Here is a 94,855-nt window from a genome sequence, read left to right as displayed (position 1 = left end):
TAAACAACTGGAAATCATGTGTACTCCCATGTGTAAGACCTAATGAAATAATCTGCATCGTTTCATAATGAATGATGAGTTGAGCTTTGATCGTATGTCGTTTTTTCTTACCGCTGTAGAATCTTTTCTGTTTTTTTGGGACGCTCAATTGTCATTTCAGTTGCATCGACAATAACAACATTCCAATCTATCCCTGCACCATGCGGTAGTTTCTTAGGTAAATGAAATTTATCAGATTTTATTAAAATATTTTCTATTTTATGAATAATTCTGGACGCAGTTGATTCGTGGATTCCATAACTCATAGCAACATGAAAGAGCGTGCGATATTCACGCCAATAACTTAGCGTCATTAACAGTTGGTCTTCAAGTGAAAGACTCGAAGGTCTACCTCGTTGAGTATTGACTTGGCTTGACTCTAATACTTCAAGCATTTCTAAAAAGGTTGAGGGTTGTATTCCAATCAGTCGTTTAAACTGACTATTTGATAGCATCTTTACTTTTTCATATTTCATGTACTCATGATAGTAGAACATGACTTTTTAATCTGGATAAAAAACAAACAAAACGTTGATCGTTTTTTGATTTTTGCAAGAAGTCTAATATATAAATAAAATTAGCATTTGTTAGCTTGGAAATTGCAACTTTATTATTCTATTGAAAATAAATCATCAGCTTGCGCACTTCAGTCTTGTTAATATATACGAACTAGAGAGAGGAGTGTCTAAATGCAGTTGATGCCATTACCAAATTGTCAGTTGAAGTGTGGTCGTTTAAGTTTAGATTTATCTCAACCTCAAATTATGGGTATTCTGAACGTAACTCCTGATTCTTTTAGCGATGGTGGGTTGCATCATCAAAAAGATCAAGCAGTACAACGTGCATTACAAATGATTGAGCAGGGCGCTACTATCATTGATATAGGCGGAGAATCTACCCGTCCAAATGCTTCACCAGTCGAACTAGAAGAAGAAATTCGCCGTGTGATTCCTGTGGTTAAAGCATTATCAAAACACGATGTGATCATGTCGATTGATACCAGTCAGCCTGATGTGATTCGAGCGGCAGTGAAAGCAGGTGCACATATTTGGAATGATGTTCGTGCTCTAACTCGTCCTATGGCATTAGAAACCGCTGCCGAATTGAATATACCTGTAGTGTTGATGCATATGCGTGGTGAGCCGACTAATATGAATCAGTTAGATCAATATGAAAATGTGACAGAGGACGTGATTCAAGAATTACAACAGCGTCTATATCAAGCTGTTCAAGTTGGAATCAAACCTGAAAATATTATTCTCGATCCTGGTTTTGGTTTTGCTAAAAATGCTCAACAGAACTTTCAATTACTAAACGAGTTTTGGAAACTGAATCGCATGGGATTTCCTTTGCTATCTGGTTTATCTAGGAAAAGATTTATTGGTGATGCATTAGCGGGTATACCAGCACAAGAGCGTACAGTAGGGAGTGTCATGGGGCATATGTTAAGTATCCAGCAGGGTGCGAGTATTGTTCGCGTACATGATGTTAAGGCGACTAAAGATGCAATCAATGTTTGGAATAGAATGTTGTTCAGTTCATTGTAATTTAAGAGAAATTATGAAGATAAAGATACATTAACATACGGTGTATCTTTATTTTTTTACGTAGAATATTAATCAAAAGATATATTTAAAAAATTGAAATTAGATCTAGGGGTTTTAAGATGTATCAATCAAAGAAAATTTTGAGTTTAGCAGTACTCAGTTCTATGCTCGTTGCTTGTGGTAATCCAGTCAGGGAAACAGGCATTGTTGCTATGTCACCGCCGCCGACTGCGCACATGTCTTCGGAAATGGCACGTAAGATGGTCACACCGTCTTACATAGCTGCAATCCCTGCACCTGAGCGAGTAAAACTTGAGGCAAACACAGAAAAATATCAAAAGAATGAAGTCAATCCAGTTCATCGCGTAGCTGAGCAAGCAATTTCTACTTTTAGTATCGATGTTGATACAGGAAGTTATACCAATACAAGACGTTTTCTAAATGATGGTCGCTTGCCTCCTGTTGATGCTATTCGTGTCGAGGAAATGATTAATTATTTTGATTATCAATATCCTCAACCTGTTGGAATCCATCCATTTTCAGTGACAACAGAAACTGTTGATTCTCCATGGAAAGAAAATGCCAAATTAATCAAAATTGGCATTCAAGCAAAAGATTTATCAGTCAAACAGTTACCTGCTGCTAATCTTGTTTTTTTAGTCGATGTTTCAGGCAGTATGGATGATCCAGATAAATTGCCATTAGTGAAGCAAACATTAAGAATCTTAACTGAACAGCTTCGTCCCCAAGATAAAGTAACGATTATTACTTATGCGAGCGGGGAAAAATTAGTTTTAGAACCCACCTCAGGTGATCAAAAAGATAAAATTCTTCGTGTAATTGATGAGCTTCGTGCGGGTGGGGCTACATCAGGAGAGCAGGCGATACAACTAGCTTACAAACAAGCTGAAAAAGCATTTATTAAAAATGGAATCAATCGCATTTTATTGGCAACGGATGGCGATTTTAATGTTGGAATTACAGATTTTAGTACCTTAAAAGGTATGGTGGCTGAGAAGCGTAAAAGTGGAGTTTCTTTGACTGCATTAGGTTATGGTACAGGTAATTACAATGAAGAATTAATGGAGCAAATTGCTGATGCAGGTGATGGTAATTACTCTTATATCGACAATAAGAATGAAGCTAAAAAAGTCGTGCAACGTCAGTTATCTTCAACATTAGCCACTGTCGCTCAAGATGTTAAAATTCAAGTTGAATTTAATCCAGCAACTGTTAAAGAATATCGATTAGTTGGTTATGAAAATCGTATGTTGAAACAGGAAGATTTTAATAATGATAAAGTTGATGCTGGAGATATTGGAGCAGGAAATAATGTCACAGCACTATATGAAATTATTCCTGTGGGTCAGCAAGGCTGGAATAATGATTCACGCTATCAAGCAAGCACAAAAATCGATGCTTCAAAGAAAACAGAATATGCATTTGTAAATTTGCGCTATAAATTGCCAAATCAAGATAAAAGCATCTTATTGAATCAAGCTGTTCAGCTTGGTAGCAAGCCTCTAGAAAAAGCCAATAGTGATACAAGATTTGCGATTGCAGTAGCTTCATATGCACAGCAATTAAAAGGTGGACAATATAATGGTGCAGTGGGCTGGGATCAGATCATTCAACTTGGTCAGCAATCTACTCAACCTGATCCATATCAAATGCGTGCAGAGTTCGTAGAGCTTGCTAAGATCGCCAAGAATTTAAGTGCACGAAAAGATTAAAATCTGTTTTCTAAAAAGCGGTTGATAGAGCCGCTTTTTTTATGCCTAAATATCGTGCTTTACATGAGATTGTGATATAAGCATGTCGTTTTATTGATGTATTCATTTTTATGTTTGAAAATTTACTTCTCCCGATGTTTGATGATGATTATTATCCCGATATTCTCGTAGCTGAAATCAAACAACATATTAAGCAATTTTCAAAGAAAGTCAGTCGGTCTGATTTATCTGAAATGGAAATTTACGCAGTAGCTCATCAAACGATGAAAGAAATCAATGAGATGAAACCTCAGTTTGAAGATTTAGAGTCAAGTCTAGATGATACAGCTGCAGATTATATCGCTGAAGCTATGATGATGATTGTTCAAGATGCAGGTTATCTTGATATCGAAATGGAAGAGTTAATTGCCAATCGAGAGTGGTAATCACACTCTCGATATAATTATTTAATAATTACTGCTGAGTTACCTCTTTTTCACTCCATAATTTAGGTAACTTTATTTGGCCAGAAATCCAAGCTTCAACTTTGTTCTGTTTTACTCTTTTGTAATATTTACTTTGACTATGAACGAGTAGCCCAATCGTATCTCCTTGTTGAAGATGGGTATTAATACTTGGTAACTCAACATCTTGATAATTCTGTGTCTTTAAATTTAATCCAGAAATAATTTGGTCATAAAGCTGCTTACGTTTTGGGTTAAATGGCGTTGTTTGTTCATTAAGAGTCTTATATTTCCCTGTTTGAGCTGACTTGACTGCCATTGAAATAAAAAAAGTTGCATCATCATTTTCTGTTTCGACAGCAAGTGACAATAAAGATGATCCTGTGATGAAGCTTTTTTGATTTGCTGTATGGATAGGAATAAATACATCCTGAGTTGTGTTTGGTGCAATCCATGTTTTGTTCAAATCGTAGGATGTAATCGGTTTTAAATCATTGATTTGGATTACTGGACTTTGATCAATACAGACTTCAGGAAGTTCAGATGATGAATTTTGATCTTTTAGTTTGAGGTCGAACCAGCTTATTATGGTTTTTTGTAAATCGTAGCTCTTTTGATTCCCACAACGAATAGATTTTCCAATATACCAAAAAGGTGTACTGCCCAAAGGAGAGTGTTGAGCAAATGGCTGTAGATGCCCACCTTCGACACCGATCAAATGAACTTGACGATTCGCTTCTTGCAAGCATTTTGTTGCTTTCACACCTTCATTAAATGGGAAAAGTACATCTCTAAATCCCTGAATAATTAAAGCATCAGCCTGAGGACGTTGTTCACGTTGGCAAAACCAGCTAGCTTGATGTGTTTTTAGAAAATCATAAATGGAAGGGTTGAGTTGTGGCTGTTGAGTATCTCGATATGCTTGTTTTAATTCTGGGTCGAATTTGTTCCAGTTCCACCAGTCTCCAATCAGATTTAAGAAATCAATCCAATTACTTTTTGGCACACCATTTGGGGCTAAACTTTCAACAATATCGTACCATGTCGTAATAGGCACAATTGCTTGTAATCGTTTGTCTAAAGCTGAAGCAATATATTGCACACCGCCTGCATAGGATTCACCAATCATTCCAGCACGAACACCATTTTGATTTTTAGCCAGTTGCGGTAAATTTTGTTCAGCCCAATTTAAAATCGTAATGACATCTTGTGCTTCTTTTTCAGGGTCTGTTAAGCGAATCTTTCCTTGACTCCCCCCATGTCCTCGTTGATCAAAACTGATGACCCAATAGCCTTTTTTCCAAGCTGATTTAGCGACTTGTCCGGTTGGAAGTAAAAAACCATACAAGCTTAGTTCAGGGCGGTTCATGCGAGATAGGCCGAAACCATGTGTATGGAGGATTAATGGGGCAGTTTGATTTGTTGATAGTTTGGGTTGATAGACGGTAAAAGCAATCAAGGTTCCATCAGAAGCTTTTGTTTTGACTTGATAATAACGTTGTTTTAGCTCAGTCGTATGAGCTTTAGAAATTTGATTTGGTTGAACAGTGGCATGCACACAGCCTTGTAAAATCAAAAATACAGCGAACCAAATCCATAAAAGGCTACTACGCATTGATTCTTTCATCCTTGAATAAATCTATCTATAAGTATTGTAACTGTTGCATAGCGGGTTATGCTATCGACGAGTCGGTCATTTTACTGACCAACTCGAATTCTGATTAGCTAGTATTTAGTTCTAGGACAGGTATACGCAAAAAGACCAAAACACAGCAAGACCAATCCAGTAACCAAATATAAATGGATTTGCTCATGATTAAATAAAGTACCCCAAATTGTTGCCAGTACTGGTGTAATAATCGTAATGAGCATGACTGTTGTTGGATTGAGTTTCTGGACTAAGTGAAAATAAAAAATCATAGCCAAAACTGAAGAGCACAAAGCACTATAGAGTAAAGCTATAGAGGTTTGAATGCTTGGCAGCTCTGTTGGAATTGATGACAGAAAAAAGGGAAGTAGGCATACATAACCTAACCATGACATGATTGTTGAACCTGTCATTTGAATGATAGGGTGTATACCAGCTCCAACTCGTGCAATTGCAAACATAGATAATACATAGAGCATCACTGCAATGATTTCATAAATCACGCCAACAAGATCAAGTTGAATATCGCGTGAACCGATACCCATTGTCAGTAACAAGCCTATAAAGGCAATCGCCAGACCAAACCATTGGCGGTTATGAAATCGTTCTTGTTTAAGGATAAAAACTGAAATCAAACCTGTCCATAAAGGTGCTGTTCCATAAATGATTGAAATCATGCTCGATGAAACTCGAGTTGCTCCCATATAGCAAAATGTCATAGAACCAAATAGTCCCAATGCACCTGCGAGATAACTCATCAGTGCCTGTTTACTGAGGGTTAATTTAAGTCGAAAGCAGACTAAACAAATGAGTGCTAAAGGAATGGCCAAACTGAATCGGATAAACAAGCCCCACGCCCAATGAATCTCATGCACGGTCCAGACGGCTGCTAGCGGAGTAAGCGACCAAATCAATACAACCGCAATAAATTGCCCGACTGTAGCAAGGCGAGGGTGAAACATCGCTACAGTCGGCGAAGTCTGTGTTGGTGAAATAAAATTCTTTTGTTGTAACTGTGTCATTTGATAACTTCCTTATGGATGGGTTTTTTTATGCAATAAAAAAAGGTCGCTGTTGAGGCGACCTTTCTGTTGTGAATGTTTTATTTAGTCATTCATTTGATCAATGTTAGAAAAGTTTCCTCGCATAAAAATGCAGACACGTCGCCATGCTGCATAGGCTGAGACGCGATGCGAAATTTGTACTAAGCGTGGAGAAAAACTTTTCGATTTAGTCATAAGAGGTTTAACTGAATATTTGTAATTTTTATAACATAAGATATGTCTAAAAAATAGTCATATTTATAGTGGCAATAAAATAGATTTAAGAAAAATCATATTTTAAAAATTGATTATTAAATAGAATTTCTCATAATAAATAGATCGGACTACATTGAAGTATTAATTTGTCTAATTTAGAAATTTTCGCCGTTTTAGTTAGTATTATTGGCGTTAGCTTAACCATAAAGCGAAATATGTGGTGTTGGGGATTTAATGTATTCGCATGTGTTCTCTATGCATATCTTTTTTATAATTTTAAGCTCTATGGCGAAACGATTCTACAGTTCTTCTTTGTAGGTATGAATCTATATGGATTGTATGTATGGTTGACAGGAAAACGCCAAGATCATGAAATTCGCGTTGAAACAATAAATATAAAATCGATGTATCTGCACATAATTTTAGCGTCAATTGGTGGTTTGTGCTTCGGTGTGTTCCTTAAACAATTTACGGATGCATCTGTTCCAATGCTGGATTCACAGTTAGCAGCATTTAGTTTACTAGGAACCTATTGGACAAGTCGAAAATATATTGAGACTTGGATTTTATGGATCGTCGTTGATATTGTTTATGTGGGTATGTTTCTCTATAAAGAGTTACTGTTAACCGCAGGCTTGTATGCGGTATTTGTAGGTTTAGCGGCTTATGGTTGGTGGCAATGGCAACAGGTAAAGCGCAATCAAATTGCGATGTAAGGAAATGGGTAGTCTGAAACTACCCATTTTTTGATTTATTGTGCAGAGGTGGTTAAATAACTTTGGACCGCTTTGCGCCCAATAGCTGGATCATCAGTAAATACACCGTCAACACCTGCTTTAAAGTAGAGTTGCATTTCTTTGATAGAGCCAGATTCACAACGTTCGTCAGCTTTTGAGCTGCATTTTAAGGATTCAGCCAAGAAATTATTCTCAGGTCTGAAAGTATAAGGATGAACTTTTAAACCAACTTGGTGTGCATCTTTAACAAAGGATGTGGTTTCAGTCATGCTTGCATCTTTAAAGACATATACTTTCCATGGTCCAACACCATTTGCATAGCTTGCCACTTCTTTTAAGCCTTGAGCGGTTGCCATATCTCCATATGTTGTCGAGATTTGTTTAGCAACATAGTCTGCTGGTCGAGCTGATTGTTCATCGTAAAGCTGGATGAGTTGAGCGTGTTTGAGGCTCTTGTGCAAATCTAACTGTTGTTTAAGGTATTTTAAATTGCTTACTTCAAATGATTGAAGATAGATTGGAGCAATATCTCGACTGTATTTATATTTAGATAAAGTTTGAAGTAAACGATCTTCCATTGCTAGATTTTGATTTTGGAAATACGTTGGATGTTTCGTTTCTATATATAAGCCGACAATCTTGCCGGTTTTTTTGTAATGAGCATCAGCAAGTTCAATTATTTGCTCTAGAGTCGGAACTGGATATAAATCATTGTATTTAGTATTTTCTGGTCGATACTGTGGAATTCGTTCACGCGCTTTCAGTTGCTGTAGCTCATTTAAGGTAAAGTCTTCTGTAAACCAGCCTTCAATACTTACGCCGTCAATGACTTTAGTTTTTTTACGATTAGCAAATTCTGGCAATTCTGCAACATTGGTAGTTCCACTAATTTCATTTTCATGACGTGCGACTAACACACCATCTTTGGTCGAAACTAAATCGGGTTCAATGAAATCTGCACCATCTTCGATAGCTTTTTGATAGGAGGCGAGTGTGTGTTCTGGGCGTAGAGCACTAGCACCACGGTGACCAACGACTAAGATTTTCGGTAGCTCATAATTCGGTTGTTTGGAGTTGGTTTGATCATTATTGTCATCATTACAACCAACTAAACTGAGTAAGCTCAGGCAAATCACTGCTTTTTTTAACATAAATTGACTCTTTCATTTTTAATTAAAGCAGTCATTGTGCAAATTAAATTTATCAAATGGATGACAATAAGATGATAATTTTATGAATTTTTTATAGATAAAAATAAACCCAGTTTAACCTCTTGATCAAACTGGGTGAGATAATAATTTTCTTAGGATTTATTTTCCCAGTAGGGCCAATTTGCCTCAGGTGTAAAACGATAATCTTGCTCTAGCCAATACGAATGATTGGAAGAGGATTTATCTTTCAAGCCCATGATATGCATTAAATTCTGATCCAGTTCAGCAGTATTGAGATTTGTGTCTTTATTCACGCCTGTTAAATTTAACTTATCCGACCACATGATGACAGGAACTTGGTAGCCTGCTTTGGTCGTTGGGCTATGACCAGCATAATCTAGTTCATGTCCAACTTCATTGCCGTGATCTGAAACTACCGTGAAAGATCTAAAATCAGGTAAATGATCAGCTCTTAAAGTGTCCAGCATTTTTGCCAATAAATGATCTTCATATAGCACTGCATTGTCATAATCATTACGTAAGGAACGAATCCAAGGATCGATATTTCGTGCTTTTAAATCTGATTCAACACGATCATTACTATTACTATTAAATTTATTGAATGTCGTTGGGTAGCGTTCTTGGTAATTAGGATGAGTCCCGATCAGATGTAAAATAATAAGTTTCTTTTCGACGGGATCAGCAAGTGCCTGCTGGTAAATAGGCAGTAAATTTTCATCTAAAGATGAGCTGCTACGACCTGAACGGGTATTTTTATAAATGGCTTGATCCGCATAAGAGCCAAACAATGATGATAGATAACTATCATCTTGATTACTTAGCCAATAAATTTTATATCCTGCTGCTCGAGCATAAGCCAATACACTTTCGGGTGAATATTTTTTATGTTCTGATGCAGGGCTTTCAGTCAATAAAACACGTAAAGCATTGATGGTAGATGGCGATGGCGAAAATGCATTACAGAAAACTTTAATCTCTGAAAGTCGTTTATTCAACTCAGGTGTGGTATCTCTAGGGTAACCGCAAATGCCAAGATTCAAACTGGTTAAGCTTTCTGAAAGCACTAGGACATGGGTTTGTTTACCTTTGGCCTGTCGCGTCATGACTAGATTTTTTTCAGCACTTAAATCCCATTGCTTATGTACATTCTTATGTTGTTTTACTCGCCCACGGAAATCTTGAATCTTAGTTTGATATTCTGTCCAAAAAATAAGAGGATGCACCTTGCGAGAAGGTTTCATCAAATAGCTAGTCAAACTTAATACAGTAAGCAAAATGATAAATGAGCGAAAGATTTTACTTTGCCAAATTTGCTCTACATGTTGGACTTTAATTAATTTAAAGACTGCAAAACTATGCAGCGCGATGAGAATAATTAAACTGATAAAAACAGTAGATACTGCGACTGAATGAAGTTGTAGAAATTCCCAAATTTCTTGGCGATTAGTATTGGCAATCGCTTCAATAATAAAGTAGGCTTCACTATCACTACTAAACAGAAACCATGTACTTGATCTGAGTAGTGAGTCGAGTAAAAAAATAAACCACCACAACAAAGAAAAAATATACCAATATGTTTTTCTTCGCGTGATCGCAAAGTAAGTAAAAATAACGCCTGGTAGGGATAAAAAACCTAGACGTAAACCATCTGATAGGTTTCCTGCAACAATTAACAAACCACCTGTAACGAGAGCAGGCAGCAGAATAAGTAGCAGAATATTAAAACTTTTTAAGCTTGCCGTCATAAATGTCAAGTACATTGGGAGAGAGAGCCGAACACGCTAATATCTGTGGAAGTTCTTGACCTGTCAATCTGTATTTGTGAAGTATTTGATTGCGCAGTAAATTAATTTTAAATGTATGATCTTCATTTCAAAATGCTTCATATATTAAAGATGTGAACCTTGTAATAAAATCCATTATTTCTCCTCATTTTCTTCGATTTGAAATGATATGTTAAAAGGCATGGTGTTTGCTTAATTGTTCAGTAATGATCAAGAACTGAACTACTCTTATTAGTCTCATTTAACAATTGACTGTTTCAGAAAATGGAATGAACAGCCATGCTATCCAAGTTTTTTATTGAGCGACCAATTTTTGCCACCGTACTCGCGATTATCGTTATGGCGGTTGGTATTTTTTCGATACAAAATCTCCCTGTTGAGCGATATCCAGATATCGCGCCTCCTCGAATTACTGTTTCTGCAACTTATAGTGGTGCAGATGCTCAAGCTGTTGAAGACAGTGTGACGCAAGTGCTTGAACAACAGATCAAAGGAATCGACAATTTACTGTATTTTAGCTCCAGCAGTGATGCGAGTGGTAATAGCCGAATAAGTTTGTTCTTTGAACAGGGCACAGATCCAGATCAAGCACAAGTCCAAGTCCAAAATGCAGTTAATGGGGCAATCAATCGTTTGCCAGAAGATGTTCAACGTCAAGGGGTGAACGTACGCAAGTCACTAAGCGATTCATTTATGGTGATTGGTCTAGGTGATAAATCTGGACGTTCAACAAATTTAGATATTTCTGACTATTTGACCAATAACTTTGAGCTTAATTTGAGCCGTATTGAAGGGATTGGTGAAGTTAATATTTTTGGTTCGCAGTATGCAATGCGAATTTGGTTGGATCCACAAAAACTACAGAGCTATCAATTACAAGTTAGTGATGTTCGATCAGCATTAGAAAATCAAAATACTCAAGTAGCTGCAGGTGCAATTGGAGAACTCCCTTCGGTTGAAAATCAATATCTGAATGCGAAAGTGACCTCAGGGTCTTTGTTACGAACACCTGAACAATTCGAAAACATCGTCGTAAAAGCAAATAATGATGGGCAATTTATTTATCTAAAAGATATCGCACGCGTTGAAGTAGGAGCAGAAAATTATCAGGTCTTTAACCGTTTAAATGGTTATCCAGCATCAGGTCTTTCGCTGTCATTGACCGTTGGTGCAAATGTAATGCAAGTTGCTGATGCAGTATATAAAGAGGTCGCACGATTAGAAAAAGCATTACCTGAAGGGTATTTTGTGGTGTATCCACGTGATGATACTCCTTTTGTAAAAGAGTCTATGTCACAAGTGGTTTCGACATTAGTTGAGGCAATTATCCTCGTTGTCTTAGTGATGTTTATCTTCCTCCAAAACTGGCGAGCAACACTCGTTCCTGCTGTGACCGTACCCGTTGTGATTTTGGGGACGTTTGCTGTTTTATCTGTTTTAGGGATGAGCATTAATACCCTGACATTATTTGCGATGGTATTGGCAATTGGCCTGTTGGTCGATGATGCGATTGTTGTGGTTGAAAACGTCGAACGTCTTATGCACGAACAGCAATTAAGTGCTAAACAAGCTTCGATTCAGTCCATGCAGGAAATCAGTGGAGCATTGGTCGGGATTACTTTGGTTCTAACTGCGGTTTTTATTCCGATGTCGTTTTTTAGTGGAGCAACAGGCATTATCTATCGACAGTTTTCGATAACCCTTGTCGTTGCCATGGTGCTATCACTTTTTGTTGCTTTGATTTTGACTCCAGCAATGTGCGCCATTTTACTCAAACCGCAACAGAAACAGGCGAAATGGGCGATCTGGTTCAATAATAGTTTGGACAATATCAAAACGCGTTATTTGAAGTTTTCAAGTAAGGTTATTGGTTTTAAAGTATTTTCTTTAATCGCGATTGTTGGCTTAATTGCAAGTTTTGTTTTGGTTTATCGAATTCTTCCAACGAGTTTCCTACCTCAAGAAGATCAAGGTTTGCTGGGAGTACAATTTACGCTTCCACAAGGTACACCGATGAGTAAAACAGAAGCGGTAGGTAAGACGATTTCTGATTATTTCCTTGAAAATGAAAAAGCAAATTTGAATGGTGTCATGGTCATCCATGGTCGAAATTTCTCTGGTACAGGACAAAACCTTGGACAAGCATTTATTTCTCTTAAACATTGGGATGATAGACCTGGTTCAGAAAATAGTGCTCAACAGATTCGTGCTAGAGCGATGCAATATTTTTCCAAAAATAATCAAGCGCGAATCATGGTGATTATGCCTTCAGTGATTCGCGGTTTAGGTAACTCAGACAAAATGGATTTCTGGCTTCAGGATACTCAAGGTTTGGGGCGGGATAGTCTTGTGAAGTCTTTTGAAGCTTTACAACAGCAGGGCAATCAGCAGGATTCTGTAGAGAATCTCGATAAAAAAAGCAATGATGATCAAGCCGTATTAAATATTAAGATCGATTATAAGGCTGCGATGATTCATGGTCTTAATGTAAATGATATTAACCAAACTTTATCTACTGCTTGGAGCGGAAGCTATATCAATGACTTTATTGATCGTGGACGGATCAAACGTGTCTATTTACAAGGTGATGCACCATATCGTTCAAAGCCTGAGGATCTAAACTATTGGTATGTAAAAAATGCCAGTGGACAAATGGTGCCTTTTACTCAATTCAGCCAAATAGATTGGCAAGGTGCACCACCGATGTTAGAGCGTTTTATGGGTTACCCTGCGATCAATCTCGAGGCTGATGCAGCTGCTGGTTTTAGCAGTGGGCAAGGCATGCAAGCGATTCAAACTTTAGTAGATCAAATGCCCGAAGTCGGATTGGAATGGAGTGGTCTATCCTATCAAGAGCAACAATCGAGTAATCAAGCGATTTGGTTATATCTGGTTTCAGTCGCGTTTATTTTCCTTTGTTTAGCAGCACTTTATGAAAGTTGGTCTATTCCATCTGTTGTGATGGCAGCCATTCCTTTAGGAATTGGGGGAACGATTATCTTTAGCTATCTATTTGGCTTTGCTAATGATATTTATTTTCAGATTGCACTATTAACCACGATTGGTTTGTCATGTAAGAATGCAATTTTGATGGTTGAGTTCGCAGCAAGCTTACAGCAACAGGGTCGCAATAGTTTAGATGCGGCATTGCATGCGGCAGGTTTACGTTTAAGACCGATTCTAATGACATCAATTGCTTTTGGTGCGGGTGTTATCCCATTAATGTTTTCAACAGGAGCAGGGGCGCTGAGCCGACAAGCGATTGGTTTTAGTGTGTTTGGCGGTGTGGTTTTTGGAACTGTTTTGGTGCTGATATTTATTCCATTTATGTACGTGTTAGTCACACATTACTTTAAGCCTAAAATGAAAACTGCAAAATTATAGATCATTAAAACTTTAAGTTTTTCGGATGAACAATTTGATAGGGGGTATTTTACTTTTGAGTCAAATTGTTCATTTTTGTTGTGTAGGTTGAGTAAAAAAAGAAATATTTGTAGTTTTGCCCTGCCGTATAAGCGGTTCTAAGAGGTTTTTTTCCCTAAATGGACATACATAGTTGTGATTTATTCATAATTTCACATTTTTTTATTCATCAAAATCAGGATGAAGAGCTTCTTTTATCAGTCAAATAATTGACTGTACATCACTTTTCATTGCTGCTTATTTGTAGTGAAGAGATCCACATGAGCTATAACAACTTTTTATATTTATTAAGCGACGCGTTAAAAAATAATCATATCGAACTCGCTCTAGCATCACTAAAAACATTTCGCCCTGTTGATATTGCAGATGTATTGACCCAGTTATCTTTAGATCAAAGTCAATTATTATTGACCCATTTGCCTGATCGTGCCTATGTGTTTTCATATCTAGCACCGAATGAACAAGTCAAATTAGCAAAAGTTATGCCACGAAATACCTTGGCTGAAATCATAGGTGAAATGTCATCTGATAAACGTGCAGATGTATTTAAGTGTTTGGATGAAGATCAACAAAATGCATTGTTGCCTGCACTCGCACAGGCTGAAAGAGAAGATATTCGCCAGCTAGCATCCTATCTAGAAGGAACAGCTGGTGCGATTATGAGTTCGGAATATGCAACCTTAAAACCCAATATGCAGGTCAATGAGGCAATCAAAATGTTGCGTTTAGAGGCCCCTGACACTGAGACGATTTATTTTGCATATGTTCTCGATGAAGCTAGAAAGCTTCTAGGTGTATTATCCTTAAAGCAACTCATCTTAGCAGCTGAAGATCAAAATATTAATCTACTTATGGAAACTAATGTACTCACAGCTTATGTCGATACAGATCAAGATGAGGTTGCAAAGACGATTGCACGTTATGATCTATTGGCATTGCCGATTATTGATCGCAAGGGCATGATGGTCGGTATCGTGACCTATGATGATGCGATGGATGTTGCTAGTGAAGAAGCAACAGAAGACTTTTTAAAAGTAGGTGCAGTAAATGCATCATCGAAACTTAGTATTAAATCTGCTCCGATTCTTCAGCTCTATCAAAAACGTGTCTTTTGGTTGGTGTTTTTAGTTTTTGGTAGTTTGCTTTCAGGTATCGGAATAGCTCACTACGAAGATGTGATTGCCCAAAACTTAGTTTTAGTTTTTTTCTTACCGTTACTTGTGGGGAGTGGAGGAAATGCTGGTTCGCAATCATCTACTCTGATGGTGAGAGCTTTAGCGACAGGCGATGTCCAATTTAAGGACTGGTTTTACTTACTCGTACGTGAAAGCCTAGTCGCGTTGTGTTTGGGGGGAACAATGGCGATCGCCGTATCATTACTAGGTTTTTTCCGTAGTGATGAAATGGTGGCTTTAGTCCTTGCCCTAAGTATGATGGGAATCGTATTGATGGGGTGTTTGATTGGTATGAGTTTGCCTTTTATTCTGAATAAAGCTGGTTTAGATCCTGCAAGTGCTTCTGCGCCTTTAGTTACTTCGATTTGTGACGCAACGGGTGTCATTGTTTATTTGTTTATTGCTTCAATGATTTTATTCTAAATTTTAATAATAAATGTACCGACAAAATCTAAAAACTACTTTATTCTCAAGCATAAACGTAGTTTTTAGGTTAGATTGATGACTGGTCAAACAGAACAAAAAAAATTAACTCAACAGCAAGCAATCGCAGTCGAGCGAGATTTAGCTAAATTTGCCAACACAATGGATAGTTTAGTCCGAATTCCCTTCACGAAACAGGGCGTTGGTGCGGATGCTGCATTAAGCACAATCCCATTTGCAGGAGATATTGCGGGTTTCATTCTGACCATGTATGCCTTTAAAAAGGCAAAAGAAGTTGGTGTACCGCAACATAAATTAGCTGGTGTAATTAAGCTTGCCATTCTCGATATGCTGGTTGGATTTGTACCGATTGTTGGGACACTATTTGATGTATTTATACGTCCAAGTCGTAAAACATTAGAGATTGTGCATGACCACATCCAAGAAGAATACCAAGTGCATAGTGATATTCATGTGGTACATCCTTTTTTGCATGAGTCTTTGGAACAAAAGCAAAAGACCTCAGCATTTTGGCGTAATCCTATTGTAAGTTGGATTTGGTTACGTATTCCTGATCTATTAGGAATTGCTGTATTGATCTTACTGATTCTCGCTGTTTGGCTCGGTGTCAGTTATTTATGGCAACTTTATCAGTCATTCTAATCGGCTTAATTTGCACTCATAAATATAAATAAAGCCTCCATTAAGGAGGCTTTATTTTCTTTAATCTATTTGAATTATTGAACATTTAATTGTTGTAGAGCTGCTACACGTTGTTCAATACTTGGGTGAGTTTGGAATAAAGCTGCTAAGCTGAAACCTTGCTCTTTACCTTCAGTAATCGCAAAAGCTTTCATTTCTTTTGGCATTTGATCAGGCATTTCTGATTCTGCTTGTAAACGGAGTAATGCCGAAATCATGGCTTGTTTACCCGCTAAACGTGCTCCAGCCTCATCTGCGCGGTATTCACGTTGACGAGAGAACCACATCACAATCGTAGAGGCTAAAATACCAAATACGATATCGAGAACAATGGTAATTGCGAAGTAAGCAAGACCAGGTGCTTCTCCATCTTCACGACCAAAGACATTGCGGTCAATGAAATCACCTGCTACACGTGCAAAGAACATCACAAAGGCGTTCACAACACCTTGTATTAATGCCAAAGTGACCATATCACCATTAGCAACGTGACCGATTTCATGTGCAAGAACCGCACGCAATTCATCTTTATTCATTCGCTCAAGTAAGCCAGTTGATACAGCTACTAAAGCATCATTCTTGTTCCAACCCGTTGCAAACGCATTTGATTGGTATGACGGGAATATACCCACCTCAGGCATTTTGATACCTGCACGTTGGGATAATTGAGCAACTTCTTGTAACAACCACGCTTCAGCCTGATTTCGAGGCGCATTTGGGTCAATTAATTCAGTTCCAGTGGTTTTTTTAGCCATCCACTTCGACATGAAGAGGGAAATTAATGAACCCACCATACCAAAGACAAAACAGACGACCAAAAGGTTGCCTAGATTCAAGCCACCCGCGCCATGGTAACTACCGACACCGAAGAGTGACAAGATAATGCCAGCTACAACCAGTACCGCGAGGTTGGTTAGCAAGAACAAACCAATCCGCATCATTGAGAAAACCCTCATGTAAAGAAAAAGTAATCTGATTTATAAATTTAAATCATGATCATAATATGCAGGGCAATGCTTAAAAATTCAAGTAAAAAATGGGCGTAGATACATTAAGCTAATAAAACAATGAACTAGTATTTAAACAGTCACTTAGCGAGTGAGAAAGTTATAAAATCAACACTAAAATCATAGTATGAGAATATAGGCTAAACGATCATTCGCTAATATTTATTCGGGCTGATGCAGTTGCATTTGCCGTAGTATATGTACCTGATGGTGCATCAGTAAAAGTACCATCAGCTAGGGTAATGATTTGTCGGTTATATTGTTTTGGTGGGGGACTCGGTTCGCTTCGTGGTGGAGTAGTGTAGTTCGCAGACTGAGCTAGTACTTGTCCACTTTGAGCAGACGATGAATTACTCATGCCTAGACCAGAAGCATATAAGTTTTGATAACGACTAGTTACTCGACGGACATAATCTTGAGTTTCTCTGAATGGAGGAATTCCACCATATTTATCAACATTACCTTCTCCAGCATTATAGGCTGCTAGTGCAAGTTGAGTATTTCCATTAAATCTTCGTAGTAACCAACTGAGGTATTTTGCACCAGCATATATGTTTTGTTGAGGGTCATATGCATTACTTACATTAAAACGTCGAGCCGTTGCTGGCATGAGTTGCATTAAACCTTGAGCGCCAACAGGAGAACGTGCGTTGATATTAAATCCTGATTCAGTATGCATCACGGCTTTGATTAATCCTTCTGCAACTCCATGTTGTTGAGCTGCTTGTCGAATTATTTGATCAAATGCATTTTTATTACGACTATAGCTAGGAAGTACTGAAGCTTCACTCGCACCCCAGTTGCTATAACTGTGAATATTACTGTCAGGATAATAAGTGGCTTTTACCACTTTGAGATGGCTATATTCTGCCTTTTTCTTATTGGTGAGAAGTGTAGTGCCGTTAGTATCTTTGAATTGATAAATGGTCTGACCAGCATATATTGCTGAGCAGCTCATTAAACCGACTGTCCCCAACCAAAGGGCGAAAAAATAATTTTTACTATCCATCGTTATAATATTCGCAAAAAAAAGCATAATTTCTTCACAGCAGTTTAACAAAAAAAATCATAAAAAAAACTTTTGCTACAATTTTTTTAATTTTGACTGTCTGACAAAAATCAAGTCCTTTTGTGCGAATGTTCATCAAAAAAAATTAAATATTTTTTTTGAAAACGAAAACTTGACATATATAAGTAATTGATTTTAATTGTTAAAAAGTGTTGGTTAAAAAGTGATCAATTTGATCGGAAGCCTTATTTTCAGATAAAAGCAGTTTGTCAATAGCGAAGAAATCCACAATTTTATCCACAGGTTTTGTGGAAAACTGTGGAAAAGTTTGAAATATAAGCAATCTAGCTAAATCTGATCAAATTTGATGCAGGTTTTGTCAGTATCCTTTTTAAATATGACGAATGAAAGAAATTGAAAAATTCTTTTGGTGCGCAAATTTTCGGAATCGGATAAAATCTCGCGGTATTTTTGTTTATGGGTAAATCACGTCTATGTACGCGCCAGTGGAGTCCAACCAAGGATTTAATTTCAAGCCAGAACTTCCGACAAGTTCGGCGTATTATCGCCTGTTGAAAAAACTTCGTCGCCAAGTAGGGCATGCAATTCGTGATTACAACATGATCGAAGATGGCGATAAGGTAATGGTATGTGTGTCTGGAGGTAAAGACAGTTATACATTGCTTGATATCTTGTTGCAGTTTAAGCGCATTGCACCGATCAATTTTGATATCGTGGCTGTGAATCTTGACCAAAAGCAACCTGGTTTCCCAGAAGACGTGCTACCACGCTATATGGAAGAAAATAACATTCCATATTATATCCTTGAGAAGGATACCTATACGATTACTAAGCGTTTAACGCCAGAAGGTAAAACGTATTGCGCCGTTTGCTCTCGTTTACGTCGTGGTTCACTCTATGGTTTTGCTCAAGAAATTGGCGCGACCAAAGTTGCATTAGGTCATCACCGTGATGACATCATGGCGACATTCTTTTTGAACTTGTTCCATGGCGGCAGTTTAAAAGCGATGCCACCAAAATTATTGTCTTCGGATAAAAAGAACATTCTGATTCGTCCATTGGCATATGTTGAAGAAAAAGACATCATCAAATATGCAGAGTTAAGAAAGTTCCCGATTATTCCTTGTAATCTTTGCGGTTCGCAAGAAAATCTACAGCGTGCGATCATCAATGACATGCTACGTGAATGGGATAAACAATATCCGAAACGTTTACATAGTATTTTTGGGGCATTACAGAATGTTTCTCCATCACAACTAGCGGACCGTGAATTATTTGATTTCGAGGCATTGGATAGTCAACGTGAGTTTGATATGAAAGATCCAGAAGAAATGAAAAATCGTCTCGATGTGGTGAATTTGAGTTTTGCTGCAGAGTAAAATGTAAAAGTTTTTTAAAAGGCACTTTGATAAGTGCCTTTTCTTTATAAATTTTTTAAAAATTGAATATCGCGTACAAAAAATCATAGCCTAAAATAAAAATTACATGCTATAACAGGGCACGAGCAAAAAGCTTCATGTGATGTCGTCTGGATAGATGGCACAAGAAACTGAACAAATACATTTGAGGAATAATCATGGCTGCATTTTTAACTGATGATTGGTTTGCAACTGTTGAAAAACTTACTGCTGAAGCAGGTGATTTAAATTTACCACCAGCACTTGCAAACTTAGCGATTAACTTGGTTGTAACAGATGCAGCTGGAAATACAGAGTTAGCTTTAGACGCTGGTAAAATCCAAAAGGGTTTATCTCCAAATGCTAAAACAACTTTAAATATGGATGCAGAGACTCTACGTAAAGTGTTCTTAGAGTTTGATATGGCAGCTGCTATGCAAGCATTCATGACAGGTAAAATTAAAGTGCAAGGCGACATGTCTCAATTGATGGCATTACAAACTGCTAAGCCTAGCCAAGAACAAAAAGATTTATTCAAAAAGGTTCTTGAACAAACTGCATAAGTTTATTCATAAAAAAAAGCTTACCGTTGGTAAGCTTTTTTTTGCTCTGAGCATTTTAAACTTCGATACGATTACTCGTTTTTAGATGCTCTAGATATGTACGGATTCGGGTGACGTACTGTAATGCTTGCTTGTAACGACCATTACGCGCTTGATTACGCTGTAAATAGTCATATAGGTTTACCCATTGATTTGGGTTCTTACCTTGAGCCTTAATACGTTTTTGAATCTGATTTACTGCACCTGGTCCCATATTGTATGCAACCAGCGCATACCAGTTACGATCTGGATAGGGAACATTTTCATATTGATCTAACATAAGATCATAATACTTTGCACCGCCCTGAATGCTTTGTATTGGATCTGTACGGTTAGTTACACCCATAGCTTGCGCTGTGCTGCTCGTCAGCATCATCAAACCACGAACACCCGTGGGAGACACCGAAGTGGGTTTTAAATATGATTCTTGATAACCAATTGCAGCTAATAAATGCCAATCTAAATTATATTTCGCAGCACTTTGTTTAAAGCTTGCCTTATAGATTGGAAGACGCTGATTGAGGTCTTTTTGAATCGTTGACCAAGATTCAGGTTTAACGACATTACGATTATAAAAAGAGGCTAATTGCTGAGTTGTTCCTGACTGTTTGCTTTGGCAAACAAAACCACTCGCAGTTAAAGTCAGTGGATCGTCAGCTTGTTTAAACACCCAGTTTAATTGAGGGTTTAAACCATTTTTACTCAAAGTTGCTTGATCGCCACAACTTGCAGAAAAGGAAACAAGTTGTTTACTTTCTATCGTTGCAAGATTTGCTGTGGTCATTGCAAGATTTGCTTTGCCTTGAGCAATCCACTTTAGAGCAGTGGCATTGTCAGGTACGGTCTTAAAATCTAACTTTACGTTGAGACTTTGTGCGTAGTTTCGAGCTAAATCGTAACCGAAACCATGTAAAAATTCGCCGTCTTTAAAAACTGTGGTTGGATTTTCAACAGCAACCACGGTTAAAACTTTTGTCGTTACGACTGTGTTGTATTGATGAGATTTCTCAGCATTCAAGCTATTAAAAGGAAGGATTGCAAATCCTAAAGCTAAAGCTTGAAATGGACGTTTAGAAGATAAAGAGTTAAGGCTAGGCCTAGACCCAGAACTTGAATTACTGTGCATGTTGTCTCCGCTACAGATAATTTATGCCCTAAAAGCTCAGAAAACAAAAACTTCGCTTTTAAAAGTTGATAAATTCGATAAGGGGTGGGCAAGTCATGAACGTCATTCAAAATGACATTGGGTTGATCGGATATTTAATAAATGTTTCACAACATTTACAAAATGTATAAAAAGTAAACAAAAACTAACTTAGGGGCGCATATTAAGGGTCAAAAAACTGATTGTCAAATTTTGTACAGTAAAAAAATGAGAAATACATCACAACAGTCTGATTTGAAAAAGAATAAAATTTATACACTTTGGTGATGATCAAATAAGGAATACAATGCTAAATCTTGTAAATGGAATGTTGTAATAGCGTATTTTTATCTATGAAATCGAATTTAATTACTCGTACAGGACATGATTTATTGGTTGCCGAGTTGAAAAAGCTTTGGCATGACGAGCGACCTGAGATCACTAAAAAAGTAAATTGGGCAGCAAGTTTAGGCGATCGTTCGGAAAATGCTGATTATCAGTATAATAAACAATTACTTAGGAAAATTGATCGCAGGGTTAGATATTTAGGAAAGCGTTTAGAAGAATTAAAAATTGTAGATTATGTCCCTGAGCAAGAAGGAAAAGTTTACTTTGGAGCTTGGGTAGAGATAGAAAATGATGCTCGCGAGCAAAAAACCTTACGTATTGTCGGTGTCGATGAAATATATGATCATCATCCACAACATATATCCATTGAATCACCAATGGCGCGTGCTTTATTGAGTAAACAAGTGGACGACGAAGTTGAGGTCATCACTCCTCTAGGGAAAAAACTTTGGTATATCAACTCAATTCGCTATGAAAAATCTCAAAATCAATAAATTTATAAGCTGTTGATTTTATTTTGAGCGTTCAGTGCATTATTTTGAATAAAAGATTTGCCAAGTTGAATTTTTATTTATATGATAGCCGCCATTGGAAGCGTGGCAGAGCGGTTTAATGCACCGGTCTTGAAAACCGACGAGGGTGTGAGTCCTCCGTGAGTTCGAATCTCACCGCTTCCGCCAAATATCTAAATAAGCCCTTGTTTTTACAAGGGCTTATTTTTTTATCTGTATATTTACCCCTCAACCTACCCCTCATCAAATTTTGGATGTAAAAAGTATTAATCGGATGATTTTGGATGGGATGGGAAATAGGTTTAAAAAAACAATAATAATTCTAAACTCTTTTTAAGATTTTTTATTTCATAACTAAGCATATTGAAAAAGAATATTTTATACTCGAAATTCTAAAATTTAGACCATCATTTGAAATTTTATGAACTATGCTCATTCAGTACAATTAACAATACAAAATGACCTTATTAGTAAGCTTGGTAAAACGAGTCTTGTTGATGCATTGATTGAGTTAATTTGGAATGCATTAGATGCTGATGCTTTAAATGTCAGAGTGGTTTTTGAAGATAATGGTTTAGACTCATTGAACTCAATAAAAATTATTGATGATGGTGTTGGTATTCATTTTTCAGAAGCAAAAAATATTTTTAAAAATTTAGGCGGGTCTAAAAAGAAAAATAAACTTAAAAGTGATGTATATGGCCGTTTTTTACATGGAAAAGAAGGCAAAGGCCGTCTAAAAGCATTTTCTTTAGGTGCAACAGTAAATTGGTCAATTACATACAAAGATGAAAGTTTAGATAAATTATTTACCTACAAAGTAGCCATGCATTTAAATAACCCATCTGATGTAAAGATTTCAGATCCTGTGGAATCAGATGAAAATTTAAAGTCAGGTGTTATTCTTGAAGCTTATGATGTACCTAAAAAAATAAGAAAATTGAACGACTCAGCAAAGACTAAAATTTTGGAAACATTTGCATTTTATCTTTACGATTATAAAAATATAAACTTAGAAATTGATGGTGAAAAAATAGATCCTAAAAAAATAATCTTGGCTGTAACCCCTTTCAACCTTGATTTTATTAATTACGAAGGAAAAGATTATTCATCTACTTTGAAACTTACAGAATGGGTAAGTTCAAAACAAACGACTTCTACATATTTAAGCTGTAATCATGGTATTCCATATCTAAAGTTAGATATGGGGTGGAATTATCCAAATAAAAAATATACCGCTTATATTGAAAGTGAAGCCATTATAGAAATGGTCAATATGCATGGTTTAGATTTTGCTCCTTCCAATGCATCAGTTCAAAAAAATTTAGGCTTAGCAAAAGAAATAATAAAAGGGCACTTTAGAGCCCAAGAAGCTGAAAAAGCAGCCACATTAGTAGAACAGTGGAAAGAAGAAAATATTTATCCATATCCTTCTGAAACTACAAATATTGTTGAGCAGGTAGAAAGGCAAGTATTTGACATAGTAGCTTCTACGGTATCTCATAATATTGATAAATTTGAAAAAACTAGTAAAGAGAATCGAAAATTTCAGTTTAGATTATTGAAACAGGCTCTGGAAACGAATCCTAATAGTCTTCAAACCATTATTAATGAGGTTTTGAATCTTAAGCCTGAGGAACAAGATGATTTGGCTGAATTGCTTCGAGATGTATCACTCTCATCAATTATCAGTGCATCTAAAGTTGTAACGGATCGATTGAAATTTATTAATGGCCTTGAAAGTATAATTAATTCAAAAGACGGAAAGAAGAATTTAAAGGAAAGGACGCAATTGCACCGTATGTTAGCGGAAAATTGTTGGGTTTTTGGCGAGGAGTTTTTTATTTCCGTTGATGATCAGTCACTCACGGAATGTTTAAAGCAACATTCAAAATTGCTAAGTAAAGATGTTGATATTTTAGAGGCGGTTGAACATCCGACAAAAGAAAGGGGCATAGTTGATCTTATGCTTTCTAAAACAACACGAAATAATAAACCAAATACAGCCCATCACTTAATTATTGAGCTGAAACGTCCAAGAGTAAAAATCGGGCGAGATGAAATTTCTCAAATCCAAGATTATGCTGATGCTATAAGGCTAGACTCAAGGTTTAGTAAAACAAAAGCTAAATGGACCTTTATCGCTATTAGTTTAGATAGAGATATGAAATTAGATTCCCGTTATATTGACCTTGAGAATGGTGTTATTGCAGAGAAAGATAATTATATTATTTTAGTCAAAACATGGGCTGAAATTTTTGATGAATGTAAAGCTAAACTTCAATTTTTCCAAGAAAGGCTTAAATACAAAGCAAAGGCAATTGATGGGGTTGAACATTTACAAAAACATTTTCCAAAATATGTAGAAGGCGCTACAACTACAATTCAGTGAAGGGGAGTTAGAATTGGGACAAGCAAAACAAAGAGGTTCTTTAGAAGAGAGAATCGCACATGCACAGCAAGAAATCCTTGAGGGCGAGAAGGTTACTATTGAAGAGGCTAAAAGACGCTTAGAGTTACCTAATAGTGCTGAGTTTATAGGTTATGTCATTCACTTATACGATCAAGATGAATTTGTAGGTAAAGTTGAAGAAACTGCATTATCGATTAACCGAGTTTATGTAAAAATACCTGATTTAGCGCAAATTTACGAAACGGCTGAAGATGCAGTGAATGAGGCCTTAAAAATCGATAAATATCGATTACTTGTCTGTATGCTATTTGAAGTTAATAACAAGCATATGATTCATGATGTTTGGGCTAATTTTGATGATAAATAACTAAATACTGTTTTTAGATGATTATTCAAAGTAGCCTATAAAAGTAGACTACTTTGAATTTGAGTGCTTTTCCGATTATGGATGACAACTAAACATTGCCTGTGTATTCTTTCCAAACATAAGTAATACCATTGCCCTTATAACGATAAAAACCAAGTGGCTCATGTACGCGTTCAATTAGTTGTAGCCATGCCTTTTGAACAATGCCTTGCCCATCATAACAATGGGTGTGTTTGGGTTCTGGAAAAATGCCTCGTAACTGATAATCAGAGCAGGTGAATTCCCATTGTTCTTTGAGCAATGGTAAATAATCAATTTCATCGCCTAGGATGTAAATGAATGCTTGTGCTGTTAGCTTATGATCAAGCCCTTTGACGATACGCCACTGGATATCAGAAAGTATACCGCTGAGCTGTTTAGCCCCATGTAGCCACTGGAAGTATTTCTTCAGTACCTTTATCGATTCCTTCTCTGCTTCTTCCTGTGTCTGGTAATGGGGTGGGTCAGTTAGCGTAATCAATGGTAACTCTAAGAAAATGCAATTGGCTTGGTCTTGTGTTTGCATGACACGGCGAAAAACAGTCTTTTGTTCATTACGAAGTTTTTGCACTTGTGCTTCATATTTATTCGCTTGGAGCTTTGCTTTAGCGACGTACAACTGACCACGAAAAAAATCAAAGTTATTTTCAAATATATAGTTTGGAATAGGCTGCGGAGAGGTTACCAAACCGATATTTTGCAGTGAAAATTGACGAAAGCCTTCTAAATGAGGATGAGGTTCAAAACCTTCAAATAGATCAATGAAATGAGCATATAGCGGTGCTTGCTGTAGGGCCCAAACAAATAGTGGGTTCATAGCAGGGTATGGGCACGCTGCTGTGGGTTTAGCATAGACCTTAATTTTAGCCTGCTCTAACTGCTTGGAGAAATTTATCAGTCCGAGTGCAATTTGACTAAAGAGAATATCCCCAAAAGCAGGCCGAACTATTGTGACGTTTGAAGTAAAACCACCAGTTCCACTTGGGTAAACATTCGGTGGTGTTTGAGTATGATTAACAAATAAAGGTTGTGCGTTTGGTACAAATACTTGGTTCATGTTGAAAATCTCTGTAATAGGGTTAAAAAGATCAATAATGTTTGGTCAGGTTTGGACGACCCATCTGCCTACGTAGATGAGGCAAAATGCCCGTATTGAGTGTCTTGACGCGTTCTAAGCTGCTATGTAAGACGTACTGTTCAAACTTGGCAAAGTAATGAATCACCTTTGCGATGTTGTCGTATTTTGTTTGGTCATTACGGTTGATTACGCCCAAAGCATCGTATTTGTACTTCTTACGATTTTTACTGGTATTGCAGTTAAAATAGCTATGCTTACCATCAATTTGCTTATCCCATATTTCACCAATCATCCGACCTAAGCTAATGTCTTCACGATGCTTGCTACCACAAAAAAAGAAAAAGCCATGAATATGCAACGCCTGATCTACGCCATGCTCAAGCTTCCACACGTAGCCTTTTAAGTGCAGAGATTTGCTGCGGCGTAGTTTCTGTAAAATCGTATGAAAATGCGCTACGATTTCTTTATGGGTAAAATGTTTCTTATCTGCTGGTAGATAAAAGTCAACACGTACACCCAATAAACGTGAGTATGATTTGCGAACCATATCAACGTATTTCAGTGCATTCTTTTCACGCCTTCTCGCCATCTTTCGACGATCATTCACCTGTTGGACAAATTTTGGATCTTTTAAGCCTTTAAAAATTCCTTGAATAATAGAATTACTGATCACAGCTACAGACTTTTTAAGACCTGTCGCCATTCCATTTGCATCTAGTACGTTGAGCTGATCATTTGGGTAATTAACTAAATCAAATAAAATATATGGATCACTTGGAATTACTTGATTGAACGTTGCTGTTACTAAACCAAACTCTTCACACTTCAACTGCATGGGGGTGTTTAACTTTTTTGTCGCTAATAAAAAACTTCGAATTAATTCCGATAGTTCGAGATAAATTAATTCCCAGTGATCTGGAACCAAGTCTTTTTGCTTAGACTGAATCCAACGATAAAGATAAGTTGCTCGTTGTTTTTTTATTTCATTGCATAAGAGAATAGCATTTACACATGCAACAATTTGCGGGTCTAACTGTTGTTTAAACAGCAGGTTATTTGTCAGTAATTTTCGTAATTCAGTGCTATTCTCTGCATTAGTTGAGTAAGCATTGTCTTGCTCAACGTTGATACCGACCTCATCAACTTGTTTCGATAATGCTTCTTCGGTCTCAACTTCAACCTCAGTTGATGGCTCCAGTTCTTCTGGAGGAGGTACGGTTTGCATGGGCTCAAGTCTACACGCCACTTCAAAGAAGTTAGGTGGTAAATGATCCATTTCTATAAAGCTCATAGATATAGCTCCAATCTGTAAAAAAAATACAAATTGCTGCCATCTAACCTATAGTATGTATTGAATCTGAATATGATCTATAAGATATTGAATTCATTAAGTTATGAGTACAAATTTAATGGTTTGTACTCATTGAACTGATTTCGAATCTATTATTTATCTTATGTATAAATATATAGATCAGTAGATTATATAAATAACTATATTAATCATTTAGATATGTTAATAGTGTGTATGTATATTAATCATATAGAATACAAACTAAAAAAATAGAGGCAACAACGGTTAACAAGGGCACTTGAGATCAAGCTCCTATCTGACATATCGATGAATTCTGTTCTGTGTGAGTGAAAAGATAAGCACTTCAGGCTTATGCTTTTTTCCCCAATAACCATTGATGAACTTCGTGTTGGAACCACCCTACTGAAGAGACTCCAATTTTTATTGGCGTGGGGAAATCTTTGTCATACCTTCGACTTCGCGGATTGAGTTTTTCATAGACTGAACTACGAGATATTCCGCATGTTTTAATGACTTCTGGCAAGCGTAGGATTTTTATTGATTCATTTTTAAGATCACTAGTCATGATCGAACTCCATAGAATGCATTGGTTTTGGTTCGACTGGATTGTGATTTATGGTGAATATATTCTTAAGTGAAAAAATAATATATTTTATAAGTATCTGAAAATTATATTAAAACTGTAGGTGTAACTTGGACGTAGATTATTGTGCAGTACGATTTAAGCGAAAACTAGAAATTATTAACTTTATCAATCAGATACAGAGTTCAGAAAAATTTAAAGAATTTTATGATTGGTTTAATCAGTTTTACGAACTTGAAATTGTAGAGTTGGTCAATGATTTTGAGTTTGAGCTATCCAATAAGCCACAGATTTCGCAAAATTATATAATTGAGAACTGGATTGAAAATTATATTTTTGATCGTATTCAGTATGGCAAGCATAAGGTAAATAGGGGGCTTGAAACATTAGTGATGGATCACTTAGGTAGTGGAGCCTTTTATAACAAAGTGGAAAAACTTCGATTGAAGTTCAAGCAATATTTGCTTGATCATCAGCAATTAAAAAATGCTTATTTAAAATTAACAGAGCATATTGATATACGTTGTTTGGTTAAATCTCATGCGAACCTTGAAAGCTTATTTCTAACGTGGTTTAGCATCGTAAATTATTTTGCGAAGATTAAGCGTTTAAATAAAAATTTAGATAGTGATAAACATTTGAAATCCTTACATTTTGAAGAACAAATATATAACTATTTAAATGATTATGAATTCTTAGCCAAGAATAATGGATATAGATTTGGTCATAAGACCATTGATGATATGACTTTGTTTAATGATGAATATCGAAGCGAAAAATATCTAAGTTTGCACTTAGCTGAAAATTGTAATGTTCCTGTAGCTCATGTTTTGATTGAATATTTGGAATTCGTAAAATTTGATTTAAATCACAGACTATTGCTTGAAAATGCAAGTACTGAGCAGAAATCACATTTAGATCAATTGGACAAAATTATCCAAACCCTTTATTCGCAAAATAAACAGAACGCACCTAAAGGTGCGGGAATAGAAAGGTTGCTTTGTTACACCATTTATAAGTTAATGGTTCAGCGTGGACAGATAGATAAAAATACTGATATTTATGAGTCAATCAAAATACTGTTTGATTATTTGGCAGAAATTCTAAAGAGATCAAAAGTTGGACTTGATTATGATGGTTCACTGTCGAACAAGGCTCGGCTTAAGTTAGTTGTTTATGAAACTGAATACTTTGATGAAGATGAGCTTTTTATGATTTTGGGTTTATACAACTCACGGGATATGCCATTGTTAAAATTGTTTAGGCCAAGTGAGCAAAGCAATAATAAGCGTATTCAACCGACGTGTTTTGAACAAAATGACCCAAAACTTGAACGCATGGTTAAAGTGAGGGTGAATCGAAATATCGATTTATTTACGATAAAAGCAACCAACCTCTATCAACTGATTAATGAAGAAAAAGATAAGCCATTCAGTTTTGAACGTTTATATGTAGTTGAGTAAAAAACGTTATTTTTCTAAGGTAAAGACTCATCTTTACACTCGTCAAAACTGCCAAAAATGTGGTTTTTGGCATCAAATTGGCTACACTGCTGACTGAAATCGGTCAGCAGTTTCGTCCAGTATAACATCAAATTTCGCGTTATCACACGCATCAGAATTTGGTGTTTTGAATGCCTAAAAATTATAGGTATAAGTTAAGCCACTATTGGTGGTGAGCGTCACTTCACGGACATATTCAGCCGAACAACCAAGATAGACCTTTGCTACCGAGCCATAACGCATATTTTGGTAATCGTAAGTGCCTTTACTTCTACAATTGCCACGATTGATTAAAACCCCCGTGATGGTGGTTGGAGCATCGTTCAAGGACACGATGTTTAACAAATCGCTATAGCCTGTCATGGAGTATTGAGATTCCTCACGACGTACACGGACTTCAAACTGTTCTTGTACAGTGGGTTCAGTCACTTCCTCAACATTATATGACTCATTTTCCAGAAAGGATTTATCTACGGGTGGAAAATCATCTTCGGATTGATGAGTCGTTTCAGTCGCATCAGCAGTGCTATGCTCACTTGTTTGGGCATCTTTGGGTTTTGGTACATCATTGCCTGAATTACATGCGGTTAAAGTCAGCAGCAACACACTGGATAAAACAATAGATGGAATAAAATTCATTACACATGCCTATATTTAATCGGATATTGTGATCTACAGGGTTGGGCTTTCGCCCAACTCTGTGTATTTAATTGTTTGGTCAATCAATTTTTTACTTTTTATAAAAGTGGGAATTACTCATCGATCTTTTTAAATACCTTTTCGATCGGCGTGTAGTTTTCCAAGGTGAAATCAAAAGGAATTGGCTTTTTCAGTGGCACATCAAATTTCTTTAATCGGGCATTTTCTATGCCATTGAAATGTTTGCGTTGAAAGGACATGGTACTCGGTTCAAGGATTGCGATCGGCTCATTTTCCGAATCAACTTGCGTATTGTTGGCTTTATAAATGACTAAGCTATCTAATTCCAATTTATGGTTATTGAAGTTAAAAATGTAACCGACATACTTTTGCCCACTAGCCGTAATGATATTTTGTGCTAACTCTGGCGTTGATGGTGCGGTGAAATTCACGATCAGATCAGATGCGAAATTCATATTCTCAAAATGTAATTGTTTCGAGTCAGCATCGTAGTAAGCAAAGTTATCAATCGGACCACTTGGTCGATCATTGGGTGTGTAGCTGCTCGGCATGAACTGACTTTGTGAAGAAGTCGCATTTAGACTGATTTCTAAAAGCTTTAAGTCATAATTGAGATGGGCATTTTTACTATCCAGTTCTTTTTGAAGTGTCTGAATACGTTGTTGATATTGTGCTGTACTTTCAAATTGATCTTTTTGCGGTGGAATCACCTGCATCGTCGATCTTATATAATTGATGGCCGTGTCATGCGCTGCACGCAAAGAATAGTCGTCACCTAAAGCAAAGGTGAAAGTGGGAAATTGGTGACCTGTATTTCCGATTACTAAAACTTGATTGTTTTTTAAAGCCAGTACATTTCTTAAATCATTGAGAACGGATTGGAAATGCACGCAGTTTGCACAATACTCTGCCACATCGTCATTTTCAGCAAACATCTGTAATCCAGAGATGGTTTTATACGGTGGATAAAAAGAAAAATAACCCTCGTCTTTGATGAGTTCCTGAAAGTTTTCTCCAGTTTTGGTTAGTGGGGTAGTAATTTGATTGCGAGCGATAATCAAAGGAGAAGAAACAGCCTGTGCAGGGGCAGCATCATTCAATGACATTTTTTCAATCTTTTGAGTAAGTTCTTTATTCTCTACATTATCATTTTGTGGTTTTGAGCAGCCGACCAACGTAAGGCTGGTGAGAAGTGCAATTGAAACGTATTTCATCCTATTATTTCCCCATCCAATATTTTTAAAATTCTTAGACTTGCATATGAAATTGACTGTAATTTCAAATACCTTCTGCTTGGTTGTCACAGGCTCTAGCTATACTTTTGCTGAGTACAAAAATGACAACTCAAATAAGCTGTGCGATGAATTCCATGATTTTTATCCAGCACAAAACACCACTGACCAAAATTGATGCAGTAGTTGATTAATGCCTTGAATTAATCAGGACACCGCGAAAGCTTGCGATAAATGAATTGGGATGAAATGCCTGAGAGGCTTAGAAAGTGTAGGGGAATAAAGCACAGTAAAATGTGTCATGGTTGACTCCTATATGCATTAGAAGTTCTACCGCATCACTGCTAAATAATGGTGGCAGAACGAAAAGGGGTTAGCAGACTGGGCATATAGAACCAGCACGCGCGAACGCGTCCCCCTCCCGTTCTACCGCAAAGGGGGACGAGAAGGTTTCACATAGAACTTACCCTCAGAAGAGAATAAGTCTGATGCGCTATATACAACGGTCTGCTAAAACCGACTGACAATGTAGGTCAGCCCTTGCATGATAATCGCTGCTAAAAAACAGGTCAATTGATCTGTTTAAGCATCATTCAAAAATTGCTTAAAACTGATGATAAAAAACGCATTCTAAAAAAATACAAATACATAGCATCTAAATGAGAACAATGCTTCAAATACACACAACCATCATTTTGCCTGCTTCCCCAGCAGGCTTTTTTTATTCATTTACAGGAAATACCACAATGAGTTTGCCATGTCCTTATTGCCAGTCTCGAGAGACGGTACAACTGCAATCCCCCCAACATTTACCCAGTACTTCAACCAATAACCCTATTTCCAATAGCGTGATGTCACCGATGGCACTTGCCACCTTGGGTGTCAGTGTTTCCAAAAGTTTAAACATTCCTCCGATAGCAGGCGCAATCGTTGGGGTACTGATTGGTGGTATCTGGATGTTGATCACTGAAGATGAACAGCAACAACCGCTACACCCAACTTATCGCAGACAGTATTACTGCAACAACTGTGATCGCAGCTTTAGCCCAAATTTACGCAATTAAGTATTCAGCAAAATTTAAATCGAACCCTTTTACCCATTCAAAATTAATACAGGAATTATTCTTATGGCACATTTAGTTGAAACAATGGCATTTGTCGGACAAACCCCTTGGCATGGCTTGGGTAATCAACTGACTCCAAACCAACCCATAGAAGTCTGGGCAGAGCAGGCAGGCATGGATTGGCGCATCGAATCCTCCGATGTCAGTTACATGGCACAGAATGAAAAGGGGCAGAGCATTATTATGCCGTTTGAGGAACAACGAGTGCTTTTCCGATCAGATACTCATGCACCGTTATCGGTAGTGAGTCAACGCTTTCAGGAAGTGCAACCGATGGAAATCCTACACTTCTACAAAGACCTGACTGAACAATCAGGCTTTGAACTAGAAACCGCAGGCGTACTCAAAGGTGGCAAGAAATTCTGGGCATTGGCTAAAACTGGACAGACTTCAGCACTCAAGGGGAAGGATGTCAGTAATGGTTATATTCTTTTAGCCACCTCTTGTGATGGCACACTAGCTACCACTGCACAGTTCACCAGTATCCGTGTGGTGTGTAATAACACTCTAGCCATTGCGCTCAAAGGACAAAACACCAGTGCAGGTGTGGTTAAAGTACCGCACAGCACCAAGTTTGATGCAGAGAAAGTGAAACAGCAATTGGGGATTTCAGTTCGTGCATGGGATGAGCATATGTATGAAATGAAGCAACTGAGTCAGCGTAAGGTGACGCAGCAAGAAGCTGCTGCTTACTTTGATGCGGTGTTTAACAACACCAATTTGAATACGGCAGAACAGGATGAAAGCATTATTCAGTTCTATCGCAATGCAGCCATGCCAAATCAAACAAGCCCATCCAAAACGGACAATAAAACTGAACCGAATGGACGTGCTATGTCAAAAGTCATGACTATGTTTAACGGACATGGGCGAGGGGCGGAACTGAGTTCAGCCAAGGACACCGCCTATGGTTTGCTGTGCAGCATCACAGAGTTTTGTGACCATGAACGTCGTGCTATGAGTACCGATCACCGACTTGATTCAGCTTGGTTTGGCGCAGGTGCATCCATTAAGCAAAGAGGTTTGGAACAAGCACTTCGAATGATTGCCTAATTCAGTTTCAGTTAAGCCAGCTCCATTAGCCTAAGTATACGGTAACACCGTACAAGCACAGCAACACCTTTAGCCACATTTCCAGATGTGGCTTTTTTATGCCCAAAATTCAGCTTTTACGATTTTACTCATACAGGAATAATTGCAATGAATACCCATACTCAAATTCAAAATACCTTAAATCATCCACCGCTACAGCCGTATTCACCAAACCTGAATTCAACCATTCAAAACTCACTGACTCAACAGGTTGAAGTCGGAACTCGAACTAAACGTGATCGACCGAATACGCAACCACGAAAAACCAAAGCTCTTGTAGCAAAGCGTCTTGCCAATACCAAACAGATGAATTACCAGCAATGGCTAGAATTCAGAAAACAGGGGATTGGCAGTAGCGATGCCGCTACCGCTTGTGGACTAAATCCGTATATGTCGATGCTAGAACTCTGGATGATCAAAACAGGACGGATGCAACAAAACATTGAGGACGAAAGTGCAGGCTATGCACCGTTATATTGGGGTAAGCAGTTGGAACCTTTGGTGGCTGAATACTACAGCATGCATACCAATCACAAAGTCCGTCGAGTCAATGCAGTGTTACAACACCCTGATGAAGACAAACACTTTATGTTGGCGAACTTGGATTATGCCGTAGTGGGTAGTGATGAAGTACAGATTCTCGAGTGTAAAACCGTCGGGGAATATGGCTCAAAACTCTGGCGAGATGGTGTGCCGCTTTATGTGTTGTGTCAAGTGCAGCATCAGTTAGCCGTGACAGGTAAACAGGCCGCACATATCTGTGCTTTGATCTGTGGACATGAAACTAAAATCTATAAAGTGACTCGAAATGAAACCGTGATCCAGCACATCATTAATGCTGAACGACACTTCTGGCAATGTGTGGAATCGGATATTCCACCGAGTGTCGATGCCTCTGATTCGGCAGCCAAAGCTTTACAACAGCTTTACCCTGAACAGATTCCATTAATGGTGGAAGATCTCAGCCAAAATGAACAAGCCAACTATCTATTTAATCAGTTGCTTGAGGAACGACATAAGGTTGAGCAACACCAACAGTATTTTGATGAACTTAAACATCAACTACAAATGATGATGAAAGATGCGGAGCGAGCGGTGTTTACAGGTGGTTCAATCACTTGGAAAAAGTCACAAGACTCGATCAGCCTAGACAGTAAATCCCTGCTTAAACAGCATCCTGAATATCTACAGCAGTTTCCACAAACCAAAGCAGGGACACGACGTTTTCAGATTTATCCCAATGGTGGATAAGACTGAGATACCGAAATCCATCACCCAAACCAACCGATCCCATGATCAAGTCGATCATGGGATTTTTTATGCCCAAATTTATTTAATTAAATTTATACATCTATATAGAGGACATCACCATGATTAAAGGTTTAGCAATCACACCACCCGTTTTAGGTCGTATCAGTATCGGCAAAATCGTCGAAAAGAATGGTAAACGTCTGCCTGAGCGGGATGATCAATTTACCATTACCAGCCAAATCCAAAATAAGGATGGATGGGTTCGGCATCCACTGGATGAACAGCTTAGGGCTAAAGCACCCAATCAGAACCAAAAGCTCAGAAGTATTCCAGTCCGCATGATCTTTAACGATCCTGAACTGAACTTACGGGCAGAGTACAGTCTGTTTGACCGCCAGACTGGACGTTTAATCTGTTCAGGTAATGGTGAAACCTGTCAGCGACTTGGGCAACATGGCGTTGAGCAACATCCATGCCCATCCCCTGATTTATGTCCATTAGCGCAGGGCGGACTATGTAAGCCTTATGGCAGACTTTACGTCAATTTAGATGAATCGGATGAGTTTGGCACATTCATCTTTAGAACCACAGGCTTTAACAGTATTCGCACTTTGGCAGCACGACTCAGTTACTACCATGCAGCATCGGGTGATCTACTTTCATGCTTACCATTACAACTCACATTGAGAGGTAAGAGCACCAACCAAAGCTACCGTACCCCGATCTACTACGTGGACTTAACTTTACGTGATGGTATCAATCTGCAAGAAGCGATTAGTTCAGCCAAACAGATGGATGAACAAAGCAAAGCAGCAGGATTTTATCAGGAGGCGTTGGATCATGTGGCACGGCAGGGTTATGGCAATGCTAGTTTTGAGGTGGGTGGGGATGAGGGCTTGGAAATTGTTGAGGAGTTCTATGTGGAGGATTCTAAATCAGAGCAGGATCAGCAAATACATGAAGTCAGTCATGTGCAAGATATCCAGAAAGGGTTGCAGCAGAGTGTGCAGGCTTTGAACTAAGATTAAGGAGGTTGATTGCCTCCTTATTTTTTTGTTATAAATTTTTATAAAAACTAAGATTTAACAATAAAAATAGGAATATTAAGTTCAGAAATCAGATTTTGGGTAATGCTACCTAAAATTAACTTTTTCAACCCACTACGACCATGAGAACTGATCACCATTAAATCTATGTGATTTTTTTCAATTGCTTCTGTGAGAGTATCTGTGACACTTTCTCCCTCAAGTAATTTTAGCTCGATTTCAACATTTGCTTCTGCTACAAACCGTTCATAAATGTTTTGTAGATTTGTTTGGATATATGTTCTAGCACGTTCAATTAAAGGATTACTTTGCTAAGAGCTAAGATATTCATAAGCGATATAGGAATCGATGGTTAAAACTTGTACTATTGTAATCTTACTGTGGAAGGCTTTAGCAAGATTAATCGCATGCTGAATAGCGATAATAGAGTTCTCAGAACCATCAACAGGAACAAGAATATTTTGATAAGCCATGTGTCTTTCGCCTAGCCTATGTGTTTGAAGCTTTGATTGAGGAACCACTAAGAGAGGGAAAATTACAACGCGTTTTGCAAGATTGGTGTCCTCATGACTCAGGCTTATATCTGTACTATCCAAGCAAACGACAATTACCACCAACCTTCAAGGCTTTTATGGAATTTGTTCGGCAATATAAATGGGTGAAATCTGATTTTAACTAAGTGGGGTTTATTAGCTTAATTCAATACTCTTAGATTTCTTTAAGATTAATAGATGATCAAGAATGATCGGTTAGGTGGTAGTTTAGTTTGATCTGTATTTCCGATTATTCAGTATGTTCGTAAACATTAATACTAAGAGTACAATGATAACATATTGAAAGCTAATGGCAAAAGCAGAAATATAAGGATGTGCGAAACTTCGCAAGTAGGTGAGGGTATCTCCCTTACGCCATTCTTTGTATGGTGGAAGAGTTTCATCATCAATTAAAAACCATGTCAGGTTAATGAAACCTAAAATAAAGCAGGAAAAGACAATGCCAAGCCAACCATTAATAGACCGCTGGTTTTTGTTCAGTGTTGCATAATGCTGGCGTATTTTTCTTACATGTGTAGTACTAAGCGGATAACTAAAATAATTAATAATGACTAGCCCAATCACAAAGAAATTACATAGTGCAAAAAAGTCGTTTAGAAACTTATGTTGACTCGAAAGTGTGGAGGTAATTGTTGTTGGAAATAAGCCATAAAATGAAAAATCAAAACTAACAATGATCAGTGCGATTGCAACTGGAACAATATAAAAATAATAAAAGGGTGCTGTAAGTTCTAAATAGTATAAGAATACTGAATTTCTTTTCATGAATTGTGTTTGTTTCTTTAAGCTTTCCTATTATTAGTATAATACGCCATATGTGGAATATCTTGATTGAATTTATTCTTTAAGAGCCCCTGTCTATGACAGGTTGTTTGTATTTATGCTGCATTGTACTTCCAAATTTTAATAAGTTAATCAAAGTTATAATGGGAATTTCCCTTGTAGATCATTAGCAAATGATGATGCGGACTATGACAAATCGAAGCTGCATCAGACATACTTAAAACAACCAGCAATTCATTTCTTCTCGCATTTAACAATACTTAAATACACTAGGTGGCGTACTCGAAACAGCAAGAACACATTTCCAAAGGTTTACAGCAGTTGGTTCAGGCTTTGAATTGACTTTACAATGTTGACTAAAGGAGGCTAATTCTTTAGTCCCCTTTAGGAGCTATATTTCTTTTTGATTCTAAGTAGATAACCCAAAGAATTTTAACGCAACCAACCTTTATGCTTGATATAGGCTAACGGAAGAATTGCTGCTGCTAAGGTGAGTATCATTGAATATAAAAAACCGTGCTCCCAAGACAATTCAGGCATAACAGCGAAGTTCATGCCATAAAAAGTACCAACTAAAGTTGGCGGTAAAAACACGGCCGTAATAATTGTGAAGACTTTGACAATTTGGTTTTGCTTGATATTCATGATGTTTGTTACGGCATTTTGAAGATATCTTACTTTCTCATATTCAAAAGAAGCATATTCTTTAACTTCAGCTACGTCACCAGCTAGCTCAGAAACTAGAATTTGAAGTTCGACTTCAGTGATATTATCCACTTCACCATTTAAATATCGTACTACACGCATTAAAGATAGTTGTGATTCTAAACATCGGGAGATCAATTCTTCTCTTTTATTCAAATTTATAATTGTTTCTAAAAGGTCTTGTACCCCTAATTCTTTTCCATCTTCACCTCGACCTTCAGAAATTTGAAAAATCTCATCAGATGTTTCCTTTAAACCTTCAGCAATACAGTCAATTACATTATCTGTATTATCATTTGCTATTTGCAGTAGAACACGCAAAGTAGATCGAGATGTTTCATGGTAAGTAGCTTTTCTATTTAAACGACGTAGAGCATTTTCAAAAGGTCTAAAGTTTTCTGTTGAATTAATTGTGATTAAAACCTTTTCACCTAATATGAATAAAATTTTTCCAAAGGTAGGTTGGCATTCGGTACTTAGAGTCAATAGTTCAGATCTTATATAATGATAATCATCAATCTCGACCTCCCCAGTATTACTGTTGATAAGGTCAATGGAAAAAATATCATTCAACAATTCTAGCTCTTCTGCTGTAGGCAGATAGACTTGAACCCAGACAAGATTTTGATCAATATCCAGCGGTAGCCCTTGTAACATAGCAAGAGTATTTCCCGATTTTACGTAACTAGTGATCATGATTGCTCCTGTAGTAATGAGCTTGATAAAACTATTTGCTAGTATGAGAAACAGAGGTAGAAGACGAACGAGTTTCTTGTTCTGTAGGTTGAATGTAGTGAACAATGATCATAATCGTCACAATAATTGCATAGAGAGCGGATACTGCAAAAATGATTTCATTTTCCATACTGTTAAGGAATACTGGTTTTTTACGATTTTTTTTCATGACGTGTGCTCTCCGTTAATTAAGGTAGAAAAGGGGTGGTGAGAAAAACAAAACCTATAGAAAAGAAAGAGGAGTCTTTCAAATGTGAAAATTGATTTCCATAGCTTGCATCTAGTTGAATAGAATCTTTATAAAGCATGTATCTAAAACCTGTTTGGAAAAATGAATCATTACGATCATTTCCATAAATTTCAGCAGTCAATGAAAATGGACTAGAAATTGATGCTTCTGTACCGATACCCCAAGTCGTTGAATTTTTTTGAGAGTGATTTTCATGTATCCATCCGAAATTGGTATGAAAAATGAAGCGATCATCCAAAATTGAGAGACTCATGGGTAAATTGATAAAAAAATCTTGATGAGAGGTTGTCTTTGTATTTATCTGTGTTCCAAATGAAAAGCCAATTCCCCAATCATTGGTTTCTAAAGGTTTTATGAGTGTTTTACCTTGTAAAGAGGCAAAGCTATTATGATCTGAATCAGAATTTAGGTGACCTATGCCGACTGCTAATTCAAAATTGCCACCAATATTACAAGCAGGGACTGCCCAAAATTCTTTATTATGTTGATTTCTTTGCATCCAAGTTTCTAGTTGGCAGCTTCTAGATGAAACTAGAGCTGCATCATCTACGACCATAGGGCGTCCTGCATAACTAGTGATGGGAATAGTAGCTAAGAGAATGTTGGTAATAAGTGTGCATTTTTTTAAAGTATATAATTTCATAGGCACTACTCCCATAAGTTATGGAGCGCATGCAAGTACTGGCAACTAAACATGTAGAAAACATGGTTGCTAATAGAAATAGAGAGAGGAAAAAGAAAAAGCCTCTCCTTGTATCCACAAGGAGAGGCTTAAAAGCTTCTGTGGATACTTAGACTATTACCGATCGACTACTACAGTCCCTCGAGCATGTACTCACAATGAAGCTCCTGAATAATTTGTTGTGCGGATTCTAAAATGATTCAAAATGAATAGCAAGTTAAAAATTAATGACATGATGATCGTATTTTAAATACTATTTTTTATAATAAATTTATATTTAATAGTTGCTTAGATTGGTTTTGAATTTAGTTTTAAATCGAAAAAAGTGGCTGGATATGAGTTTGAGCTCTGGATAAATATAAAAGAAATAACGGCTCTTTTCTGAAAATTTACGCAGAATTTACGCTGTTTACCATTTTGGATATAGATAATTTACGCAGTTAATTTCCATACTAATGCTGACCTATTTTTAAATGGCATTTGCTATGTGGGAATTTATCTCTGTATTTTTCTTTTCATTGCTGTTGGCTTATCCGCTTGGTCGTTATCTTGCGGATGTGATGCAAGCAAAGCCGATGAAAAGCGACGCTTTGTTTAAATGGATTGAGCAACCGATTTATGCTGTGCTCGGTGTCAAGCGCAGTGGGATGAACTGGCGACAATATTTGGGTGCTTTTGTTCTGAGCAATATTTTATTGCTTGGGGCAAGTGTCACAATTTTGATGACACAAGCATGGCTACCATTGAATCCTGATCATATTCCCAATATGAAATGGGACTTGGCTGTACACACAGCGATTTCTTTCTTAACCAATACCAATCAGCAGCATTATTCAGGGCAAGCACAACTGTCTTATTTTGCACAAATGACAGCCATTGTGGGATTGCAATATTTGTCGCCAATTATTGGGCTGGCATTGCTTGCTGCGATGTTAAGGGCTTTATTCCTGCAATCAGGCAGAGAAGAAGGTGCAGATAAGAAAGACTGGAATACGATTAATCTAGGTAATTATTGGATGGATATTATCCGACCATTATTTAGATTTTTTATTCCATTAAGTTTTATTTTTTCTTTACTGCTTACATTTCAAGGTGTCCCTGCAACACTCTCGGCGGGTCCAACAGCACAAGTCTTGGATCAAAGCACGGAAGTTAAAACTCAACATATTCCATTGGGTCCAGTTGCACCGATGGTGGCGATTAAACAACTCGGCAGTAATGGCGGTGGTTGGTATGGTCCAAATAGTAGTGTGCCATTAGAAAATCCAACACCATTGTCCAATGTGCTTGAAATGATTGCGATCTTACTGATTCCTCTATCTGTTGTATTTATGATTGGACGTTTTATCCAACGCAAAAAATTGATGTGGATGATTTTCGGGACAATGTTTCTGATGTCATTGGCTTCGACTTTACTTACGATATGGACTGAAAAATCTTCATTAATGCCAAATACAGCGTTACTTGAAGGAAAAGAAGTTCGTTTTGGTACAGATGCCTCTGCACTTTGGGGAAGTCTAACTACACAAGTGAATAACGGCTCAGTCAATATGATGCATGACTCGGCTTCTCCACTGACGGGATTGGTTGAACTATGCAATATGTTGATCAATGCCATTTGGGGCGGGATTGGCTGTGGTCTATTACAGTTCTTTATTTACCTGTTCTTGGCAGTATTTATTGCAGGCTTAATGACGGGGCGTACCCCTGAATTGTTTGGTCGAAAAGTTGAAGTGGCTGAAATTAAGTTATTGGCTTTGGTCATTCTGCTGCAACCTGTGGTGATTCTTGGTTTGACAGCGATTGCCATTGCATTTCCATCAATTACAGGCAATTCAAATCCAGCGTTCCACGGCATTAGCCAAGTGTTTTATGAATATGTCTCTGCTTTTGCTAATAATGGTTCGGGTTTCGAGGGCTTAGGTGATAACACGGTATGGTGGAATCTCAGTGCTAGTGTGGCCTTATTGGCAGGTCGTTATAGCGTCCTCATCATTCCAGTTTTAATCGCAGTGAGTTTGGCAACCAAACCACAAGCAGCGGAAACTAAAGGCTCTTTACATATCGAGTCCCCAACCTTTGCGTTGACCTTGATTGGGATCGTGTTGATTTTGACCTTATTGCAATTCATGCCAGTGTTGGTCATTGGACCAATTGCCGATTATTTATCTGTGCTATCTGTGAAAGTTTAAGCGTGGAGCGACAACAATGAAACATTCAAATGCGACACAACAAATGGATATTTTGAATAAAGAAATTATTCAGCAAACTTTCCATAAATTATTGCCACAGTATGCTTTTAAAAATCCAGTCATGGCATGTGTGTGGGTAGGCACAGTCTTAACCATTGCGGCAACTTTGATGGGCAGTACCAGTTTAGGTTTTGGGCTGTTATTGAGCTTGATTCTATTGGTCACGGTTTTATTTGCTAATTACGCTGAAGCGGTTGCAGAAGCTAAAGGGCGTGGACAAGCTGCATCTTTACGTCAGGCGCGTGAGAATTTAACCGCAAATCGGATTGTCGATCTCAACGCTGTACCAACCATGATTTCGGCAAATCTACTCAAGAAAGACGATTTAATCATCGTTAAAGCAGGTGAAATTGTGCCTGCGGATGGCGAGATTATTCAAGGCTTTGCCACGATTAATGAATCAGCCGTTACAGGTGAGTCTGCGCCTGTATTACGAGAGGCCAATACTGACCGTTCAGGTGTGATTGGTGGAACCAAAGTCTTAACTGATGAAATTATTATTCGTGTCAGCAGTGAAGCAGGTCATAGTTTCTTAGATCGTATGATCGCATTAGTCGAAGGTGCAAACCGTCAAAAAACGCCGAACGAAATTGCACTGAGTATCTTGCTCAATATCATGACCATTACCTTTATTGCTGTGGTTGTAACCTTACCTGTTATTGGTTCAATGGTCGGGATCAAAATCAGTATCGTATTGCTCATCGCATTATTAGTCTGCTTGATTCCAACCACGATTGGCGGTTTGCTGCCAGCGATTGGGATTGCTGGGATGAACCGTGCTTTAAAAGCCAATGTCTTAGCCAAATCAGGTAAAGCAGTTGAGGTTGCGGGTGATATTGATGTGTTGCTGTTGGATAAAACTGGCACGATTACCTATGGCGACCGTCAAGCCACTGCATTTTATCCATTGGCAGGTGTCAGCCCAAGTGAGTTACGTCAAGCTGCAATGTTAACTTCTTTTGCTGACCCAACCCCTGAAGGTAAATCAGTGGTGAGTTTAGGCAAAGAAATGGGCGAGAGTATTTGTGAACCTCAAAATGCTGAATTTATTCAGTTTAGTGCATCAACACGTTTATCTGGTGTGGATTTAGCCACTGGGCAAAAGATTCGTAAAGGCGCAGTGGATGCCATTCTTAAATTTACCAACCAAGAGATCAAGGATAACGTTGAGCTAAAAACTCGTGTAGAACAAGTCGCTTCTAAAGGTGCAACCCCTTTGGTAGTGGCTTCGAATCACAGTATTTTAGGTGTGATTGAACTTTCGGATGTGATTAAGTCTGGGATTAAAGAACGTTTTGCGCTGTTACGTGAGATGGGCATCAAAACCGTTATGGTCACAGGAGACAATCCATTGACTGCGGCAGCAATTGCAGCCGAAGCAGGCGTGGATGATTATATTGCGGAAGCGCGACCTGAAGACAAATTGGCGTGTATTCGTAAAGAGCAAGCTGCGGGTAAATTAGTGGCAATGGTTGGTGATGGTACCAATGATGCACCTGCCTTGGCGCAGGCAGATATTGGCTTAGCCATGAACTCAGGTACACAAGCAGCTAAAGAGGCTGGCAATATGGTGGATTTGGATTCAGATCCGACTAAATTGCTGGATGTAGTGGAAATTGGTAAACAGCAATTGATTACTCGTGGCGCATTAACGACATTCTCTTTAGCCAATGACGTTTCTAAATACTTTGTGATTTTACCTGCCTTGTTTGCAGTCGCAATTCCACAACTTGGGGTGTTGAATATTCTGCAACTCAGTAGTCCAAGTAGTGCAGTGATTTCAGCATTGATCTTTAATGCACTGATTATTCCGATGCTGATTCCATTGGCATTGAAAGGGGTGCAGTTTAAACCTGCCAGTGCTTTGCAATTGTTACGTCGTAATATGCTGATTTACGGTGTAGGTGGCGTGGTGTTTCCGTTTATTGCGATCAAGTTAATTGACCTTATTGTGTCATTGTGGATTTAGGAGCGAGCTATGAATACTTTATTGAATCATGAACAGTTGAATGAGAATACCCAAACCTTGCATATCTCTTCATCTGTTTTACGTCCGAGTATTGGTTTGGTTGTGGTTGGATTCTTAATCTCAGGGGCACTGTACTCCATGGCAAGTGTTTCATTTGCTCAGCTTATGTTTCCAAAGCAGGCAAATGGCAGTGTGATTGAACTGAATGGTAAGGTGATCGGTTCAAGTTTAGTGGGGCAGAATTTTGTCAGTGAAAAGTATTTTCATGCTCGTCCAAGTGCAGTCAGTTACAGTGTTGATGGCATGGCAGGCAGTAATTTGGCAGTTTCTAATCCTGATTTGCAAAAACAAATTAAGGAAAGAGCGGTACAATTTGCTCAAAGCAATCATATCACTGTACAGCAAGTACCGAACGATATGATGACTGCATCAGGCAGTGGGATTGATCCAGATATTTCACCTGAAAGTGCTTTATTACAGGTGAAGCGTTTGGCGCAGCAACGTCATTTAACGGAGCAACAAGTTCGTCAGGTCGTACAACAGCATATTCAGCCTACACAGTTCGGCATCTATGGGCAAGCGAGAGTGAATGTTTTGCAACTTAATTTAGCATTAGATCAATTATCTACGCATTAACATTTATCATGCCAATTTCAGGGATAGGGGCATCATGATGCAGATTGACCGTAATAACAAAGCAGATGCGTGGTTGGCACATAGTCAGCGCGAACAATCTGGACGTTTGACCATTTTCTTGGGTGCAGCACCTGGCGTAGGTAAAACCTATGCCATGCTCACCCGAGCGCATGAGCTGATGAAGCAAGGGCAGCATGTGGTGGTGGGCGTGGTGGAAACTCACGGTCGAGCTGATACTGAGCGTTTAATTCAGGGACTGAATGTTATTCCAAGAAAAGTTGTGGACTATCAAGGACGGACTTTGGAGGAGATGGATCTCGATCAAATCCTTAAATTAAAACCTGAAATTGTTTTGGTTGATGAGTTGGCACATCGAAATGTGCCGAACAGTCGGCATGAATTTCGTTGGCAGGATGTCAATGAATTGTTGGATGCAGGTATTAATGTCTATAGCACTTTAAATATCCAGCATTTAGAAAGTTTAAATGATGTGGTTTATCAAATTACAGGGATTCGAGTTAGTGAAACAGTTCCTGATGCTTTACTAAAACGTTTGAAAGATATTCGTTTGGTCGATCTGCCTGTACCTGAGCTGTTAGAGCGAATGAATCATGGCAAGATTTATTTTGCTGATGTTGCACCTCAAGCCTTACAGGGATTTTTTAAACCTGCACATTTAACCGCCTTGCGTGATTTAGCCATTCAAACTGTTGCAGGGCAAGTTGAACTGGATTATCGAGAGAAGTCTGCTGCACAAGGGCAGATCATCCCGATTCAAAATCATGTGATGTTAGCGATTGATGGTTCGGAATTTTCTGAAGACTTAGTGCGACGAGCACATCGGATTGCAGAAAGGCGCAATGCAACATGGAGTGTCATCTCAATTCAAAAAAGTAAGAGTGAAAATGCACAGACCCTTGCTGTGACCAAAGCTTTTAATTTGGCTCGTAAACTGGGTGCAGATACTTATTTATTGCATAGCAATCATATTGCATCGACCATTTTACAGGCTGCTTATGATTATGGTGCATCTAATATTTTATTGGGCAAGAGCCCTAAAAAGTCACTCTGGCAACGTTTGTTTTCAGATCACATTGCTGATCAACTGTTAGAGAAACAGCATCCTTTTGAAATTACTTTTGTTCAGCCATTACCGTCAAAACATAGCGATCATAAAGCAATTATCAATCTCTCTCATCATTCTTGGTTAGAACATGGGGTAGCATTCAATCAACGAGAAGTAATTGAAAGCATTGTGATTGTCCTGCTCGGCCTTATGGTGGCGGCAATCAGTGATCGATTTATTGGTTATAGTGATTTAGCCTTAATTTTCATTGTGACTGTGTTGCTGGTCGCAATGCGGGCACGAATGCTCATTACGATTATGAGCGTTTTTATTTGTTTTTTGCTCTATAACTATTTTTTTATCGAACCACGATTTACATTTATGATTAGTGCTGAACGAGGGGTGATTACCATTATCACATTTATCGTTTCAGCTTTATTGGTCGGGCGTTTAGCCAATCAATTACGTGCTCAGGTGCTTAGCCTACGTGCTGCAAATTCAGTGTCGTTACAGTTACAAGAATTAGAGCGAAAGCTATCGACATGTGTGAATATTGAACAGGCGATGACAGTCGCAAAGCAACATTTGGAAAGTGCTTTAAATGCAGCCGTTTGGCTTAGAATTGGAACATATGAATTAGGCGATGCCACTTTATTTAATGAAAAAGATCAGATCGCTGCAAATTGGACTCAGAAAAATGTGCAATCATGTGGGCGTTTTACTAATACCTTAACCCAATCTGAATGGTGGTTTAATCCACTGAATCTAGTGGGGGGGTATGGTGTCATTGCCATTCGATTTAATCAAAATCCTGAAAGTATTGGTTTTGAACAACAACGCCTTGTTGAGTTGATGATTGATGACATTGCCCAAACTGTTTCACGTGTACAGTTATCTTTACAGTTAGAAAACTCTCGTGTGGTGGCTGAAACGGAAAAGCTGCGTTCAGCCTTACTTTCATCTGTATCGCATGATTTACGTTCACCACTTGCAGCAATGATTGGTTCAGCTGATACACTCAAATATTATGGCGAACAGATGCCTGAAGCAGATCGTCATGAATTATTAGATACTATTCATATTGAAGGTGAACGACTGGATCGTTATATTCAAAACCTACTCGATATGACTCGCTTAGGACATCAAGGATTAACTTTAGCTCGAGACTGGATTGGTATGGATGAGCTGATTGGCTCTGCAACGCAACGGCTTAAACGTTACCAGCCGAATGTCAAAATCGATGTGACTTTAGCGGATGATTTGCCACAGCTTTATGTGCATCCTGCCTTGATTGAACAAGCCATTTTTAATGTCTTAGAAAATGCCGCCAAGTTCTCACCAGAGAATGTTCCGATTGAAATAAAGATTCAGCAAGAGGAACAATTTCTGCAAATTGACATTATCGATCAAGGGATCGGCATTCCTGAAGATGAACGTGAACAAATTTTTGATATGTTCTATACCATGCAACGCGGTGATCGAGGTAAAACGGGGACAGGTTTAGGACTGGCGATTGTCAAAGCCATTATCGGGGCACACATGGGGAGTATAGAGGCTTTGGCTGGGACACATGGTCAAGGTACTTTAATTAAGATACGATTACCACTTCATCAGGATTAAAATCATCGTTTATGCCACAAACATTAAACCATCAAGTATCAATTCTTATTATTGACGATGAACCGCAAATTCGGAGATTTTTGGACATCGCCTTACGTGCACAAGGTTATCAGGTGCATGTTGCTGAAAATGGCTTAAAAGGCTTAGAAATTTTGGTGACACAGCGTATTGGCTTATTGATCTTAGATTTAGGTTTACCTGATATGGATGGGCTGGAAGTTTTAACTGAGTTGAGACAATGGTCAGATATTCCTGTGATTGTGTTATCAGCACGTCCTGATGAAAATCAAAAAATTAAATTGCTCGATGCCGGTGCTAATGACTATGTGACCAAACCCTTTAGTATTCAGGAATTATCTGCACGAGTTAGGGTGATGTTTCGGACTAAGCCGCAACAGACAGAACAAGCCGAAATTTTTGATGATGGAACATTATTTGTTGATGTGATAGAGCATGTCGTAAAATTGGCTGGGCAAGAAATTGCTTTAAGTAAAAAAGAATTCCAGCTTTTAGCGTTATTAATAAGCCATCAAGGTAAAGTGGTTACACAAAAGCAAATTTTGACAGAATTGTGGGGAAGTACCCATGAAGAAGATACTCATTATCTACGCATCTTGGTGAAAAAACTGAGAGCGAAAATAGGGGATTCTGCTGTTACGCCAAAATATATTGCAACTATAGCAGGTATAGGGTTGCGGTTTTGTACGTCATGACATTTTAAACTTTTCTTTTTAAATACTTTATAAAATTTACGATCTTTTTACGTTACATTAAGGTTGCCCTAATTTATCGTATTTATACCAAAGTTAGTAAGGTTTAAAATTATGAGTACTGCACTCATGTTAAAAAATAAAGAGAAAAGTATTAAAATTGAAATGCCGTTTAATACTCAATCTTTAAATAATGTAGAAAGTACTTTGTTTTTAGAAGAGGTGAAGAATTATCTTTGCTCCTATCCAAACACGAAACATATTGATATCTGTTTGCATGATATAAATGGTCATATACGAGGAAAGCGTATAGACATAAGTTGTTTAAATAAATTATCTGATGGTTGTTATTTCCCATTATCTGTTTATGCAATGAGTCTGGATGGTAAAGTAATAGAAGAAACGGGTTTAGGTAAGTTTATTGGAGAGCCAGATTTCTTATGTAAGCCGATACTAGGCAGTTTAAAACCTTGTCCAATAGACCCTGAACATAATGCACAATTGTTTCTAACAATGAAAGATAATGAGTGTGATTGTCAATTTGAACCTAGAAATCTATTAAAGGGTATATTGAGCAAATTACATGAGAAAAATTATTACCCTTGTATGGCTGCTGAACTGGAATTTTACCTTTTCAATAATAATGGTTCAGAGAGTGAGATTGCGACTAATAGCCAGTGTTTTGATATCAATACACCAAGTGGCTATCAAGATGTCCTTGACGAAGTTGAACGTATAGCAATCTTACAAGGTATTAATATTACAGGGATGGTTGCTGAGTCATCTTCTGGGCAATATGAAATTAATATACAGCATAGTAATGATGTGCTGAAATTATGTGATCAAGTGATGTTATTGAAACGAACAATAAAACAGGTCGCATTAAAGCATGGTTTGAGTGCAAGTTTCTTAGCAAAACCTGATATGCATAAAGCTGGTAGTGGTATGCATTTTCATATGAGTATTTTAGATCAGAATAAACAGAATGTTTTTAGCACAGAAATAAAAGATTTATTATCACCCCAGTTGTTGAAAGTAATTAGTGGACTTGTTCTATTGTTACCTTCTTCAATGGCAGTCATTGCACCCAATGTAAATTCATTTAGACGATTTAGAATTGGCAACTATGTTCCTTTAGAAGCAAATTGGGGCGTCAATAATCGTAATGTTGCGATTCGGATACCATGTTCAGATACTGCTAACCAACGCTTAGAGTATCGTGTTGCTGGAGCTGATTGTAACCCTTACTTAACGGTCGCAATGATTCTAGTGGGGACATTACATGGTTTAACTCAAAACTTGGAAGTTCCTAAGCAAGCTAATCAGTTAAAACGTAAAGAAGAACATATTTTTTTAACGACAAATCAGTTAGAAGCTTTAGCACTTTTTAAGGAAAATAATATTATAAAAGAATATCTTGGAAAAGATTTTATTGATTTATGGTGTACTGTTAAACATGCTGAATATCAGAATATTTATAATCAAATTACAGCGATTGAACAAAATTGGGATATCTAGGAGTTTACGATGTACTATAGTCTAAGTTCTTCTAAGGATATGATTGAAAATCAGGAACTCACAAAAGATCTGTTTGCGAAGTACGATTTACAAATGATTGATACAGAAAAACTAGCACAGAAGTATTCAACAGCTTCAAAAAAGATGCAGAAATTAATTTCTGCAATTTTGAAAGAGAGAGGTTTTGATCGAAGTGAAATTGAAAGCTTGTTGAAATCTAATCAAAAAAACTAATTTAAAGGTTAGAAGCCTACTTGTATTTATGTGCAAATAGGTTTCTAACAAATTTTTTAATTATCTGAAATTATATTTAGTGCACTCTAAAAATATTTTGTTAAAGTAAAAACAGCAGCATTTTTAACACCTTTTTTATTGGTTTCTGTAAAACCACTAGTATCTATATTTGTACCAATAATGGCTAACTCTGCACTTAAATTCATTGGTTTATAGTTGTAAGTTGTTCCAATTTTCCAATCATAAAAATTATTTTCTGATTTTCCGCCATAAATTTCTTTATTGGATTTTGAGTAACCTAAGTTTGCAATTGCTCCAAAATTAGATTGAGCAAAAGGGATCGTGTATAAAATGTTAAAGTACCAATTATTTATATCCTCACCGATATTTTTGCTCATTGCTTCACCACCATATTTGTTTGTGTAGCTTATACTAGGGGTGAAATTGTCATTTTCGCTTAATAAATTTGTAAGAACGACTTTGATATAGTACTCGTTATAATTTAAATCACTCTTGCCAACATAATTGTATCTAAGCATGCCTACATCTAATGTTGGTTGTTTTTTACCTATATTAAATGAGGTGCTATAACCTATAAATGGGTCTAGCTCTAGATGTGCTTCATCACCAAAATCTACATTTGATGCAAATGCTGAAATATAGAATCCAGATGAGTGGTTTAAGAGAAAGTTTCCTTGAAAAGCAGTATCATTTTTTGTTTGGGTTTGACCACGCCAGCGATATTCACTTGCGAGAGAAGCATTCCCAGATAATTTAAAGTTTAAATTTTCAGAGTTTTCTGATGCTAATGTATAACTAGATGGTAGAGCTGAGAGCAAAACTAATAATTTATGAGAATTTCTCATAATATCCTCTATGAAATAATAGAAATTTGAGTGATGTATATTAAATTTTCATATGTCTATTTATAATAAAATTATCGTAAAATTTGCGTTAATAAAGCATAAACTATAACAAGGTTTTTATTTTTTAATAATTAAAGGTATTTAAATGTATAAACACGACATATTGAGTAGTCGTTCATATTTTTCATGGCATAAATTAAAAAGTATTGAAGAGTCCATTTTTGATTTTATCTAGATACACTGTAGGGCATTGCGCATGCTGTATCAATATTCATTTGCTTGGATTACTTAAACGATGATCAAGTTGTAGTTGAATAGATTTGCTGAAATTTTTTTTTGGGGAGTGATATATTGCACTATATGGCATTCTATCTTTTGAAGACAATATATGCAAAGTACTGCAAAAAAAGCAGCATTGCCCGCTACAGCATTGGCGGCATTAGGGGTGGTGTTTGGAGACATTGGAACAAGTCCTTTATACGCATTAAAAGAATCTTTCCATGCTGCACATGGTTTAGGGATTCAACCTGAAAATGTATTAGGAATTTTATCAATTATTTTTTGGTGTTTAATGCTGATTATCAGTATTAAATACATTGCAATCGTAATGCGTGCAGACAACAACGGCGAAGGCGGGATCATGGCGTTACTCGCTTTGAATCTGCGTAAAGCGAAAATATCTGATAGTAAAAAAATTTATCTCATCGCGATTGGTTTTATTGGTGCTTCTTTATTCTTTGGAGATGGCATCATTACCCCCGCGATTTCCGTACTGTCAGCGGTGGAAGGTTTATCCATTGCCACAAATGTACTTGATCCCTTTATTATACCGATAGCGATTGTTATCGTGATCACATTGTTTTTCATGCAGAAGCATGGTACAGCTTTTGTAGGAAAATTCTTTGGCCCCATTACCCTAGTTTGGTTCTTATCGCTAGGTATTTTGGGGATTGCCAGTGTGATACAGACACCAATTGTATTGGGAATGATTAGTCCACATTGGGCTATACAGTTTATTTTCACCCATCCTGTACAGTCCTTCTTTATTATGGGGGCTGTAGTTTTAACAGTAACAGGAGGAGAGGCGTTATATGCGGATATGGGTCACTTTGGGGCTCGACCAATTCGATTTGGATGGTTTAGTGTCGTACTACCTTGTTTAGTACTTAACTATGCAGGTCAGGGTGGCTTATTACTGCGTAATCCAGCAGCAATCGAAAACCCATTCTATTTATTAGTACCTAGTTGGGCTTTATACCCAATGATTATTTTGGCAACCGTAGCTGCTGTAATCGCATCTCAAGCTGTGATTTCTGGGGTTTTTTCGATAGCACGGCAAGCGATTCAATTGGGTTATTTACCACGGCTTAGTATTAAACATACTTCAGATTCTGAAGAAGGGCAGATTTATATTCCTTTTCTGAACTGGTTATTGTTAATTGCAATTTTGATTCTGATTTTAATCTTTCAGACCAGTTCAAATCTTGCTAGTGCATATGGTTTAGCTGTGACATTAACAATGCTATGCGATACGATTTTGGTCGCAGTCTTTGTTTACTACGCATGGAAATGGAGCTTACCAAAGGTATTTCTTTTGATTATTCCATTCTTCATTCTAGAGTCTGTTTTAGTTGCCGCTGCATCTTTAAAAATGTTCTCTGGTGGTTGGGTACCATTGTTAATAGGTGGTGTTGCAATAGTTATTCTAATGACGTGGAAACGAGGTCGTGAGCTTACTTTCTCAAAGCTTGAACATGACACTCTATCGATTGATTTATTTGTGAAAAGTATTGGTGATAATGTGCATCATGTATCAGGGGATGCAGTATTTTTAACAGGTACTCCAAATGTAGTTCCACATGCGATGTTGCATAATATTAAACATAATAAAGTTCTTCATGAACGCAATATTTTAGTGACTGTAGTGGTTGAAGATGTACCTTTTGTACCGCATGAGGAACGTATTAGTGTGGAAAGCTTAGACGGACATTTTTATCGCATTAAAATATTCTACGGTTTTAAGGATGAGCCGAATGTACCACGTGCATTGGTTCAAGCTTATGAGCAATTAGAATTTGAATATGATTTAATGCAGATTAGCTTCTTTGTCTCACGTGAGCGTATTATACACAGTGTGGGTGATGGTATGGCACCTTGGCGTGAGCACTTGTTCATTTCAATGCAGCGTAATACCAGCCCAGTCAGTGATTTCTATCAGATCCCGACCAATCGTGTAGTGGAGTTAGGTAGTCAGATCGAAATTTAATAAAATTACATGCTACGATTTTTCTTATTAAGTGGAGGCTATTTACCTTCACTTATTTATTTTGTGAGTGGTTTATTTCTAATGCTTTTAGATAAATAATAATTATTTGAGATATATAGAGTTTTATGTAAATAATCTCAACATTAAATATTTATATAGCAACATCTAGACCAGTCAGCCATTAAACTTTTACGTTTTTCAAGATAATCTCCACGTAAATAAGAAGCTTCAACCTTATCTGGAAGTTTGTGCGCGAGAACATGTTCACAAACTTCTCTACGGTAATCTGTTTTGTCTGCCGACCAATCACGGAAAGTAGATCGAAATCCATGTGTAGTAATCACCCGATTCTGTTTTGGATCAATATAGCCTAAGCCATTTTCTTTTAGCTTTTGTTCATGCATCCGTTTAATCAGTGTGGTTAATGACATATCTGATAACATCTCACCAGTACGTGGTGCAGGGAAGATGAAATCTTGTGTTTGAGTATGATCTTGAATTGACTCAAGCAACGTAATGGCTTCTTTAGACAAAGGTACACGATGCTCTTTATCTGCTTTCATACGTTCTTTGGGAATAATCCAGACCTTATTCTTAAAATCAATTTCCTGCCATTTCGCCCCAAAAATCTCACCTGAACGACAGGCTGTTAAAATTGCAAATTCCAGCGCTTTCGGTGAAATCCCTTTTTTCTGTCTTAGATGACGTATGAACTCAGCAACCTGTTCATAAGGCAAGGATGGATGTGGGCGTGATTCCTGTTTTAAGTTACCTAATATAGGTTCAAGATTACCTTTCCATTCGGCAGGATTATCCCCCTCAAAATATCCCATAGCCTTGGCATAATCAAAAATGGTCTCTATACGACCACGAATACGTTTGGCCGTTTCATTTTTTTCAATCCATATAGGTTCTAGTACAGCAGCTATATCGACTTTGGTAATATTGCTAATACTAAGATTACCCAGCGTTGGATAGATATAGGTTTCTAGTGTTGATGACCATTGACCAATATGCTTTTCATTTTTGAGTTCACGGGTTTTATTGGCAATAACGACTTTTGCACACTCAAGGAATGTTTTGTTCCGTAGTTGCTGAATATGAAGCTTTTCAAGCTGTTCTTGTTTGTATGCAATAGGATCAATACCATTTCGTATTTGTAACCTTAGTTCGGTGGCTTTGGCACGAGCTTCAGCTAAAGAAACTTCAGGATAGGGGCCAATGCCGATATCACGGCGATGCGGTTTTTGCTTACCATCCTTATCAAGGCGTTTTCCCACAACAGCGCGCAAAATCCAGACACGTGAATTACCTTCGACATTTAAGCAAAGGCCGTCAACACCCCCTACAGAATGGCGACCAGTCTCTTTGATTTTTGCTACACTGAGAGCAGATAGTTCTTTAGATTTTTTTGGCATGTCCTGATTTACCCCACAACCTACCCCTCATAAAATACTGGAAATGGTAGGATTAGACAAGATGGCTTAGGATGGTATAATGGTTAAGTATTTGAATTATATATTTTTATAATATCACTTTGGACTGCTTAGGACTATTGTTAGACGGACACCGCTTCCGCCAAATACTTAAAAAGCCTCTGTTTATACAGAGGCTTTTTTATTTCTATAAGAAAATTTTAAACATCTATTTATTATTTAAATTTTTTATGGAATCTAAAGTGGACAGATTTTGTGAAAAAGAATACTGATGTTAATGCATTCACCCAAGCAAATTTCATACTAAATTGATTGTTTGATAAATTAAGAGAATTGTTATCTAAAATAAAAATAAATTTTGTATGCTAAAAAACAAGAAAAATCTTTGCTGATAGGATTGCATAACTATTATCTATGTTTTGTACTGTTTTAAAAATCATGCATTTTTTGCATGAAATATTTAATTTTTGCATTATCGTTTTTAAAAGAAAAAAGTAACACTTGCCTGTGCTTATTGTTGAGTCGAAAGTTCTGCTGTATGGCTGAAAACTTTTGACTGAGTCAACATGGATTATCACCAAGGTTTGATGTGTATTGATCACATTGGTGTAAAGAAGGATAGGGAAGGAATAATTATTATGAACCAAAAAAGGTTGCTCAAATATATTCTCATCGCAATGATATCGGGAATATTAGTTGGTTGGGCATGTCATAGCTCAGTAAGTACAGCACAAGCAACGGATATTGCATCTTATTTTAAGATTGTCACGGATGTCTTTCTTCGATTGATCAAGATGATTATTGCTCTATTAGTCTTTGCAACGATTGTTTCAGGATTAATTTCGATGGGTAAATCATCCTCTTTAGGATCGATTACATTCAAAGCCATGAGTTGGTTTATTGGCGCTTCATTTATTTCACTATTGCTAGGTATGGGACTTGCGAATTATTTCCAACCGGGTGTGGGAATGAATCTCGTTATACCAAAGGAAGCTGTAGATGTGGGTGTAAGTGCATTAAGCTTAAGTCTTCAAACATTTATTACACATATTTTCCCGCGTAGTTTCGCTGAGGCAATGGCGAATAATGAAATTCTTCAGATTTTAGTCTTTTCGATATTTTTTGGTTCGGCTTTAGCTTATGTCCAACATCAATCTGGGGCTACCGTCATTGGGCGCATTATTGATGAGCTATGTCGTGTGATGTTTCGTATCACGGATTACGTGATGGCTGCTGCACCAATCGCTGTTTTTGCGGCAATTGTATCTGCAATCACAGTTCAGGGTCCGAAGCTAATCTTAGACTATAGTATTTTTATCGGGCAGTTCTATGTGGGTCTGTTGATCTTATGGATGATCCTGATTTCTTTTGGTTATATTTTCTTGAAGAAAGATGTTTTTAGATTGGTTAAAGCTGTACGTGAACCGACAACTTTGGCTTTTGCTACGGCAAGTAGTGAATCTGCTTATCCTAAGACAATGGAAGCGTTGAATAAGTTTGGTGTACCGAAACGGATTACCAGTTTTGTGTTGCCACTTGGTTATTCATTTAACCTAGATGGTTCAATGATGTATATGTCTTTTGCAGTACTCTTTATTGCGCAAGCTTACAATATTGATCTAAGTTTTACTCAACAAGTTTTAATTCTATTAACGTTAATGATCACCAGTAAAGGAATAGCCGGTGTTTCAAGGGCTTCAATTGTTGTGATTGCATCTACTTTAGTGATGTTTAAATTGCCTGAGGCTGGAATTTTATTAATCCTTGCGGTTGATCAATTTTTGGATATGGGCAGAACTGCAACAAATGTCATAGGCAACAGTATTGCTACAGCTGTGATTGCTAGAACTGAAGCAGGCAATGAGGAAGTTGATGAGGTTGAGGAAGTGGTTGTTGATTCGATCGTGCCAGTGAGTCGTTTAGCAGATAAGACCTAACTTCTGATACCAGCAAAAACGATTGGATGACAAGTAAATTTATAAACTAAAATGATTGTTTAATATCTTTGAATCTGGTTTTAGATCATCGGTATTAAGCAATCATTTTAATTCATAATTATTATTTAAATTCTTGTAAGGTTAAAAAATCCCAAATATAGTTTATTCTTTTGGAGAGTACGATTTTTCTTCTGATGATATAAACGTCTTGATATGTGTGAAAATTAATTGGTTCAACGATTTTAAGTTTATTTTCTGCAATCTCTTTTTCAACAAGAAGCTTTGGTAGCCAAGCAATTCCTAAACCTTGTAAAACGAGTTCTTTTAAATCGCTTGCATTATCAGTTTCATATAATATTCGATAGTTTAGTTGATTTTCTATAATATCATCGACACATTTTCTCAAATAAGCCTGTTTGCTATATGATAACAACGGAAATAATTCATTAAATGAATATTTTGGTTGGTTATTATAAAGGGCGGTGACAGGCAAAATTTCCATTTTCACGATTTTGTGGAAAAGAAAAAGTGAAAAATCTATTTGAGCTAAAGTTTTCTGGTCACAATAACAAATCAAGAAATCGCAAGAACCATCTGTGAGCAAGCGCATGCCTTGTTTGAGGTTTGCTGCAATAATTTCTAATTTTAAATCACTCAGATCTTCGGAAAGCTCATGAATAAAACGAGGGAAAAATTGTGTAATAAGTGAATGAGAAACAGCGAATTTGGTATTTAGTTCATTGTTTTTAATATTTTTTTCTAAATAGGTAATTGTGCTTGAAAGTTGGTTGTGAATGTTTTTAGCAGTAGCTAATAAAATTTGTCCAGCTTCAGTGAAATCAATATTTTTACTTTCTCGATCGAGGATTGGGAAACCCAAAGCATTTTCAATATTTTGTAGTCTACGTGAGAAGGCGGACTGAGTAACATGCCTGATCTCTGCTGCTTGGGAGATTGATTTTTCCTGTTCTAATGCAAGTAAATCTTCAATCCATCGAATTTCCAAGGTCATAAATTATCCTTAATGCATGCTCATACACTATTATAATCTATTATGCAAAAAATGCATGTAGTAATATTTTTTTACATTAGAAAAAAAACACACAGTCTTTTAACATAAAAATATAGTCGTACAGGATTTATTCAAATGAACATTAAAATTAATACGCGGACTGAAAAAGATTTATTGGGTTTTAAAGAAATTCCTTTGAATTGTTATTATGGTGTACAAACTTTAAGAGCAATCGAGAATTTTAATTTAAGCCAAAGTAAATTAAGCCAGTTCCCAAACTTTATTAAAGCATTGGCAATGGTTAAGTCTGCGTGTGCTTATTCAAATCTTAAATTAAATAAAATTGATGAAAATAAGAACAAAGCAATTCAATATGCATGCCAGCAGATTTTAAATAACCAATATCATGACCAATTTATGGTGGATATGATCCAAGGAGGTGCTGGAACCTCAACCAATATGAATATAAATGAGGTTGTGGCAAATATTGGATTGGAATATCTAGGTCATAGTAAGGGTGAATATCAATACTTACATCCTAACAATGATGTGAATATGTCTCAATCGACCAACGATGTATATCCTACTGCAATCAAAATAGGTTTAATTGCGGCAATTGAACAGTTAAATGTACCTTTTAATCATCTAATTGCGAGTTTTAGAGCAAAATCTGAAGAGTTTTCGGATATTTTGAAAATGGGTAGAACTCAGTTACAAGATGCTGTGCCGATGACATTAGGGCAAGAATTTGGGGCTTTTGCTGCTACATTACAAAATGATTTAGATAAATTAAATCAGATCATGCCTGATGCTTTGAGTGTTGTAAATCTAGGTGGTACCGCAATAGGTACAGGGATCAATACTGAAGTGAAGTATCGTGAATATGCTATTGAAGCTTTGTCAGAAATTACGGGTCGTAAGATTAGCAGTTCACCTGATTTAATCGAAGCCACATCAGATATGGGTGATTTTGTTTTATTGTCGAGTTTCCTAAAACGTACAGCGACGAAGCTTTCAAAAATCGCCAATGATTTGCGTCTATTATCGAGTGGTCCACGTGCTGGTTTAAGTGAAATTTATCTTGAGCCACGTCAGCCTGGAAGTTCAATCATGCCAGGTAAAGTGAATCCTGTAATTCCAGAGGCAATGAATTTAATTTGTTTCCAAGTGATTGCAAATGATTTGGCTGTCACTTTAGCTGCTGAGGCAGGGCAGTTGCAGCTTAATGCGATGGAACCATTGATTGCATTCAAACTATTTGAATCAATTGATTTGCTAGGAAAAGGAATGCAAATGTTCCAACTTAAATGTATTGATACGATTCGTGCTAATGCGGAACTTTGTCAGTCACAAGTTGAAAATTCGATTGGTATTATTACAGCATTAAATCCATTTTTAGGTTATGAAACCACGACACGTATTGCTAAACAAGCAAATGAATCTGGCCAAAGTGTGCTGAGTTTAATTAAAGCTGAAAATCTAATTTCTGATGAGGTTTTGGCAGATATTTTAGCTGTAAAAAATATGGTACATCCAAAGCAATCAGTCTGACTTTTAAAGACTTGATGTAAATTTGTTCGACCCAAGAAAGCTTGTGACAGCTTTCTTGGGTTATTGATCTTCAAAACTATATAGCTCTAAACCTCTCTGAAAAAATAAGAAATAAAATCGTATTTTTACATTTTCAATACTACTCCTATACATGTGGAGCCAAGCAGAATGATTCTTGCTATGTAAAATATAAAAAATTAATTAATTTTTATAGTTTTGCTCGTAGTTTACAAAATTTTAGCGTTGAAGTTGACATTGAATCCTTGTGTAAACGTTCAAACCATATTTGGAAATAGATGATCTTTTTAATCATTCCAATTTGAAATTTTGATCCATCTATTGAGTTTATCCAAGTCTAAAACCGAAGCTGATTTAGAGACTTTTTATGTTTTCTCCCTACATCCATGCATTTGCATTGTTTTTTTCATTACTGAATCCATTCCTTATGAGTGTTTATATGATTGGTATGATCCGTAATACGGATGCTAAAGTTTTTAGCAAAGCATTGATTCAAGGATGTTTAATCGCATTTATTGTCTTTATTTTATTTGCTTGGGGTGGTGAAAGTATTTTTAGCCGTTATTTGAATGTTCGATTTGAATCATTTCAAATTTTCGGTGGTCTCATATTTTTAGTCATCGGTTATCGTTACGTTTTCCAAGGTGCAGAAACAATTGGTGAGATGAGAGGTGCACCTGAACATCTAGCTGGAACAATAGCTATGCCATTTATGATTGGACCAGGAACCATAAGTGCTGCAGTAGTCACAGGGATTAGTGTTCCATTTTCAGGTGCAGTTGCAGTCATTGCGATTACGTTGATGTTAACGTGTAGTATTTTGATTCTGATGAAATTTGCACACGATCATTTACGCTATAAACATGCAAAATATATTGATCGTTATTTTGACATTGTAGGGCGTTTGTCGGCTCTGCTGATTGGCACAATCGCTGTTGATATGATAGTCAATGGGATTATGGGGCTGATCGAAAGTGCTAATATTATTAAATAGAAGTATATATGGTATTTAAAATATAAATACCAAATGAACAATTTTCTCATTACTATCCGAAAATTGGTGCGATGTAATCATTTTGAAATATTCATCGTAATTTATATAAATATATTTGATGGTATTTTGAGCTAATTTGCATATGTTTAATTGTCTGAATAAAGGATAATAGTCGCGTAGCATATTTACGAGTTTTACTCATGTCTCCTTTAGATCAATTAAACCAAGCTCCCGATGATCAATCTGAATTAACGATGTCAGTGCTTATGACACCTGATATGGCAAATTTTTCAGGCAATGTTCATGGTGGAGCAATTTTAAAGTTACTTGATCAAGTCGCATACGCCTGCGCTAGTCGTTATTCAGGTAGTTATGTTGTGACTTTATCTGTGGATAAGGTCAATTTCAAAGAACCTATTTATGTAGGAGAGCTGGTTACCTTTTTAGCAAGTGTGAATCATGTTGGTCGTACATCTATGGAGATTGGTATTCGAGTGGAAGCTCAAAATATCCAAAAAAGAACGATTCGTCATACCAACACATGCTACTTCACGATGGTAGCAGTAGATGAACAACGTCAGCCAAAAGCAGTTCCAGCATTAAATTTAGATACAGATTGGAAGCGTTGTCGTTTTGAAGCAGCTGAATTACGCAAAATTCATCGTTTAGAAGAAGTGCAACAACCATCATGCAGCATTTTCAAAAAATCTTCTCAATGCTAATAGCTTAATTCTCTGATTTAAAAAAGAACGAACCGCAGCATGGTTCGTTCTTTTGCATTAATAACAACATTTGATTGTTATTAATGTGGTCTAAAGGTCTGGAGGAACCTTGAGATCAGTTTAGTTTGTAGCAGCAGGTGCAGATGCAGGTGTTTCACTCGCAGTTGCATCAGTTGTTGCTTGACCTTGAGTTTCTGGCTGTTCTTGAGTTGAGACAACAACTTTCTCTTCTGTTTCATGCGCAGCATGTGATTGATCATGTGCTGTAGCAGCAAAGGTTGTTGCAGCAGCAAGTGTAAGCGTAGTAGCTAACAAAGTCTTAATAAGTTTCATAATTGGCATCCTTAAATTCAATTTTTAAAAGCCGCTATCAAGTTTACTGAACAAGCAGAGCCTGATTTCGACATGGGTTCATGCTAAGTGCCAAAATTATTTACAGCAATATTCTTAACAATGTTTTACGCCTAGCTTAACAATGTGAAATAATAATTAATGTTATGTTGCAGACATGTAAAACAAAACGCCAAAATGAATCATTAAAATGTGTGCAAATATGTTTTTTTGATTAAAAATAGAACAGGTGAATTACGAACGGGAAACATAAACTCGGATTTATATAAAATCTGTTGATTGTATAAAACGATTATATTTTTTAATTTAATTTCTTTATTTGATTTAATATGGTGATTTTGTCTTGGAAAATAATAATTATGTGACTTAAGTCTCAACTGGTGGTTTTTAATAAATTGCTTCATTTTCAGTTTTCTTTCTCGATACAATAGGCTTAACACTTAGATTGAGATTGTCGTGAAACTCATTAGCCGTAAAGCTGTACCCACTCATATTATTTCTGGTTTTCTCGGTGCTGGTAAAACCACATTACTCCAGTATTTATTGACTCAAAAACCTGAACATGAGACTTGGGCTGTTTTAATGAATGAATTTGGGCAAATTGGTGTGGATCAGCAGCTTATTACTCAACAGCAAGGCTATACAGTTAAAGAATTATTAGGTGGATGTTTATGCTGTAGTAGTCAGCTTCCTATGCAGATTGCACTTTCACGACTCTTAAGTGAAACACAACCAGATCGTTTGTTTATTGAGCCGACAGGTTTAGGGCATCCTGCCCAATTGCTTGAGCAACTTACAGAACTGCACTGGCAACGAAGTTTAGATATGCGCGCGTTGGTCATTGTTGTTGATGGAAGTCGATTACATGATGAAAATTGGGTCAGACAGAACTTATATACAGATCAACTTAAAGCTGCACAAATTGTTGTAATTTCACATGCTGATTGCATGACGGATAGTGATCAACAGATTTATTTTGAACTAAAAAAAGAATTTCAGGCTTATGTGCAGGATTGGATTGAAGCTGAACATGGCCACGTCCAACTCGAAGTGATTGATAAAGCACAGCGACGTGTTTTACGTAAAATTCAACCATTATTAAAATTACAACAGCATCAAACGCTAGATGAAAATGTCAGCGCAGTGAAACAACTACCGTACCATTATGTTGAGTCATCACAAGGCTATACCGTTGCAGGATGGAAATTGCCTAAACGTTGGATGTTTAATTTTAATGAGCTTTTAGATTTGTTTTGTGCACAACAGGATTGGGTGCGTATAAAAGGTATTTTTAATACAGATCAAGGTTGGAAAAGTTTCAACTTTAATCCTGAGCAATTTAATTACAAGTCAACTGAAGCAGGGCTAGATAATCGAATTGAAATTATTACGCAGGCATCACATGACTGGTTTAAGTTTGAATCAGAGTTGTTAGATTGTCAGCTAAAAGATGAATGATTCATCGTCATAACGGTCAAATGGCATCTTTATTTTTTCAAAATAGAGTATGCTTAGCGCCAAATTTGAGGATGTATTCTATGGCTCTAAAAGCAACGATATATAAGGCAGATTTGAATATTGCCAATATGGATGAGCATATTTATGCTGATTATCAACTTACACTTGCGCTGCATCCGTCTGAAACAATTGAACGACTCATGGTTCGTGTGCTCGCTTACGCGCGTTTCGCTGACGAGCGTTTAGAATTCACAAAAGATCTGTTTGAAACTGACGAACCTGCTTTATGGCAAAAGGATCTAACAGGGCTTTTGGAAAAGTGGATCGAAGTAGGTTGTCCAGCAGAAGATAAAGTCAAAAAAGCAAGTGCTCGTTGCAAGCAAGTCGCAGTTGTTGCATATGGTTCGCAAGTAGATGATTGGTGGAAACGTAATAGTAAAATCAAAACTTTAACGAATGTCGAAGTTTGGCAGCTAGATGATAAAACTACCAGTGAACTAGAGGAGTTGTGCGAAAGAACGATGCAGTTACAACTGAATATTTTAGATGGTGAGTGGACTTTGTTGAGCGATAAAGGTCAAGTCGATATTAAATGGCAAAAATTGCAATAATTGGTTTGATCGATATTAGGAGATAATTTGAGATGATAACTGAATTAGAAATTATTGATTTAAAAATTGGTGAAGGTAAAGAAGCGGTTAAAGGTGCGCTTATTACCACTCACTACACGGGATGGTTAGAAGATGGTACTAAATTCGATTCTTCAATTGACCGTGGAAATTACTTTGAAACCGTGATTGGCACAGGTCGTGTAATCAAAGGTTGGGATCAAGGTATCATGGGAATGCGCGTGGGTGGAAAGCGTAAGCTGATTGTTCCGTCACACTTGGCATATGGTGAAAGAAAAATGGGAAAAATAATTCCTGCGCATTCAAACTTGATATTTGAAATCGAATTATTTGATGTCAAAACACGTGATGAATAATTAAAAAAAATATGTTGATAAAAATCACAATTTAATCTTAATTTATGATTTTATTGTGATTTTTGTCCTTTGTACAAAAACAATACAAATAAATATGTGATAATTAATTTAAGTTTTTGATTTATATGAATTTTATCTAATTAATTTTTTAGGCGATTTAAGTATAAAGTTATTGATTCTATAGACAGTTCTGTATATCTTTGAGATAAAAGAGCAGTGTTTTGTGAATCAAACTTTTTTCATAAAATGTGAATTAAGTTTACCTTTTGGAAAAATTGATTAAACTGGATAATCATTAGGCAAACTAGCTTATTGATGTAATTGGCTAAATATAAAAATATTTCACTTGAGTGAACCAAGTGATAAAAATTGAGCGAGTAGAGGTGGGTATGAATGACTATTTGGATATTACCGCGTCTGAGCTATTAAAAGAGCTAAATAATTTTTTCATGATTGATACGTATGATGGCTCGGAAAATGGTTTTTGGGCAAATTCTAAAGCATTGACGGATAAACATTACTGGATGGATGGAGACAACAAAGTTGAAATAATTCGAGAGTTGAGTTCTTCTAATCCTCATGCAGAATGTAATTATAAAATTACATTACTTTCACCTGAGGAAGGTAATGTAGTTCTTCTTGATTATGATGGATTCAATAAAAAGATTTTAACTTTCCGTCGTGGTGATTGGGTCAACCGTCTTTATCGTTACTTTTATCATAAAGAGCGCTGCTACTTACAAGACCGTGCAGAACATCCAAATTTCCAACTTATTCAATACTAGTCTGGATACATTGATAAAGATTGCCTCGACTATCTAAGATGATCGAGGCAAATTTTTTTGTGGGTTTAAAATAACAATTTATTTTTAAGATTATTTTCAGTTTAAAAAATTATAACTACAATCCTCATATTACCCGACAAAGTCAGCCATCTAATTGTCGATAAGATGAAATCCTTCTGCATATCTCTGTACTGATTTTTCTTTATTATTGAGAATATTCTCCATGTCTACTCCTTCAAGATCGCCAGCTTTAAAATGCTTTTTAGGGCTCGTGGTTGGTATGTTATGCAACGCGGCAACTTTCGCAGCCAACCCCAAAATTGATGCTACTACCTTGACGGTGATTGGTTATCATGAGATTACCGATGAAAAAGATGCCCTGATACCAAGCTATGCGGTAACAACGCAGCAATTTAGTGAGCATATCCAATGGTTAAAGAAAAATGGTTACCATTTTATTAATGTAGATCAACTTATTAAGGCTCATCAAGGCAAGTATAGATTACCCCAAAAACCTGTTTTATTAACAGTAGATGATGGTTATCAGTCTTTCTACCAAAATGCTTATCCAATTATTCGTAAAAATAAAATTCCAGTCTTACTTGCAGTGGTGGGTTCTTGGTTAGAGCCATCCAATCTTGAAAAAGTCGATTTCGGTGGTGAGCCGATTGATAGAAATAAAATCTTAAGTTGGAGTGAACTTAAAGAAATGCAGAGTTCGGGTTTAGTGGAAATTGCTAGCCACAGTTATCATCTGCACGAAGGAGTCAATGCAAATCCACAAGGTAATTTAGAACCTGCTGCAATTTCTCGAATTTATGATCCCAAAAATCAAAGTTATGAAAGCGATTCAGCTTACCAGCAACGTATTTATCAAGATTTAAAAAAGAACAATGATTTACTACAGGCACATGGATTGCGATCACCACGAGTTATGGTATGGCCATATGGTCGATACAATATGCAGCTTGTGCAAACAGCAAAACAACTTGGTATGCCAATCACCATTACTTTGGATGATGGTGCAGATCATGCCAAACAGTCTTTGCAGAATATGAGTCGTATATTAATACAAGGTAATATGTCGACAAATGCTTTGGCACAAGAAATTAAAAATAGAGAATTGAATTTAAATGACAATAATCGACCGCAAAAAATTATGCATGTCGATCTTGATTACATTTATGATCCCGACCCTCAACAAGAAGAACGCAACTTAAGCCATTTGCTTGATCGTATTAATGGTATGGGCGTGAATACAGTTTATTTGCAAGCGTTCTCTGATCCTGATGCCAATGGTTCAGCAGATATGGTGTATTTTCCAAATCGTCATATACCAATGCGGGCTGATCTATTTAATCGTGTAGCTTGGCAAATTCAAACGCGTACCTCAGTGCAACGACTTTATGCATGGATGCCAATGTTGGCTTGGGAACTACCAAAGACTAATCCTGTTGCAAATGAGCTGGTTCAAACAGAGCAGGCCAAAGCAGGTGAACATTTAAACATGGGCTATATACGTCTGAGCCCATTCTCGCCAAAAACTCGACAAACGATCAAAGAAATTTACCAAGATTTAGCGAAATCCACACCATTTGATGGTCTGCTATTTCATGACGATGTGACTTTATCTGATTATGAAGATGCTAGTCCTCAGGCTTTGGCTGCTTATGCGCAACAAGGCTTAACAACCGACTTAGCTAAAATTCGGAATAATGATGCTGATCTGCAGAAGTGGACTGCATACAAAACTCAATATCTTGATGATTTTGCAATGGAATTAGCAAATGAAGTGCGACAATACCAACCTTATTTAATGACTGCACGGAATCTATATGCTCAAGTTGCATTAAATGCTTATGCAGAAAACTGGTATGCACAATCGCTAGAACAATCTTTAAATCGTTATGATTTCACCGCAATTATGGCAATGCCATATATGGAAAAGGTAGATCAGCCTGAACAGTTCTATAGCAACATTTTAAACCGTCTTAAAAAATATCCAAATGGTATTAAAAAGTCAGTGATGGAATTACAAGCCGTGAACTGGCGAAATGATCAAAAAATACCATCTGAAGAGATGGCTGCGACAATCAAATCATTATATCAACAGGGTGCAATGCACATTGCTTACTATCCAGATGATCCGATTAAAGATCACCCTGATGTAAAGCAAATGCATGATGCTTTTGCACAGAAATCATCGCAACTAGTGCCTTAATTGAGTATGTGAAATGACTGAAATTGCAGCCTTATGGTCATATGCCATTAAGTTCGTATTCTATTATCCGTTATTCATGTCTTATTTATGGATGATGGGGGCAATTCTATTTTATTGGAAAGAACGCCAAGACCCACCTTATCAACAGCCAAAAAGTTTAGAGCTTTACCCAAAAGTTGCAGTACTTATTCCTTGTTTTAATGAAGGTGATAACGCTGAAGAAACCATTAGCCATGCTTTACAGCTGGATTATCCGAATTTTGAAGTGATTGCGATCAATGATGGTAGTTCAGACAATACGGGACAAGTACTTGATCGTCTCGCAAGTCAATCTGAAAAATTGCGTGTTGTACATTTAGCTCAAAATCAAGGCAAGGCAATGGGATTGCAGGCGGGTAGCTTGATGACTGATGCTGAGTTTTTGATTGGCATTGATGGTGATGCTTTACTTGATCCTCATGCAGCTAAATGGATGATGCGACATTTTCTAGAGGATGAAACGGTTGCAGCGGTCACAGGAAATCCACGTATAAGAACACGATCAACCTTGCTTGGTCGAATTCAAGTGGGTGAATTCTCATCTATCGTTGGAATGATTAAAAGAGCACAGCGCACGTTTGGTCGATTATTTACGGTATCGGGGGTGATTACGGCATTTCGTAAAAGTGCCGTACATCAAGTCGATTATTGGTCTCCAAATATGTTAACTGAAGATATTGATATTACTTGGAAGCTTCAAAGAGCAGGCTGGGATGTACGTTTTGAACCGAATGCCTTGGTGTGGATTTTGATGCCAGAAACTTTTAATGGTTTGTGGAAGCAGCGTTTACGGTGGGCGATGGGCGGAGCACAGGTCTTAATCAAGAATTTGGACGTTTTCTTGAAACCCAAACTTAACTTCTTATGGCCATTAATGCTTGAATTATGCTTAACCTTGGTATGGTCATATTTGATGCTAATTATGGCTGTCATATGGCTATTACATTTTGTTATTACACTCCCAAGTCTCGCTATTGTAAGTTCGCCATTTTTGCCTTACGGAAGTGGGATTTTATTAGGGGCAACCTGTTTAATTCAGTTTGCTTTAAGCAAATGGATGGATAGTCGTTATGAACCAAACTTGGGTAAAAATTACTACTGGATGATTTGGTATCCCTTTGTATTTTGGTTAATTACGATAACTGCTACAATCGTCGCCTTTCCAAAAGTACTGCTTCGTGGACAGGAAAAACGTGCACGTTGGATTAGTCCTGATCGTGGTATTCGTTAATTTGTAAGTCTAATCTTACAGAGTATAGTGAAATGAAAGTAAATAGCTTGATTATTGATTTACGTCGCCAACTCCCATGGCATAAACGCTATTTTTCGACCACAACAACAGCGATGATGTGGGCAGGCTGGTTATTATTATGGCGTCCATTCGTTTTAGTTTGGGTATTGATTGAAATTCAGAAAACCCATCTAGCACAGCGTTTAATGTCAGGATTTAGTAATGGTATTGAACATGGTGTAATCGCATTAATTTTTTGTGCTGTCATACTCATGTTATGGGGTTTATTGCCTTCAAAATCAGTGAGTGAAAGGCAAACTGTTGAAAAGCGAATCACGGATTATGCTCGCTATTTTGAACTATCAGAACAAGAAATATCTTCTGGTCGTCAGCAAAAGATCACAATCGTTCACCACGATGAGAATGGTAAAATCATCCGAGTGGAATAACCTTCAATTCTAATAGATTTATTAGATACCTTAGTTTCGATTGAGGTATTTTTTGTATTTTATAAATTTCAGGCATAAAAAAACCAGCTTACGCTGGATTTTTTTACTGCACCAAACTTCAGTAGTTGAAGGATGGTGCCCGAGGCCAGACTCGAACTGGCACGCTTTGTGGGCGGGGGATTTTAAATCCCCTGTGTCTACCGATTTCACCACTCGGGCATGTGCGCAATAATAGTGGAGGCTTTAAATCTTGGCAAGAGTAAAATCAACTATTTGCTTTATTTTCAGTCAAAACATGTTTTTAACCTATAAAAAATAATCATGTGCTATGTATTTTTCATAGTTCTTTCACAAAATTGAGATCATTTGTTCATATTAGCTGATTAGGTTTAAGCATTTAAGGTGATAAAAATAAGGTAGTACTTAAATGACTGTAAATATTTCACGACGGGAACTCATTCAAAAAAGTTTATTCGGTTTGGGTGCATTATCACTCACAGTGGGAATGACAGGTTGTAATGATAGTTCAGATAATGAAACTTCTAGTTTAAAGGTGAGTTTTGAACATGGTGTTGCGAGTGGTGATCCGTTGCAAGATCGCGTTATTTTATGGACGCGTTTAACACCAAATGAAACCAGTGCACGTTTACAAGTGACATGGGAGCTTGCATTAGATCAACAGTTTAAACAAATCATTAAAACAGACAAAGTGGCTACATCAGCATCACAAGATTTTACGGTGAAAGTGGATGCAACGGGACTTCGGGCTGATACAAGTTATTATTATCGATTTATTTTTGGAAATAAGATTTCTCCAATAGGGCAGACTAAAACGTTACCCGTAAGCACATCTAAAGTTAGTTTTGCAGTATGTTCATGCTCAAATTATCCAGCGGGATATTTTTATGTATATCGTGAAATTGCAAAGCAAAATGTAGATGTGGTGATTCATTTAGGTGACTATATTTATGAGTATGGTGCTGATGGATATGCCACTGAAGATGCTGCAAAACTTGGTCGTACTTTAGCGGCAGATAACAATAAAGAAATTATTAAATTAGATGATTACCGAAAGCGATATGCACTATATCGAAAAGATCAGGACTTACAAGCTGCACATCAACGCCATCCATTTATCGTGATTTGGGATGACCATGAGTTGACGAATGATACTTGGAAAAATGGTGCTGAAAATCATCAAGAAAATGAAGGTTCGTTCCTTGAGCGTAAGTTGGCTGCCTTACAGGCATATTTCGAATGGATGCCAATTCGTCCTGTAGATGATCAGCATGTAAAGATTTATCGCCAATTCGATTTTGGTAATCTTGTTCAATTGACTATGTTGGACACCCGTATTATTGCTCGAGATCAACAATTAGATTATGCAAATTATTTAACTGCGACAGGCATAGACGTTGCAAAGTTTCAAGCTGATCTTACTAGTCCAACGCGTACTTTGATGGGGTTTGAACAACGTGATTGGTTATTAGGCAAATTACAGCAATCAAATGCAACTTGGAATGTTTTGGGACAGCAAATTTTAATGTCTAAAATGTTTATTCCTGCTGAGTTGTTACTTTCTTTGGCTGAAATAACTTCAGGCAATCCAACAGCTGAAACACTCACAAAAATGAATACGCAAATTACTGAACTGGTAACGCTAAAAGTTCGACTACAAAATAATGATCCAACACTTACTCAACAAGAGAAAGCGCGTGTACTTACGACTGCACCGTATAATTTAGACGCTTGGGATGGTTATTTCACTGAACGCGAGATTTTGTATGGCACATTAGCGCAGTTGAAAAAGAAAATCGTGGTCTTGGCGGGTGATACACACAATGCTTGGTCTTCAAATTTATACAGTAAAGATGGGGTATTCGTTGGAGTAGAGTTAGCTACCAGCTCAGTATCTTCACCAGGATTGGAAAAATACCTCAACATTCCTTTGGCACAATTGCAACAATTTGAATTTGCATTCAAGACATTAATTGATGAATTGAATTATTGTAATTTGAATCAACGTGGTTATTTGGTGGTTGAATTTGATCAGTTACAGGTACAGTCGAAGTGGATTTTTGTTGATTCTATTAAGCAGACAAACTATTCCGTTGATGAAAGTCGTCAGCACCAACTTAATTTAGATGTCAATTTATTGCCCATTCAGACAGCTCAGCAAGTTGCATAATTTTTGAAATCAAAAAAGCCAAGTATGCAAAGCTTGGCTTTTTATAAAACATCAAATTTTAGACATAAAAAAACCAGCTTACGCTGGATTTTTACTGCACCAAACTTCAGTAGTTGAAGGATGGTGCCCGAGGCCAGACTCGAACTGGCACGCTTTGTGGGCGGGGGATTTTAAATCCCCTGTGTCTACCGATTTCACCACTCGGGCTTTACCAATGGAGGCGGAGGTCGGAATCGAACCGGCGTACACGGAGTTGCAGTCCGCTGCATGACCACTCTGCCACCCCGCCATCTCTTGGTGATGCACATATTAGCAATCTTTAGAAAAAAAACAATAGTGTTTGCGGTGAATATGCACATAAAAACAACATCTAAAAGAATATTGGCTAAATTATCATGTATTATTTGCATTATTGATTCATACCCACTTTGGAGATGCGCTGTGGCATTGGTTTTAGACGGTCGTGCATTGGCAACACAAATCGAAGCTGATTTGTTGGTACGTGTAGAAGCATTAAAAGCAAAATCGGGTCGTACCCCAATTTTGGCAACAATTTTAGTTGGTGATGATGGTGCATCTGCAACTTATGTGCGTATGAAAGGAAATGCTTGCCGCCGTGTAGGCATGGATTCTCTAAAGGTTGAACTGCCAAAAGAAACGACAACTGAACAATTACTTGCTGAAATTGAAAAATTAAATGCAAATCCTGATGTGCACGGTATTTTGCTTCAACATCCAGTACCTGAACAAATTGATGAAAGAGCATGTTTCGATGCGATTTCACTCGAAAAAGATGTGGATGGTGTGACTTGTCTTGGTTTTGGTCGTATGTCAATGGGCGAAGCCGCGTATGGTTCAGCAACTCCAGCGGGTATCATGACGATTTTAAAAGAAAACAAGATTGAAATTGCAGGTAAGCATGCCGTTGTTGTTGGTCGTTCAGCAATTTTAGGTAAACCAATGGCAATGATGCTATTACAAGCCAATGCTACCGTGACGATTTGTCATTCACGTACTCAAAACCTTCCTGAGTTAGTGAAGCAAGCCGATATTATTGTGGGTGCAGTAGGTAAGGCTGAATTAATTCAGAATGATTGGATCAAACAAGGTGCTGTTGTCGTTGATGCTGGTTTCCATCCACGTGATGGCGGTGGTGTGGGTGATATCCAATTAGTGGGTATTGAAGATGTTGCATCAGCTTATACACCAGTCCCAGGTGGTGTAGGACCTATGACGATCACGACCTTGATTCGTCAAACAGTTGAAGCTGCTGAAAAAGCTTTAGGTTAAATATCCACTTTAAGCCCTTCTAAATAGAGGGGCTTTTTTCAAGAATTTAAGAAATATGAGCTGTACATTTCAATTTGCGAAAGCACCTGATCAATTGCTTAAAGCCTTACATGAAGTTATTCCAAATACTGATTTATTGGCTCAGCAGTTACCTGAAACCCCAATTTCACTGTGGCTAATTCCTCCTGTATTTCCAACTGATCGTTTAGATGATGAGGTGATTCGTCGTATTTGGAATGAAACCCCTTATTGGATTTTTTGCTGGGCTTCAGGGTTGGCGATGGCGCAATGGCTACTCGCTGAACCACATCATGTAAAAGATAAGGTGGTATTGGATTTTGGTGCAGGCTCAGGTGTGGTTGCAATAGCAGCAAAAATGGCTGGTGCAAAACGTGTTATTTGCTGTGATATTGACCAAGTAAGCTTGGAGTCATGTCGTGAAAATGCATTACTCAATAATGTAGAACTTGAATATTTAGATGATTTATACAAATCTGAACAGGTCGATGTCTTACTTGCCGCTGATGTACTTTATGATCAGTGTAATCGTTTCTTTTTAGATGAGTTTTTGAAGTTCGCACCTGAAGTATGGGTGGCGGATAGTCGTGTGAAAAATTTTAGCCATCCGCAATATTTGAAAATAGATGAAAGAAGTGCAACGACTTGGCCCGATTTAGATGAAGCCAAAGAATTTCGGAATGTAAGTTTTTATCGTACACATCCTCAATAGGCTCTAAATCAGGATAGGGTACTTTGTTGTGTTCTCTGTTTATCAAATAGCAACAGAGATTATTTTGTGTGGATGATAAAACAAGTCTCAGCGATTCAAGTATTGAAAGTTAATTCATATAAATGCTTTCGTGCTTGATCGCAATACAATCAAAATGAGGCTTAAATAGTGAATATTAAACAATCAGATGACACTAAACACGGAACTTTTGAGATTTTTGATGCTGATGTAAAAGCTGGTGAGATGGCTTACACGTGGGCAGGTGATTCAATGTTAATCATTGATCATACAGATGTCGAAGATCAATTTCGTGGACAAGGAATTGGTCGTCAATTGTTGGATGCTTTGGTTGCATTTGCACGTGAACGAGAGATTAAAGTTATTCCTTTGTGTCCTTTCTCTAAATCTGTTTTTGATAAAGATCAGTCAATTCACGATGTGCTAAAAGTATAACGATTGATGAAACGTATCTGAAATTGATTCAGATACGTTTTATGTCTTTTATGAATTAGTTGCAGTGATAGCGAACGACTTTAAGGGTAGAAGGTCGAGCTTCTAAAGCCTGACGAGTCGCATAACCTTCACTATTGTTCAGATCTGGCGAATTTGTAAGACCAAAAGTGGTACGGCTATTGCCAAGCTTAACACCATATTGTTCTTGTTGAGTTGGGTTCATGATTTCATTCACACTCAGCACTGAGATTTTATAATTTTTATCAGCACCTAAAACTTGTTTACAAGCATGTTGTAATTTGCTCTCGTCAACATCACGATTGCTATGTGCTGCTAAGGTGTATGCTAGAGTCGCTGATGTTGCTGTTTTATTTTCAATTTGATAGCCAGTCACGCCATTATATTGATGCGGACTAGTTTGACATGCTGCAATGAAAAGACTACCGCTTACAATAACGAATAAATTAGTTTTTTTCATATCAATGGTCCTGTTATTTCTGTTTTTAAGTATCGCATAAAATCAGCTTTAAGTTGTTAGGATTCTTTAAAACCTAAGCTATTCATCGCATATGGGTTCAAAGTTAAAGAAAGAATTTTCGTTTTCGAACAATTTTGCATATAATCTGCCAAGTTTTTTTATTTAATACAGAAGTCATTGCTTTATTGCAGTATCGAAGCCCGTTTTTTAACGGGCATTTAATTTGTTGCTCAAATAAATAAGGCAAGTCTGGATAGGTATGTCATGATCTCTACAGATAGTCAAAAAAAATATGTGGTTGCATTTGACCAAGGTACCACGAGTTCACGTGCGATCGTTTTGGATCACGATGCAAATGTAATCACGATCGCTCAACGTGAGTTTACTCAAATCTACCCACAACCAGGTTGGGTAGAGCATGATCCGATGGAGATCTGGGCAACACAAAGTGCAGTCTGGGTTGAGGCACTTGCACAGGCAAGTATTTCAAGTGATCAAATCGCAGCGATTGGGATCACCAACCAACGCGAAACTACTGTAATTTGGGATAAAAAAACAGGTAAACCTATCTACAATGCGATTGTTTGGCAAAGCCGTCAAAGCAATGAAATTTGTAATCAGCTTCGTCAGGATGGTTGGCAAGACTATATTCGTAAAGTCACAGGGCTTGTAATTGATCCTTATTTTTCTGCAACAAAAATTAAGTGGATCCTAGATCGAGTAGAAGGTAGTCGTGAGCGTGCGGAGCGTGGTGAGCTTCTTTTCGGTACGATTGATACATGGTTGATTTGGAAACTTACCAATGGGCAAGCACATGTAACTGATTATACTAATGCTTCTCGCACTATGCTTTTCAACATTGAAACTTTGGAATGGGATGATAAGTTACTCGAAGCTTTAAATATTCCGAAAGCAATGTTGCCTGAGGTACGTAGTTCTTCGGAAGTGTACGGATATACACATACAATTAGTGGGCAAGAAGTTGGAATTCCAATTGCAGGTATTGCTGGAGATCAGCAAGCCGCATTGTTCGGACAAATGTGCGTAGAAGTTGGACAAGCTAAAAACACTTATGGTACGGGTTGCTTCCTTTTAATGAACACGGGCAAGCGAATTGTTCAGTCTGAACATGGTTTACTTACAACAATTGCATGTGGTGCAAAAGGTGAAGTGAATTATGCATTGGAAGGTGCTGTGTTTAATGGTGGTTCATGTGTGCAATGGTTGCGTGATGAATTAAAAGCGATTAATGACTCACATGATTCTGAATACTACGCAACGAAAGTAAAAGACAGTAATGGGGTCTATGTTGTACCTGCGTTTACAGGTTTAGGTGCGCCATATTGGGACCCTACAGCACGCGGTGCGATTTTGGGTATTACACGCGGTGTGAGTATTGAGCATATTATTCGAGCAACTTTAGAATCGATTGCATATCAAACACGTGATGTTTTAGATGCAATGCAACAAGATTCGGGTGAGAAATTACGCACATTACGCGTTGATGGTGGCGTAACTGCAAACAATTTCTTGATGCAATTCCAAGCTGATATTTTAGGCACTTCAGTTGAACGACCTGCAATGAAAGAAACTACAGGTATGGGCGCTGCGTTTTTAGCTGGTTTAGCGGTCGGGTTTTGGTCTGATTTGAATGAATTAAAGAGTAGAATGACGATTGAGCGTAGTTTTACTCCTGAATGTACCCGCGACGAAACCGAAAAACTCTATAAAGGGTGGTTAAAAGCTGTTGGACGTACTCGTGATTGGGCAGAAGATTAGGGTAAAATAGCCGCCGAAGATATACAACAACACAGGATATATGAGCATGAGCTTGATACTACGCCAACAAAAAACCCTCGAATTAGTGAGAGAACGTGGCTATATAAGTATTGAAGAGCTTGCTCAATATTTTGATGTAACACCTCAAACGATTCGTCGTGATATCAACCAGCTTGCTGATGAAGGTTTGCTGCGTCGCTATCATGGCGGAGCGGCACATGATTCAACGGTGGAAAACACGGAATATACGACTCGTGTTGGCTACATGCTTGAAGAAAAAAGAACGATTGCGGCTGCTGTAGCAGCGGCTGTTCCAGACCATGCATCTTTATTTATTAATATTGGTACAACAACTGAAGCAATCGCTCATGCACTTTTAAATCATACTGGTTTAAAAATCATTACTAATAATCTTAATGTGGCTAAGATTTTGAGTAATAAGGAAGACTTTGAGGTCTTAATTGCGAGTGGTCGTGTTCGTCCTGATGGTGGGGTTATTGGTCAAGCTACGGCTGATTTTTTTAAACAATTTAAAGCTGATTATGCGTTGATTGGTATTAGTGGTATTGAAGAAGATGGAACGCTTCTTGATTTTGATTTTCAAGAAGTGTGTGTTTCTCAAGAAATTTTATCTAGTGCTAGGCAAGTGTTTTTAGCAGCCGACAGTAGTAAATTTGGTCGTAATGCCATGATCCGATTGGGATCACTCAAACAAGTTGATTGTATATTTACAGATCAGCAGCCTAATGAAGAATACATGAAGACAATCCGTGAATTGGATGTTGGTTTGATTGTCGCAAAATAAGTATTCATTTTCGAACATTGCGATGTACTATTTGAGCTAATTGATTTAGCTCAATATTTCTATTATTTAGTCTAAAAACTTTCAAAAAATCTTTTTTGTTTAATACTTCAGCATTTTTCCTGTGATTTATAAATTTACCATTTATCTTTAAATGACTGCTGATTGGCATTTTTATGTCTATTTTTTATTGTTTATTTTCATTTGATGTGTTTAAATTTTCATTATTGAACAATAATGAAAATTTGCGGTGACATATGCAAACTTCTCCTCTGTTAAAAGACAAAATTTATGATATCGCTGTGATTGGTGGTGGTATCAATGGTGTAGGTATCGCTGCAGATGCAGCAGGACGTGGTTTGTCTGTGTTCTTATGCGAAAAAGATGATTTAGCAAGTCATACATCATCTGCAAGTAGCAAGCTCATTCATGGTGGATTGCGCTACCTCGAACATAAAGAATTCCGTCTCGTCCGTGAAGCATTGGCTGAGCGTGAAGTGTTATTGGCTAAAGCGCCGCATATCATTCGTCCAATGCGATTTATCATGCCGCATCGCCCACATTTACGTCCAGCATGGCTGATTCGAACAGGCCTATTTTTTTACGACCATTTAGGTAAACGTGAGAAATTATTGGGATCAAATAATGTCTATTTTAAAGATGATAGCCCACTAAATTCAGCAATTACTCGCGGTTTTGAATATTCTGATTGTGCGGTTGATGATTCACGTCTGGTTGTGTTAAATGCTATGCATGCACGTGAAAAAGGCGCTGATGTTGTTACTCGCACACGTTGTTTATCAGCTCAACGTGTAGAGGGTTATTGGGTTGTAGAACTAGAAAATGCACAAGGTTCATTTAAAATTAAAGCTAAAGCTTTAGTTAATGCTGCAGGTCCTTGGGTTGCACAATTCATCAAACAAGATTTAGAGCTCAAATCACCTTATGGCATTCGTTTGATTCAAGGTAGTCATATTGTTGTGCCGAAACTGTATGAAGGTGACAAAGCATTTATTATGCAAAATGATGACCGCCGTATTGTGTTTGCGATTCCGTATTTAGAACAATATACAATGATTGGTACGACTGATCGTGAATATCAGGGTGATCCATCAAAAGTACAAATTACGCAAGCAGAAACAGATTATTTGCTTGAAGTGAGTAATGCACATTTCAAAAAACAGCTTACTCAAGCTGATATTATTTGGACATTTGCTGGGGTTAGACCATTATGTGATGATGAGTCCGATAATCCTTCAGCCATTACACGAGACTATACCTTAGCTTTATCTCAAGAAACTCATGATCAGGCACCATTACTTTCTGTTTTTGGTGGAAAGTTAACGACTTATCGGAAATTGGCTGAGTCGGCTATGCAGCAGTTAAAAGCATTCTTCCCTGAAATGAAGGGGAGTTGGACTGCAACTGAGGCTTTACCTGGTGGCGAAAATATGGCATCTGCTGAACAATTAGTGAATGAGATTCGTGCACAAATTACAGATGTTTCTGAGAGCTTAGCAAAACGTTGGGCGACTTCTTATGGTTCGCGTATTTGGAATATCTTGGGCGAGGCTGTTTCAATTGATCAGCTTGGACTGAGTTTTGGACATGGATTATTTGCTAAAGAAGTGGATTACTTATGTCGATTTGAATGGGTAACAACTAGCGAAGATATTCTTTGGAGACGTTCTAAATTAGGATTGGTTTTTGCGCAAAATGAAATTGATCGCTTAGATGCCTATTTATCAAATAAGCCGAATCATATTGTAGCCGCTTAAATAGACTAATATAAAAAAGATCGCTGAAGCGATCTTTTTTATTATCCCTTGATCCCACTTTATTAAAGGGAGCGGGCTAAGGTAATTAAGCAGATTTAACAGCTGCTAATAATTCATTTTGACGATCTTTAAGTGCTTGTGGTAAACGATCACCAAGTTTAGTAAATAACTCAGTGTGGCTTTCAAGCTCTTTGATCCATTGGTCTTTGTCTTGTGCTGTAACAGTTTCGAATTGCTCTTTAGAGAAGTCGATACCTGTCCAGTTCAATTGTTCATAAGTTGGAACGTAACCAATAGGAGTTTCAGTTGCTTCAGCACGACCTTCACAACGATCAATGATCCACTCAAGAACACGCATGTTTTGACCGAAACCAGGCCATACGAAGTTGCCTTCAGCATCACGACGGAACCAGTTTACGTTGAAGATTTTTGGTAATTTGTTACCTGCAGCTTCTGCTTTAGCACCCACTTCTTGACCAAGTTGTAACCAGTGACCGAAGTAATCAGCCATGTTATAACCTGCGAAAGGAAGCATCGCAAATGGATCACGACGAACAATACCTTGTTGACCAACAGCAGCAGCAGTTGTTTCTGAGCCCATAGTTGCAGCTTTATACACGCCATCAACCCAGTCAAATGCTTCAGAAACTAAAGGTACTGTGTCTGCGCGACGACCGCCGAAAATGAATGCAGAGATCGGTACACCTGCTGGATTTTCCCAGTCAGCGTCGATAGAAGGGCATTGACCCGCAGCAACAGTGAAACGTGCATTCGGATGAGCCGCTTTTTCACCTGCAACGTGTGGCTGACCTTTCCAGTTGGTAAGGTTTGCTGGAACTTCTTTAGAAAGACCTTCCCACCAAACTTCACCGTCTTCAGTAACAGCAACATTGGTATAGATAACATCTTTAGTTAATGTCGCCATACAGTTCGGGTTGGTTTTGGTGTTTGTACCAGGCGCAACACCGAAGAAACCAGCTTCTGGGTTGATTGCATATAAACGACCATCTTCACCTGGTTTGATCCAAGCGATATCGTCACCTACAGTCTCAATCTTCCAACCTTCATAACCCGCTGGTGGAATCAACATTGCAAAGTTAGTTTTACCACAAGCAGAAGGGAATGCCGCTGCGATGTAGTGTTTTTCACCTTGTGGGTTTGTTACGCCCAAAATAAGCATATGCTCAGCTAACCAGCCTTGTTCACGACCCATTGCAGATGCAATACGTAAAGCTAAGCATTTTTTACCAAGTAAAGCGTTACCACCATAACCAGAACCGTAAGACCAGATTTCACGAGTTTCTGGGTAATGCACGATATATTTTTCACTGTTACAAGGCCAAGCAACATCTTTTTGACCTTCTTTAAGTGGAGCAGCTACTGTGTGTACACATGGGATGAATTCACCATCTGTACCTAACACGTCATAAACTGCTTTACCCATACGCGCCATTTTAGTCATGCTAACAGCAACGTAAGGTGAATCTGTTAATTCGATACCGATATGTGCAATGTGGCTACCTAATGGACCCATAGAGAAAGGAACCACATACATGGTACGGCCTTCCATTGAGCCATCAAATAAACCATTTAACTTTTCGCGCATTTCTGCAGGAGCAACCCAGTTATTCGTTGCACCAGCATCTTCTTGGTTTTGAGAGCAGATATAAGTGCGATCTTCAACACGAGCAACGTCAGAAGGGTCAGAATTTGCAAGGTAAGAACCAGGATGTTTTTCTTGGTTAAGTTTTTGCATGGTGCCGTTAGCGATCATCAAGTCGATCAGACGTTGATATTCTTCTTCGCTTCCGTCACACCATTCGATTTTTGCTGGTTTGGTTAGTTTTGCAATTTCTTCCACCCATGCAATAAGCTTAGGGTGACGAACGAATTCTGGTGCGTTCACTTGGGTCATGGTGATGCCTTTTTAAAGTGTGTACGACGTACAGTTCTATTCATTGGGTGACAATGAAAATAGATGAAGTAAAAAAAGTGGCTGTATTAAAGCACAAAATCGTAAAAAAAATAAGACTATCGGATCATATTCCCGATTAGTGAAAGAATGTATATTTTTTCATAAGTTATTGTTTTTGATGTTTTTGGTTATGGTTTTTGTTCGCATGTGATTTTTTTATGTGTGTTATTTTTATTATAAATACTTATTAAAAACAATGGTTTATGATTTTTAACTTTTCTTGAGAATTATTATTGATAAATTGAATAATCATCATCCGAATTTTACATAAACTAGCTTTTAATTGTTGTTTTTATAAACAAATATATTGGATATCGTCGTCAAGGCTGCAGTATATGAATCAAGAGTTACAGCCCTTATCTATTATTTATAATCAAAAGTCTGGATTTCATGCAGCTCAACAAGATGAAGTCTACGAGCGTTTGATGACATTTTGGACTCGATATGGTTTTGAGATTCAGGTATTTGAGCTAAATGCGAGAAATGATTTTGATGCGATGATGGAAACAGTATTACTAAGACATCAGCAATCAGAAAAAACTGGTGTTATTGTGGCTGCTGGGGGAGATGGTACTCTGAATGCTGTTGCAAAAAAATTAATGCACACTGATATTCCTATGGGAATTATTCCTTTAGGAACATTTAATTATGTTGCTCGTGTTTTAGAAATTCCAATTGATATTTTTAAAGCTGCCGAGGTGATTGCGACAGGTACTTATCGAGAAGTGCATATTGCAACTTTAAATGATCAGATCTATTTAAATAATGCAAGTTTAGGTTTATACCCATTGTTTATAAAAAAAAGAGAAACATTCAATCGACTTTTTGGTCGCTTCCCCTTACATGCTTATACATCCGCTTTAGATGTTTTATTGCGTGAGCATCAATCTTTGAAATTATCGATTAGTATTGATGAAAAAAAATATCCAGTTAAAACACCTTTGATTTTTTTTGGAAATAATCAATTGCAGCTCTGTGATATGAAATTAAGAATTGCAGAATGTGCTGCAAATGGAAAACTGGCTGGTGTTTTGGTGGCTAAAAATGATCGATTGAGTTTATTAAGAATGTTATTTCAGTTTGTTCAAGGAAAAATTGATCAAGCATCTGATGTTTATTCATTTTGCGCAGAACATATTCAGGTTGAATCTAAAAAGAAAAAATTAACGGTTGCACTCGATGGTGAAATTGTCGAGTTGGAAACTCCTTTAAATTTCGCAGTAAAAAAATCAGCATTAAAAGTGATGGTTCCCCATGTTATTACACCTGTCTGACTTACATTTTGGAACTGAGCGTGAAGTTTGTATTCAGGCAATTCGTGATTTTTGTGAATTACACCGCCCAGAAGCTGTGATTGTCAGTGGAGATTTGACGCAAAGAGCGAGATTGAAACAGTTTTTTGATTGTCGACAATTTCTCGATTCCTTAGATTTGCCTTATTTGGTTGTTCCAGGTAACCATGATATTCCCTTGTTTCACGTATGGAATCGCTTTTTTTCACCATTTGTTCGTTATCAGGCATTTTTTGGTCGATTAGAAACGACACTAGAAACATCGAATTTCTATATTGTTGGGGTGAATAGCATACGTCGCCGCTATCATACACGCGGTCATGTATCACTAGAACAAATACATGAAGTAGCTGAAAAGCTAAGAAATGCTCCGAATAATAAAACTAAGCTCGTTGTGTTTCATCAACCTTTTTATACATTTCCTCATGATCATGGGGATAAAGATTGTCCTGTACTGGCGAAGATAGCGCTTGAACAATGGGGTAAGACAGGACTTTGGGGACTGTTACATGGACATTTGCATAAAGTCGCTATCCATGATTTGAATCAGGTGTTTAATTTGGCATTTGATCATTCAATTTATGACATTCATGCTGGAACAGCTATTTCTAATCGATTGCGTTTTGGCTTGTCTAACAGTTTTAATATAATTTCAGCAAATGGCAAAATCGAACATTATTGGTTTGATGAAAATGAAAAAAAATTTTTAAAATCAAATAGTGTCGATTTATGAGTCAATCATTTTTTTGTTGGATTAAAAAATCATCAAAAAAGTATAAATTTTTTTATTTTTACCCTTGAAGCCTTTTTTTTTAACCCCACAAATGTGGCATATCAAATTTTTTGTTCATTGCTACTGATTAGCAATGCAAATTAATCAAAAAAGACTAAGTCTGATGGAGTTAACTATGAGCAACATTCGTCCGTTACATGATCGTGTTGTGATTCGTCGCGTAGAAGAAGAAACCAAGACTGCTGGTGGTATTTTACTTCCAGGTTCTGCTGCTGAAAAACCTTCTCAAGGTGAAGTGATCGCAGTAGGTAATGGTCAAATCACTGACAATGGTGTGCGTGCTTTGGATGTTAAAGTTGGAGACAAAGTATTATTCGGTACTTATGCAGGTACAACTGTAAAAGTAAACGGTGAAGAACTCTTGATTATGAAAGAGTCAGATATCTTAGCTGTGCTTGAAGGCTAATCGACACATAACTCACATTTATTATCAGATAAAGTATTTAAAGATTCGGAGTTTAACATGTCAGCTAAAGACGTAAAATTTGGTGATTCAGCTCGCTCAAAAATGATTGCAGGTGTAAACGTACTTGCAGATGCGGTTAAAGTCACTTTAGGTCCTAAAGGTCGTAACGTTGTAATCGATCGTTCTTTCGGTGCACCTCACATCACTAAAGATGGTGTAACTGTTGCTAAAGAAATTTCTTTAAAAGACAAGTTTGAAAACATGGGTGCTCAACTTGTTCGTGAAGTTTCTTCAAAAACAAATGACATCGCGGGTGATGGTACAACGACTGCAACTGTACTTGCTCAAGCAATCTTAAATGAAGGGATCAAATCAGTAACTGCTGGTATGAACCCAATGGACTTAAAACGCGGTATTGATATTGCAGTTAAAACTGTTGTTGAGAACATCCGTGCAAATGCAAAGCCTGCTGATGATTTCAAAGCAATTGAACAAGTCGGTTCGATCTCTGCAAACTCTGATACTACTGTTGGTAAGCTTATCGCCCAAGCGATGGAAAAAGTAGGTAAAGAAGGCGTTATCACTGTAGAAGAAGGTTCTGGCTTCGAAGATGCATTAGATGTTGTAGAAGGTATGCAGTTCGACCGTGGTTATATCTCTCCATACTTCGCAAACAAACAAGATACTTTAACTGCTGAACTTGAAAATCCATTCATTCTTCTTGTTGATAAAAAAATCAGCAACATCCGTGAATTGATTTCTGTTTTAGAAGCAGTTGCTAAAACTGGTAAACCTCTTCTTATCATCGCGGAAGATGTTGAAGGCGAAGCGCTTGCAACTCTTGTTGTCAACAACATGCGCGGTATTATCAAAGTATGTGCAGTTAAAGCACCTGGTTTTGGTGATCGTCGTAAAGCGATGCTTCAAGATATCGCAATCTTGACTGGCGCAACTGTAATCTCTGAAGAAGTAGGCATGTCTTTAGAACAAGCTTCTCTTCAAGATTTAGGTACTGCTCATAAAATCACAGTGTCTAAAGAAAACACAGTGATTGTTGATGGTGCCGGTAATGCTGAACAAATCGCTGAACGTGTTCAACAAATCCGTGCGCAGATCGAAGAGTCTACGTCTGAATATGACAAAGAAAAACTTCAAGAACGTGTTGCTAAATTAGCAGGCGGTGTTGCAGTGATTAAAATCGGTGCTGCAACTGAAGTTGAAATGAAAGAGAAGAAAGACCGCGTAGACGACGCACTTCACGCAACTCGTGCTGCAGTTGAAGAAGGTGTTGTTGCTGGTGGTGGTGTTGCTCTAGTACGTGCTGTTAATGTGTTAGAAGGTCTAAAAGGCGCTAACGAAGATCAAACAGCAGGTATTAATATTTTGCGTCGTGCAATCGAAGCTCCACTTCGTCAAATCGTTTCAAATGCTGGTGATGAACCATCAGTTGTAATTAACGCAGTGAAAGCAGGTGAAGGTAACTTTGGCTACAACGCTGCAACTGGTGAATACGGTGATATGTTAGAAATGGGTATCCTTGACCCAGCTAAAGTAACTCGTTCTGCATTAGAACATGCTGCTTCAGTTGCTGGTTTAATGTTGACTACAGAATGTATGATCACTGATATCCCAGAAGATAAACCAGCTGCTCCAGATATGGGCGGAATGGGTGGTATGGGCGGAATGATGTAATCACATTGTCGCTCATATTTAAAAAAATCCCTGCCTTGGCAGGGATTTTTTACGTTTGAAGTATAGAAAAATCACAATCAAAACGTTATTAATGATCTGACTTAAATAAATAACTTGATAAGTAAATTTTAAATAATTAAACGGTTTTAGGAGTAGAAAATGGTTCGGTTATCATTATTAATTCTTGGGTGTATGGCTTTAAGCTCGTAAGCCTACGCGGATACGATAAAAGATTCATTCCAAGGTGAGACTAAGGTTTTTTTGAATATTTATGGTTTTGCGGCGGACATAAATGGAATAATAGGTTATCAAGGGATTAACTATCAGTTAGATCAACCTTTTAAAGATACCCTAGAGGCGCTTGATCAAGCTTTGATTGGACATCTGGAAGTAACCAAAGGGAAGTGGGGGATTTATACTGATATTCAATATGTAAAGACTGAAGAAGAAAAGCAAGTTTATAATTACCCAATTGCATTATCGACCACTGTAAACTTAAGTAATGCAGGAATTTATTATCGTGCATTTGAACAATTTTCTGATGGTACAGGCTGGATCATTGAACCCACTCTAGGTGTGAATTATACAGATCTAGAGGGAACCTTAGATGCTTTGGGCAAAGGTGTTGCTGTTGAAAAACACTGGTTTGAATATTTTGGTGGGGCGCGGATACGTTACAACTCTACTTCTCCGTGGAATTTAGCAGCGCAATACACTCACGGTACCGAACAAACACAAATCGCTCAGGCTTATTTGGGATACCGTAAAGCTGTATTTTCAACCCCAGTAAATTTTAGAGTGGGTTATCGATACGTATCACAAGACTATTCTGATGGTAACTTTAAATGGGATACCGTACAAAAAGGTCCTGTCGTTGGTCTAGGATTCGGATTTTAATTTAGAATCAAATGACTATGTATATTGAAAAAAATAAGAAATGCAAAAGCATTTCTTATTTACAAATCACTTTAAAAGGATAATCATCCATGTTGAAAAAATGATTCCAAGAGATACAAATTGAGCAGCACTGCCCATATCTTTGGCATTTTTTGAGAGCTGATGTATCTCCAACGATATGCGATCAACCACAGCTTCAATTGCAGAATTAAATAACTCTACAATAATAGCAAGTAAGCAAACAGCGACCATCAATGCTTGTTCAAGGGCAGAAACATGAACAAAAAAGCTAGTTGGAATTAAAACAAGATTGAGTAATAAAATTTGTCTAAAAGCGGCTTCATGGCTGAATGCGGCTTTAAACCCAGCGAGAGAATAACCCGTTGCATTCAAAATACGCTTGATACCATTTTTGCCTTTGTAGGGAGAGTAAGGCGTCATAACAGAACTTTAAGAGATAAAATATGTCGCCATTATAAAAGTAAAACTGCTTCTGAGGATTGGCAATAAGTCGCATGATCTCTGCAAAGTTGTAATGTTTCTCGCCATTTTATTGGAAACGTTGAGATTTAATTTGTCAATTTGACTGATGCTAAGGATAATAAGCCTAGTTCAACAGATGGAATATCCTGCATGAAAATTATCGCAGATGAAAATTTGGCTTTTACCGATTATTTCTTTGCGGAATTTGCAGAAATACAGCATCGAGCGGGGCGAACGTTGACTCATGCAGATGTCCAAAATGCTGATGCTTTATTGGTTAGATCGGTTACTAAAGTTAATCATGCCCTAATTGATCAGACTACAATTCAGTTTGTCGGTAGTGCAACGATTGGAACAGATCATCTCGATATTCAAGCGCTAGAACAACAAAACATCACGTGGACGAATGCAGCGGGTTGTAATGCTCAAGCGGTCGCAGAATATGTTATCACTGCGTTGCTGCACCTAGACATCGAATTATTAGAAAGAAATCATGAATTTACATTAGCGATTGTTGGCTTAGGTAATGTTGGTCGTCGACTTGCAAAAATGGCCCAATTATTAGGTTGGACAGTGATTGGTTATGATCCTTTTGTACAGCTAGATGGTATTGAAAATGTATCGTTTGATGCGTTACTAGCACGTGCTGATGCCATATCCATTCATGTACCGTTAACGTCAACTGGTGATCATCCAACACAACATTTATTTAATGAAGCAACGTTTGCTCAAATGAAAGAATCCGCGATACTGATTAATAGCGCGCGTGGTCCAGTGATTCAAGAAGCAGCTTTAATGACAGATATCCAAAGGAACAATCGAAAAGTTGTATTAGATGTATTTGAGTTTGAACCTGAAATTTCGCAACAGTTACTAGATATGTTGGCTTTAGCAACACCGCATATTGCGGGTTATAGTCTTGAAGGTAAGGCTCGTGGTACACAGATGATTTATGAGGCATTTTGTCATAAATTTGATTATCCAATATCTAAACAGTTCGAAACCCAATTACCGCATGTTGAGCAATTCTTTGAACAACAAGATTTGAAAGAAGTACTAAAGCAGCATCTTAGCCAAATTTATAATATTGCTGAAGATGATCAAAAATTAAGAGCTTGTGTCATGGATGGAAAAGTTGAACAAAAAGCGTTTGATTTGCTCCGAAAGAATTATCCATTACGCCGTGAATGGGCAGCACACGGTGGACCAAAAGCATGAGCCAGACTATGAAATCTTATCAACCGACTTGTTCGCTTGAGGCAATAAAAGCCCGTGCAGAGATGTACAATAAAATTCGTCAGTTTTTTGCTGAACGAAATGTTTTAGAAGTTGAAACCCCAGTTTTGTCTCAAGCAGGGGTCACAGATGTGCATTTGGCGTCAGTACAAGTACAGCGTCATATTCATGGAAAATTAAATACTCAATATTTACAGACTTCGCCTGAGTTCCCGATGAAGCGATTGTTGGCGAGTGGTAGTGGCCCAATCTTTCAAATTTGTAAAGTCTTTCGTGATGATGAGCATGGACGTAAACACAATAGCGAATTCACCATGTTGGAATGGTATCGACCTGCTATGGATTTGAAAGCCTTAATGCATGAGACAGCGGATCTATTGGAAACCTGTTTAGCACATCGTTTTGGTGAAATTCGTCCTATTATTTTGAGCTATAAGCATGCTTTTCAAGATCGTTTAGAGATCAACCCATTACAAGCCAGCTTAAAACAACTTAAGGACACCGCACATCGTGTCGGTCTGAATCTTGATTTGGGTGATGATCGTTTGGCTTACATGGACTTATTATTTTCTCATTTTGTAGAGCCAAGTTTGGGCTTTGACAAACCTGTATTTTTGACAGATTTTCCACCTGAGATGGCATCATTAGCAAAAGTAAAACAAGATGAAGATGGGGAATGGGTTGCAGCTCGTTTTGAGGTCTATATTGAAGGCTTAGAGCTTGCTAATGCCTATGACGAACTTCTGGATGCAGAAGTATTAGCAGCACGATTTGAAGCCGATAATCAAGAACGTGCTTTACAAGGTTTACCCGTGATACCTACTGATCAATATCTATTATCTGCTTTACCTCATATGCCTGAATGCTCCGGTATTGCATTGGGTATTGATCGTTTACTTATGGTTGTAATGAATAAGATGAAAATTGATCAAGTGATCGCTTTTCCTGCTGAAATTGCCTAGAGCTGTTATAGAAATTGCATTAATAATTGGATCAACTCACTTTGACGGTGAGTTTGGGTCTTTTTAAAGATGGACTGTAAATGCTTTTTGACAGTATCTGATTGAATATCTTGTGACATAGCAATTTCTTTGACCGTTTTTCCATCTAGGAGTTGTTCACAGATTCTGTGTTCTACAGGTGTAAACATAAATAGTTTTGCGCAAATTTCTTTCTGATATTGGGGTCTATGTTTTAAGCCTGAGAATGTTACTAACAAAACTGGTCGCAAACCAAAAATCTTATGCGCTTTTTCAGGAGAGAGTAAATCTAGGCTCAGGAAAAGTTGGTGATCCAACATCATAATTTTTGTTCGCTCGGCATAACTTAGATCTGGATTATTTTTATAATTTCGCTCCAATTCGATTAGATTTTGGTCGAAAATAGTTTGATTCTCACCAGTAAAAACAAAGCGTCGCTGTTTTATTTGAATTTGAGGATTTATTTCAAATAATTGTTGTGCCTCCGCATTAAGTTCTAAAATATCACCGTTAAAATTAATGATCGCAATAGCTTGCTTCATCTTTTGAATAAGTTGGGAGCCTAAAAGGGTCATTGTGGAATATTCAAAATGATGTCGATATTGCTGAATTTTTTGCTGCAAGATCGGCAAAATTTCATAAACAGGCTTCAACTCAGAACAGCTTAAGGCACCACGATCATAACTGGTTAGAAATGAAAGAATGACACATACCTTATGATCAAAAATAACTTGGATGGCAGAACAGAATCTTAGATCAAGTGGTTTTAATACTTGTTGATAAACTTGTGTTTGGGTGATCTCATCTTCTTGGAAATGCTCTTTGCAATGCATCCAACCATTCATCGGTGCAGATAACATTTTTTTTAAACGAGGATCATCGTCAATTTCAAGACGAATTTGCTTGAGTGCTGCTTGTTCAAGTTGATGCGAGTCAAGGTTGACACCGTGATGAATACTAAATGAAAGTGCTTGAACTTCAAGATCAACTGCTAAAAGTTGAGATGCTTGGACATCAAAATGATGATTGAGATGCTCTAAAAAAATAACCCAGTCATCCGCATTCTGAACTTGATTCAGGATTTCTTTAACTGCACAACGTTGAATTAGATCCATTGAAGAAATCCCATCAAAATGAAGAGAATAGATTTCCTTATATTTTATATGGCATTTTAATAAATGAAATCGCTAGAAGTAAAAAAGTGTGAAGTTTTAGGCAATTATTCGATGAAATGTGTGTTTGAATTAGTAATGATTTTCATTTGATTGCAGGAGGAGGAAATTGTCTAAACCCAACAAGTGAGTTTAGACAAAATTAAACTTAGCAGCGACCTTTTTTAGCCTGTCCAGGAGGACAGAAATCTCCATGGCCACCACCATAGGTACGATCTGGATCAACGACGCTACCATGAGGTGTATGTACAGCACACGCTGATAAACCTAAACAGAACAATGCACTTAGGCACAATAATGCTTTCTTCATAACTTCATCCCAAAGTTTTGTTTATTCATTTTAGACTTTAATGTGCAATTCATTTTTCTACTAGATGAATGACGCATTTTTTTATTCAATTTCTGTATCTTGGCATACATTGTCAATAATCCCTTTTGTTATTTACAAAAGGGATTGAGTGTGAATATTTTAGTTTAGAAGGGGAGTTTTGTGAGTTGGCTAAGAAAATGTGGCAGAACTTTAGGTTCGAGGATAACGGTAACAATGACACCGTATGCTGCTCCCCATAAGTGAGCACTATGGTTTATATTGGTATTTCCACGTTTACCAGACCAAATACTGTAAGCCACATATAAAATAGCGAAAATAATCGCAGGAACAGGAATAAAGAATACGAAAATTAAATTCCACGGTTGAAATAAAATATATGCAAATAAAACGGCTGAGACTGCTCCAGAAGCACCCAGACTCGCCCAACGGACATCATTCTTATGTTTTAAATAACTTGGCAAGATAGCAAAAATTAATCCACCCAAATAAAACAGTACAAAGCCCATATCGTAGAAGAATTCACGATAAAAGCTTTCAATAATATTACCGAAGAAAAATAGGGTAATCATGTTGAACAGTAAATGTGTTCCATCTGCATGTACAAAGCCATGGGTAATAAAACGGTCAAATTGCCCGCGTTGCATCGCAGGTGGCCAAAAAATCAAACGATTCATCACGGTTTGATTGCTAAATGCTAATAAAGAAATCGCAACGGTAATAATGATCAGAGTCACAGTGTGACCAAAGGGTAGATGTAGCATAAATGAATTAAATTGATCAGTGTCTAAGCAATAATGCCATTAAAAAGTTAATAAACAATCATCTTGCATATAATTCCTACAAAAATGGTTGATTTTTTTTTATTACCCTCCATCTTCGGTTAATATAACGACATCAGCTTGAGGATTATTGTTATGTCGACTGAGAACACCAACACTGCTGTCGCAGAAGAAATTCCAAACCTTTTGATTACTCCCTCTGCACAAGAGTATTTACGTGATCTATTAGCAAAACAAAATACTCCAGGAATTGGCGTTCGAGTTTTTGTAGAGCATCCAGGAACACCACGTGCTGAGTGTTGTATGGCTTATAGCGCGCCTGAAGAAGTGGTACCAACGGACTATAAACAGGATTATCCAGACTTTCCTGCATATGTAGATGCACCATCGATTCCTTATTTAGTTGATGCAGTCATTGATTACAATAAAGATCGTTTTGGTGGTCAGCTGACTTTCCGTGCACCTAACTCGAAAGTTCCACGTGTAGGGCCTGATGCATCAATCGAAGAGCGTATTACTTATGTATTACAATCTGAAATTAATCCAGGTTTAGAAGGTCATGGCGGTAATTGTAGCCTTGTGGAAGTACAAAATGATCCAGAACATGGTTTAACAGCCGTATTGAAGTTTGGCGGTGGTTGCCAAGGTTGTTCAGCGATTGATGTGACTTTGAAACAAGGTGTTGAAACCACTTTAAAACAGCATGTTCCAGAATTACAGCGTGTTGTAGATCAAACAGATCACACTCAATCAGAAGGTGCATATTTCAAGTAATTTGAAGGATTGCATTCATGAATAAAAGAGAGCCTATATGAGGCTCTTTTTTAATTTTTGAACCTTTGCTTTGTTTTTAATATTGTTTCATAACAATAAAATCATGTGTGTTAATGAGTATATAAATAATAATAATTATCATTTGTATTGAGTTTTATTTGTTTTTTGTTAGAATTCACATAAATTTTTAAGCAAATCTTAAGATTTGTGTCGTTTAGGTGAAAACTATGTCGAATAAAATAACCCGTAAATCTTTACTCACACTTTCAGTGATGAGCGGAATGTTTTCCATTGCATATGCAGCAGAAACCAAAACACAAGAGCTTAATCAATTAGAGACCATCGTGGTGACAGCGAGTGGTTTTGAGCAAGATATAAAGAAAGCAGCAGCCTCGATCTCAGTACTTTCACAAGAAGAAATTAATAAAAAAGCTTATCGAGATGTCACAGATGCACTGAAAGATATTCCAGGTGTTGTCGTGACGGGGGGAGGAAGTTCTAGCGATATTAGTATACGGGGTATGGGAAGTGCCTATACCGTGATTATGGTCGATGGTAAAAAAGTGAATACCCGCTCTGTGAGACCAAATAGTGATAATTCTGGGATCGAGCAAGGTTGGTTACCCAATATTGGCGCGATTGAACGAATTGAGGTGATTCGCGGTCCAATGTCAGGTTTATATGGCTCGGATGCGATGGGCGGTGTAATTAATATTATTACTAAAAAAAATACAGCTCAATGGACAGGTTCTATTAAGCTAGATACAACACTACAAGAAAATTCAAAATCAGGTCATCTTTATCAAACCAATGCATATATCGCTGGTCCTTTAATTGCAAATCTGTTGTCGTTCAAAGCAAATGGCTTATATTCTCAGCGAGATGAAGACGAGATTTATGGAGGTTACAAGGAGCAGAAAATTCGAGCGGGTGGAGCAGCCTTGAGTCTGACCCCGAATGATCAGCATACGATTGATTTGGACTATCAGCGTTCAATTCAAAATCGTAATGGAACCGTTGGAAAAAGTATCTCTCCTGTACAAACAGGTCGAAATCCTCCAGTAGATTCACTTACAGATTATTATCGAACAGAATACAGCTTAACTCATCGAGGTCAGCTTGGTCCCGTTGAAACACATTCATATATTCAGCGTGAAGAAAATGAAAATCCTTCACGCAATATGGAAGCCATCAATACTACTTTTAATACGATTAACAAGATTAACTTTGATCGTCATAGTTTGAGTTTTGGTGGAATGTATTTAAAAGAAGAATTAGATGATCAAGGCAATCAACTTAGTGTGGGAGGGGCAAAACCTGTCTCAAGTTTAGATCGTTACAGTTGGGCACTGTTTGCTGAAAATGCATGGAATGTTATAGATGATTTCACTCTGACTACATCATTACGTTTAGATGAAGATGAGAAGTTTGGTGATCATTGGAGTCCAAAAATCTATGGCGTTTGGGGTTTAAATGATCATTGGGTGATTAAAGGAGGCGTGTCTACAGGATATAAAACGCCTGCACTTCGTGCGACGGTAGCAGAGTGGGGGCAAGCAACAGGTGGTGGTCAAAGTAAGGGCGTAATTGTTGGTAATCCAGACCTAAAACCTGAAAAAAGTGTTAACTATGAGGTGTCTTTCAACTGGGATAATTTAGATCATCTCACTGCTGGACTTACTATTTTTAATAGTGATTTCAAAGATAAAATTACAGAAGTTAGAACCTGTCAGGGTGAAAATGTTGGTGCCTTAGAGTGTGATTGGTTAGGTGAAAAATTCGACTTTGTCAGCTTACGTGAGAACGTGGATAAAGCCAATATGCGTGGTGCTGAACTGACGTTTGGATGGCAGGCGTTGCCTAATGTGAATGTATCAGCGAATTACACCTTTACAGATACAGAACAGAAGAGTGGTATTAATAAAGGTAAGCCTTTAAATGAAATGCCAAAGCATATGTTCAACACAACAGCGGATTGGGAAGTATCGGATCAGTTTTCTAGTTGGGCAAGAGTTAATTATCGCAGTAAAACATCTGACTATTTAAGTCGAACAGCGATGGCGAAAGGTAAGCCTGCTTATGCCATGGTAGATGTTGGTGTCAATTATAAACCTACACAAAACGTCGCAATTGCCGCAGGGGTATATAATTTGCTAGATAAGGAAATAGATACAGAAACTTATAGTTATGTGTTGGATGGTCGACGTTATAATTTAGGACTTACGTATAGTTTCTAACTTTAAATGATAAAAAAACAAGGCGCTTAGGCGCCTTGCTCGTGATTGAGAATATTCATCACTTGGTCAGAATAATAAAATTTATCTAAATGAATACGTGCGCGTTGTCTTAAATAACCAGTATCAATCAAACGCTTTAACACTGGCGTTAATAAAATACTTAATTCATTTTGAATCAAACTCTCATTAATATTGAGATCTCGAAGGAGTTGATCAAACGTACGCTCCTGATTGCGTGCATACCATGCGTAAACACCATCATGTACTTGTTGTTTCATATAGGGTGTCTGACGAAGATGATCCCAGATCTCATGTCCCATACCAACAGTTTGCGTTAGATCTTGAACTTCAACATAATTTTTTAACACGGAAACGGGCATAACTTTAATTTTGTGCCAAATATTAGCTTGGAAATGATATAGCTTTTCATCATTAAAATGCTGATTGAGCACGCGCTCACTCATTTGGCTAATTTTAAGAATATTCTTCTGTAAATAATGGCCGACTGTGTCATTTAGATTAGAGTCCGTAACAGTCTCTAATACAGATTTCCCCATTTTCATGAAATGACCAACGCCTGGGACACGTTTAGACATCACTGAATTATCCAAATAATCTTGAATAGAGTGTTGAATAAGTTGAGTAATAAGAGCAGAAAATGCAGGATTATTAACAATCGTTTTAATTAAGCGTTGGCGATGTCCACTTTTACTTGCAACGTATTGAGCAATCGTATCGATCGTTAAAACAGGAATAATTTCTTCGATGGTTGTTTCATCATTTAAAGGATGAATAAGTGCAAATCGAATGTGCTCGGCAATTTGTTCAACTAAAAATGAACTAGCAGGTGTATTTAAGATCTGTTTTTCAATTAAGGTATAAATTTGTTCAAAAGACCAAATATGTTGTAGTTGTTGTAAACGTATCCAATGATAGAACTGCGAGAACTCTTGTTGAATTGTTTCTGATTGCGAAAACTGTTGATCTAAAAAGTCCAGTTGAGCATCAATCAGTTGTTCTATCATTGGGTGTTTAAGCATAAAGACTCTAAATAAATGATTAAGGAGTAGGTGCAGTCACCGACTTTTGGGCTTGGGTTTTACTCAAGAACGGTAGATATTGTTGAACGACGAGCTGATCTGCTTCTAAGATCGGCATATGACCGACATTATCCAAGATGACAGGTGCTTGAGCGTTTTTCAAAAGTGATTTTAACTCAGGTGCGACTTCAACATTGATAATTTTATCTTGCTTGCCCCATAAAATCAGTGTTGGTGCATCAATTGATTTAGCAAGTAAGGCAAATGAGTCTGGTGTAAACAATTTATTGAGTGCAATGATTTGGTCAACCATTTTCTGAGTTTGTTCTATTTGTCCAATCATCATCTTTTCTTGTGCTTGGGCAATTTCTTTAGGAATAAACGGCGGGTTATGCATTGCTTGCTGCATTAAGAAATTAAAGTCGCCTTTTTTACTGACGATCATACTTCTGATTTGGTTTGGATCTTTCAAGTAAGGTGTATTTCCAGCTTTGTAGACACCAGCCGCATCAACTAAAAATAAACTCTTGGTTTCAAATGGATATTGACCCGCATAAAGCATCGCAATAGAGCCACCTAGAGAGTGTCCTGCAATATGAGCAGGTCCTGTTAAGTTTGCAGCCTCAATAAAACGGCGTAATTTTTCTGTGACATTAGGTACAGAATAATCAAATTCTTTCGGAACTTGGGTTTCGCCACTGGCAGGTAAATCTGGAATGATCACATGATAGTTGCCTGTTAATGCATTCGCGACACGATTCCAGTTATCACGACTACCAGCCAAGCCATGAATAAGTACAACAATCGGTTTACCGACTTGACCACCTTCACTATAAGACCATGTAATGTCACCAACTTTAAGCGTTTTACTTTGTAACCCAGCCCAAGCACGTTCCTGTTGTAATACATTTTGGAAACTCATTTCGATTTCAGCGGCTTGAGTCATCGTTGTTGTCATGGTTGCAGCAAGACTGCAACTGAAGGCGATAGCCGTCAGTGTTTTTCGGATTGGTGTGGAAAAGCTTCTATTCATCATGATTTTTCTGTCCTTGATTTATTTTTAAACCTTTTGATTATTGTTGAAGTTTCAAACATAGTCATTTGCATATTCAACAGATGTCTGTAAATTATTGCCAATGAAATGATTATTTTTTCCTTATTTTTCTTGATAGATCGATCACCAAATGTTTGAGAGTTTTTATTTTTGTCAGTGACAATCTATCGTCCTCACATTAAACTATTTTTTCATGTCAATCATAGATGGATTTAAGCATGCTCACCGCTCATGAAGCTCTAGAACGTTTAAAAGCTGGTAATGCTCGTTTTGTGAAAGGGGAAGCCGCCCTACAAAAGCAACTCACTCACCAAGAACGTGCTGAAATGGCAAGTGAACAAAACCCTTTTGCTATTG

83 protein-coding genes, 4 tRNA genes and 1 pseudogene (1 of these 88 running past the window's edge) are annotated in these 94,855 nt (G+C 37.4%); 55 read left to right on the top strand and 33 right to left on the bottom strand.

The window, feature by feature from the left end; genetic code table 11:
• Both MKL32_RS16185 and MKL32_RS03145 read right to left on the bottom strand, forming a co-directional pair.
• Nucleotides 1–148: transposase (locus MKL32_RS16185; RefSeq protein WP_442866712.1), on the bottom strand; the 148-nt coding region annotated here is incomplete at its 3' end.
• Nucleotides 108–515, bottom strand: coding sequence for an IS5/IS1182 family transposase (locus MKL32_RS03145; RefSeq protein WP_019509710.1), 408 nt, complete (start codon nucleotides 513–515; stop codon nucleotides 108–110). The genes MKL32_RS03145 and MKL32_RS16185, both read right to left, overlap by 41 nt.
• A gap of 213 nt (nucleotides 516–728) precedes the next feature.
• On the opposite strand from MKL32_RS03145, the gene folP reads away from it, so the two are divergent.
• From folP to MKL32_RS03130, 3 genes are all read left to right on the top strand, one after another.
• Entirely contained in the window at nucleotides 729–1,586 is an 858-nt protein-coding gene (gene folP, locus MKL32_RS03140) for a dihydropteroate synthase (protein WP_075696728.1), read from the top strand.
• Nucleotides 1,587–1,705: 119 nt separating this feature from the next.
• The gene (locus tag MKL32_RS03135) at nucleotides 1,706–3,319 is read left to right on the top strand and encodes a vWA domain-containing protein (protein WP_204379433.1); all 1,614 of its coding nucleotides are present in this window, start codon (nucleotides 1,706–1,708) and stop codon (nucleotides 3,317–3,319) included.
• 110 nt (nucleotides 3,320–3,429) lie between these two features.
• On the top strand, nucleotides 3,430–3,744 hold the full coding sequence (locus MKL32_RS03130) for a DUF5713 family protein (RefSeq protein WP_004963525.1): 315 nt from the start codon (nucleotides 3,430–3,432) through the stop codon (nucleotides 3,742–3,744).
• A 28-nt stretch (nucleotides 3,745–3,772) separates the two neighbouring features.
• Here MKL32_RS03130 and MKL32_RS03125 read toward each other — a convergent pair whose 3' ends face one another.
• Nucleotides 3,773–5,377, bottom strand: coding sequence for an alpha/beta hydrolase family protein (locus MKL32_RS03125; protein WP_270900151.1), 1,605 nt, complete (start codon nucleotides 5,375–5,377; stop codon nucleotides 3,773–3,775).
• 110 nt (nucleotides 5,378–5,487) lie between these two features.
• Nucleotides 5,488–6,432, bottom strand: a complete 945-nt coding sequence (locus MKL32_RS03120) for a DMT family transporter (protein ID WP_270900150.1) — start codon at nucleotides 6,430–6,432, stop codon at nucleotides 5,488–5,490.
• A 383-nt stretch (nucleotides 6,433–6,815) separates the two neighbouring features.
• Between MKL32_RS03120 and pnuC the strand changes: the two genes are divergently transcribed.
• Entirely contained in the window at nucleotides 6,816–7,385 is a 570-nt protein-coding gene (gene pnuC / locus MKL32_RS03115) for a nicotinamide riboside transporter PnuC (RefSeq protein ID WP_270900149.1), read from the top strand.
• Between the two features lie 35 nt (nucleotides 7,386–7,420).
• Here pnuC and MKL32_RS03110 read toward each other — a convergent pair whose 3' ends face one another.
• Nucleotides 7,421–8,557, bottom strand: a complete 1,137-nt coding sequence (locus MKL32_RS03110; protein ID WP_004963513.1) for a glycerophosphodiester phosphodiesterase — start codon at nucleotides 8,555–8,557, stop codon at nucleotides 7,421–7,423.
• Between the two features lie 152 nt (nucleotides 8,558–8,709).
• Nucleotides 8,710–10,323 carry a phosphoethanolamine transferase gene (locus tag MKL32_RS03105; RefSeq protein ID WP_126132498.1) on the bottom strand — a complete coding sequence of 538 codons (1,614 nt, stop codon included), beginning with the start codon at nucleotides 10,321–10,323 and terminating at the stop codon, nucleotides 8,710–8,712.
• A gap of 318 nt (nucleotides 10,324–10,641) precedes the next feature.
• Here MKL32_RS03105 and MKL32_RS03100 point away from each other — a divergent pair, with 318 nt between their 5' ends.
• From MKL32_RS03100 to MKL32_RS03090, 3 genes are all read left to right on the top strand, one after another.
• Nucleotides 10,642–13,746: a multidrug efflux RND transporter permease subunit gene (locus MKL32_RS03100; protein WP_004956054.1), complete on the top strand. Its 3,105-nt coding sequence runs from the start codon at nucleotides 10,642–10,644 to the stop codon at nucleotides 13,744–13,746.
• A 299-nt stretch (nucleotides 13,747–14,045) separates the two neighbouring features.
• Nucleotides 14,046–15,383: a magnesium transporter gene (mgtE, locus tag MKL32_RS03095; RefSeq protein WP_204378787.1), complete on the top strand. Its 1,338-nt coding sequence runs from the start codon at nucleotides 14,046–14,048 to the stop codon at nucleotides 15,381–15,383.
• 78 nt (nucleotides 15,384–15,461) lie between these two features.
• Complete coding sequence (locus MKL32_RS03090; protein ID WP_270900148.1) at nucleotides 15,462–16,046, top strand: DUF4112 domain-containing protein; 585 nt, start codon at nucleotides 15,462–15,464, stop codon at nucleotides 16,044–16,046.
• Nucleotides 16,047–16,120: 74 nt separating this feature from the next.
• Here the strand turns inward: MKL32_RS03090 and htpX are convergent, their stop codons facing one another.
• Both htpX and MKL32_RS03080 read right to left on the bottom strand, forming a co-directional pair.
• The gene (gene htpX / locus MKL32_RS03085; RefSeq protein WP_004908232.1) at nucleotides 16,121–17,026 is read right to left on the bottom strand and encodes a protease HtpX; all 906 of its coding nucleotides are present in this window, start codon (nucleotides 17,024–17,026) and stop codon (nucleotides 16,121–16,123) included.
• A gap of 214 nt (nucleotides 17,027–17,240) precedes the next feature.
• Entirely contained in the window at nucleotides 17,241–18,101 is an 861-nt protein-coding gene (locus tag MKL32_RS03080; RefSeq protein WP_004956064.1) for a lytic transglycosylase domain-containing protein, read from the bottom strand.
• A gap of 494 nt (nucleotides 18,102–18,595) precedes the next feature.
• Between MKL32_RS03080 and ttcA the strand changes: the two genes are divergently transcribed.
• Nucleotides 18,596–19,501, top strand: a complete 906-nt coding sequence (gene ttcA / locus MKL32_RS03075) for a tRNA 2-thiocytidine(32) synthetase TtcA (RefSeq protein ID WP_004908226.1) — start codon at nucleotides 18,596–18,598, stop codon at nucleotides 19,499–19,501.
• A 197-nt stretch (nucleotides 19,502–19,698) separates the two neighbouring features.
• Nucleotides 19,699–20,082: an SCP2 sterol-binding domain-containing protein gene (locus MKL32_RS03070; protein ID WP_004676693.1), complete on the top strand. Its 384-nt coding sequence runs from the start codon at nucleotides 19,699–19,701 to the stop codon at nucleotides 20,080–20,082.
• Between the two features lie 55 nt (nucleotides 20,083–20,137).
• Here the strand turns inward: MKL32_RS03070 and MKL32_RS03065 are convergent, their stop codons facing one another.
• On the bottom strand, nucleotides 20,138–21,247 hold the full coding sequence (locus MKL32_RS03065; RefSeq protein WP_004908222.1) for a transglycosylase SLT domain-containing protein: 1,110 nt from the start codon (nucleotides 21,245–21,247) through the stop codon (nucleotides 20,138–20,140).
• Between the two features lie 371 nt (nucleotides 21,248–21,618).
• On the opposite strand from MKL32_RS03065, the gene greB reads away from it, so the two are divergent.
• From greB to MKL32_RS03045, 4 genes are all read left to right on the top strand, one after another.
• Nucleotides 21,619–22,107, top strand: a complete 489-nt coding sequence (gene greB, locus MKL32_RS03060; RefSeq protein ID WP_039048025.1) for a transcription elongation factor GreB — start codon at nucleotides 21,619–21,621, stop codon at nucleotides 22,105–22,107.
• A gap of 96 nt (nucleotides 22,108–22,203) precedes the next feature.
• Nucleotides 22,204–22,293, top strand: a tRNA-Ser gene (locus tag MKL32_RS03055).
• A gap of 253 nt (nucleotides 22,294–22,546) precedes the next feature.
• Nucleotides 22,547–24,517, top strand: a complete 1,971-nt coding sequence (locus tag MKL32_RS03050; RefSeq protein WP_151816954.1) for an ATP-binding protein — start codon at nucleotides 22,547–22,549, stop codon at nucleotides 24,515–24,517.
• A 13-nt stretch (nucleotides 24,518–24,530) separates the two neighbouring features.
• The gene (locus tag MKL32_RS03045) at nucleotides 24,531–24,905 is read left to right on the top strand and encodes a hypothetical protein (protein ID WP_270900147.1); all 375 of its coding nucleotides are present in this window, start codon (nucleotides 24,531–24,533) and stop codon (nucleotides 24,903–24,905) included.
• An 88-nt stretch (nucleotides 24,906–24,993) separates the two neighbouring features.
• Here the strand turns inward: MKL32_RS03045 and MKL32_RS03040 are convergent, their stop codons facing one another.
• The 3 genes from MKL32_RS03040 to MKL32_RS03030 form a co-directional block, all read right to left on the bottom strand.
• Nucleotides 24,994–26,001: a hypothetical protein gene (locus MKL32_RS03040; RefSeq protein ID WP_270900146.1), complete on the bottom strand. Its 1,008-nt coding sequence runs from the start codon at nucleotides 25,999–26,001 to the stop codon at nucleotides 24,994–24,996.
• A gap of 31 nt (nucleotides 26,002–26,032) precedes the next feature.
• The gene (locus tag MKL32_RS03035; RefSeq protein ID WP_151816957.1) at nucleotides 26,033–27,313 is read right to left on the bottom strand and encodes a YagK/YfjJ domain-containing protein; all 1,281 of its coding nucleotides are present in this window, start codon (nucleotides 27,311–27,313) and stop codon (nucleotides 26,033–26,035) included.
• Between the two features lie 370 nt (nucleotides 27,314–27,683).
• The gene (locus MKL32_RS03030; protein ID WP_151816958.1) at nucleotides 27,684–27,899 is read right to left on the bottom strand and encodes an AlpA family phage regulatory protein; all 216 of its coding nucleotides are present in this window, start codon (nucleotides 27,897–27,899) and stop codon (nucleotides 27,684–27,686) included.
• A 128-nt stretch (nucleotides 27,900–28,027) separates the two neighbouring features.
• Here MKL32_RS03030 and MKL32_RS03025 point away from each other — a divergent pair, with 128 nt between their 5' ends.
• Nucleotides 28,028–29,380 carry a hypothetical protein gene (locus MKL32_RS03025; RefSeq protein WP_151816959.1) on the top strand — a complete coding sequence of 451 codons (1,353 nt, stop codon included), beginning with the start codon at nucleotides 28,028–28,030 and terminating at the stop codon, nucleotides 29,378–29,380.
• Nucleotides 29,381–29,554: 174 nt separating this feature from the next.
• On the opposite strand, the gene MKL32_RS03020 is transcribed toward MKL32_RS03025, so the two are convergent.
• Entirely contained in the window at nucleotides 29,555–30,058 is a 504-nt protein-coding gene (locus MKL32_RS03020) for a hypothetical protein (protein WP_151816960.1), read from the bottom strand.
• Between the two features lie 113 nt (nucleotides 30,059–30,171).
• Complete coding sequence (locus MKL32_RS03015) at nucleotides 30,172–31,293, bottom strand: hypothetical protein (protein ID WP_270900145.1); 1,122 nt, start codon at nucleotides 31,291–31,293, stop codon at nucleotides 30,172–30,174.
• Nucleotides 31,294–32,057: 764 nt separating this feature from the next.
• Between MKL32_RS03015 and MKL32_RS03010 the strand changes: the two genes are divergently transcribed.
• The 4 genes from MKL32_RS03010 (at nucleotide 32,058) to MKL32_RS02995 (ending at nucleotide 35,800) form a co-directional block, all read left to right on the top strand.
• Entirely contained in the window at nucleotides 32,058–32,375 is a 318-nt protein-coding gene (locus tag MKL32_RS03010; protein WP_151816964.1) for a hypothetical protein, read from the top strand.
• Between the two features lie 63 nt (nucleotides 32,376–32,438).
• Nucleotides 32,439–33,488, top strand: a complete 1,050-nt coding sequence (locus MKL32_RS03005; RefSeq protein ID WP_151816962.1) for a DUF932 domain-containing protein — start codon at nucleotides 32,439–32,441, stop codon at nucleotides 33,486–33,488.
• A 147-nt stretch (nucleotides 33,489–33,635) separates the two neighbouring features.
• Nucleotides 33,636–34,778, top strand: coding sequence for a YqaJ viral recombinase family nuclease (locus MKL32_RS03000; protein WP_151816963.1), 1,143 nt, complete (start codon nucleotides 33,636–33,638; stop codon nucleotides 34,776–34,778).
• Nucleotides 34,779–34,897: 119 nt separating this feature from the next.
• Nucleotides 34,898–35,800 (top strand): recombination directionality factor, encoded by a 903-nt coding sequence (locus tag MKL32_RS02995; RefSeq protein WP_151816975.1) that lies wholly within the window; start codon nucleotides 34,898–34,900, stop codon nucleotides 35,798–35,800.
• Between the two features lie 53 nt (nucleotides 35,801–35,853).
• Here the strand turns inward: MKL32_RS02995 and MKL32_RS02990 are convergent.
• Nucleotides 35,854–36,297: pseudogene (locus MKL32_RS02990) on the bottom strand (universal stress protein).
• Between the two features lie 20 nt (nucleotides 36,298–36,317).
• On the opposite strand from MKL32_RS02990, the gene MKL32_RS16180 reads away from it, so the two are divergent.
• Nucleotides 36,318–36,503: a LysR substrate-binding domain-containing protein gene (locus MKL32_RS16180; RefSeq protein ID WP_151831387.1), complete on the top strand. Its 186-nt coding sequence runs from the start codon at nucleotides 36,318–36,320 to the stop codon at nucleotides 36,501–36,503.
• Between the two features lie 1,090 nt (nucleotides 36,504–37,593).
• On the opposite strand, the gene MKL32_RS02985 is transcribed toward MKL32_RS16180, so the two are convergent.
• From MKL32_RS02985 to MKL32_RS02975, 3 genes are read right to left on the bottom strand one after another with little or no spacing between them, the layout of a single operon-like run.
• Nucleotides 37,594–38,562, bottom strand: coding sequence for a CorA family divalent cation transporter (locus MKL32_RS02985; protein WP_228272813.1), 969 nt, complete (start codon nucleotides 38,560–38,562; stop codon nucleotides 37,594–37,596).
• Nucleotides 38,563–38,593: 31 nt separating this feature from the next.
• Nucleotides 38,594–38,770 (bottom strand): hypothetical protein, encoded by a 177-nt coding sequence (locus MKL32_RS02980; RefSeq protein ID WP_270900144.1) that lies wholly within the window; start codon nucleotides 38,768–38,770, stop codon nucleotides 38,594–38,596.
• A 19-nt stretch (nucleotides 38,771–38,789) separates the two neighbouring features.
• On the bottom strand, nucleotides 38,790–39,500 hold the full coding sequence (locus MKL32_RS02975; protein ID WP_228272814.1) for a hypothetical protein: 711 nt from the start codon (nucleotides 39,498–39,500) through the stop codon (nucleotides 38,790–38,792).
• Nucleotides 39,501–40,018: 518 nt separating this feature from the next.
• Here MKL32_RS02975 and kdpA point away from each other — a divergent pair.
• From kdpA to MKL32_RS02940, 7 genes are all read left to right on the top strand, one after another.
• Nucleotides 40,019–41,725 carry a potassium-transporting ATPase subunit KdpA gene (gene kdpA, locus MKL32_RS02970; RefSeq protein WP_151816979.1) on the top strand — a complete coding sequence of 569 codons (1,707 nt, stop codon included), beginning with the start codon at nucleotides 40,019–40,021 and terminating at the stop codon, nucleotides 41,723–41,725.
• Between the two features lie 16 nt (nucleotides 41,726–41,741).
• Nucleotides 41,742–43,754, top strand: coding sequence for a potassium-transporting ATPase subunit KdpB (kdpB, locus tag MKL32_RS02965; protein WP_151816980.1), 2,013 nt, complete (start codon nucleotides 41,742–41,744; stop codon nucleotides 43,752–43,754).
• 9 nt (nucleotides 43,755–43,763) lie between these two features.
• Nucleotides 43,764–44,390: a potassium-transporting ATPase subunit KdpC gene (gene kdpC, locus MKL32_RS02960; RefSeq protein ID WP_151816981.1), complete on the top strand. Its 627-nt coding sequence runs from the start codon at nucleotides 43,764–43,766 to the stop codon at nucleotides 44,388–44,390.
• A gap of 37 nt (nucleotides 44,391–44,427) precedes the next feature.
• The gene (locus MKL32_RS02955) at nucleotides 44,428–47,076 is read left to right on the top strand and encodes a sensor histidine kinase (RefSeq protein ID WP_151816986.1); all 2,649 of its coding nucleotides are present in this window, start codon (nucleotides 44,428–44,430) and stop codon (nucleotides 47,074–47,076) included.
• A gap of 11 nt (nucleotides 47,077–47,087) precedes the next feature.
• Nucleotides 47,088–47,789: a response regulator gene (locus MKL32_RS02950; protein WP_151816982.1), complete on the top strand. Its 702-nt coding sequence runs from the start codon at nucleotides 47,088–47,090 to the stop codon at nucleotides 47,787–47,789.
• Between the two features lie 111 nt (nucleotides 47,790–47,900).
• Nucleotides 47,901–49,304 (top strand): glutamine synthetase family protein, encoded by a 1,404-nt coding sequence (locus MKL32_RS02945; protein ID WP_151816983.1) that lies wholly within the window; start codon nucleotides 47,901–47,903, stop codon nucleotides 49,302–49,304.
• Between the two features lie 9 nt (nucleotides 49,305–49,313).
• On the top strand, nucleotides 49,314–49,538 hold the full coding sequence (locus MKL32_RS02940; RefSeq protein ID WP_151816984.1) for a hypothetical protein: 225 nt from the start codon (nucleotides 49,314–49,316) through the stop codon (nucleotides 49,536–49,538).
• Between the two features lie 86 nt (nucleotides 49,539–49,624).
• Here the strand turns inward: MKL32_RS02940 and MKL32_RS02935 are convergent, their stop codons facing one another.
• Nucleotides 49,625–50,404, bottom strand: coding sequence for a TorF family putative porin (locus MKL32_RS02935; RefSeq protein ID WP_151831336.1), 780 nt, complete (start codon nucleotides 50,402–50,404; stop codon nucleotides 49,625–49,627).
• Between the two features lie 388 nt (nucleotides 50,405–50,792).
• On the opposite strand from MKL32_RS02935, the gene MKL32_RS02930 reads away from it, so the two are divergent.
• Entirely contained in the window at nucleotides 50,793–52,670 is a 1,878-nt protein-coding gene (locus tag MKL32_RS02930) for a potassium transporter Kup (RefSeq protein ID WP_151817065.1), read from the top strand.
• 143 nt (nucleotides 52,671–52,813) lie between these two features.
• On the opposite strand, the gene MKL32_RS02925 is transcribed toward MKL32_RS02930, so the two are convergent.
• The gene (locus MKL32_RS02925) at nucleotides 52,814–54,088 is read right to left on the bottom strand and encodes a tyrosine-type recombinase/integrase (RefSeq protein WP_151817066.1); all 1,275 of its coding nucleotides are present in this window, start codon (nucleotides 54,086–54,088) and stop codon (nucleotides 52,814–52,816) included.
• 656 nt (nucleotides 54,089–54,744) lie between these two features.
• Here MKL32_RS02925 and MKL32_RS02920 point away from each other — a divergent pair.
• A complete protein-coding gene (locus tag MKL32_RS02920) occupies nucleotides 54,745–56,043 on the top strand; it encodes a dicarboxylate/amino acid:cation symporter (protein WP_039048026.1) in 1,299 nt (432 codons plus the stop codon).
• A 121-nt stretch (nucleotides 56,044–56,164) separates the two neighbouring features.
• Here the strand turns inward: MKL32_RS02920 and MKL32_RS02915 are convergent, their stop codons facing one another.
• On the bottom strand, nucleotides 56,165–57,055 hold the full coding sequence (locus tag MKL32_RS02915) for a LysR family transcriptional regulator (RefSeq protein WP_039048027.1): 891 nt from the start codon (nucleotides 57,053–57,055) through the stop codon (nucleotides 56,165–56,167).
• Nucleotides 57,056–57,190: 135 nt separating this feature from the next.
• Here MKL32_RS02915 and MKL32_RS02910 point away from each other — a divergent pair, with 135 nt between their 5' ends.
• From MKL32_RS02910 to MKL32_RS02900, 3 genes are all read left to right on the top strand, one after another.
• A complete protein-coding gene (locus MKL32_RS02910) occupies nucleotides 57,191–58,606 on the top strand; it encodes an aspartate ammonia-lyase (protein ID WP_125318072.1) in 1,416 nt (471 codons plus the stop codon).
• Nucleotides 58,607–58,991: 385 nt separating this feature from the next.
• Complete coding sequence (locus MKL32_RS02905; RefSeq protein WP_004956101.1) at nucleotides 58,992–59,618, top strand: MarC family protein; 627 nt, start codon at nucleotides 58,992–58,994, stop codon at nucleotides 59,616–59,618.
• A 200-nt stretch (nucleotides 59,619–59,818) separates the two neighbouring features.
• On the top strand, nucleotides 59,819–60,340 hold the full coding sequence (locus tag MKL32_RS02900) for an acyl-CoA thioesterase (RefSeq protein WP_004912784.1): 522 nt from the start codon (nucleotides 59,819–59,821) through the stop codon (nucleotides 60,338–60,340).
• A gap of 120 nt (nucleotides 60,341–60,460) precedes the next feature.
• Here the strand turns inward: MKL32_RS02900 and MKL32_RS02895 are convergent, their stop codons facing one another.
• Nucleotides 60,461–60,673 carry a hypothetical protein gene (locus MKL32_RS02895; protein WP_042893615.1) on the bottom strand — a complete coding sequence of 71 codons (213 nt, stop codon included), beginning with the start codon at nucleotides 60,671–60,673 and terminating at the stop codon, nucleotides 60,461–60,463.
• 474 nt (nucleotides 60,674–61,147) lie between these two features.
• On the opposite strand from MKL32_RS02895, the gene MKL32_RS02890 reads away from it, so the two are divergent.
• The 7 genes from MKL32_RS02890 (at nucleotide 61,148) to pgaD (ending at nucleotide 67,859) form a co-directional block, all read left to right on the top strand.
• On the top strand, nucleotides 61,148–62,149 hold the full coding sequence (locus MKL32_RS02890; RefSeq protein ID WP_042893617.1) for a CobW family GTP-binding protein: 1,002 nt from the start codon (nucleotides 61,148–61,150) through the stop codon (nucleotides 62,147–62,149).
• A gap of 80 nt (nucleotides 62,150–62,229) precedes the next feature.
• On the top strand, nucleotides 62,230–62,760 hold the full coding sequence (locus tag MKL32_RS02885; protein ID WP_004963407.1) for a YaeQ family protein: 531 nt from the start codon (nucleotides 62,230–62,232) through the stop codon (nucleotides 62,758–62,760).
• Between the two features lie 32 nt (nucleotides 62,761–62,792).
• Nucleotides 62,793–63,134, top strand: coding sequence for an FKBP-type peptidyl-prolyl cis-trans isomerase (locus tag MKL32_RS02880; RefSeq protein WP_004912770.1), 342 nt, complete (start codon nucleotides 62,793–62,795; stop codon nucleotides 63,132–63,134).
• A 389-nt stretch (nucleotides 63,135–63,523) separates the two neighbouring features.
• On the top strand, nucleotides 63,524–63,919 hold the full coding sequence (locus tag MKL32_RS02875) for a hypothetical protein (RefSeq protein WP_004963404.1): 396 nt from the start codon (nucleotides 63,524–63,526) through the stop codon (nucleotides 63,917–63,919).
• Between the two features lie 223 nt (nucleotides 63,920–64,142).
• Complete coding sequence (pgaB, locus tag MKL32_RS02870) at nucleotides 64,143–66,140, top strand: poly-beta-1,6-N-acetyl-D-glucosamine N-deacetylase PgaB (protein ID WP_004963399.1); 1,998 nt, start codon at nucleotides 64,143–64,145, stop codon at nucleotides 66,138–66,140.
• 13 nt (nucleotides 66,141–66,153) lie between these two features.
• A complete protein-coding gene (gene pgaC, locus MKL32_RS02865; RefSeq protein ID WP_039048031.1) occupies nucleotides 66,154–67,410 on the top strand; it encodes a poly-beta-1,6-N-acetyl-D-glucosamine synthase in 1,257 nt (418 codons plus the stop codon).
• Between the two features lie 32 nt (nucleotides 67,411–67,442).
• A complete protein-coding gene (gene pgaD / locus MKL32_RS02860; RefSeq protein ID WP_004956118.1) occupies nucleotides 67,443–67,859 on the top strand; it encodes a poly-beta-1,6-N-acetyl-D-glucosamine biosynthesis protein PgaD in 417 nt (138 codons plus the stop codon).
• A gap of 133 nt (nucleotides 67,860–67,992) precedes the next feature.
• On the opposite strand, the gene MKL32_RS02855 is transcribed toward pgaD, so the two are convergent.
• Nucleotides 67,993–68,078, bottom strand: a tRNA-Leu gene (locus MKL32_RS02855).
• A 208-nt stretch (nucleotides 68,079–68,286) separates the two neighbouring features.
• On the opposite strand from MKL32_RS02855, the gene MKL32_RS02850 reads away from it, so the two are divergent.
• On the top strand, nucleotides 68,287–70,047 hold the full coding sequence (locus MKL32_RS02850; protein ID WP_039048032.1) for an alkaline phosphatase D family protein: 1,761 nt from the start codon (nucleotides 68,287–68,289) through the stop codon (nucleotides 70,045–70,047).
• A gap of 121 nt (nucleotides 70,048–70,168) precedes the next feature.
• Here MKL32_RS02850 and MKL32_RS02845 read toward each other — a convergent pair.
• Nucleotides 70,169–70,254: transfer RNA gene (locus MKL32_RS02845), tRNA-Leu, on the bottom strand.
• Between the two features lie 8 nt (nucleotides 70,255–70,262).
• A tRNA-Cys gene (locus MKL32_RS02840) sits at nucleotides 70,263–70,336 on the bottom strand.
• Nucleotides 70,337–70,488: 152 nt separating this feature from the next.
• On the opposite strand from MKL32_RS02840, the gene folD reads away from it, so the two are divergent.
• From folD to MKL32_RS02825, 3 genes are all read left to right on the top strand, one after another.
• A complete protein-coding gene (gene folD / locus MKL32_RS02835) occupies nucleotides 70,489–71,337 on the top strand; it encodes a bifunctional methylenetetrahydrofolate dehydrogenase/methenyltetrahydrofolate cyclohydrolase FolD (protein ID WP_039048033.1) in 849 nt (282 codons plus the stop codon).
• A 55-nt stretch (nucleotides 71,338–71,392) separates the two neighbouring features.
• Nucleotides 71,393–72,067 carry a class I SAM-dependent methyltransferase gene (locus MKL32_RS02830; protein WP_004956126.1) on the top strand — a complete coding sequence of 225 codons (675 nt, stop codon included), beginning with the start codon at nucleotides 71,393–71,395 and terminating at the stop codon, nucleotides 72,065–72,067.
• A gap of 168 nt (nucleotides 72,068–72,235) precedes the next feature.
• On the top strand, nucleotides 72,236–72,520 hold the full coding sequence (locus MKL32_RS02825) for a GNAT family N-acetyltransferase (protein ID WP_004912740.1): 285 nt from the start codon (nucleotides 72,236–72,238) through the stop codon (nucleotides 72,518–72,520).
• 55 nt (nucleotides 72,521–72,575) lie between these two features.
• Here MKL32_RS02825 and MKL32_RS02820 read toward each other — a convergent pair whose 3' ends face one another.
• Nucleotides 72,576–72,998, bottom strand: a complete 423-nt coding sequence (locus tag MKL32_RS02820) for a hypothetical protein (protein WP_039048034.1) — start codon at nucleotides 72,996–72,998, stop codon at nucleotides 72,576–72,578.
• Between the two features lie 264 nt (nucleotides 72,999–73,262).
• On the opposite strand from MKL32_RS02820, the gene glpK reads away from it, so the two are divergent.
• From glpK to glpD, 3 genes are all read left to right on the top strand, one after another.
• A complete protein-coding gene (gene glpK, locus MKL32_RS02815; protein ID WP_004912734.1) occupies nucleotides 73,263–74,777 on the top strand; it encodes a glycerol kinase GlpK in 1,515 nt (504 codons plus the stop codon).
• 46 nt (nucleotides 74,778–74,823) lie between these two features.
• Nucleotides 74,824–75,582, top strand: a complete 759-nt coding sequence (locus tag MKL32_RS02810; protein WP_004963376.1) for a DeoR/GlpR family DNA-binding transcription regulator — start codon at nucleotides 74,824–74,826, stop codon at nucleotides 75,580–75,582.
• Nucleotides 75,583–75,836: 254 nt separating this feature from the next.
• Entirely contained in the window at nucleotides 75,837–77,357 is a 1,521-nt protein-coding gene (gene glpD / locus MKL32_RS02805) for a glycerol-3-phosphate dehydrogenase (RefSeq protein WP_151690751.1), read from the top strand.
• Nucleotides 77,358–77,442: 85 nt separating this feature from the next.
• Here the strand turns inward: glpD and MKL32_RS02800 are convergent, their stop codons facing one another.
• A complete protein-coding gene (locus MKL32_RS02800) occupies nucleotides 77,443–79,272 on the bottom strand; it encodes a phosphoenolpyruvate carboxykinase (GTP) (protein WP_005402231.1) in 1,830 nt (609 codons plus the stop codon).
• Between the two features lie 395 nt (nucleotides 79,273–79,667).
• Between MKL32_RS02800 and MKL32_RS02795 the strand changes: the two genes are divergently transcribed.
• The 5 genes from MKL32_RS02795 (at nucleotide 79,668) to MKL32_RS02775 (ending at nucleotide 84,412) form a co-directional block, all read left to right on the top strand.
• Nucleotides 79,668–80,606 carry a diacylglycerol/lipid kinase family protein gene (locus tag MKL32_RS02795; protein WP_004963368.1) on the top strand — a complete coding sequence of 313 codons (939 nt, stop codon included), beginning with the start codon at nucleotides 79,668–79,670 and terminating at the stop codon, nucleotides 80,604–80,606.
• Nucleotides 80,587–81,357, top strand: a complete 771-nt coding sequence (locus tag MKL32_RS02790) for a metallophosphoesterase family protein (protein ID WP_270900143.1) — start codon at nucleotides 80,587–80,589, stop codon at nucleotides 81,355–81,357. The genes MKL32_RS02795 and MKL32_RS02790 overlap by 20 nt, the downstream gene beginning before the upstream one ends.
• Before the next feature lie 175 nt (nucleotides 81,358–81,532).
• Nucleotides 81,533–81,823: a co-chaperone GroES gene (locus tag MKL32_RS02785; RefSeq protein ID WP_000065579.1), complete on the top strand. Its 291-nt coding sequence runs from the start codon at nucleotides 81,533–81,535 to the stop codon at nucleotides 81,821–81,823.
• Between the two features lie 57 nt (nucleotides 81,824–81,880).
• A complete protein-coding gene (groL, locus tag MKL32_RS02780) occupies nucleotides 81,881–83,515 on the top strand; it encodes a chaperonin GroEL (RefSeq protein WP_004956155.1) in 1,635 nt (544 codons plus the stop codon).
• A 225-nt stretch (nucleotides 83,516–83,740) separates the two neighbouring features.
• A complete protein-coding gene (locus MKL32_RS02775; RefSeq protein ID WP_233739054.1) occupies nucleotides 83,741–84,412 on the top strand; it encodes a hypothetical protein in 672 nt (223 codons plus the stop codon).
• A gap of 66 nt (nucleotides 84,413–84,478) precedes the next feature.
• Here MKL32_RS02775 and MKL32_RS02770 read toward each other — a convergent pair whose 3' ends face one another.
• Nucleotides 84,479–84,853, bottom strand: a complete 375-nt coding sequence (locus tag MKL32_RS02770; protein WP_125318064.1) for a diacylglycerol kinase — start codon at nucleotides 84,851–84,853, stop codon at nucleotides 84,479–84,481.
• A gap of 192 nt (nucleotides 84,854–85,045) precedes the next feature.
• On the opposite strand from MKL32_RS02770, the gene MKL32_RS02765 reads away from it, so the two are divergent.
• Together MKL32_RS02765 and epmA are read left to right on the top strand one after the other, a co-directional pair.
• A complete protein-coding gene (locus MKL32_RS02765; RefSeq protein WP_270900142.1) occupies nucleotides 85,046–86,113 on the top strand; it encodes a 4-phosphoerythronate dehydrogenase in 1,068 nt (355 codons plus the stop codon).
• On the top strand, nucleotides 86,110–87,093 hold the full coding sequence (epmA, locus tag MKL32_RS02760; RefSeq protein WP_270900141.1) for an EF-P lysine aminoacylase EpmA: 984 nt from the start codon (nucleotides 86,110–86,112) through the stop codon (nucleotides 87,091–87,093). Before MKL32_RS02765 ends, epmA begins: the two co-directional genes overlap by 4 nt.
• Before the next feature lie 5 nt (nucleotides 87,094–87,098).
• Here epmA and MKL32_RS02755 read toward each other — a convergent pair whose 3' ends face one another.
• The 3 genes from MKL32_RS02755 to MKL32_RS02745 all read right to left on the bottom strand — a co-directional run bounded on the left by MKL32_RS02755 (nucleotide 87,099) and on the right by MKL32_RS02745 (nucleotide 89,375).
• Nucleotides 87,099–88,226, bottom strand: a complete 1,128-nt coding sequence (locus tag MKL32_RS02755; protein WP_270900140.1) for a helix-turn-helix transcriptional regulator — start codon at nucleotides 88,224–88,226, stop codon at nucleotides 87,099–87,101.
• 205 nt (nucleotides 88,227–88,431) lie between these two features.
• On the bottom strand, nucleotides 88,432–88,593 hold the full coding sequence (locus MKL32_RS02750) for a hypothetical protein (RefSeq protein WP_270900139.1): 162 nt from the start codon (nucleotides 88,591–88,593) through the stop codon (nucleotides 88,432–88,434).
• Nucleotides 88,594–88,757: 164 nt separating this feature from the next.
• Nucleotides 88,758–89,375 (bottom strand): rhomboid family intramembrane serine protease, encoded by a 618-nt coding sequence (locus MKL32_RS02745; protein WP_004912671.1) that lies wholly within the window; start codon nucleotides 89,373–89,375, stop codon nucleotides 88,758–88,760.
• A 153-nt stretch (nucleotides 89,376–89,528) separates the two neighbouring features.
• Here MKL32_RS02745 and nfuA point away from each other — a divergent pair, with 153 nt between their 5' ends.
• Both nfuA and MKL32_RS02735 read left to right on the top strand, forming a co-directional pair.
• A complete protein-coding gene (gene nfuA / locus MKL32_RS02740; protein WP_004956172.1) occupies nucleotides 89,529–90,167 on the top strand; it encodes a Fe-S biogenesis protein NfuA in 639 nt (212 codons plus the stop codon).
• A gap of 227 nt (nucleotides 90,168–90,394) precedes the next feature.
• Nucleotides 90,395–92,404: a ligand-gated channel protein gene (locus MKL32_RS02735; protein WP_270900138.1), complete on the top strand. Its 2,010-nt coding sequence runs from the start codon at nucleotides 90,395–90,397 to the stop codon at nucleotides 92,402–92,404.
• Nucleotides 92,405–92,430: 26 nt separating this feature from the next.
• On the opposite strand, the gene MKL32_RS02730 is transcribed toward MKL32_RS02735, so the two are convergent.
• Together MKL32_RS02730 and MKL32_RS02725 are read right to left on the bottom strand one after the other, a co-directional pair.
• Entirely contained in the window at nucleotides 92,431–93,444 is a 1,014-nt protein-coding gene (locus MKL32_RS02730) for a hypothetical protein (protein ID WP_270900137.1), read from the bottom strand.
• Nucleotides 93,445–93,463: 19 nt separating this feature from the next.
• Nucleotides 93,464–94,480 (bottom strand): alpha/beta fold hydrolase, encoded by a 1,017-nt coding sequence (locus MKL32_RS02725; RefSeq protein ID WP_039047393.1) that lies wholly within the window; start codon nucleotides 94,478–94,480, stop codon nucleotides 93,464–93,466.
• Nucleotides 94,481–94,716: 236 nt separating this feature from the next.
• Between MKL32_RS02725 and MKL32_RS02720 the strand changes: the two genes are divergently transcribed.
• Nucleotides 94,717–94,855, top strand: partial view of a carbonic anhydrase gene (locus tag MKL32_RS02720; protein WP_004912657.1) — the 5' portion only. The gene runs 476 nt beyond the window's last position; 139 of the gene's 615 nt are visible here — the first part of the coding sequence; its start codon is at nucleotides 94,717–94,719; the stop codon falls past the right edge of the window.

The sequence above is a fragment of the Acinetobacter sp. AOR34_HL genome, from assembly GCF_027854795.1.
GTDB lineage: Bacteria > Pseudomonadota > Gammaproteobacteria > Pseudomonadales > Moraxellaceae > Acinetobacter > Acinetobacter junii.
The sequence above is the reverse complement of the archived record's forward strand: the minus strand, read 5'-3'. Positions and strand labels throughout refer to the sequence as shown.

Bases quoted from the DNA above. Each gene is read 5' to 3' on its own strand.
- MKL32_RS03145 (WP_019509710.1), bottom strand. From the start codon at position 515: ATGAAATATGAAAAAGTAAAGATGCTATCAAATAGTCAGTTTAAACGA.
- folP (WP_075696728.1), top strand. From the start codon at position 729: ATGCAGTTGATGCCATTACCAAATTGTCAGTTGAAGTGTGGTCGTTTA.
- MKL32_RS03135 (WP_204379433.1), top strand. From the start codon at position 1,706: ATGTATCAATCAAAGAAAATTTTGAGTTTAGCAGTACTCAGTTCTATG.
- MKL32_RS03130 (WP_004963525.1), top strand. From the start codon at position 3,430: ATGTTTGAAAATTTACTTCTCCCGATGTTTGATGATGATTATTATCCC.
- MKL32_RS03125 (WP_270900151.1), bottom strand. From the start codon at position 5,377: ATGCGTAGTAGCCTTTTATGGATTTGGTTCGCTGTATTTTTGATTTTA.
- MKL32_RS03120 (WP_270900150.1), bottom strand. From the start codon at position 6,432: ATGACACAGTTACAACAAAAGAATTTTATTTCACCAACACAGACTTCG.
- MKL32_RS03110 (WP_004963513.1), bottom strand. From the start codon at position 8,557: ATGTTAAAAAAAGCAGTGATTTGCCTGAGCTTACTCAGTTTAGTTGGT.
- MKL32_RS03105 (WP_126132498.1), bottom strand. From the start codon at position 10,323: ATGACGGCAAGCTTAAAAAGTTTTAATATTCTGCTACTTATTCTGCTG.
- MKL32_RS03100 (WP_004956054.1), top strand. From the start codon at position 10,642: ATGCTATCCAAGTTTTTTATTGAGCGACCAATTTTTGCCACCGTACTC.
- mgtE (WP_204378787.1), top strand. From the start codon at position 14,046: ATGAGCTATAACAACTTTTTATATTTATTAAGCGACGCGTTAAAAAAT.
- MKL32_RS03090 (WP_270900148.1), top strand. From the start codon at position 15,462: ATGACTGGTCAAACAGAACAAAAAAAATTAACTCAACAGCAAGCAATC.
- htpX (WP_004908232.1), bottom strand. From the start codon at position 17,026: ATGATGCGGATTGGTTTGTTCTTGCTAACCAACCTCGCGGTACTGGTT.
- MKL32_RS03080 (WP_004956064.1), bottom strand. From the start codon at position 18,101: ATGGATAGTAAAAATTATTTTTTCGCCCTTTGGTTGGGGACAGTCGGT.
- ttcA (WP_004908226.1), top strand. From the start codon at position 18,596: ATGTACGCGCCAGTGGAGTCCAACCAAGGATTTAATTTCAAGCCAGAA.
- MKL32_RS03070 (WP_004676693.1), top strand. From the start codon at position 19,699: ATGGCTGCATTTTTAACTGATGATTGGTTTGCAACTGTTGAAAAACTT.
- MKL32_RS03065 (WP_004908222.1), bottom strand. From the start codon at position 21,247: ATGCACAGTAATTCAAGTTCTGGGTCTAGGCCTAGCCTTAACTCTTTA.
- greB (WP_039048025.1), top strand. From the start codon at position 21,619: ATGAAATCGAATTTAATTACTCGTACAGGACATGATTTATTGGTTGCC.
- MKL32_RS03050 (WP_151816954.1), top strand. From the start codon at position 22,547: ATGAACTATGCTCATTCAGTACAATTAACAATACAAAATGACCTTATT.
- MKL32_RS03040 (WP_270900146.1), bottom strand. From the start codon at position 26,001: ATGAACCAAGTATTTGTACCAAACGCACAACCTTTATTTGTTAATCAT.
- MKL32_RS03035 (WP_151816957.1), bottom strand. From the start codon at position 27,313: ATGAGCTTTATAGAAATGGATCATTTACCACCTAACTTCTTTGAAGTG.
- MKL32_RS03030 (WP_151816958.1), bottom strand. From the start codon at position 27,899: ATGACTAGTGATCTTAAAAATGAATCAATAAAAATCCTACGCTTGCCA.
- MKL32_RS03020 (WP_151816960.1), bottom strand. From the start codon at position 30,058: ATGAATTTTATTCCATCTATTGTTTTATCCAGTGTGTTGCTGCTGACT.
- MKL32_RS03015 (WP_270900145.1), bottom strand. From the start codon at position 31,293: ATGAAATACGTTTCAATTGCACTTCTCACCAGCCTTACGTTGGTCGGC.
- MKL32_RS03010 (WP_151816964.1), top strand. From the start codon at position 32,058: ATGAGTTTGCCATGTCCTTATTGCCAGTCTCGAGAGACGGTACAACTG.
- MKL32_RS03005 (WP_151816962.1), top strand. From the start codon at position 32,439: ATGGCACATTTAGTTGAAACAATGGCATTTGTCGGACAAACCCCTTGG.
- MKL32_RS03000 (WP_151816963.1), top strand. From the start codon at position 33,636: ATGAATACCCATACTCAAATTCAAAATACCTTAAATCATCCACCGCTA.
- MKL32_RS02995 (WP_151816975.1), top strand. From the start codon at position 34,898: ATGATTAAAGGTTTAGCAATCACACCACCCGTTTTAGGTCGTATCAGT.
- MKL32_RS02985 (WP_228272813.1), bottom strand. From the start codon at position 38,562: ATGATCACTAGTTACGTAAAATCGGGAAATACTCTTGCTATGTTACAA.
- MKL32_RS02980 (WP_270900144.1), bottom strand. From the start codon at position 38,770: ATGAAAAAAAATCGTAAAAAACCAGTATTCCTTAACAGTATGGAAAAT.
- kdpA (WP_151816979.1), top strand. From the start codon at position 40,019: ATGTGGGAATTTATCTCTGTATTTTTCTTTTCATTGCTGTTGGCTTAT.
- kdpB (WP_151816980.1), top strand. From the start codon at position 41,742: ATGAAACATTCAAATGCGACACAACAAATGGATATTTTGAATAAAGAA.
- kdpC (WP_151816981.1), top strand. From the start codon at position 43,764: ATGAATACTTTATTGAATCATGAACAGTTGAATGAGAATACCCAAACC.
- MKL32_RS02955 (WP_151816986.1), top strand. From the start codon at position 44,428: ATGCAGATTGACCGTAATAACAAAGCAGATGCGTGGTTGGCACATAGT.
- MKL32_RS02950 (WP_151816982.1), top strand. From the start codon at position 47,088: ATGCCACAAACATTAAACCATCAAGTATCAATTCTTATTATTGACGAT.
- MKL32_RS02945 (WP_151816983.1), top strand. From the start codon at position 47,901: ATGAGTACTGCACTCATGTTAAAAAATAAAGAGAAAAGTATTAAAATT.
- MKL32_RS02940 (WP_151816984.1), top strand. From the start codon at position 49,314: ATGTACTATAGTCTAAGTTCTTCTAAGGATATGATTGAAAATCAGGAA.
- MKL32_RS02935 (WP_151831336.1), bottom strand. From the start codon at position 50,404: ATGAGAAATTCTCATAAATTATTAGTTTTGCTCTCAGCTCTACCATCT.
- MKL32_RS02930 (WP_151817065.1), top strand. From the start codon at position 50,793: ATGCAAAGTACTGCAAAAAAAGCAGCATTGCCCGCTACAGCATTGGCG.
- MKL32_RS02925 (WP_151817066.1), bottom strand. From the start codon at position 54,088: ATGCCAAAAAAATCTAAAGAACTATCTGCTCTCAGTGTAGCAAAAATC.
- MKL32_RS02920 (WP_039048026.1), top strand. From the start codon at position 54,745: ATGAACCAAAAAAGGTTGCTCAAATATATTCTCATCGCAATGATATCG.
- MKL32_RS02915 (WP_039048027.1), bottom strand. From the start codon at position 57,055: ATGACCTTGGAAATTCGATGGATTGAAGATTTACTTGCATTAGAACAG.
- MKL32_RS02910 (WP_125318072.1), top strand. From the start codon at position 57,191: ATGAACATTAAAATTAATACGCGGACTGAAAAAGATTTATTGGGTTTT.
- MKL32_RS02905 (WP_004956101.1), top strand. From the start codon at position 58,992: ATGTTTTCTCCCTACATCCATGCATTTGCATTGTTTTTTTCATTACTG.
- MKL32_RS02900 (WP_004912784.1), top strand. From the start codon at position 59,819: ATGTCTCCTTTAGATCAATTAAACCAAGCTCCCGATGATCAATCTGAA.
- MKL32_RS02895 (WP_042893615.1), bottom strand. From the start codon at position 60,673: ATGAAACTTATTAAGACTTTGTTAGCTACTACGCTTACACTTGCTGCT.
- MKL32_RS02885 (WP_004963407.1), top strand. From the start codon at position 62,230: ATGGCTCTAAAAGCAACGATATATAAGGCAGATTTGAATATTGCCAAT.
- MKL32_RS02880 (WP_004912770.1), top strand. From the start codon at position 62,793: ATGATAACTGAATTAGAAATTATTGATTTAAAAATTGGTGAAGGTAAA.
- MKL32_RS02875 (WP_004963404.1), top strand. From the start codon at position 63,524: ATGAATGACTATTTGGATATTACCGCGTCTGAGCTATTAAAAGAGCTA.
- pgaB (WP_004963399.1), top strand. From the start codon at position 64,143: ATGTCTACTCCTTCAAGATCGCCAGCTTTAAAATGCTTTTTAGGGCTC.
- pgaC (WP_039048031.1), top strand. From the start codon at position 66,154: ATGACTGAAATTGCAGCCTTATGGTCATATGCCATTAAGTTCGTATTC.
- pgaD (WP_004956118.1), top strand. From the start codon at position 67,443: ATGAAAGTAAATAGCTTGATTATTGATTTACGTCGCCAACTCCCATGG.
- MKL32_RS02850 (WP_039048032.1), top strand. From the start codon at position 68,287: ATGACTGTAAATATTTCACGACGGGAACTCATTCAAAAAAGTTTATTC.
- MKL32_RS02830 (WP_004956126.1), top strand. From the start codon at position 71,393: ATGAGCTGTACATTTCAATTTGCGAAAGCACCTGATCAATTGCTTAAA.
- MKL32_RS02820 (WP_039048034.1), bottom strand. From the start codon at position 72,998: ATGAAAAAAACTAATTTATTCGTTATTGTAAGCGGTAGTCTTTTCATT.
- glpK (WP_004912734.1), top strand. From the start codon at position 73,263: ATGATCTCTACAGATAGTCAAAAAAAATATGTGGTTGCATTTGACCAA.
- MKL32_RS02810 (WP_004963376.1), top strand. From the start codon at position 74,824: ATGAGCTTGATACTACGCCAACAAAAAACCCTCGAATTAGTGAGAGAA.
- glpD (WP_151690751.1), top strand. From the start codon at position 75,837: ATGCAAACTTCTCCTCTGTTAAAAGACAAAATTTATGATATCGCTGTG.
- MKL32_RS02800 (WP_005402231.1), bottom strand. From the start codon at position 79,272: ATGACCCAAGTGAACGCACCAGAATTCGTTCGTCACCCTAAGCTTATT.
- MKL32_RS02795 (WP_004963368.1), top strand. From the start codon at position 79,668: ATGAATCAAGAGTTACAGCCCTTATCTATTATTTATAATCAAAAGTCT.
- MKL32_RS02790 (WP_270900143.1), top strand. From the start codon at position 80,587: ATGTTATTACACCTGTCTGACTTACATTTTGGAACTGAGCGTGAAGTT.
- MKL32_RS02785 (WP_000065579.1), top strand. From the start codon at position 81,533: ATGAGCAACATTCGTCCGTTACATGATCGTGTTGTGATTCGTCGCGTA.
- groL (WP_004956155.1), top strand. From the start codon at position 81,881: ATGTCAGCTAAAGACGTAAAATTTGGTGATTCAGCTCGCTCAAAAATG.
- MKL32_RS02770 (WP_125318064.1), bottom strand. From the start codon at position 84,853: ATGACGCCTTACTCTCCCTACAAAGGCAAAAATGGTATCAAGCGTATT.
- MKL32_RS02765 (WP_270900142.1), top strand. From the start codon at position 85,046: ATGAAAATTATCGCAGATGAAAATTTGGCTTTTACCGATTATTTCTTT.
- epmA (WP_270900141.1), top strand. From the start codon at position 86,110: ATGAGCCAGACTATGAAATCTTATCAACCGACTTGTTCGCTTGAGGCA.
- MKL32_RS02755 (WP_270900140.1), bottom strand. From the start codon at position 88,226: ATGGATCTAATTCAACGTTGTGCAGTTAAAGAAATCCTGAATCAAGTT.
- MKL32_RS02750 (WP_270900139.1), bottom strand. From the start codon at position 88,593: ATGAAGAAAGCATTATTGTGCCTAAGTGCATTGTTCTGTTTAGGTTTA.
- MKL32_RS02745 (WP_004912671.1), bottom strand. From the start codon at position 89,375: ATGCTACATCTACCCTTTGGTCACACTGTGACTCTGATCATTATTACC.
- nfuA (WP_004956172.1), top strand. From the start codon at position 89,529: ATGTCGACTGAGAACACCAACACTGCTGTCGCAGAAGAAATTCCAAAC.
- MKL32_RS02735 (WP_270900138.1), top strand. From the start codon at position 90,395: ATGTCGAATAAAATAACCCGTAAATCTTTACTCACACTTTCAGTGATG.
- MKL32_RS02730 (WP_270900137.1), bottom strand. From the start codon at position 93,444: ATGCTTAAACACCCAATGATAGAACAACTGATTGATGCTCAACTGGAC.
- MKL32_RS02725 (WP_039047393.1), bottom strand. From the start codon at position 94,480: ATGATGAATAGAAGCTTTTCCACACCAATCCGAAAAACACTGACGGCT.